At 65.3% G+C, this 112,390-nt stretch carries 105 protein-coding genes, 1 tRNA gene and 1 pseudogene (2 of these 107 only partly in view); 53 read left to right on the top strand and 54 right to left on the bottom strand.

Annotated elements, in window-relative coordinates:
• The 5 genes from J8847_RS02090 to J8847_RS02070 form a co-directional block, all read right to left on the bottom strand.
• Positions 1-191: the 5' end (the start) of a ParB/RepB/Spo0J family partition protein gene (locus J8847_RS02090; RefSeq protein ID WP_211523029.1), read on the bottom strand. It extends 691 nt beyond the left edge of the window; only the first 191 of its 882 coding nucleotides appear in the window; its start codon is at positions 189-191; the stop codon falls past the left edge of the window.
• 19 nt (positions 192-210) lie between these two features.
• Positions 211-981, bottom strand: a complete 771-nt coding sequence (locus tag J8847_RS02085; protein WP_211523028.1) for a ParA family protein — start codon at positions 979-981, stop codon at positions 211-213.
• A gap of 113 nt (positions 982-1,094) precedes the next feature.
• A complete protein-coding gene (rsmG, locus tag J8847_RS02080; RefSeq protein ID WP_211523027.1) occupies positions 1,095-1,742 on the bottom strand; it encodes a 16S rRNA (guanine(527)-N(7))-methyltransferase RsmG in 648 nt (215 codons plus the stop codon).
• Positions 1,739-3,670: a tRNA uridine-5-carboxymethylaminomethyl(34) synthesis enzyme MnmG gene (gene mnmG, locus J8847_RS02075; protein ID WP_211523026.1), complete on the bottom strand. Its 1,932-nt coding sequence runs from the start codon at positions 3,668-3,670 to the stop codon at positions 1,739-1,741. Before mnmG ends, rsmG begins: the two co-directional genes overlap by 4 nt.
• A gap of 207 nt (positions 3,671-3,877) precedes the next feature.
• Positions 3,878-4,648 carry a TSUP family transporter gene (locus J8847_RS02070; RefSeq protein ID WP_211523025.1) on the bottom strand — a complete coding sequence of 257 codons (771 nt, stop codon included), beginning with the start codon at positions 4,646-4,648 and terminating at the stop codon, positions 3,878-3,880.
• Between the two features lie 118 nt (positions 4,649-4,766).
• Between J8847_RS02070 and J8847_RS02065 the strand changes: the two genes are divergently transcribed.
• On the top strand, positions 4,767-5,924 hold the full coding sequence (locus tag J8847_RS02065; RefSeq protein ID WP_211523024.1) for an iron-containing alcohol dehydrogenase: 1,158 nt from the start codon (positions 4,767-4,769) through the stop codon (positions 5,922-5,924).
• Here J8847_RS02065 and J8847_RS02060 read toward each other — a convergent pair.
• The 7 genes from J8847_RS02060 to J8847_RS02030 all read right to left on the bottom strand — a co-directional run bounded on the left by J8847_RS02060 (position 5,919) and on the right by J8847_RS02030 (position 13,278).
• A complete protein-coding gene (locus tag J8847_RS02060; protein ID WP_211523023.1) occupies positions 5,919-6,740 on the bottom strand; it encodes an alpha/beta fold hydrolase in 822 nt (273 codons plus the stop codon). The two genes, J8847_RS02065 and J8847_RS02060, sit on opposite strands and share 6 nt — an antisense overlap.
• A gap of 50 nt (positions 6,741-6,790) precedes the next feature.
• Entirely contained in the window at positions 6,791-7,768 is a 978-nt protein-coding gene (locus J8847_RS02055; protein ID WP_211523022.1) for a branched-chain amino acid ABC transporter permease, read from the bottom strand.
• A gap of 10 nt (positions 7,769-7,778) precedes the next feature.
• Positions 7,779-8,663 carry a branched-chain amino acid ABC transporter permease gene (locus J8847_RS02050; RefSeq protein WP_211523021.1) on the bottom strand — a complete coding sequence of 295 codons (885 nt, stop codon included), beginning with the start codon at positions 8,661-8,663 and terminating at the stop codon, positions 7,779-7,781.
• 90 nt (positions 8,664-8,753) lie between these two features.
• Positions 8,754-9,956: an ABC transporter substrate-binding protein gene (locus tag J8847_RS02045; RefSeq protein WP_211523020.1), complete on the bottom strand. Its 1,203-nt coding sequence runs from the start codon at positions 9,954-9,956 to the stop codon at positions 8,754-8,756.
• A gap of 28 nt (positions 9,957-9,984) precedes the next feature.
• Positions 9,985-10,692 carry an ABC transporter ATP-binding protein gene (locus J8847_RS02040; RefSeq protein WP_211523019.1) on the bottom strand — a complete coding sequence of 236 codons (708 nt, stop codon included), beginning with the start codon at positions 10,690-10,692 and terminating at the stop codon, positions 9,985-9,987.
• On the bottom strand, positions 10,692-11,462 hold the full coding sequence (locus J8847_RS02035) for an ABC transporter ATP-binding protein (protein ID WP_211523018.1): 771 nt from the start codon (positions 11,460-11,462) through the stop codon (positions 10,692-10,694). The genes J8847_RS02040 and J8847_RS02035 overlap by 1 nt, the downstream gene beginning before the upstream one ends.
• A 178-nt stretch (positions 11,463-11,640) precedes the next feature.
• Positions 11,641-13,278, bottom strand: coding sequence for a GMC family oxidoreductase (locus J8847_RS02030; protein WP_211523102.1), 1,638 nt, complete (start codon positions 13,276-13,278; stop codon positions 11,641-11,643).
• A 1,270-nt stretch (positions 13,279-14,548) separates the two neighbouring features.
• Here J8847_RS02030 and aac(6') point away from each other — a divergent pair.
• Entirely contained in the window at positions 14,549-14,992 is a 444-nt protein-coding gene (gene aac(6') / locus J8847_RS02025; protein WP_211523017.1) for an aminoglycoside 6'-N-acetyltransferase, read from the top strand.
• A gap of 21 nt (positions 14,993-15,013) precedes the next feature.
• The gene (locus tag J8847_RS02020) at positions 15,014-15,808 is read left to right on the top strand and encodes a 5'-methylthioadenosine/adenosylhomocysteine nucleosidase (protein ID WP_211523016.1); all 795 of its coding nucleotides are present in this window, start codon (positions 15,014-15,016) and stop codon (positions 15,806-15,808) included.
• On the opposite strand, the gene ald is transcribed toward J8847_RS02020, so the two are convergent.
• Complete coding sequence (gene ald, locus J8847_RS02015; protein ID WP_211523015.1) at positions 15,778-16,893, bottom strand: alanine dehydrogenase; 1,116 nt, start codon at positions 16,891-16,893, stop codon at positions 15,778-15,780. The genes J8847_RS02020 and ald overlap by 31 nt on opposite strands.
• Positions 16,894-17,064: 171 nt before the next feature.
• Positions 17,065-20,712 (bottom strand): trifunctional transcriptional regulator/proline dehydrogenase/L-glutamate gamma-semialdehyde dehydrogenase, encoded by a 3,648-nt coding sequence (gene putA, locus J8847_RS02010; protein WP_211523014.1) that lies wholly within the window; start codon positions 20,710-20,712, stop codon positions 17,065-17,067.
• A 217-nt stretch (positions 20,713-20,929) separates the two neighbouring features.
• Here putA and J8847_RS02005 point away from each other — a divergent pair, with 217 nt between their 5' ends.
• Positions 20,930-21,385, top strand: coding sequence for an Lrp/AsnC ligand binding domain-containing protein (locus J8847_RS02005; protein ID WP_211518786.1), 456 nt, complete (start codon positions 20,930-20,932; stop codon positions 21,383-21,385).
• A 45-nt stretch (positions 21,386-21,430) separates the two neighbouring features.
• On the opposite strand, the gene J8847_RS02000 is transcribed toward J8847_RS02005, so the two are convergent.
• Positions 21,431-22,387: a LysR family transcriptional regulator gene (locus J8847_RS02000; protein WP_211523013.1), complete on the bottom strand. Its 957-nt coding sequence runs from the start codon at positions 22,385-22,387 to the stop codon at positions 21,431-21,433.
• Positions 22,388-22,527: 140 nt separating this feature from the next.
• Here J8847_RS02000 and J8847_RS01995 point away from each other — a divergent pair, with 140 nt between their 5' ends.
• Complete coding sequence (locus J8847_RS01995) at positions 22,528-22,812, top strand: hypothetical protein (protein WP_211523012.1); 285 nt, start codon at positions 22,528-22,530, stop codon at positions 22,810-22,812.
• A gap of 534 nt (positions 22,813-23,346) precedes the next feature.
• Here J8847_RS01995 and J8847_RS01990 read toward each other — a convergent pair.
• A complete protein-coding gene (locus J8847_RS01990; RefSeq protein WP_211523011.1) occupies positions 23,347-23,901 on the bottom strand; it encodes a DUF1003 domain-containing protein in 555 nt (184 codons plus the stop codon).
• 14 nt (positions 23,902-23,915) lie between these two features.
• Between J8847_RS01990 and J8847_RS01985 the strand changes: the two genes are divergently transcribed.
• Positions 23,916-24,137 (top strand): ChaB family protein, encoded by a 222-nt coding sequence (locus J8847_RS01985; protein ID WP_211523010.1) that lies wholly within the window; start codon positions 23,916-23,918, stop codon positions 24,135-24,137.
• Here J8847_RS01985 and J8847_RS01980 read toward each other — a convergent pair whose 3' ends face one another.
• From J8847_RS01980 to J8847_RS01965, 4 genes are all read right to left on the bottom strand, one after another.
• Positions 24,138-24,398, bottom strand: a complete 261-nt coding sequence (locus J8847_RS01980) for a YfhL family 4Fe-4S dicluster ferredoxin (RefSeq protein ID WP_211523009.1) — start codon at positions 24,396-24,398, stop codon at positions 24,138-24,140.
• Positions 24,399-24,410: 12 nt separating this feature from the next.
• A complete protein-coding gene (gene coaD / locus J8847_RS01975) occupies positions 24,411-24,911 on the bottom strand; it encodes a pantetheine-phosphate adenylyltransferase (protein ID WP_211523008.1) in 501 nt (166 codons plus the stop codon).
• A 104-nt stretch (positions 24,912-25,015) separates the two neighbouring features.
• Positions 25,016-25,657: a 16S rRNA (guanine(966)-N(2))-methyltransferase RsmD gene (gene rsmD, locus J8847_RS01970; RefSeq protein WP_229429547.1), complete on the bottom strand. Its 642-nt coding sequence runs from the start codon at positions 25,655-25,657 to the stop codon at positions 25,016-25,018.
• A gap of 40 nt (positions 25,658-25,697) precedes the next feature.
• Positions 25,698-26,540 (bottom strand): DUF6279 family lipoprotein, encoded by an 843-nt coding sequence (locus tag J8847_RS01965; protein ID WP_307727489.1) that lies wholly within the window; start codon positions 26,538-26,540, stop codon positions 25,698-25,700.
• Between the two features lie 77 nt (positions 26,541-26,617).
• On the opposite strand from J8847_RS01965, the gene glmU reads away from it, so the two are divergent.
• Positions 26,618-27,994, top strand: a complete 1,377-nt coding sequence (gene glmU, locus J8847_RS01960) for a bifunctional UDP-N-acetylglucosamine diphosphorylase/glucosamine-1-phosphate N-acetyltransferase GlmU (protein WP_211523006.1) — start codon at positions 26,618-26,620, stop codon at positions 27,992-27,994.
• Between the two features lie 191 nt (positions 27,995-28,185).
• Here the strand turns inward: glmU and J8847_RS01955 are convergent, their stop codons facing one another.
• Positions 28,186-28,656: an Lrp/AsnC family transcriptional regulator gene (locus J8847_RS01955; RefSeq protein WP_211523005.1), complete on the bottom strand. Its 471-nt coding sequence runs from the start codon at positions 28,654-28,656 to the stop codon at positions 28,186-28,188.
• A gap of 162 nt (positions 28,657-28,818) precedes the next feature.
• On the opposite strand from J8847_RS01955, the gene glmS reads away from it, so the two are divergent.
• From glmS to J8847_RS01930, 5 genes are all read left to right on the top strand, one after another.
• Positions 28,819-30,648, top strand: coding sequence for a glutamine--fructose-6-phosphate transaminase (isomerizing) (gene glmS / locus J8847_RS01950; protein ID WP_211523004.1), 1,830 nt, complete (start codon positions 28,819-28,821; stop codon positions 30,646-30,648).
• Positions 30,649-30,939: 291 nt separating this feature from the next.
• Complete coding sequence (locus J8847_RS01945; protein ID WP_211523003.1) at positions 30,940-33,690, top strand: type VI secretion system Vgr family protein; 2,751 nt, start codon at positions 30,940-30,942, stop codon at positions 33,688-33,690.
• A gap of 26 nt (positions 33,691-33,716) precedes the next feature.
• Positions 33,717-35,750 (top strand): phospholipase D-like domain-containing protein, encoded by a 2,034-nt coding sequence (locus J8847_RS01940; RefSeq protein WP_211523002.1) that lies wholly within the window; start codon positions 33,717-33,719, stop codon positions 35,748-35,750.
• A gap of 2 nt (positions 35,751-35,752) precedes the next feature.
• Entirely contained in the window at positions 35,753-37,372 is a 1,620-nt protein-coding gene (locus tag J8847_RS01935) for a tetratricopeptide repeat protein (RefSeq protein WP_229429555.1), read from the top strand.
• Positions 37,373-37,427: 55 nt separating this feature from the next.
• Positions 37,428-37,682, top strand: coding sequence for a PAAR domain-containing protein (locus J8847_RS01930; protein WP_211523000.1), 255 nt, complete (start codon positions 37,428-37,430; stop codon positions 37,680-37,682).
• 109 nt (positions 37,683-37,791) lie between these two features.
• Here the strand turns inward: J8847_RS01930 and tssK are convergent, their stop codons facing one another.
• Positions 37,792-39,129, bottom strand: coding sequence for a type VI secretion system baseplate subunit TssK (gene tssK, locus J8847_RS01925; RefSeq protein WP_211522999.1), 1,338 nt, complete (start codon positions 39,127-39,129; stop codon positions 37,792-37,794).
• A gap of 140 nt (positions 39,130-39,269) precedes the next feature.
• Between tssK and tssE the strand changes: the two genes are divergently transcribed.
• The 7 genes from tssE (at position 39,270) to J8847_RS01890 (ending at position 46,623) form a co-directional block, all read left to right on the top strand.
• Positions 39,270-39,800 carry a type VI secretion system baseplate subunit TssE gene (gene tssE / locus J8847_RS01920; RefSeq protein WP_211522998.1) on the top strand — a complete coding sequence of 177 codons (531 nt, stop codon included), beginning with the start codon at positions 39,270-39,272 and terminating at the stop codon, positions 39,798-39,800.
• 3 nt (positions 39,801-39,803) lie between these two features.
• A complete protein-coding gene (gene tssF / locus J8847_RS01915; protein ID WP_211522997.1) occupies positions 39,804-41,648 on the top strand; it encodes a type VI secretion system baseplate subunit TssF in 1,845 nt (614 codons plus the stop codon).
• Complete coding sequence (tssG, locus tag J8847_RS01910; RefSeq protein WP_211522996.1) at positions 41,612-42,703, top strand: type VI secretion system baseplate subunit TssG; 1,092 nt, start codon at positions 41,612-41,614, stop codon at positions 42,701-42,703. Before tssF ends, tssG begins: the two co-directional genes overlap by 37 nt.
• A 111-nt stretch (positions 42,704-42,814) precedes the next feature.
• On the top strand, positions 42,815-43,222 hold the full coding sequence (locus tag J8847_RS01905; RefSeq protein ID WP_211522995.1) for a DUF2750 domain-containing protein: 408 nt from the start codon (positions 42,815-42,817) through the stop codon (positions 43,220-43,222).
• 50 nt (positions 43,223-43,272) lie between these two features.
• Positions 43,273-43,620, top strand: coding sequence for a YnfA family protein (locus J8847_RS01900; protein ID WP_211522994.1), 348 nt, complete (start codon positions 43,273-43,275; stop codon positions 43,618-43,620).
• 102 nt (positions 43,621-43,722) lie between these two features.
• Complete coding sequence (locus J8847_RS01895; RefSeq protein WP_373999811.1) at positions 43,723-45,978, top strand: PhoX family phosphatase; 2,256 nt, start codon at positions 43,723-43,725, stop codon at positions 45,976-45,978.
• A 195-nt stretch (positions 45,979-46,173) separates the two neighbouring features.
• Positions 46,174-46,623, top strand: a complete 450-nt coding sequence (locus J8847_RS01890; RefSeq protein WP_211522992.1) for a hypothetical protein — start codon at positions 46,174-46,176, stop codon at positions 46,621-46,623.
• Here the strand turns inward: J8847_RS01890 and J8847_RS01885 are convergent.
• Positions 46,542-47,441, bottom strand: coding sequence for a LysR family transcriptional regulator ArgP (locus J8847_RS01885; RefSeq protein WP_211522991.1), 900 nt, complete (start codon positions 47,439-47,441; stop codon positions 46,542-46,544). The genes J8847_RS01890 and J8847_RS01885 overlap by 82 nt on opposite strands.
• Before the next feature lie 94 nt (positions 47,442-47,535).
• Here J8847_RS01885 and J8847_RS01880 point away from each other — a divergent pair, with 94 nt between their 5' ends.
• A complete protein-coding gene (locus tag J8847_RS01880) occupies positions 47,536-48,150 on the top strand; it encodes a LysE/ArgO family amino acid transporter (RefSeq protein WP_211522990.1) in 615 nt (204 codons plus the stop codon).
• Position 48,151: 1 nt separating this feature from the next.
• On the opposite strand, the gene J8847_RS01875 is transcribed toward J8847_RS01880, so the two are convergent.
• Positions 48,152-49,069 (bottom strand): LysR family transcriptional regulator, encoded by a 918-nt coding sequence (locus tag J8847_RS01875; protein ID WP_211522989.1) that lies wholly within the window; start codon positions 49,067-49,069, stop codon positions 48,152-48,154.
• 134 nt (positions 49,070-49,203) lie between these two features.
• Between J8847_RS01875 and J8847_RS01870 the strand changes: the two genes are divergently transcribed.
• From J8847_RS01870 to J8847_RS01860, 3 genes are all read left to right on the top strand, one after another.
• Positions 49,204-50,211 (top strand): zinc-binding alcohol dehydrogenase family protein, encoded by a 1,008-nt coding sequence (locus J8847_RS01870; RefSeq protein ID WP_211522988.1) that lies wholly within the window; start codon positions 49,204-49,206, stop codon positions 50,209-50,211.
• A 45-nt stretch (positions 50,212-50,256) separates the two neighbouring features.
• Positions 50,257-50,910, top strand: coding sequence for an oxygen-insensitive NAD(P)H nitroreductase (gene nfsB / locus J8847_RS01865; protein WP_211522987.1), 654 nt, complete (start codon positions 50,257-50,259; stop codon positions 50,908-50,910).
• A gap of 279 nt (positions 50,911-51,189) precedes the next feature.
• The gene (locus tag J8847_RS01860) at positions 51,190-51,951 is read left to right on the top strand and encodes an SDR family oxidoreductase (RefSeq protein ID WP_211522986.1); all 762 of its coding nucleotides are present in this window, start codon (positions 51,190-51,192) and stop codon (positions 51,949-51,951) included.
• Here J8847_RS01860 and J8847_RS01855 read toward each other — a convergent pair.
• Entirely contained in the window at positions 51,948-52,688 is a 741-nt protein-coding gene (locus J8847_RS01855) for a DUF6624 domain-containing protein (protein WP_211522985.1), read from the bottom strand. The genes J8847_RS01860 and J8847_RS01855 overlap by 4 nt on opposite strands.
• Before the next feature lie 8 nt (positions 52,689-52,696).
• The gene (locus tag J8847_RS01850) at positions 52,697-53,176 is read right to left on the bottom strand and encodes a GNAT family N-acetyltransferase (protein WP_211522984.1); all 480 of its coding nucleotides are present in this window, start codon (positions 53,174-53,176) and stop codon (positions 52,697-52,699) included.
• A 118-nt stretch (positions 53,177-53,294) separates the two neighbouring features.
• Here J8847_RS01850 and J8847_RS01845 point away from each other — a divergent pair, with 118 nt between their 5' ends.
• Genes J8847_RS01845 through J8847_RS01830 form a run of 4 tightly spaced genes read left to right on the top strand, consistent with a single transcriptional unit; the run spans position 53,295 to position 55,529 of the window.
• Complete coding sequence (locus tag J8847_RS01845) at positions 53,295-53,861, top strand: histidine phosphatase family protein (RefSeq protein WP_211522983.1); 567 nt, start codon at positions 53,295-53,297, stop codon at positions 53,859-53,861.
• A 47-nt stretch (positions 53,862-53,908) separates the two neighbouring features.
• Positions 53,909-54,247, top strand: coding sequence for a DUF6152 family protein (locus tag J8847_RS01840; RefSeq protein ID WP_211522982.1), 339 nt, complete (start codon positions 53,909-53,911; stop codon positions 54,245-54,247).
• Positions 54,247-54,726, top strand: coding sequence for a DUF6644 family protein (locus J8847_RS01835; protein WP_229512455.1), 480 nt, complete (start codon positions 54,247-54,249; stop codon positions 54,724-54,726). The genes J8847_RS01840 and J8847_RS01835 overlap by 1 nt, the downstream gene beginning before the upstream one ends.
• A 32-nt stretch (positions 54,727-54,758) precedes the next feature.
• Positions 54,759-55,529, top strand: a complete 771-nt coding sequence (locus tag J8847_RS01830; protein ID WP_211522981.1) for a glutaminyl-peptide cyclotransferase — start codon at positions 54,759-54,761, stop codon at positions 55,527-55,529.
• Here the strand turns inward: J8847_RS01830 and J8847_RS01825 are convergent, their stop codons facing one another.
• The 3 genes from J8847_RS01825 to J8847_RS01815 are packed head-to-tail and all read right to left on the bottom strand — an operon-like array spanning position 55,530 to position 58,344.
• Positions 55,530-56,555, bottom strand: a complete 1,026-nt coding sequence (locus J8847_RS01825; protein WP_211522980.1) for an NAD(P)-dependent alcohol dehydrogenase — start codon at positions 56,553-56,555, stop codon at positions 55,530-55,532.
• 34 nt (positions 56,556-56,589) lie between these two features.
• Positions 56,590-57,054, bottom strand: coding sequence for a DUF2269 domain-containing protein (locus J8847_RS01820; protein ID WP_211522979.1), 465 nt, complete (start codon positions 57,052-57,054; stop codon positions 56,590-56,592).
• Positions 57,055-58,344, bottom strand: coding sequence for an SDR family oxidoreductase (locus J8847_RS01815; protein ID WP_211522978.1), 1,290 nt, complete (start codon positions 58,342-58,344; stop codon positions 57,055-57,057).
• A 36-nt stretch (positions 58,345-58,380) separates the two neighbouring features.
• Between J8847_RS01815 and J8847_RS01810 the strand changes: the two genes are divergently transcribed.
• Entirely contained in the window at positions 58,381-58,857 is a 477-nt protein-coding gene (locus J8847_RS01810) for a hypothetical protein (protein WP_211522977.1), read from the top strand.
• Between the two features lie 16 nt (positions 58,858-58,873).
• Positions 58,874-59,386, top strand: a complete 513-nt coding sequence (locus tag J8847_RS01805; RefSeq protein WP_211522976.1) for a hypothetical protein — start codon at positions 58,874-58,876, stop codon at positions 59,384-59,386.
• A 33-nt stretch (positions 59,387-59,419) separates the two neighbouring features.
• On the opposite strand, the gene J8847_RS01800 is transcribed toward J8847_RS01805, so the two are convergent.
• Positions 59,420-60,361 carry a DUF808 domain-containing protein gene (locus J8847_RS01800; RefSeq protein ID WP_211522975.1) on the bottom strand — a complete coding sequence of 314 codons (942 nt, stop codon included), beginning with the start codon at positions 60,359-60,361 and terminating at the stop codon, positions 59,420-59,422.
• 199 nt (positions 60,362-60,560) lie between these two features.
• Between J8847_RS01800 and J8847_RS01795 the strand changes: the two genes are divergently transcribed.
• The 4 genes from J8847_RS01795 to J8847_RS01780 all read left to right on the top strand — a co-directional run bounded on the left by J8847_RS01795 (position 60,561) and on the right by J8847_RS01780 (position 64,058).
• Entirely contained in the window at positions 60,561-60,770 is a 210-nt protein-coding gene (locus J8847_RS01795; protein WP_211522974.1) for a BrnA antitoxin family protein, read from the top strand.
• 78 nt (positions 60,771-60,848) lie between these two features.
• Positions 60,849-61,133, top strand: coding sequence for an HU family DNA-binding protein (locus J8847_RS01790; RefSeq protein ID WP_211522973.1), 285 nt, complete (start codon positions 60,849-60,851; stop codon positions 61,131-61,133).
• 118 nt (positions 61,134-61,251) lie between these two features.
• Positions 61,252-61,896 (top strand): LysE family transporter, encoded by a 645-nt coding sequence (locus tag J8847_RS01785; protein ID WP_211522972.1) that lies wholly within the window; start codon positions 61,252-61,254, stop codon positions 61,894-61,896.
• Between the two features lie 140 nt (positions 61,897-62,036).
• A complete protein-coding gene (locus J8847_RS01780) occupies positions 62,037-64,058 on the top strand; it encodes a DUF6600 domain-containing protein (protein WP_211522971.1) in 2,022 nt (673 codons plus the stop codon).
• Positions 64,059-64,071: 13 nt separating this feature from the next.
• Here the strand turns inward: J8847_RS01780 and J8847_RS01775 are convergent, their stop codons facing one another.
• Positions 64,072-64,365, bottom strand: a complete 294-nt coding sequence (locus J8847_RS01775) for a PAAR domain-containing protein (protein WP_229512454.1) — start codon at positions 64,363-64,365, stop codon at positions 64,072-64,074.
• 329 nt (positions 64,366-64,694) lie between these two features.
• Between J8847_RS01775 and J8847_RS01770 the strand changes: the two genes are divergently transcribed.
• The 5 genes from J8847_RS01770 (at position 64,695) to J8847_RS01750 (ending at position 69,633) form a co-directional block, all read left to right on the top strand.
• Complete coding sequence (locus J8847_RS01770; RefSeq protein WP_211522970.1) at positions 64,695-64,961, top strand: DUF493 family protein; 267 nt, start codon at positions 64,695-64,697, stop codon at positions 64,959-64,961.
• Positions 64,962-65,051: 90 nt separating this feature from the next.
• Positions 65,052-65,750 carry a lipoyl(octanoyl) transferase LipB gene (gene lipB, locus J8847_RS01765; protein WP_211522969.1) on the top strand — a complete coding sequence of 233 codons (699 nt, stop codon included), beginning with the start codon at positions 65,052-65,054 and terminating at the stop codon, positions 65,748-65,750.
• 21 nt (positions 65,751-65,771) lie between these two features.
• A complete protein-coding gene (gene lipA, locus J8847_RS01760) occupies positions 65,772-66,764 on the top strand; it encodes a lipoyl synthase (RefSeq protein WP_211522968.1) in 993 nt (330 codons plus the stop codon).
• Between the two features lie 260 nt (positions 66,765-67,024).
• Complete coding sequence (locus J8847_RS01755; protein WP_211522967.1) at positions 67,025-69,007, top strand: helicase-related protein; 1,983 nt, start codon at positions 67,025-67,027, stop codon at positions 69,005-69,007.
• A gap of 200 nt (positions 69,008-69,207) precedes the next feature.
• On the top strand, positions 69,208-69,633 hold the full coding sequence (locus J8847_RS01750) for a PaaI family thioesterase (protein ID WP_211523098.1): 426 nt from the start codon (positions 69,208-69,210) through the stop codon (positions 69,631-69,633).
• Here J8847_RS01750 and J8847_RS01745 read toward each other — a convergent pair.
• From J8847_RS01745 to J8847_RS01725, 5 genes are all read right to left on the bottom strand, one after another.
• Positions 69,630-70,148 (bottom strand): peroxiredoxin, encoded by a 519-nt coding sequence (locus tag J8847_RS01745; RefSeq protein ID WP_211522966.1) that lies wholly within the window; start codon positions 70,146-70,148, stop codon positions 69,630-69,632. The two genes, J8847_RS01750 and J8847_RS01745, sit on opposite strands and share 4 nt — an antisense overlap.
• 71 nt (positions 70,149-70,219) lie before the next feature.
• Positions 70,220-70,858 (bottom strand): BON domain-containing protein, encoded by a 639-nt coding sequence (locus J8847_RS01740; protein ID WP_229429544.1) that lies wholly within the window; start codon positions 70,856-70,858, stop codon positions 70,220-70,222.
• On the bottom strand, positions 70,851-71,447 hold the full coding sequence (locus tag J8847_RS01735; protein WP_211522965.1) for a phosphoheptose isomerase: 597 nt from the start codon (positions 71,445-71,447) through the stop codon (positions 70,851-70,853). Before J8847_RS01735 ends, J8847_RS01740 begins: the two co-directional genes overlap by 8 nt.
• A 71-nt stretch (positions 71,448-71,518) precedes the next feature.
• On the bottom strand, positions 71,519-71,875 hold the full coding sequence (locus tag J8847_RS01730) for a YraN family protein (RefSeq protein ID WP_211522964.1): 357 nt from the start codon (positions 71,873-71,875) through the stop codon (positions 71,519-71,521).
• Position 71,876: 1 nt separating this feature from the next.
• Positions 71,877-73,160, bottom strand: a complete 1,284-nt coding sequence (locus tag J8847_RS01725) for a penicillin-binding protein activator (protein WP_211522963.1) — start codon at positions 73,158-73,160, stop codon at positions 71,877-71,879.
• Between the two features lie 14 nt (positions 73,161-73,174).
• Here J8847_RS01725 and rsmI point away from each other — a divergent pair, with 14 nt between their 5' ends.
• Positions 73,175-74,080 (top strand): 16S rRNA (cytidine(1402)-2'-O)-methyltransferase, encoded by a 906-nt coding sequence (gene rsmI / locus J8847_RS01720; protein WP_211522962.1) that lies wholly within the window; start codon positions 73,175-73,177, stop codon positions 74,078-74,080.
• 4 nt (positions 74,081-74,084) lie between these two features.
• On the opposite strand, the gene J8847_RS01715 is transcribed toward rsmI, so the two are convergent.
• On the bottom strand, positions 74,085-74,606 hold the full coding sequence (locus J8847_RS01715) for a hypothetical protein (RefSeq protein ID WP_211522961.1): 522 nt from the start codon (positions 74,604-74,606) through the stop codon (positions 74,085-74,087).
• A gap of 161 nt (positions 74,607-74,767) precedes the next feature.
• Between J8847_RS01715 and J8847_RS01710 the strand changes: the two genes are divergently transcribed.
• Positions 74,768-74,844, top strand: a tRNA-Pro gene (locus J8847_RS01710).
• Positions 74,845-74,955: 111 nt separating this feature from the next.
• Here the strand turns inward: J8847_RS01710 and J8847_RS01705 are convergent.
• From J8847_RS01705 to J8847_RS01650, 12 genes are all read right to left on the bottom strand, one after another.
• On the bottom strand, positions 74,956-75,876 hold the full coding sequence (locus J8847_RS01705) for a hydroxymethylglutaryl-CoA lyase (protein ID WP_211522960.1): 921 nt from the start codon (positions 75,874-75,876) through the stop codon (positions 74,956-74,958).
• A gap of 1 nt (position 75,877) precedes the next feature.
• Positions 75,878-76,816: a glyoxylate/hydroxypyruvate reductase A gene (locus tag J8847_RS01700; protein WP_211522959.1), complete on the bottom strand. Its 939-nt coding sequence runs from the start codon at positions 76,814-76,816 to the stop codon at positions 75,878-75,880.
• A gap of 29 nt (positions 76,817-76,845) precedes the next feature.
• On the bottom strand, positions 76,846-78,870 hold the full coding sequence (locus J8847_RS01695) for an acetyl/propionyl/methylcrotonyl-CoA carboxylase subunit alpha (protein ID WP_211522958.1): 2,025 nt from the start codon (positions 78,868-78,870) through the stop codon (positions 76,846-76,848).
• Between the two features lie 73 nt (positions 78,871-78,943).
• On the bottom strand, positions 78,944-79,978 hold the full coding sequence (bioB, locus tag J8847_RS01690) for a biotin synthase BioB (protein ID WP_211522957.1): 1,035 nt from the start codon (positions 79,976-79,978) through the stop codon (positions 78,944-78,946).
• A gap of 11 nt (positions 79,979-79,989) precedes the next feature.
• Positions 79,990-80,751, bottom strand: coding sequence for a dethiobiotin synthase (gene bioD, locus J8847_RS01685; RefSeq protein WP_229512459.1), 762 nt, complete (start codon positions 80,749-80,751; stop codon positions 79,990-79,992).
• Positions 80,752-80,813: 62 nt separating this feature from the next.
• A complete protein-coding gene (gene bioF / locus J8847_RS01680; RefSeq protein ID WP_211522955.1) occupies positions 80,814-82,001 on the bottom strand; it encodes an 8-amino-7-oxononanoate synthase in 1,188 nt (395 codons plus the stop codon).
• Positions 81,998-83,338 carry an adenosylmethionine--8-amino-7-oxononanoate transaminase gene (gene bioA, locus J8847_RS01675; protein ID WP_211522954.1) on the bottom strand — a complete coding sequence of 447 codons (1,341 nt, stop codon included), beginning with the start codon at positions 83,336-83,338 and terminating at the stop codon, positions 81,998-82,000. The genes bioF and bioA overlap by 4 nt, the downstream gene beginning before the upstream one ends.
• Before the next feature lie 18 nt (positions 83,339-83,356).
• On the bottom strand, positions 83,357-84,142 hold the full coding sequence (locus J8847_RS01670; RefSeq protein ID WP_211522953.1) for an enoyl-CoA hydratase/isomerase family protein: 786 nt from the start codon (positions 84,140-84,142) through the stop codon (positions 83,357-83,359).
• 10 nt (positions 84,143-84,152) lie between these two features.
• On the bottom strand, positions 84,153-85,760 hold the full coding sequence (locus J8847_RS01665) for a carboxyl transferase domain-containing protein (RefSeq protein ID WP_211522952.1): 1,608 nt from the start codon (positions 85,758-85,760) through the stop codon (positions 84,153-84,155).
• A 25-nt stretch (positions 85,761-85,785) separates the two neighbouring features.
• Positions 85,786-86,235, bottom strand: coding sequence for a YchJ family protein (locus tag J8847_RS01660; protein WP_211522951.1), 450 nt, complete (start codon positions 86,233-86,235; stop codon positions 85,786-85,788).
• Between the two features lie 85 nt (positions 86,236-86,320).
• Positions 86,321-87,556: a D-amino acid dehydrogenase gene (locus J8847_RS01655; RefSeq protein WP_211522950.1), complete on the bottom strand. Its 1,236-nt coding sequence runs from the start codon at positions 87,554-87,556 to the stop codon at positions 86,321-86,323.
• Between the two features lie 116 nt (positions 87,557-87,672).
• On the bottom strand, positions 87,673-88,971 hold the full coding sequence (locus tag J8847_RS01650; RefSeq protein WP_229512453.1) for a serine hydrolase: 1,299 nt from the start codon (positions 88,969-88,971) through the stop codon (positions 87,673-87,675).
• 206 nt (positions 88,972-89,177) lie between these two features.
• Between J8847_RS01650 and J8847_RS01645 the strand changes: the two genes are divergently transcribed.
• The 10 genes and pseudogenes from J8847_RS01645 (at position 89,178) to J8847_RS01600 (ending at position 99,624) form a co-directional block, all read left to right on the top strand.
• A complete protein-coding gene (locus J8847_RS01645; RefSeq protein ID WP_211523095.1) occupies positions 89,178-89,918 on the top strand; it encodes a GntR family transcriptional regulator in 741 nt (246 codons plus the stop codon).
• Between the two features lie 98 nt (positions 89,919-90,016).
• Complete coding sequence (murQ, locus tag J8847_RS01640) at positions 90,017-90,895, top strand: N-acetylmuramic acid 6-phosphate etherase (protein ID WP_211522949.1); 879 nt, start codon at positions 90,017-90,019, stop codon at positions 90,893-90,895.
• Positions 90,896-90,947: 52 nt separating this feature from the next.
• Positions 90,948-92,225: an MFS transporter gene (locus tag J8847_RS01635; RefSeq protein WP_211522948.1), complete on the top strand. Its 1,278-nt coding sequence runs from the start codon at positions 90,948-90,950 to the stop codon at positions 92,223-92,225.
• Positions 92,226-92,244: 19 nt separating this feature from the next.
• Positions 92,245-93,387: an acyltransferase family protein gene (locus tag J8847_RS01630; RefSeq protein ID WP_211522947.1), complete on the top strand. Its 1,143-nt coding sequence runs from the start codon at positions 92,245-92,247 to the stop codon at positions 93,385-93,387.
• 23 nt (positions 93,388-93,410) lie between these two features.
• Positions 93,411-95,042 carry a family 10 glycosylhydrolase gene (locus tag J8847_RS01625; RefSeq protein ID WP_211522946.1) on the top strand — a complete coding sequence of 544 codons (1,632 nt, stop codon included), beginning with the start codon at positions 93,411-93,413 and terminating at the stop codon, positions 95,040-95,042.
• A gap of 84 nt (positions 95,043-95,126) precedes the next feature.
• Positions 95,127-96,059 (top strand): N-acetylglucosamine kinase, encoded by a 933-nt coding sequence (locus tag J8847_RS01620; protein WP_211522945.1) that lies wholly within the window; start codon positions 95,127-95,129, stop codon positions 96,057-96,059.
• A 16-nt stretch (positions 96,060-96,075) separates the two neighbouring features.
• Positions 96,076-96,843: pseudogene (locus tag J8847_RS01615) on the top strand (N-acetylmuramoyl-L-alanine amidase); the annotation flags it as partial.
• A 322-nt stretch (positions 96,844-97,165) separates the two neighbouring features.
• Positions 97,166-98,071 (top strand): LysR family transcriptional regulator, encoded by a 906-nt coding sequence (locus J8847_RS01610; RefSeq protein WP_211522943.1) that lies wholly within the window; start codon positions 97,166-97,168, stop codon positions 98,069-98,071.
• On the top strand, positions 98,072-98,683 hold the full coding sequence (locus J8847_RS01605; RefSeq protein ID WP_211522942.1) for a M15 family metallopeptidase: 612 nt from the start codon (positions 98,072-98,074) through the stop codon (positions 98,681-98,683).
• Positions 98,683-99,624 carry a polysaccharide deacetylase family protein gene (locus tag J8847_RS01600; protein ID WP_211522941.1) on the top strand — a complete coding sequence of 314 codons (942 nt, stop codon included), beginning with the start codon at positions 98,683-98,685 and terminating at the stop codon, positions 99,622-99,624. Before J8847_RS01605 ends, J8847_RS01600 begins: the two co-directional genes overlap by 1 nt.
• Before the next feature lies 1 nt (position 99,625).
• Here J8847_RS01600 and J8847_RS01595 read toward each other — a convergent pair whose 3' ends face one another.
• The 3 genes from J8847_RS01595 to J8847_RS01585 form a co-directional block, all read right to left on the bottom strand.
• Positions 99,626-100,762: a GGDEF domain-containing protein gene (locus J8847_RS01595; RefSeq protein ID WP_211522940.1), complete on the bottom strand. Its 1,137-nt coding sequence runs from the start codon at positions 100,760-100,762 to the stop codon at positions 99,626-99,628.
• A 413-nt stretch (positions 100,763-101,175) separates the two neighbouring features.
• Positions 101,176-102,660, bottom strand: a complete 1,485-nt coding sequence (gene dacB / locus J8847_RS01590; RefSeq protein ID WP_211522939.1) for a D-alanyl-D-alanine carboxypeptidase/D-alanyl-D-alanine-endopeptidase — start codon at positions 102,658-102,660, stop codon at positions 101,176-101,178.
• 8 nt (positions 102,661-102,668) lie between these two features.
• The gene (locus tag J8847_RS01585; protein WP_211522938.1) at positions 102,669-103,907 is read right to left on the bottom strand and encodes a nucleoside recognition domain-containing protein; all 1,239 of its coding nucleotides are present in this window, start codon (positions 103,905-103,907) and stop codon (positions 102,669-102,671) included.
• A gap of 187 nt (positions 103,908-104,094) precedes the next feature.
• On the opposite strand from J8847_RS01585, the gene J8847_RS01580 reads away from it, so the two are divergent.
• The 3 genes from J8847_RS01580 to J8847_RS01570 all read left to right on the top strand — a co-directional run bounded on the left by J8847_RS01580 (position 104,095) and on the right by J8847_RS01570 (position 110,095).
• Complete coding sequence (locus J8847_RS01580) at positions 104,095-105,873, top strand: ABC transporter substrate-binding protein (protein WP_211522937.1); 1,779 nt, start codon at positions 104,095-104,097, stop codon at positions 105,871-105,873.
• 188 nt (positions 105,874-106,061) lie between these two features.
• A complete protein-coding gene (locus J8847_RS01575) occupies positions 106,062-108,878 on the top strand; it encodes a TonB-dependent receptor domain-containing protein (protein ID WP_373999809.1) in 2,817 nt (938 codons plus the stop codon).
• Positions 108,879-109,138: 260 nt separating this feature from the next.
• Positions 109,139-110,095 (top strand): LD-carboxypeptidase, encoded by a 957-nt coding sequence (locus tag J8847_RS01570; RefSeq protein ID WP_229429542.1) that lies wholly within the window; start codon positions 109,139-109,141, stop codon positions 110,093-110,095.
• A gap of 9 nt (positions 110,096-110,104) precedes the next feature.
• Here the strand turns inward: J8847_RS01570 and J8847_RS01565 are convergent, their stop codons facing one another.
• Entirely contained in the window at positions 110,105-111,172 is a 1,068-nt protein-coding gene (locus J8847_RS01565; RefSeq protein ID WP_211522935.1) for an MORN repeat-containing protein, read from the bottom strand.
• Between the two features lie 104 nt (positions 111,173-111,276).
• Positions 111,277-112,390: the 3' portion of an acyl-CoA dehydrogenase family protein gene (locus tag J8847_RS01560; RefSeq protein WP_211522934.1), read on the bottom strand. 14 nt of this gene lie beyond the right edge of the window; only the last 1,114 of its 1,128 coding nucleotides appear in the window; the start codon falls outside the window, past its right edge; the stop codon is at positions 111,277-111,279.

Below are 112,390 nucleotides of genomic sequence, written 5' to 3'. Positions count from 1 at the left end.
TGGGTCTTGATCGAGGAGGCCAGCTCGCTGAGCGAGCCTTCGTCCATGCGGGTGCGCGGCTGGTACTTGCCGGCCTGGATCTGCGCCACCGGCAGTGCCGACGGATTGTTCGGCGCCAAGGCCGGTTCGCTGTCGCCGCCCAGCAGCGCGTCGAGGCCGCGGCCGAGTCCTTTCAGTTTTTTGCTTGCCATGTTGTTCTAGCTCTCTTGATTACATTGTCTTGATGCGCTCGACCATCTCGGCGCCGAAGGCGATGTACGCCTGCGCGCCCTTGGAGGACGGATCGAACACCACGCCCGGGATGCCGTAGGACGGCGCTTCGGCCAGGCGCACGTTGCGCGGGATGATGGTCTTGAATACCTTGTCGCCGAAGTGCTGCTCCAGCTGGCTCGATACCTGCTGCGACAGGGTCATGCGCGGATCGAACATCACGCGCAGCAGGCCGATGATGCGCAGGTCGGTGTTCAGGTTGGCGTGCACCTTCTTGATGGTGTTGACCAGGTCCGACAGGCCTTCGAGCGCGTAGTACTCGCACTGCATCGGGATGATCACGCCGTGCGCGCCGCACAGGCCGTTCAGGGTCAGCAGCGAGAGCGCCGGCGGGCAGTCGATCAGGATGAAGTCGTAGTCCGCGTCGACCTTGGCCAGCGCGTCCTTCAGGCGGCGCTCGCGGTTGTCCAGCGCCACCATCTCCACTTCGGCGCCGGCCAGCTCGCGGTTGGCGGGCAGCACGTCGAAGCGGCCTGCTTCCGAACGCAGGCGCGCGGTGGCGACATCGGCCTCGCCCAGCAGCACCTGGTAGATGGACGCTTCCAGTTCGGCCTTGTTGATGCCCGCCCCCATCGTGGCGTTGCCCTGGGGATCAAGGTCGACCAGCAGCACACGCTGGTTCAGCTTCGCAAGGCCTGCCGCCAGGTTGACGGAGGTAGTGGTCTTCCCGACTCCCCCTTTTTGATTCGCAACGCAAAATATCTTCGCCATCTATTCTTTTCCGTGGATGCGACAACAAGACGATATACCGTTCATACCGTACAAACCATTCGAATGATTTATAAGGTATAAACGGTATAAACGATTTATACAGTTAATATGATTTAGCCATTTCGCTGGATGAAAACGAGATGGCGTTCGGCTCCCAGCCTTGGCACCTGCAGGGGCTGCAAATCCGTCACTTTCCATTCGCCTGGCAGCCGCTCGCGTTCCTCGCTCGGGGCCACGCCTTTCAAGGCGATGAATTGGCCGCCCTCGTCCAGCAGGTGGCCCGACCACTCCACGAAATCCGACAGGTCGGCGAAAGCGCGCGAGGTGATGACGTCGAATTTGTCGCTCACCTCGAGTTCCTGCACTTTTTTCGTGTAGACCGTGACGTTGGCCAGGCCCAGCTCCGCCTTCACCTGCGTGAGGAAAGCGGTTTTCTTGTGCACGGTGTCGATCATCGAGACTTTCATGTCCGGCCTTGAGATGGCCAGCACGATGCCCGGCAATCCGCCCCCTGCCCCGACATCCAGCACATTGCGCGCGCCTTTGAATGCCGGCACGGCCGCGAGCGAGTCCAGCAGGTGGTGGGTCACCATCTGCATCGGGTCGCGCAGCGAGGTCAGGTTGTAGACCGAGTTCCACTTATACATCAGCTGGACGTAATCCATCAGCTGGTGCTGCTGCGCCTCGGGTACGTCCAGCTGCATCTCCGTGATGCCCTGGGCCAGCACTTGCGCCAGCGCGGCGCGGTCGAATCCCCTCATTCGGCCTGCTCCACGGCTGCGTTGCTGAAGCCCTTGGCGCCGCGCTTTTTCAGGTGCACCAGCAGCAGCGAGATCGCCGCCGGGGTCACGCCCGAAATGCGCGAAGCCTGGCCCAGGGTCTCGGGACGCTGTTTGTCCAGCTTCTGGCGCACTTCGATCGACAGCGCCGCGATCTCCAGGTAGTTCAGGTTCTCCGGCAGCTTCAGGTTTTCGTAGTGCTCGTGGCGTTCCACTTCGCGCGCCTGGCGGTCGATGTAGCCCGCGTACTTGATCTGGATCTCGACCTGTTCCTTGACGGCCGGATCATCGACACCCGGGCCGGCCAGCGGCTGGCCCTCGTTGCCGCTCATGCTCATCAGGGTGTCGTACTCGACGCCTGGACGGCGCAGCAGGTCGGCCAGGTTGTATTCGCGTTCGATCGCCTGCCCCACCACGCGCTCGGATTCGGCGGCGGCGAGGATGCGCGGGTTGACCCAGGTGGCGCGCAGGCGTTCCAGCTCGCGAGCCACGGATTCGCGCTTGGTCTCGAAGGCTGCCCATTGCGCGTCGCCGACGACGCCGAGCTTGCGGCCGATTTCGGTCAGGCGCATGTCGGCGTTGTCCTCGCGCAGCGAGAGGCGGTATTCCGCGCGGCTGGTGAACATGCGGTATGGCTCGGCCACGCCCTGGGTAGTGAGGTCGTCGACCAGCACCCCGAGGTAGGCTTCCGAGCGGCCCGGCGTCCAGGCGTCCTTGCCCTGGGTTTGCAGCGCGGCGTTGAGGCCGGCCAGCAGGCCCTGGGCCGCGGCTTCTTCGTAGCCGGTGGTGCCGTTGATCTGGCCGGCGAAGAACAGGCCCTTGATCGCCTTGGTTTCCAGCGAGGCCTTCAGGCCGCGCGGGTCGAAGTAATCGTATTCGATCGCATAGCCGGGACGCAGGATGAAGGCGTTCTCCAGGCCGCGCATCGAGCGCACCAGGTCCAGCTGCACGTCGAACGGCAGGCTGGTCGAGATCCCGTTCGGATAGAACTCGTTGGTGGTCAGGCCTTCCGGCTCCAGGAAGATCTGGTGCGATTCCTTGGAGGCGAAACGGTGGATCTTGTCTTCGATCGACGGGCAATAGCGCGGACCCACGCCTTCGATCACGCCGGTATACATCGGGCTGCGGTCCAGGCCGGAGCGGATGATGTCATGGGTCTTCTCGTTGGTGTGCGTGACCCAGCACGGCACCTGGCGCGGGTGCATGGCGGCATTGCCCATGTACGAGAACACCGGCACCGGATCGAGGTCGCCGGGCTGTTCGGCCAGCACCGAGAAGTCGATGCTGCGGCCGTCGATGCGCGGCGGCGTGCCGGTCTTCAGGCGGCCATGGGGCAGCTTGAGTTCCTTCAGGCGCGCCGACAGCGAGGATGCGGGCGGATCGCCGGCACGACCGCCCGAATAATTCTGCAAGCCGACGTGGATTTTGCCATCGAGGAAGGTGCCTGCGGTCAACACCACAGCACGGGCGCGGAACTGCAGGCCGATCTGGGTGACGGCGCCGACCACGCGGTCGCCCTCCACCATCAGGTCGTCCACCGCCTGCTGGAACAGCCACAGGTTGGGCTGGTTCTCCAGGCGCGAACGGATCGCCGCCTTGTACAGGACGCGGTCGGCCTGGGCGCGGGTTGCGCGCACGGCCGGGCCCTTGGACGAGTTCAGGATGCGGAACTGGATGCCGGCCTCGTCGGTGGCGATAGCCATGGCGCCGCCGAGGGCGTCCACTTCCTTGACGAGGTGGCCCTTGCCGATGCCGCCGATGGACGGGTTGCAGGACATCGCACCCAGGGTTTCGATGTTATGCGTGAGCAGCAAGGTCTTCTGCCCCGTGCGTGCGGACGCTAGTGCGGCTTCGGTACCGGCATGGCCGCCGCCGACGACGATCACGTCGAATTCAGTAGGAAATAGCATGATGGGAGTAAAGCGAGGAGACTAATGCGCGATTATAGATTCTTTTTTCTTGCGGGACCCTCAACCGGTCCGAAAACGACGAAATTTTGTTCCACGTGAAACAATACTCAGCAGTTATTGGCTTTCGAGCATTTTGGTTTCACGTGAAACAATCAACAAAAAAGCCGGGACAAGCCCGGCCTCATTGTTTCACGTGGAACAGTCCGACTACCAACCGATCTTCGTGAAAGCATCATAGGCGGTCTTCAGGATCAATCCGGTCACCACGAACAGGAACAGCTTGCGCACGAAACCACTACCGTGCTTCAGCGCCAGCTTGGTTCCGATCAAGGAGCCGGCAATCTGGCAGCCAGCCATCATCAAGCCGATCTGCCACAACAGGTGGCCGCTATAGCCGAACCACAGCAAGGCCGAGAAATTGCATGCCACATTGACGATCTTCGCCGCCGCAGATGCGCTCAGGAAGTCGAAGCCGAAGAAGCGCACGAACAGGAAGATCAGGAAGCTGCCGGTACCCGGACCGAAGAAGCCATCGTAGAAACCGATTGCCGCGCCAATGCCGATGGCCCAGTAGCGCTCGGCCAGGCCGCTATGCACAGGTGCGTGCACTGCCCCGAGGTCCTTCTTCTTGAACGTATAGACCGCCACCGCCACCAGGATAATTGGCAGCAGTGTACGTACAAAGTCGGCCGGTACGCGGGTGACGGTCCAGGCGCCGGCAAAGGACAACGCGAAAGCGGCCAGCGCCGCCGGCGCCGCAGTGCTCCACGCTACCCGCACCCGGCGCGAATAATTAATCGCTGCGGCGCTGGTGCCGAAAATGCTGGCGAACTTGTTGGTGCCAAGCAGCGTGGCCGGCGCTTCTTTCGGCAGGATGGAAAAGATGGCGGGAATCTGGATCAGGCCGCCGCCACCGACAACGGCGTCGACCAGCCCGGCAGCAAACGCGGCGCCGCCGAGCCAAACTAAATCGATCATGGGGAACTTTCGGATTGGTGCAGAGCCTGCATTTTACGGCAAGCGAAGTTCTCGAGCGCAAGACTAACGAGGGGCGAGGATGCGGTAAGCTTCCAGCACCACACCCATGGAGACCAGCATGACCGCCTTCGCTTTCAGCACCGTCGCCAGCATCCTGTCCGAACCGGGCGCCAGCGCCAATCTGGGCCACCTGCTCGCCGAGCGTTTCCCGGGAACGAAGCGTCCCCTGCTCGTCACCGACGCCGGCTTCCTGCGCACCGGACTGATGGAAGCGGCGCTGATGGATCTTGTGCGGCATGGCATGCAATCCGCGGTGTTCTCTGACGTGGTCGCCGATCCGCCCGAAGACGTCGTACTGGCCGCCGTCGCAGCGGCACGCCAGCACGATGCCGACCTGATCATCGGCTTCGGTGGCGGCAGTTCGATGGACGTCGCCAAGCTGGTGGCGGTGCTGGCACAGGGGAGCCAGGCGCTGCCGGAGATCTACGGCATCGGCAAGGTGGCAGGCAAGCGGCTGCCTCTGGTCCAGGTGCCAACCACCGCCGGCACGGGATCCGAAGTCACCAACATCGCCATCGTCACCACCGGCGCCACGACCAAGACCGGCGTCGTGGCGCCCCAGCTGTACGCGGACCTTGCGGTGCTGGACGCCAGCCTGACCCTCGGCCTGCCGCCGAAGGTCACCGCCGCAACCGGCATCGATGCGATGGTGCACGCCATTGAAGCCTACACCAGCCGCCACAAGAAAAATCCGCTATCCGACGCGCTGGCACGGGAAGCGCTCGGCCTGCTGTCGCGGAACCTGCTGCCGGCCTGCGAACGCGGCCAGGATTTGCAGGTCCGCCAGGCGATGCTGCTTGGCGCCTGCCTGGCCGGGCAGGCGTTCTCGAACGCGCCGGTGGCGGCGGTGCATGCGCTGGCGTATCCGATCGGCGGCATCTTCCATGTGCCGCACGGCTTGTCGAATTCCCTGGTCCTGCCGCACGTACTGGAGTTCAACCTGCCCGATGCGGAAAGGCATTATGCGGAGCTGGCGGACATCGTCGTCCCGCAAGCCAGCGGTAGCGACGAAGCACGCGCGCGGGCCCTCATTGCTGCGACGCAGCAAACGGCCAGGATGACGGGAATCGAAACCAGTCTGCGCCAGGTCGGCATCACGGAAAGCGATCTCGACCGGCTGGCCGACGATGCGATGCTGCAAACCCGGCTGCTGGGAAACAACCCGCGCGAACTCAGCCGCGAGCATGCGCGGGCCATCTACGCCGCCGCGCTATGAGTTGCGAAGGAAATCGATCAGGAGCGCGTTGAGCTTGTCCGTCGCGGACAGCTGCATCCAGTGTCCCACGCCGTCCAGGCGTTCGTAGCGGAAGCCCGCACGGCAGTAATCGGCCGAGTCGAGCATCTGTTTTTCGCCCAGCGCCGGATCGCGGTCGCTCCAGATACCCATCACCGGCACCTCGACCGGCCCCCAGCGGCGCGACGAACCCAGCTTGAGATTGGCGCGGTAGTAGTTGAGCGCGGCGGTCAGGCGCCCTTCCGGCTCCAGCGCCGACAGCCACAATTTTTGCTGTTCCTTGTTGCGCGTCAGCTGGCGAATGAAGAACCAGTCGTTGGCCATGATCGCCTGCTCGGCGACGACCGGCATCAGGAAGCCCTGGATGTACCAGAAACGCATCTGCTGCTCCACGCCCGCGTTGGCGATCGCCGCCGGGTGGCCGGTCGACATGGCGACGAAGCGTTCCACCCGGTGCGGCGCATCCATGCAGACTTGCCAGCCGACCAGCCCGCCCCAGTCGTGGCCGACGATGGCCGCCTTCCCGATGCCGAGCACATCCATCAGGCCCAGCACGTCCGCGCGCAGGAATTCGATGGCGTAGGCGCCGGTGCTGGAAGGCGCATCGGTCTGTCCATAGCCGCGCATGTCGGGGGCGATGACGCGCATCCCGGCCGCTGCGAGCGCCGGGATCTGCTTGCGCCAGATGGAATGGGTATCAGGAAAACCGTGGAGCAGCAGCACAGGCGGACCTTCGCCCATGCTGACGTAATGCATGTTCAGACCATTGACTGTGACCTGGTGCGACTCGACACCCATGCTCTCTCCCGGCGCAAGCAGTGGCGGCGCCGCCACCCGGACCTGCGCGCTCAGGCATTCGCCTTGCGCCCCTTGTCGAGCAGAGCACCGATTTCCCCCACAATACCACGCCGGAACAATAGAACACAGACAATGAAGATCAAGCCGGTGACCATGCCCACCGACTCGCCCAGGCTGCCGAACCACGCGATGCCGAGCGACTCCGACAGCCAGGCGCCCAGGTCGCCCAGCTTGTTTTCCAGGGCAATGATGAGGAAGGCGCCAAGGATGGGCCCGGCAAGCGTTCCCATGCCTCCTACAAGCGTCATCAGGACCACCAGGCCCGACATGGTCCAGTGGACGTCGGTCAGCGTCTCAAAGCCCAATACGAGCGTTTTGGTGGCTCCTGCGAGCCCTGCCAGGGCTGCGGACAGCACGAAGGCCAGCAGCTTGTAGCGGTCGACCTCGTAGCCCAGGGAGACGGCGCGCGCCTCGTTCTCCTTGATCGCCTTGAGCACCTGGCCGAAGGGCGAATGCACGGTGCGGACGATCAGGGCGAAGCCGGCCACGAACAGGGCCAGCACCACGTAGTACATGGTCAGGTCGCTGGACAGGTCGAGCGCGCCGAACAGGCGGCCGCGCGGCACGCCCTGCAGGCCGTCCTCGCCATGCGTATAGGGCGAACGCAGGGCGGCGAAATACACCATCTGGGCCAGCGCCAGGGTGATCATCGAGAAGTAGATGCCCTGGCGGCGGATCGCCAGCGAGCCGATCACCAGGCCCAGCAGGCTGCTGGCCAGCACGCCGCAGACGATGCCCAGTTCGGTCGGCAGGCCAACGACCGTCAGCAAGTGCCCGGTGACATAGCCGGCGCTGCCGAAAAAAGCGGCATGGCCAAAGGACAGCAGGCCGGTGAAGCCGATCAGCAGGTTGAAGGCGCAGGCGAACAGGGCGAAGCACAGCAGCTTCATCAGGAACACCGGATAGGCGAAGAAGGGCGCGGCCAGCGCCACGACGAGGGCGATCAGGTACAGGAGTTTCTTATTCATGGCGCCCTCTTCACTTTTCCTTGCCGAACAGCCCGGCCGGGCGCAGCAGCAATACGATGACCATCACGACGAACACCACCACTTCCGAGCCTTCCGGATAGAACACCCGCGTCAGGCCTTCGATCACGCCCAGCGCCAGGCCAGTCAGGATGGAACCCAGGATCGAGCCCATGCCGCCGATCACGACCACGGCGAACACGACGATGATGAGGTTGGAACCCATCAGCGGCGTCACGTTGATCACGGGCGCCGCCAGCACGCCCGCCAGGCCGGCCAGCGCCACGCCGAAGCCGTAGGTCAGGGTGACCATCAGCGGCACGTTGATGCCGAAGGCTTCGACCAGCTTGGGGTTCTCGGTGCCGGCGCGCAGGTAGGCGCCCAGGCGGGTCTTTTCGATCACGAACCAGGTGCCCAGGCAGACCACGATGGAGGCCACGACCACCCAGGCGCGGTAGTTGGGCAGGATCATGAAGCCGAGGTCGGTGGCGCCGGCCAGCTGCTCCGGCACGTCCAGGGTCTGGCCCGAGACGCCGAAGAAGGAGCGGAACACGCCTTCCAGCAGCAAGGTGATGCCGAAGGTCAGCAGCAGGCCGTACAGGTGGTCCAGTTTGTACAGCCAGCGCAGCATGCTGCGCTCGACCAGGATGCCGAAGGCGCCCACCAGCAGCGGGGCCAGCAGGAGCATCATCCAGTAGTTCAGGCCGAAGCTGGTGACGCCGATGTAGGCGGCGAAGGCGCCCACCATGTACAGGGCGCCGTGCGAGAAGTTGATGACGTTGAGCAGGCCGAAGATGACGGCCAGGCCCAGCGAGAGCATGGCGTAGAAGGAGCCGTTGACCAGGCCCAGCAGGAGCTGGCTCATCAGGGCTTGGGAGGGGATGCCGAAGATTTCCATGGGGGTCTGGCTGAGCTGCGAAACTTGGGCCCCCGCCTTCGCGGGGGTGACGAATCAAACGCTAACAACGGTGGAAATAGCCGGGTTGGCTTACTTCCACAAAGAGCACTTGGTTTCGGCTTTCTTGGTGTAGGCCTGGTCGCCCGGGATGGTGGCGACGACCTTGTAGTAATCCCACGGGTACTTCGATTCCGAAGGCTTCTTCACCTGCATCAGGTACATGTCGTAGACCATGCGGCCGTCCGGGCGGATGGTGCCGTTCTTGGCGAACATGTCGTTGATCGGGGTCTTCTTCATGTGTGCGATGACCTTGTCGGCGTTGTCCGTGCCGGTGGCCTTGACCGCGTTCAGGAACTGGGTCGCGGCCGAGTAATCGCCCGCCTGCAGCATCGAGGGCTGCTTCTTCATCTTGGCGAAATAGCGCTTCGACCAGGCGCGGGTGTCGGCGTTCTGGTCCCAGTACCAGCCGTCGGTCAGGTACATGCCCTGGGTGGTGTTCAGGCCCAGGGTGTGGATATCGTTGATGAAGACCAGCAGGCCGGCGATCTTCATCTTCTTGGTCAGGCCGAATTCGTTGGCCGCCTTGACCGCGTTGATCATGTCGCCGCCGGCGTTGGCCAGGCCCAGCACCTGGGCCTTGGACGACTGCGCCTGCAGCAGGAAGGACGAGAAGTCCGAGGCCGACAGCGGGTGCTTGACGCTGCCCAGCACGGTGCCGCCGTTGGCCTTGACCACGTCGGCGGTGTCCTTCTCGAGCGACTGGCCGAAGGCGTAGTCGGCGGTCAGGAAGTACCAGGACTTGCCGCCCTGCTTGATCATGGTCGCGCCGGTGCCGCGCGCCAGCGCCACGGTGTCGTAGGCGTAGTGCACCGTGTAGGGCGTGCACTGCTCGTTGGTCAGCTGGGCCGTGCCCGAACCGATGGCGATGAAGACCTTCTTCTTCTCGGCCGCCACCTTGGCCATGGCCAGGCTGGCGCCGGAATTGGTGCCGCCGATCAGGAGGTCGACGCCCTGCTGGTCGAACCATTCGCGCGCCTTGGAGGCGGCGACGTCCGGCTTGTTCTGGTGGTCGGCCGTGACCAGCTGGATCTTCTTGCCGTTGATGGCGCCGCCCATGTCGGCGATCGCCATCTGGATGGCTTCGATACCGCCCTTGCCGTCGATGTCCGAATACACGCCGGACAGGTCGGTGATGAAACCGATCTTGATCACGTCGCCCGAGATCTGGGCATGGGCAGGCAGGGCAAAGCCGGCGCTGGCAGCGACGGCCACAGTGAGGGCACGTAGTTTCATTTTCTTGTCTCCGTTCTGTTCTGGAAAATCACACACCCAGGAGCTCGGTCAGCACCGGCATCCTGGCATCGAGTTCGGCCGCGGCGATCGTCTCGACCACCTGGCCATGCTCCACCACGTAAAACCGGTCCGCCAGCGGTGCGGCGAAGCGGAAGTTCTGTTCCACCATGACGATGGTGTAGCCCTTGGACTTGAGCGTCGTGATCATGCGCGCCAGGGCCTGCACGATGACCGGCGCCAGGCCCTCGGAAATCTCGTCCAGCAGCAGCAGACGCGCGCCGGTGCGCAGGATGCGCGCCACCGCCAGCATCTGCTGCTCGCCGCCCGACAGGCGCGTGCCCTGGCTGTTGCGCCGTTCGTAGAGGTTGGGGAACATTTCGTAGATCTCGTCCACGCTCATGCCCCCTTCCGCTCCTTTCTGGCGCGGCGGCAGCAGCAGGTTTTCCTCTGTGGACAAGGACGAAAATATCCCCCGCTCTTCCGGGCAATAGCCGATGCCGAGGTGGGCGATGCGGTGCGTCGGCAGGGCGATGGCTTCAAGGCCGTTGACCTTGATCGAACCGCTGCGCCGCCCCGTCAGGCCCATGATGGCGCGCAGGGTGGTCGTGCGGCCGGCGCCGTTGCGGCCCAGCAGGGTGACGACTTCGCCCGGGTTCACGCTCAGGCCGATGCCGTGCAGGATGTGCGATTCGCCGTACCAGGCGTGCAGGTCGCGGATTTCCAGTGCGGGGGTCATCAGTGCGCTCCCTGCAAATGGCCGTCGCTGCTGCCCATATACGCTTCCATCACCTGTGGATTACGCGAGACTTCGGCATAGCTGCCTTCGGCCAGCACGGCGCCGCGCTGGAGCACCGAGATGCGGTCGCAGATGCCCGACACGACGCTCATGTTGTGCTCCACCATCAGGATGGTGCGCCCTGCCGAGACTTTCTTGATCAGTTCGGTAACCCTGTGGACATCTTCATGGCCCATGCCCTGGGTGGGCTCGTCCAGCAGCATCAGTTCCGGTTCCATGGCCAGGGTCGTGGCGATCTCGAGCGCCCGCTTGCGGCCATACGGCAAGTCGGCCGTCAACACATGGGCGAAGCCGTCCAGGCCGACCTCGGCCAGCAGCTCCATCGCGCGCGTATTCAGGCTCTCCAGCGAACGCTCGCTGCGCCAGAAATGGAAGCTGGTGCCGAGCCGGCGCTGCAGGCCGATGCGCACGTTTTCGAGCACGCTCAAGTGGGGGAAAACAGCCGAGATCTGGAAGGAGCGGATCACCCCCATGCGGGCGATCTGGGCGGGCCGGGCGCCGGTGATGTCCTTGCCATTGAACAGGATCTGCCCGGAAGTCGGGACCAGAAACTTGGTCAGGAGATTGAAACAAGTGGTCTTGCCCGCGCCATTGGGGCCGATCAGCGCATGGATATGGCCGCGCTGGACCTTGAGGTTGACGTTGCTAACTGCCGTGAATCCTTTGAATTCCTTGGTCAGATCCCTTGTCTCCAGGATGACATCCGCCATTGGTTCTCCCACGTGCTACTGCAAAGGCAACATTGCTCAAGTAATAATACATACTAGGCTGGAGGCTCACAATACGCCAGCGCTACAGTGTGCGTGTTTGTTGCTTTGAACCTGCGCAAGGTGGGTGTGCAGTTTTGCACAGGCAATTCCCGTGCTATTCAGCTATTTATGCACAGAGTTATCCACGCGGCTCTTCCATCCGGGAGAGGATGTCGGTCGCGGTCTTCTCCGCAATCATGATCGTCGGGGAATTCGTATTGCCCGAGGTGATGAAGGGCATGATCGAGGCATCCACTACGCGCAGCTTGTGCACGCCGCGCACCCGCAGCCGGCTGTCGACCACGGCCAGCGGATCGCCGGCGCTGCCCATGCGGCAGGTACCCACCGGATGGAAGATCGTGGTGCCGATCATGCCGGCGGCTTGCGCCAGCTCCTCTTCCGTCTGATAAGCCGGACCAGGCAGGTATTCCTGCGGCTGGTAGCGCGCCAGGCCGGGCGCGGCCGCGATGCGGCGCGTCAGCTGCAGCGCGGCGGCGGCGGTCTTGCGGTCGGCCTCGGTGCTCAGGTAGTTCGGCGTGATCTTCGGCGCCGCATAACTGTCGCCGGACGCGATGCGCACATGCCCGCGCGAGGTCGGCTGCAGGTTGCACACGCTCGCCGTGAAGGCGGGAAAGCGGTGCAGCGGGTCGCCGAACTTATCCAGCGACAGCGGCTGGACGTGGAATTGCAGGTCCGGCGCCGCCAATCCGGGCCGCGAACAGGCGAACGCGCCCAGCTGCGACGGCGCCATCGACATCGGACCGCTGCGCCTCAAGGCGTACTCGAGACCGATCCAGGCTTTTCCGAACCAGTTGCCGGCCCGGGTATTCAGGGTCGGCGCTCCCTTGATCTTGAAGATCATGCGCAGCTGCAGGTGGTCCTGCAGGTTTTCGCCCACGCCCGGCGCATCGACCAATGGCGCGATGCCGTGTTCGTGAAGCAGGGCCGCCGGCCCGATTCCGGACAATTGCAGGATCTGCGGTGAACCGATCGCGCCCGCCGCCAGCAGGGTTTCGCGCTGCGCCCTGGCGGTAAAGGCGCGGCCGCCGCCGGTGAACTGCACGCCGACGCAGACCTTGCCCTGCTCCGTGTCCTCGAACAGCAAGCGCTCGACGTGGCAGCCGGTCATCACGGTCAGGTTCTCGCGCTGGGCCGCCGGCTTGAGGAAGGCGCGCGCCGTATTGAGCCGGATGCCGCGGCGCTGGTTGACCTCGAAATAGGCAGACCCCTGGCCGCCGCCCGCATTCAGATCGGCGATCTTGGGAATGCCTTCCTGTTCGGCCGCATCGCGGAAGGCGTCCAGGATCTTCCACGACAGGCGCTGGCGCTCGACGCGCCACTCGCCGCCGGCGCCGTGGATGTCGCTGGCGCCGCCATGGTGGTCTTCGCTGCGCTTGAACAGCGGCAGCACCTGGTCCCAGCGCCAGGAAGGATCATCGGTCACGTCGGCCCAGCGGTCGTAGTCCGCTTTCTGGCCGCGCATGTAGATCATGCCGTTGATCGACGAGCTGCCGCCCAGGACTTTGCCACGCGGGTAGATCAGCGAACGTCCGCCCAGGCCCGCATCCGGCTCGGTCCGGAACAGCCAGTCGGTGCGCGGATTGCCGATGCAGTGCAGGTAGCCGACCGGGATATGGATCCACAGGTAGTCGTCCTTGCCGCCCGCTTCGATGATCAGGACCTTGAGATCCTGGCGCTCGGTCAGCCGCTTGGCCAGCACACAGCCGGAGGTGCCGGCTCCGACGATGATGTAGTCGTAGTCGCCTGCGGACTCCATGCTCATCGCAGCGCTCGAATGGGCATGCCGCCGGGCTCCGGCATGCAAAAAGCGAGCAGGTACGACAGTGCAGCGAGGTCCAACATGCCTCCGACCGTAGTTCGATGAGTGGAGCTTACCAGATCGTAAACGGAAGTCTAGAGCCCATCTGTGGATAACCGACTTGATATCCACAGGTATCGTTTGTGCAAAACTCGGCTTTTTTGCACAGGCAAAAATCTTGTCCAGATTTGCCACCAGGAACTTTGCGCGGCAGTGCACCGGCTTATCCGGAACGTAAACGTTTGATTTTTGGAGCGTTAACCAGCTTGTCCACAGAACTGGGCAGGCGTTAACCACTACTACCAACGTGGTATACAGATCTTGGTTGTAAACCCGACGAGCTTCAGAAAAAAAATTTTTTTGCCCGGGCTGTTGCAACTTCGCACACCCGCTGGCGCCCCTTTGTCAGCTTCGCGGCCTGCCCAGGCAGAGCCCGTTTTGCAGGCAAAAACGTCCCCGTCCGTATGCGCTCTGTGGAAAAGCCCATGAATATCCACAGGATCGAATGTGTAGAAGCAGCGGTTTACGCACCCCATCCAATTTCTATCCAAGTTTCCTGCAATGCAAAAGCAAGGTTTGTCCTGCAGGTTAACGCGACCGTAAACGTTTGATGTTGTGGAAAAAACTGGACTTATCCACAAATGATGAGCCGTTTACTATCACTACCAGCTTTGTATACATACCTTTAGATACAACAACAAAACCTTTCCGCTTTTCCAATCCAGCCAGCCCATTCAAAAACCAGCTGCGAACTCTCTGCCGAAAACCGTCTGCCAAAAAAAGAAGCAAGGTCTTACAAACCTGTGATCTGCAAAACAGAGTTCAGCTGAACAGCTCGGATGTCTTGTCTCCATCCTGGTCGACAAAACGATGCCGGCACTGATCCACCAACGCTAAAACTGCCGACCCGCCATCCCGGCTGTGGAAAAGCTGATGAATATCCACAGGATCAGATGTGCAGAACGATCGATTTGAAGACTCCGGCATTTTTTGTCCAAGTTTCGTGCAAGCTGGACGCAAGGTTTGTTCAGCAGGTAAACGATCATGTAAGCGCTTGATACTGTGGAGTAAACCGTTGTTATCCACAGACGCTTGGCCGTTTACTATCACTACCAACTTTGTATACACATTCTTTAGGTAAACAACAGAAGCAAAAACGCAGTGAACAGCTGCCAGAAGATATGCTTCTGCTAATCTTCAAGGCTACGTCACCACACTGAGTCTCTCCATGACCACCATCAAGCGCTGTACAAGCCCTGAACAAGCAGGCTGGCTCGAGCTGCGCGTGGCCTTATGGCCAGCAGAAAGCAGCGAGCATCTGGCTGAAATGCAGGACTGCTGTGCACAACCGCAGCGTTATGCACAGTTCCTGGCCTACTCCGATGCCGGCGAAGCTCAGGGACTGGTGGAAATCGCGCTCAGGAGCGACTACGTCAACGGCACCGACAGTTCTCCTGTCGGCTTCCTGGAAGGCTTGTACGTCGCTCCAGACTGCCGCAGGCAAGGCATTGCCCGCTTGCTGGTCGAAAAAGCCCAGCAATGGGCGCGCGAACAGGGCTGCAGTGAAATGGCTTCCGATGCTTTGCTCGAAAATAAGGCAAGCCAGGACATGCATCTGGCGCTGGGATTCGAGGAAACCGAACGCGTGGTGTACTTCCGCAAACCGCTTTAAAGAGAAAAAAGACGAAAAACCATGCGATTAGGGATCATCAGCGCACTGCACGAAGAACAGGTGGGGCTCGTGGAAGCCATGAGAGGGCCCTCCAGGCTCATCCATGGCATGCGCGACTACGTTGCTGGACAACTGTGGGAAATCGACGCTGTGTGCGTTTTATCGCGAATTGGCAAGGTTGCGGCAGCCATGACCGCCACAACGCTTGTGGAGAAGTTCGGAGTTACCCACATCCTCTTTACCGGCGTGGCCGGCGCCGGGGATAAAACGGTGCAGGTAGGCGATATCGTGGTCGCGGAATCGCTGGTCCAGCACGACATGGATGCAAGTCCCCTGTTCCCTCGCTTCGAAGTGCCGCTGACCGGCCAGACCCACTTCCAGCCCGACCAGCAGCTGTCGATGCGCCTGGTTGGCGCGGCCCAGGATTTCCTCGAGCTGGACTTCCTGGACGCCGTCAGCGAAGGAGAAAGGCGCGAATTCCGCCTCCAGCGTCCGCGCGTGCACCGCGGCCTGGTGGCGAGCGGCGACCAGTTCGTCAACGAGAAGAGCCGCATCGAGGCGATGAATGGCGCGCTTCCCGGACTGGTGGCGGTGGAAATGGAAGGCGCCGCGGTGGCGCAGGTGTGCCATGAGCTGGGCGTGCCCTGCGCCGTGATCCGCGCGATTTCCGACAACGCCAATGAAAACGCGGCGCCCGATTTCATGCGATTCGTGAAATCGGTCGCCGCGCAGTATGCCTTTCACATCACCCGGCGCCTGTGCCGGGACCTGGCCGAGGCGCCGCTTCAGGCCAGGAGCGATTCGGCCGGCACGTAGTCGTAGCCCAGGTCGCGCGCCACGGCTTCGTAGGTGACCTTGCCCTGGCAGACGTTCAGGCCGTGGCGCAGGTGGACATCGTCCGCCAGTGCGCGGCGCCAGCCCTTGCTCGCCAGCGCGACGGCATGGCCGATGGTGGCGTTGTTGAGGGCGAAGGTGGAGGTGCGCGCCACCGCGCCCGGCATGTTCGCCACGCAGTAGTGGATCACGCCGTCGACCACGAAGGTCGGATCGGCATGGGTGGTCGCATGCGAGGTTTCGAAGCAGCCGCCCTGGTCGATCGCCACGTCCACGATGACCGAGCCTTTCTTCATGCGCGAGACCATGTCGCGGCTAACCAGCTTCGGCGCCGCGGCGCCCGGCACCAGCACGCCGCCGATCACCAGGTCGGCAGAGAGTACGCTTTCTTCCAGCGCGTGCGCGTTCGAATACAGGGTCGAGATGCGGTTGCCGTAGACCAGGTCGAGCTGGCGCAGGCGGTCGACGTTCTTGTCGAGCACCGTCACGCGCGCGCCCAGGCCGGCCGCCATCTGCAGCGCATTGGTGCCGACCACGCCCGCGCCGATGATGACCACGTGCCCTGCTTCCACGCCCGGCACGCCGCCCAGCAGCAGGCCCATGCCGCCCTTGGACTTCTCCAGGTGGCTGGCGCCGGCCTGGATAGCCATGCGTCCCGCCACTTCGCTCATCGGGGCGAGCAAAGGCAGGCCGCCGCCCGGGCCGGTGATGGTTTCGTAGGCGATGCAGATCGCGCCGGACTTGACCAGCGCGGCGGTTTGTTCGGGATCGGGAGCGAGGTGGAGGTAGGTGTAGAGCACCTGGTTCGGGCGCAGCATCGCGCATTCGCCGGGCTGCGGCTCCTTGACCTTGACGATCATCTCGGCGCGCTCGAAGATTTCCTTCGCCGTTTCGACGATCTTGGCGCCGGCGGCCACGTACTGCTCGTCGAGCAGGCCGATTTCCGCGCCAGCGTTCTTCTGCACGAGCACCTGGTGCCCGCGCGCGGTGAGTTCGCGTACGGACGGGGGCGTGAGGCCAACCCGGTATTCGTGGTTCTTGATTTCCTTTGGAACGCCAACCAGCATGTCTACCTCCATGTGTGAGGAGCTGTCCTTGTCAGGGCCGGAGCTTGTGGCCCCGGCCTTGTTGCGGCACATTTTGCAGCTCTTTTTGTAAAATCGTCTCTTCTACCCTTCCTACTCTATGCTCATTTGGCGTGGACGGGGGAGTCCCATCCACGCGTCCGACTTCGATTCTTACAGGCCCAGCGTCATCAGGCTTGCGTTACCGCCAGCCGCGGTCGTGTTGACGCACACCGCGCGCTCGGCCACCAGGCGCCACAGGGCCACCGGCTCCCTGGCGCTGGTGTCCACGATACCAACGATTGCGCCCGGACGCGCAGCCAGCTGCGAGCGCAGCGTGCCGGCCAGGCCGGTCTCCAGCAGCGCGATCTGGAAGTCTTCCGCACCCAGTTCCGCCTCGCCGACGAAGCGCACGCGCTCCTTGACCAGCACCGGAAGGTTGGCCGGAATCAGCTCCTGCGAGCCGGCCAGCACCAGGGCGCGGTTGCCGGTCGCCAGCGCGGCGGCCAGTTGGTTGAGCAGGCCGGCCTGGGTGGCGGGCGCGCACAGCACGGTGCCGCGCGGGGTGAAGGACAGCTGGTTGCGCTCGCCCGTCGGACCCGGCAGGTCGACCGTCACGCCCTGCAGCGCCGAGCGGCCGTAGCCTTCGGCCAGCGCGGCGATGTCCTGGTGGCCGCTGCTGCGCAGCCAGCCGAGCAGCGCTTCCAGGCCCGCTTCCGGAGTACGCTGGTGCTGCATGAGCGGCGCCGCGGCGCGCTGCAGGCGCTTCAGGTAGAGCGGACCGCCGGCCTTCGGGCCGGTGCCGGACTTGCCTTCGCCGCCGAAGGGTTGCACGCCCACGACCGCGCCAACGATGTTGCGGTTCACGTAGATGTTACCCACATGCGCACGTTCGACGATGAAGTCGATGGTCTCGTCGATACGCGAGTGCACGCCCAGGGTCAGGCCGTAGCCGGTGGCGTTGATGGTGTCGATCACCTGCGCCAGCTCGGCGCGGCGGTAGCGCACGATGTGCAGCACCGGGCCGAAGACTTCCTGCTTCAGTTCCGCCAGCGAGGCGATTTCGAGCACGGTCGGCGGTACGAAGGTGCCGTAGCCGGTCACGGAGCTTGGGAGCTCGAGCGCGAAGTGGCTGCGCGCGGTGGCCTTCATGCGTTCGATGTGGGCCAGCAGCTTGCCTTGCGCTTCGGCGTCGATCACCGGGCCGATGTCGGTGGCCAGGCGGTCCGGGCTGCCCACAACCAGTTCCTGCATCGCGCCCTTGAGCATCTTGATGGTCTTGTCGGCGATGTCTTCCTGCAGGAACAGCACGCGCAGCGCCGAGCAGCGCTGGCCGGCGCTATCAAAAGCGGAGCTCAGGACGTCCTGCACCACCTGTTCCGGCAGCGCCGAGGAATCGACGATCAGGGCGTTCTGGCCGCCGGTTTCGGCCACCAGCGGGATATCGATGCCTTCTTTTTCGGCACGCGCGGCAAGTAGGCGGTTGATCAGCTGCGCCACTTCGGTGGAGCCGGTGAAGATCACGCCCCTGATGCGGGTATCGGCGGTCAGCGCGGCGCCGACCACCTCGCCGCGGCCCGGCAGCAGCTGCAGGGCGGCGCGCGGGGCGCCCGCTTCGATGAACAGTTCCACCGCGCGGTGGGCGATCAGCGGGGTCTGCTCCGCCGGCTTGGCCAGCACCACGTTGCCGGCCACGAGGGCGGCGGCCACCTGGCCGGTGAAGATCGCCAGCGGGAAGTTCCAAGGGCTGATGCAGGTGACAGGACCCAGTGCGCCCTCGGCGGCCGAAGTACGGGCTTGCACGGCGTAGTAGCGCAGGAAGTCGACCGCTTCACGCAGTTCGGCGATCGCGTTCGGCAGCGACTTGCCGGCTTCGCGCACGGCCAGGGCCATCAGTTCGACGCCGTTCTGCTCGAACAGGTCGGCGGTGCGTTCCAGGATCGCGGCGCGCGCGTCGGCGCTGGTGGCGGCCCATTCGGCGGCGAAGCCTGACGCGGCAGCCAGCGCGGTCTCGACGTCGGCGCGCGAGGCTTCGCGCACGGTGCCGACGATGTCGGCCGATTGCGCCGGGTTGACGACATTGGCGGTGCCGCTGCCTTCGACGCCGCCTGCGATCAGCGGGCCGGCCGCGTGCTGGCGCTGCTGGGCCAGGCCTTCGGTGACCTGGCGCAGGACGTTTTCGTTGACCAGGTCGTAGCCGGCGGAGTTCTTGCGCTCGGCGCCGAACATGTTCAGCGGCTGGGCGATGGCCGGGTGCGGTTTGGCGCCGGCGGCGCGCGCCTGCTCGAACGGATCGGCCAGCAGGGTGTCGATCGCGACGTTTTCGTCCACGATCTGGTTCACGAAGGACGAGTTGGCGCCGTTTTCCAGCAGGCGGCGCACCAGGTAGGCGAGCAGGGTCTCGTGCGAACCGACCGGCGCGTAAATGCGGCAGGCCTTGTCCAGCTTGTTCTTGCCGACGACCTGGTCGTACAGGGTCTCGCCCATGCCGTGCAGGCACTGGAATTCGTAGTTGCTGACACCGTCGGCCTTGGCCCAGGTGTAGATCACCGACAGCGAATGCGCGTTGTGGGTCGCGAACTGCGGGTAGATCACGTCGGTGGCGGCCAGCAGCTTGCGTGCGCAGGTGAGGTAGGAGACGTCGGTGTAGACCTTGCGGGTGTAGACCGGATAGCCCGGCATGCCGTCCACCTGGGCGCGCTTGATTTCGGCGTCCCAGTAGGCGCCCTTCACCAGGCGCACCATGAACTTGCGGCCGCTCCTCTTGGCCAGGTCGACCACGAAGTCGATCACGAAGGGGCAGCGCTTCTGGTAAGCCTGGACCACCAGGCCGATGCCTTCGAAGCCGGCCAGCTCAGGGTCGAAAGCCAGGGCTTCCAGCATGTCGAGCGAGATCTCGAGGCGGTCGGCTTCCTCGGCGTCGATGTTGATGCCGATGTTGTACTGCTTGGCCAGCAGGACCAGGCTGCGCACGCGCGGCAGCAGTTCGCCCATCACGCGGGCGTACTGCGCGCGGCTGTAGCGCGGGTGCAGGGCCGACAGCTTGATCGAGATGCCCGGGCCGTCCTTGATGCCGCGGCCGTTCGAGGCCTTGCCGATCGCATGGATCGCGGTTTCGTAGGAAGCGTAGTAGTTCTTCGCATCGCTTTCCGTCAGCGCGGCTTCGCCCAGCATGTCGTAGGAGTAGCGGTAGCCGCGGGTTTCGTTCTCGCGGCTGTTCTTCAGCGCTTCCTCGATGGTCTGGCCGGTGACGAACTGGTTGCCCAGCATGCGCATCGCCAGGTCCACGCCCTTGCGGATCAGCGGTTCGCCGCCCTTGGCGATGATGCGGGTGAGGGCCGAGCCCAGGCCTTTTTCGCTATTGGTGCTCACCAGCTTGCCGGTGATGAGCAGGCCCCAGGTGGCGGCGTTGACGAACAGCGAGGGCGATTCGCCCAGGTGCTTGCGCCAGTCGCCCTTGCTGATCTTGTCGGCGATCAGGCGGTCGGCGGTTTCGCTGTCCGGAATGCGCAGCAGCGCTTCGGCCAGGCACATCAGCGCCACGCCTTCTTCCGACGACAGCGAGAACTCGTGCATCAGCGCATCCACGCCCGAGGAACGGGTGCGCTTTTCGCGCACGCTCGAGACCAGGCGGTGCGCCAGCATGTAGGCATCGCCGTTGGCGCTGGCGCCCTGGGCCAGCAGCCATTGCACGGCTTCGGTTTCATCGCGGCGGTAGGCGGCGGTGATGGCTGCGCGCAGCGGCGACTGGTCGCGCTTGACTTCGGCCTGGAGCGCATCGAACGGAACAAAGGTGGAGGCCGGGGAAGCGGCAATCTGCATGGCTGGTCTTCAATCGAAAAAGGGAGGAAACGGGCCACCGCGCGCAGCAAAAGCGCCGTACCGCTGGGGAGCTGGCCGGCGCATGTCATGACACGGTGAAATGATTCGATTGTAGAAGGAAATCTTCTGGATTAATTCTGTTTTTACGACAGACTAGCAAAAGATAGTTTTTGGTGCGACAATCTGACCGAATAATATTTATAACGGAGAGAGACCGATGCTGGACAAGATCAGTAAGAAAATTCTGGCCGAATTGCAGAATGACGGGCGAATAAGCAACGTCGAACTGGCCGCACGGGTCAACCTGTCCCCCGCCGCCTGCCTGGAACGCGTGCGCAAGCTGCATGAGTCCGGTTATATCCAGGGTTATACGGCCCAGCTCAATCCCCAGCTGCTGGATGTCTCGCTGCTGGTGTTCATCGAGGTCGTACTGGATCGTACCACTCCTGAAGTCTTCGATGCATTCAAACAGAGCGTCCAGATGATCCCGGAAGTCCTGGAATGCCATATGGTGGCAGGCGGTTTCGACTACCTGGTCAAGGCGCGCGTGAAGGATATGGCGGCTTACCGTGAATTCCTGGGCAAGACGCTGCTGCAGAAGGGCGTGCGCGAGACGCACACCTATGCGGTGATGGAAGAAGTCAAGAACACGACCAAGCTGCCCATTCGTTGAGCAGACCGGGCGCGGGAGCTGGCCCCAGCCCCGCGCACCAGGGCATTACACCACCTTGCGCGCGCCCGTCTTCGGCGATGCGCTCTCCGCCATACTTTCCAGGTTCTTGCGCAGCCAGCGGTGCGCCGGGCTGCGGCCGTCGCGCTCGTGCCAGAGCATGTCCAGGTGCACGGCCGGCAGCTGGAAAGGCAGCTCGCGCCAGACCAGCACATCGGTCATGCCGGTCGAGACCATCAGGTGCTTCGGCAGCACCGTAATCAGATCCGAATTCGCCACCACGCGCCCTGCCGTGAAGAACTGATTCACCGTCAGCAGGATGCGGCGTTCGCGGCCGATCTGGGCCAGCGCTTCGTCGACCAGGCCGTGCGCCCGTCCCGAGAAGCTCACCAGGAGGTGGTTGGCCTTGCAATAAGTGTCCAGGTCCAGCTTTTCCTTGGCCAGCGGGTGGTCCTTGCGCATCACGCACACATAGACCCCCGAATACAGGCGCTCGTGGCGGATCGGCGAGCCGGTCTCGTAGGACAGCTGGGCCGCCACGCCCGGGAAAAAGCCCACCGCCAGGTCGATGTCGCCGCGCAGCAGCATGGGACGCGGTTCGCGCGTGGTCAGCGGCACCATGCGGATGTTCACGCCCGGCGCCTCGCTTTCGATCGAACGCATCAGGGACGGCAGCCACAGCGCGGCGGTGGCGTCGGCCATCGCCATGCGGAAGGTGGCCTGGGCCTTGGAAACGTCGAAGGTTTCCGGCATCACGGCCGCTTCCAGCGCCGCCAGGGCCTGGCGCACGGCCGGCCACAGCGCTTCGGCGCGCGGCGTCGGCTTGACGCCATAGGCGGTGCGGATCAGGAGTTCGTCGCCCAGGCTTTCCCGCAAACGCTTGATGGCGTTGGAGACTGCCGGCTGGGTCATCGCCAGGTGGCCGGCGGCGCGGGTCAGGTTTTGCTCGGTCATCACCGCGTCGAAAACGCGCAGCAGGTTCAGGTCAAGCGTCAGGAAGCTCATGGGAACTCGGGGAGGACTGTTGTGTGCACACAAGTGTACATCAAATCATTCACAAACAGTATAAGCACTATCAACAAACGGAATTAGATTTATATGTTGCGTTGCACTATATTTCACACCATACCATATTGAGCTAGATCATGTCCGCTGCAACTACCCTACTCCAGACCGCCGCCACCTTGCCTTACGGCCAGGTGTTCCGCACTACTGCGACCTTGGCGCTGCTGGGTGGTACGGCCATGTTCTTCCGTCCGCTGCTGGTCGGCATCGGCCGCGCCTTGTTCCTGACCGTGCGCCCGCGCCGCACCAAGGCCGAGCTGGCCGCGCGCCAGGCCCAGCGCGATGCGCTGGCGCGCGAACGCCGGGCTGCGGGCCTGAACGAGGTCGAGGCCGCCGAAGTACGCGCCATGGCCTGCCGCCACTAAGCGCCACCCAGCACTCCCGATTTCTCCGTGTAGCGCGGTGTCCGGAAACGGATACCGCGTTTTTTTTCGTCCGCTTTCCCCGTCTGCCGCCGAAATCGATGCCGCGGCTATATCCCTTTCGTTTTCTCCTCTGATATGCCGACCATTCCGGGCGCATGCATGGGTGACTCTTCGTCACCGGGGTTTTCTTGATTATCCGATTTAACAAATATCACAAAGAGTAGATATTTGGATTTTCAGGGATTGATACAAAAATGCGAGTTCGCGTGGGAATGCGTGATCAAAGAGGGACAAAGTATCGTTGTTAAGCGAAGATCTTGTAAGCCGGCTGTTCTTCTATCGTTTCCTGAAAAATTGATATATTTGGAGACGTTGTCCCTATTTTGGCGCATCAATTAAATCAGAAGAATACCTATTACACGAATTTCACATTCAATAGGTCGTTGTAAATTACTTCCGGTAAAGACGACGGACGAAGGAAAGAACCGGCGTGGGCATGACCCTAGCCGGTTCATAGGACAGCTCTTCAGGGAATTATTTGCGTTCGCAGTTGATGCCGTCTGACTCGCGCTCGATGGCGGTGATCACCGCCTCCGTATCGGTGCGCTGGGCGAGCTCATCCGCCTCCTCGTCGACCTTGTTCCTGACCCCGGGCATGTCGCGGCGCAGCTCTTCGAGCATCTGGATGATCTTGCTGGTCTTTTCGTCCGCCAGCAGGCTGACCTGCAGGTCGACATGGGCGTGGTGGTTGGCGAGCTTGGACATGCGATTCTGGCGAATCAGCACGGCGGTGGAAATGATGAAGGCGTTCAGGCCGATGAGGCCCTGGAGCCAGAAGAAGGGAGGCTCGTCGATCTGCGTGAAGCCGATATTGGGTGCGACAAGGTTCCAGGCGATCCAGCACACTGCGAACACGAGATTGGCGGCGACATAGGCCGGCGTGCCCAGGACCAGGCTCACCCGCTCGAAAAAGGCCTGGGCTGGGGACAACTGCTCCTTCTTGCGCTCGTGAAATTCCGCAATCGTGCCGAGGTTCTCGTGCACTGAATGGGGGAGCTTGCCGGCCAGATCGTCGTCTTGAGCATCCATGAAAGGAGCATAGCATGCCCTATCGATCGATTTCCGAGCTGCCGCCGCACGTGCGCGCGGGCCTGCCGGACTATGCGCTGGAGACCTACCAGGCGGTATTCAACGAGGTGTGGGACGAAGTGGCGGAACGCGGCGAGGCGCGCGAACGGACCGCGCACATGGTGGCGTGGAAGACCGCGGTGAAGAGGAAATACAGGAAAAGCGAGGAGACCGGCGACTGGGAGCCGGTCTTGTAATCAGGCCGCCGTCTTGGCGGCAGTCAGGCGCTCGTACTTGGCCAGCAGTTGCTCGCGCGATTCGCGCCAGTCGGGATGCAGGGGAATGCAGGCCACCGGGCAGACCTGCTGGCATTGCGGCTCGTCGAAGTGACCGACGCATTCGGTGCACTTGTTCGGATCGATCTGGTAGAACTCTTCGCCCATAGCAATCGCTTCGTTCGGGCACTCGGGCTCGCACACGTCGCAATTGATGCAGTCGTCGGTAATCAAAAGGGCCATGCTACTTCTCGCTCAGGCTTTCGGTGCGGCCGCCATGGTGGCGATTTTCTTTTGCAGCCAGCGGTCGACCGAGGGGAAGACAAATTTCGACACATCGCCGCCCAGCAGCGCGATTTCGCGCACGATGGTGCCCGAAATGAACTGGTACTGGTCGGACGGGGTCAGGAACATGGTTTCGACATCGGGCAGCAGGTAGCGGTTCATGCCCGCCATCTGGAACTCGTATTCGAAATCCGATACCGCGCGCAGGCCGCGCACGATCACACGGGCATCGTGCTCGCGCACGAAATCCTTGAGCAGTCCCGAGAAACTCTCGACCTGCACGTTCGGATAATGGCCCAGCACTTCCTTGGCGATCTCGAGCCGTTCGTCGAGCGTAAAGAATGGACGCTTGTTCTTGCTGTCTGCAACGCCGACGATCAGACGGTCGAACAGGCCGGATGCACGACGCACCAAATCCTCGTGGCCGCGGGTCAGCGGATCGAACGTACCTGGATAAACGGCTACAACCATTGCGGCTCCTGAGAATGCCCTGTTAAAGGCGCATTATGCCTGAAAAACCGGCAACCGCCCCAGGGTGGGGCGGCTTTTGCTCAATTCTTGTGCAGAATCGTCGCTTAGGTTTTGTTTTTGTGCAACTTGAGCAGGTGGTAATAGACCATGCCGGCTTTATCGGCGCGTACCGCTTCCCAGCCGCCCAGCCATTCCGGCCTGTCCTCGCCTTCTTCCAGGGGCAGGGCCGCTTCGGCTTCGGCATAGACCATGCCGTCCTCCTTCAGCAGCGCCGGGCACAGGGGCAAGGTCTTGGCCAGGAGTTCTTGTTGATAAGGCGGATCGAGGAAGATCACATCGAAGCGCTGGCCGCGCGCGGCCATGTCGCGCAACATCGTGACGGCGTCCGCGCGCAAGACGGTGATGTTGCCGGCCTTGAGCTTGTCGCGGTTCGCTTCGAGCTGGCGTACTGCCGGGCCATGGTTGTCGATCATCGTCACCGAGGCGGCGCCGCGGCTGGCCGCTTCGAAACCCAGGGCGCCGGAGCCGGCGAAGGGATCGAGGACGGTGACGCCTTCCCAGTCGCCGCCGAGCTGGTGGTTGATCCAGTTGAAGACCGTTTCGCGGACCCGGTCCGGCGTCGGGCGCAGGCCAAGGGCGTCGACAACGGGGAGAAGGCTGCGTTTCCAGGCGCCGCCGATGATGCGGACCTGGTGCTGCGCCATGCGCGGCGCGCCATGGGGCTTGGGGTGGGACTTTTTCTGCATGGGCGGCACTATAGCATGGGCCCCGCTCCCCTTTTTCTCGCTACTTGCCGGCCGCCAAGGCCTGGAAATCCTGGATCCAGCCTTGCATGCGCTGCTGGGCATGGGCTTTTTGCGCCGGGGTCGCCGTGCGGATCGCGGTCAGGATGTACTTCGTGGTCTGGTCGATGTAGTTGTCGTAGAAGGATTTGCGCTCGGGCGACTCGAGGCGGCCGAAGATATCGCGCAGCATGGCCTGGACCTGGGCCGTCGTCTGTTCGCGGTTCAATTTCTCCAGCTGTACCTTGCGCAGCATGGCCAGGATGCGGCGCTGGCGCCACTGGCGTTCCTCCAGCCAGATGTGGGCGTCGAGCGGACGCGCGTCCGAGGCCCGGCGCATGATCGTTTCCTGCTCGCTGGTGAAATTGCCGAACCAGAGCTCGAACTGCTCCATCGATTTCTTGTAGCGGGCCTTCTGGCGTTTTTCCGCGTCGCCGGTGACGAACTTGCGGCGGTATTCTTCGTTCTTCTTGTTGAATTTGCTTTCGATGTTGCCGATCTGCTCCGGTGTGATCGACATCGCCAGGGTGGTCATCTCGGGCACGGCGTGCAGCGCCAGGCGCTCGCCGCGCACGCGCATCTCGCGGTAACCGGTGATCAGGTCGGCCTGGGTGGGAGTGCCGCCCAGCTCTCGCTGGAAAGTTCCCAGCAAGGCAGCGTAATCCTTGAGCTGGGTCTGGCGGTGCCACTGGAATAACTTATTGATGTCGCGCTTGGCGACGTCGGCTTGGGTACCCTCGAAGTCGACGTAGGAATCCAACCACCAGTAAAGTAAAGTGTCGCCCTGGTTGTAGGTGAAGCGGATCGTGCTGCAGCCCGCCACCAGCGCCAGCAGCGCAATGGCCAACAGGGCAAATGTGCGCCGGAACAAGGAATCTGGCGTGCTAAAATTTTTCATATTTTCAACTTTTTCGAGAACGGCTTATGAACGTAGTGATCCTCGCCGCCGGCATGGGTAAGCGCATGCAATCCGCACTGCCAAAAGTTCTGCATCCGCTGGCTGGGAAGCCACTGTTGCAGCATGTCATCGACACCGCCCGCAGCCTCAAGCCGAGCAAATTATGCGTGATTTATGGTCACGGGGGCGCAGCGGTGCCCGAGATGGTGGCCAAGCTGGCAGAATCCACCGGCGCCGCGATCGACACTGCCCTGCAGCAGCCGCAGCTGGGCACCGGCCACGCCGTGATGCAGGCCGTACCGCAGATCGATGACAACGCGCCCACCCTGGTGCTGTACGGCGACGTACCGCTGACCACTGCCGATTCGCTGCAGCGCCTGGTCGAGGCTGCCGGTAAGGACAAGCTGGCGATCCTGACCGTCGAGCAGGCCAATCCCTTCGGCCTGGGCCGCATCGTCCGCGAGAACGGCAATATCGTGCGCATCGTCGAGGAAAAGGATGCCAACGAGGCGGAACGCGCGATCCGCGAGATCAACAGCGGCATCATGGTCATCCCCACCAGCCGCCTGAAGAGCTGGCTGGAATCGCTGTCGAACAACAATGCCCAGGGCGAGTATTACCTGACCGACATCGTCGCCAAGGCCGTGGCCGAGGGCGTACCGGTCGTGTCCGCCCAGCCCTCGGCGGAGTGGGAAGTGGCCGGCGTCAACAGCAAGGTCCAGCTGGCCGAGCTGGAGCGCCGTCATCAACTGAATATCGCCAATGCCCTGCTGGAAAAAGGCGTCACCCTGATGGATCCGGCGCGCATCGACGTGCGTGGCGAACTGGTGTGCGGCCGCGATGTCGTGATCGACGTCGGCTGCGTCTTCGAGGGCCGCGTGGAAATTGCCGACGGCGTGAGCATCGGACCGAACTGCGTGCTGGTGAACGCCAGGATCGGCGCGGGCGCCCAGATCAAGCCTTTCTGCCACATCGAAGACGCCGTGGTGGGCGACAAGTCGCAGATCGGCCCGTATGCGCGCCTGCGTCCGGGCACCCAGCTGGGCGAGGACGTCCATGTGGGTAACTTCGTCGAGATCAAGAACAGCACCGTCGCCGCGCACTCGAAGGCCAACCACCTGGCCTACGTGGGCGACGCCACCGTGGGTTCGCGCGTGAACATCGGCGCGGGCACCATTACCTGCAATTACGACGGCGCCAACAAGTTCCGCACCGTGATCGAGGACGACGCCTTCATCGGCAGCGACAGCCAGCTGGTGGCCCCGGTCACCGTGGGCGCAGGGGCGACCCTGGGTGCGGGCACCACCCTCACCAAGGACGCACCGGCCGGCAAGCTGACCATCTCGCGCCCGAAACAAATGACCATCGAAAACTGGAAGCGCCCGGTGAAGGTGAAGAAGTAATCCACCGGATACCGACAGGGTAATCACAGGAAAAACACAAGAAAAACACAGGGTAATCACATGCTTATCCTGTGGTTTTCAAAGGGGTCTTCCACATAGTTATCCACAGTCGAGCATCAAGTTCAGCCCCTACATCGTCGTTCCGGCGAAGGCCGGAACCCAAGTTTGCATGAGTAGCAATTAGCTCTCAATCAAACCGCAATCCGCGTATCAAACTTGCTGCGATGCGTAGAAAAATACGCCTTCACATTCCGCACATTCGCGTGGGATGTGAACAAGCGATGCGCCAGCGCGTGATACGCCGGCATATCCGGCACCTGCACGATCAGCACGAAATCCGGCCCCGGCGCCACGCGGTAGCACTGCATCACCGCGTTTTCCAGCGCCGCCAGCTTCTCGAACTGGTCCATGCGCTCGGCAGCCTGCACATCGAGCGTGATCTCGACGATGGCCGTCAGCCGGGCGCCGACCTTGTCCGGATTCACGATCGCCACCTGGCGCTCGATCACGCCGCCCTCGGTCAACTGCTTGACGCGGCGTAGGCAAGTAGGCGGCGAGACATGCACCAGTTCCGCCAGTTCGGCGTTCGTATGCGATGCATCAGTCTGCAGTGTGTTGAGGATGCGACGATCTAGTTCGTCGAGGATAGGTTCTTCTGTCATCGCTGTGAAATATTCTTAAAATATGTTCGATGAAATGAAAGAAAATTTCATCACTGTAGGGTCATGAAATAATCTAACAAAAACAGGCTGATTCTGAAAGCTTATTTCACGACAGTTGCCCTAGCATAGCTTTAGTTAACAATTTTTAATGAGGTAGAAGCCATGTGCGGTATCGTCGGTGCAGTCGCCAAGCGCAACATCACTCCCGTCCTGATCGAAGGCCTGAAGCGCCTGGAATACCGGGGCTATGACTCCTGCGGCGTCGCCGTCCACCTCGACGGCCGCCTGACCCGTTCGCGCAGCACCTCGCGCGTGGCCGACCTCGAATCCCAGGTCCGCGAAGCGCGCCTGGACGGCTTCACCGGTATCGCCCACACCCGCTGGGCCACCCACGGTGCGCCGGCGTCGCACAATGCCCACCCGCACTTCTCGCCGAACGAAGAGACCGCGCGTATCGCACTTGTCCACAACGGCATCATCGAAAACCACGACGAGCTGCGCCAGGAGCTGACCAGCCTCGGCTACGTCTTCCAGAGCCAGACCGACACCGAAGTCATCGCCCACCTGGTCGACCACATGTACAACGGCGACCTGTTCGACACCGTGCAGCAAGCCGTCAAGCGCCTGCACGGCGCCTACGCGATCGCCGTGTTCTGCCGCGAAGAGCCGCACCGCGTGGTCGCCGCGCGCCAGGGTTCGCCGCTGATCGTCGGCGTGGGCGAGAACGAGAACTTCGTCGCTTCGGACGCGATGGCGCTGGCCGGCACCACCGACCAGATCATCTACCTGGAAGAAGGCGATGTGGTCGACCTGCAACTGGCCCGCTACTGGATCGTCGACGCCGAAGGCCGCTCGGTCGAGCGCGAAGTCAAGACCGTGCACGCCCACACCGGCGCGGCCGAGCTGGGCCCATACCGCCATTACATGCAGAAGGAAATCTTCGAGCAGCCGCGCGTCATCGGCGACACCCTGGAAGGCGTCACCGGCATCATGCCGGAACTGTTCGGCGACGGCGCCTACGGCGTGTTCAAGGAAATCGACCGCGTGCTGATCCTGGCCTGCGGCACCAGCTACTACGCCGGCCTGACCGCCAAGTACTGGATCGAATGCATCGCCAAGGTCCCGGTCAACGTCGAGATCGCCAGCGAATACCGCTACCGCGACAGCGTGCCGCACCCGCAGACCCTGGTCGTGACCATTTCGCAGAGCGGCGAGACGGCCGATACCCTGGCCGCGCTGAAGCACGCACGCAGCCTGGGCATGCCGCACACCCTGACCATCTGCAACGTCTCCACCAGCGCGATGGTGCGCGAGTGCAAGCTGGCCTACATCACCCGCGCCGGCGTCGAAGTCGGCGTGGCCTCGACCAAGGCCTTCACCACCCAGCTGGCTGCGCTGTTCCTGCTGACCCTGACCCTGGCACAAGTCAACGGCCGCCTGAGCGACGCGGAAGAAGCCGAGCACCTCAAGCAGATGCGCCACCTGCCGGTCGCGCTGTCCTCGGTGCTGGCGCTCGAGCCGCAGATCATGGCCTGGGCCGAAGAATTCGCACGCAAGGAAAACGCCCTGTTCCTGGGCCGCGGCATGCACTACCCGATCGCCCTGGAAGGCGCGCTCAAGCTCAAGGAAATCTCGTACATCCACGCCGAAGCCTACCCGGCAGGCGAGCTGAAGCACGGCCCGCTGGCGCTGGTAACCGAAGAGATGCCGGTGGTCACGATCGCCCCGAACGATGCGCTGCTGGAAAAGCTGAAGTCGAACATGCAGGAAGTGCGCGCCCGCGGCGGCCAGCTGTACGTGTTCGCTGACGTCGACTCGCGCATCACCTCGGGCGACGGCCTGCATGTGATCCGCCTGCCGGAGCACTACGGCGAGCTGTCGCCGATCCTGCACGTGGCTGCGCTGCAGCTGCTGGCCTACCACACCGCGCTGGCGCGCGGTACCGATGTGGACAAGCCGCGTAACTTGGCGAAGTCGGTGACGGTGGAATAAGTTTTCTACAGTTTGCTCTGCTAACACGTATAAATAGAGACTGACTGACTATGGGCTCCGACACTTTGTGTCGGGGCCCTTTTTCATTTAACGGCGCCAATATGTATGTGGCAATCCAAGCAAGAGAGCAAGCAGCTCGGCGAGCTTCGCCGAGACCCCGCCTTAAGTCTTTCGCAATGTCGAGTCCAATGTTGATCCTGTTCAGTTTCATATTGACAGCATCAGGGTAAGGTAGCCGCTAACTTTTTCTTTGCGACTACGGCCACGCCAGCGGCCAACCGGAGGCAAACAATGGGCGAACGTCAGGAAGTCTCAGCTGCGCTCTCGGCGTTCAGCGATGCATCCCAGCACAAGCGGCTCATGCGAATGGACTTTCCTTGCGAGGATGGCCCGCCCGCGATTCTCTTGCCGAACAAGCTGGTTTTTCATGAGGCGATTTCCCGCTGCTTCCGGGGTGTGGCTGAGTTATTGTCCGACGATCCACGCATTCCGCTAAAAACCGTCATTGGAAAAATGGCGACCATTTCCCTGGTGCGGGAGGATGGATCGTTACGCTACTTCAACGGCTATATCACCGAATTCCGTTTCCTGCGCAGCGACGGTGGCTTCGCCTTTTACCAGATGGTGTTCGAACCCTGGCTCGCGTTCGCCCGGCTGCGCAAAGACTGCGTCTCGTTCCATAACAAGACCGTGCGCGAGATTACCGAAGGAACCCTCAAGCACTACCGCCAAGCCGACTGGGACATGCGCCTGACTGGCGAAGATCCGCAGCTCACCGTTGCCAACCAGTACAACGAGACCGACTATAACCACCTGCACCGGCGCTGGGAAGCGCTTGGACTGCACTATTGGTACGAGCACGAATTCGGCCGCCACAAGCTCATCATTTCGGACAACAGCTTGCTGGCTGAGCCGATCGGCGAGGAAGCGTACGTGATCTCGTTCCACGATCAGAGCGGCTCGCGCGAGGACGACGGCATCCATGAGTGGGCCGCAATCCGGCGTCTCGGCTCGGGCCAGACCACCCTCACGAGCTTCGACTACAAGAATCCTAGAGTCCAACACGTCGACGCGCTTTCCATGAACCGGCAAGGCGACTTCCCTGCTTACGAGATCCACGAAGATCTTGGCGCCTATGGTTTTCGCCTGTACGGCGATGGTGGACAGTTGGCGGCGCGGCGCATGGACGAAGCAGACAAGGACACTCGGTATTTCGAGGCAGCGGGCAATGAGCGATGTGTACTGCCCGGCCGCACCTTCAAGCTCGGCGGCCACTTCAGCGCCGAGTCGCGCTCAGGGAAATACGACCGCGAATCGCGTGGCAGTATCAAGGACCGCTTCTACTTGATCTTGTCCGCCGACCATGAGATATCCAATAATTACCAGGTCGGCCCGAGCGTACCGTCGCACTACAAGAACCGCTTCACCTGCATCCGCAAGGATATCCGGTGGCGTCCTGGCCTGCACTACAACAGCGAGCCTGTGATCTATACGGGATTGCACACGGCAATCGTCGTCGGCCCGGCCGGCGCCGACATCCACACGGATGGCTACGGTCGCGTCAAGCTGCAGTTCCACTGGGACCGGCTGGGCAAGTACGACGAGTACAGCTCGCCATGGATCAGGGTATTGAGCCCGGCCGCCGGCGACGAATTCGGGCAGATCCGCCTGCCACGCGTGGGTGAGGAAGTGGCCGTTGTCTATCCCAATGGGAACATCGACCATCCCCTGATCCTTGGCGCGCTCTACAACCAGGCCCACATGCCGCCGTGGTCACTGCCACAGCAGCAGTCGCTGGCTGGCCTACGCAGCCGGGAGCTGGGCGGCGGCAGGCGCGGCAACCATCTCGTCCTGGACGATACGAAAGAACAGATCCAGGTGCAGCTCAAAAGCGACCACCAGTGCAGCCAGCTGTCGCTCGGCCACATCACGCGCATCGAGGACACCGCCGGCCGCAAGGATGCGCGTGGCGAAGGCTGGGAGCTGCGTACCGATGGGCACGGCGTGGCGCGTGCCGCCAAAGGGCTCCTGATCACGACCGAAGCGCGACAGGGCGCCCGCGGGCCGATCAAGGATATGGAGGAAACGGCAAAGCGACTGGATGCCGCACACAAGCTGCACGACGATCAAGCCACGGCCGCGTTGCAGGGCCTGGCCCAGGAAGGCGGGCAGCAACACGACGTCGTGGACGTGTTGAAGGCACAGAATGAAGAGGTACGCGGCGCCGGCGAACAATTCCCCGAACTTTCCCAACCCCACCTCATCCTGGCCAGTCCAGCAGGAATCGAGACGAGCTCGGCGCAGTCGACTCACATCGCCAGCGCCGAGCATACGGCGCTCACTGCCGGACGCAGCCTCTCGATAGCAACGGGCGACAGCCTGTTTGCGAGCGTCAAGCAGACCTTCCGTCTGTTCGTCCACAAGGCGGGCATGAAGCTGATTGCGGCGTCCGGCAAGATCACGGTGCAGGCGCATGACGACGATATCCAGCTTATCGCCCATAAGGTCCTGTCCTTGATCAGCCAATCCGACTGGGTCGACATCAGAGGGAAGAAAGGGGTGCGGCTGCACGGCCCCGGGGCCATGGTCGAAATCACCGACCGCATGCAGGTCTTCGCGCCCAAGCCGGCGCTATTTCACGGCAACCTCGAGACCCTCGCGCCCCAGAACCGGCCGCAGCCATCGGTGGAGCACAAGATCACGATTACGGAGCCGAAGCCGCCGGAAGGTCAGAAGCAGTTGCTCTTCATGCTGCAAACGCATGCTGGAAATGGACGCGCGTTCGCGAACGTCCCTTACGCACTCTACAAGAACGGCAGCCAGGTCGACGAGGGCATCACCGACGATCTTGGGCGTATCGCCATCGAGCATGCGAGCGGCACCCAGGAATACACGGTCGAGCTGGCGAACGGCGATAAGTTCGACCTGAAAGCTTGGGAGAAGTTTGATCCTACGGACAAAGCCTTGCACCGCGAGCAGCTTCTTTCGAATGAGGGGGCACGCGCACTGGACGGATCGCTGGAAGGCCGTACCTATTCCTGACAGCTGCGAAGAGAACAGGGAACATCATGAGCTCTGAAAAATATCTGCGAACCGAACAGGTCCATATCGACGAGGTCAGTTGTAAGGCGACATCCACCATTCAATGGTTTGTGGAAGACAAGAACAAAAAGGGAAACGCAACCCATCCCATTACTCACAACAACAAGCTCAGTGTGCATATCTGCGGGAAAGATGGTTTCGCGGCCATCGCCAGGGACATCGCAGCTGCGAAGGGAAGCATTGACCTGGTGTGCTGGGGTTTCGATCCGGGCATGGAATTGGTGCGTAACGGTTACAACTGGCCTCGTGCCGAGACCTATGGCGATCTTTTAATTGCAGCGGGAAGGCGCGGCGTGCGGGTACGCCTGCTGGTTTGGTATAGCTACAGCGGCGGCAAGGTGCAAAAGCACATGCCCGGCCATACACATGGAAAGAATCCCTGGACCATCCAGACTGGTGATATCGCAGTCCAGCAACTCAACGCGGCTCGAAGCCTGCAGCTGATACGCGAACATGCCCGGGAAAACCGCCATAAAAAGGAATGGAATATTCCCGGCGACAAATTGGCGGCAATGGCCAGGGAGGAGTATTGCTGCAGTTGGTACAAGGCGGCGTTCGCAGGACGGCTGCAGGGCATCAGCATTCGCACACGCGATGGCGATTCCGGCAGCATCGGCGAGTCGCTTGACCATGAAGCGAGACAGCCCGACGCCGTAGAACGCAAGCTGTTCACCCTAGGCGGCACCCATCATCAGAAGCCGATCCTGATCGACTTTGCCTACGACGACGGCAAGAAGGCGGTGGCTTACGTCATGGGCCTGAACTCCCTCACCGACTACTGGGATACCCCGGAGCATTGCGTCGAGAATCCCTTGCGTGAACAAGGCGGCGCCAAGACAAAGCAGGAGCGCGCGGAGGGCGTCAAGGACCTCTTCGATTTTGACACCTTGAAACCCTACCGCGACTATGCCTGCCGCATCGAGGGCGGCCGGGCGCTCATAGCCGTCCATGAGAATTTCGAGCGGGCCTGGGAGCGTGCAGGTGGCGCTACCCCCGCAAAGCCGTACGTGTGTACCACGCCACCCTCCGCTCTCCTGCGTAAGGCCGCCCCCGGCGACTCGACGGTGCAGATCGTCAGGACGCAGCCAGAGGAGGACGACTTCACAATCAAGGACATTTACTTCAACGCGACCCGCGTCGCAGCTGCGGGGACGGGCTACCTGTACATGGAAAACCAGTATTTCCAGTATCAGGACTGGGCCGAGCATCTGCTGGCGATCCGCAAAAAGGTGATCGCCGGCTGGAACCGCAACTGCTCGAAGATTGGAAAAACCAAGGAAGACCTGCCGATGATGTACGTCTTCGTTGTCATTCCAGCGCCTGAAAAGGCGCAGATGGTTCCGCGTACCTTCGATACGCTGGCGACGCTGGGCCAGCAGGACGGCATGACCGGACAGGTCAAGATGATTGAAGAGGCGAATGAACAGGCCAGGCGCGATGCGGCAGCCGCCAGGCAGTACGCATTCAGGGGCGTGAACGGTATGCGGGCGACAGAGGAAACCTTGCCAGACGTGGTTTCGACAGCAAACAGGATCGACAAGCCTTCCAGACTCATCCTCGAAGAGATCTATGGCCTGCAGGTGTGCGTGGCCGTGCTCAATGCCTGCGAGTTCAACCAGGCTAGGCGCCAGTGGCGCTACCGCGAAATCTACATCCATTCCAAGTTGCTGCTGATCGACGACGGATTTTTTACGCTCGGCAGCGCCAACCTGAACCAGCGCAGCATGGCGGTAGACAGCGAGATCAACCTTGCCACAAACGACCCGCGCCATGCGACTGAACTGCGAAAACGAATTTGGACGCAGCTCGCGACCGAAAGAAATAACGGAAGAAACGCAACGCAGCAGGAAATTAAGGAAACATTCTTTAATTGGATAACGCTGATGAACGAAAACAAGAATCGACAAAAGGCGCCGCCAACTAGTCCGAAGAAGAAGCAGATGGAAGGCTTCATCGTCCCACTGGACGATAGCCGAAGCTCGACCATGCGCTTCGGTTGATCATGGTCACCTCTGCCGCTGTTTCCCCGTTGCGTTGCCGTCATCTGGCAATTTTCCTGATCACGCTTATTTTTCTAACGGCCTGCGACATGGACAAGAAGAAGCTCCCCGGATACATGCAAGAACTGCCGCCTTTCGATCCGCACATTGCTTCCTTCGAGTGCCAGACTGAAGCCAGCAAGGTGCCGCCCATCGACGCCCAGGCAGACGACTGGTTCCTCGAAGCGCGAGCGTTAGAAGATCGTACGACATTCTATGAAGACCGCGAGTACAAGAAAATCGTTCAGTTGACCCGCCAGGCCGCCGAACGGCATCACTGGAAGGCGATGCTAAACCTGGCCAGCCTGTACGTCGAAGGCCGCGATCCACCGCATGGCGAAAGTGAGGCGGTGGCACTGGTGTCGCAAGCCATCGAGCTGGGTATTCCGGCTGCCTACGACAGGATGGGTACCTATTACCTCAACGGTACCGGCGTGCGTGGCGATCCCGACCGCGCGTATGCCTTTTTCCAGAAGGCGGCCCAGATGGGCAATCCGCAATCGATGGCCTTCCTCGGGGAGAAAATGGATGCAGGCGGAGACAACCTCAAGCCCGGCTACTGGGGCAACATCCCGATCGCGATCAAGATGTTCGAATGCGCGCTCGCCCAAGGTTACGGCCCGGCCGCGGTGGAGATGAAACCGATGTATGAACTGCCTAGGGGGGCGGACGGCATGCCAACCGGCAGCGAAACGCCGGCAACCCGCGAGCGCGTAATGCGCGCCCTCCACGAAGGCGTAAAGGGGGGATGTCAGTTCTGCGCGATCTATTTGTGGTACGAGTTCGACCACCCGGACGACTTGGCAAACATGTTCGTGCCCTTCATCGACAAGGCGCGCGCGCAGCGTTACGCCATGCTCCGCGACGCACTCGGATTCAATCCAGACCGCCGCTTCCCAAACCTCGACAAGATTCTGCCCCTCCCTCCGGCATCCTTGCCACCTTGGGATGGCAAGCGCGAAAGCCTGCTCGCGGCAGCCATGGCCGTCGTGCCTGCGCCAGATACTCCGGCATCTACCGAAGCTTCATTAAGAAAGGGCCGTTATTTCCTCGACAGCGCCTATGTGTTCCGGCCCATCAATGAAACAACCACCGCGCTCCAAGCGCCTGTTGCAGGCTATTGGCAACCGACAGCGCCGCAGGAAGCGGCCGAAGTGCGTACTTTCTTGACTGGCATCGGACCCGGTCTCTACGTAAAGGGCGAAGCGTTCGAGCAGCTGCGCTTCCCGGACGGAATGGGCTCGAAGACCATCGCCGGTATCGTCTGGCAACGTGTTCTCACCGTACGCAACGACGGTGGCGCAGTTGCGCCGCGCACAGCGCTCAGGTTATCGCGGCCAGTTCCACGCCTGGCGCCTCCTATGGAATGTACGGGTAACAAGCGTTGTCCGGTCACGGGGACGTGGCAGCCGTGGATCACGCCGGGTCATCCACTTGAACAAGAAGTCAACCAAGCTTGGCGGCAGCGCTGGATAACGGCGGGGCAAGCCTTCCCTGACCCGAAGCGCGACTGGATGCTTCCGCTGGAGAGTACGGAGTTGAAGTGGCATCTTTTGGAGGCAGGTACGGAAAACGACAAATAGTGCAGGAAATTTTGCTCGTCAGCGGTTAACTCATCAATCTGTGTCAGGAGGCTATATGAAGCATGAGGGGCGTGGCGTAATTCGCATGAATGACAAAACGGACCACGGTGGTCAGGTTATTTCGGTGTCCTCAGGTACTGTCGTGATGGGCATGGAGGCTGCACTTGAAGACGACATGACACTGTGCCCCAAATGCAAAGGGAAGTTTGCCATCAGGCCGGACGGTGCTGGAGCTAAACACAAGGGCCGGCCCTATGCCTACGATAACGATCTCACTGCTTGTGGTGCGAAATTGATTTCGTCGATCTGACAAGTGGATAACATAGGTAAGCCATGATTTCGTAGCGCGGCGTTGACGACCTCGTTCTCCCGCCGACATTCGCTTGTTCGGCGGGAGTGGATGAGATCATATCCGCGCTTCAGGCCACGACCGCCAGCAATTCCAGCTTCAGCTCCTTCATGCCCGCCGGGACGTAGATCGAGATCGACTGCGCCTTGAGCATGCGCTCGGCCATCGCCCCTTTCGACTCCAGCACGAAGTAGCAGGTGTCCGGCCGCACGGGAATCGCCGCCGGCACCTGGGGCGCATGCTGCAGCCGCACGCCAGGCAGGGCGGACAGCACGCACTTTTCCACATCGTCCGGCGCGCCGACCTTGAAGCGCACCGGCACCACGTCCACCAGCTCCAGCGCCGGGATATCGGCCGAGACGGCGACATAGAAGGTGGTGTCCTCGTCGATCTTGCCCGAGTCGAGCATGCCCAGGTGGTAGCAGGGCCGCGTCTCGTTCAGCGCGATGGCGAAGTACTTCGACGAGATCACCGTGTCCAGCAGCTCGCGGATGATGGTGGTCAGCTTGGCGAAGGCCGGCCCTGGATCGGCATGCTGGTAGGAGGGCAAATCGCCCAGGGTCCAGCTTTTCGAAAACGTCATCAGGCCGCCCGCCACGTCCAGCAGCTGCGCGAACAGGCGCTCGGGATGCAGGGCCGGATGGTGGAAGTGGTGGGTCAGCGCCGCATACGCGGAGCTGGCCGTGTGCAGCAGCCAGAACGAGGACATGTCGCCCGAGCGGAATTCGACCACGTTGCGGCTCGGTTCGCGCTGGTGGCCGTACAGCGCACCGACCTTGGCCTGCAGCGCATCGAGCAGGCGGCGCAATTGCAGGAACAGCACCGGCGAGGCGCCGATGGACAAGGCCGGCGGCACGAAGCCCATATCGAGCTCGAAGCCGCCGGTGGCGGCGCGGCGCAGGCGCAGCAGCGGAAAGTGCACGTAGGCGTCGCGCGGCTCGAACTCCGACACCAGGCGCACCGTGGTTTTCAGGTAGGCCAGCTGCACCGGCGAGGCTTGCGTGTACAGGTCCGGCGTCTCTTCGTTTACTTGCCTGAAACGCGCGGTGTTGTCGGTCTGGCCGGGCTGGACGAAGTTGCCGGTGAAGGGCTTGAGCCCTGGCACGGCGGCGTAATAGGTGACGCTCTGGGCGGCCTCCAGCTGGCTCAGGTCCACGGTGTCGGGCAGCGCGTCGGGCCCCGGCGCTTCGACCAGCTGGCCGTCCTGGAAGCGCAGCGACAGCTCGAGGATGCGCAGCACGCTGCTGCCCAGGGCGTCGCGGTCGACTTCCAGCTTGTCCACCCCCCACGCATACGGATGCACGGCCCGGATGCCCTTGTGCAGGCAGTGCTCATGGTACTGGTCCTGCCGCTGGAAATGCTGTGGGCGCAACAGCAGGCCTTCGCCCCAGAGAACTTTGCTCGTCATGTGCTGGCTTTCCTCACGTCTTGCGGTTGGCGGAACTTTGCTCGGAAACAATAGCAACGCGTGATAGATGCCTATGTGAATTTGATCAAATATTTGCGACAGCCAACGTGGCACCATGCGATTTCTTTTCTGGAGGCACGATGAATGGTTTTACGCCGGGACTATTCGACCGCTTGCTGGGCGTGCCGCTGCGTGGCGCGGCCCATGGCGGCAACGCAAACGGCAGCGCCCATCCACGCTTGTCCGCCGAGGACTTGAAGGACATGGTCGCGCGCGACCTCGAGGCGCTGCTCAACACCCGCTCCATCCTCGACGAGGACGCGCTCAAAGACTTCCCGGAATGTAGCCAGTCGATGGTCAGCTACGGCCTCACCGACTTTGCGGACCGTTCGCTGTCCAGTCCTTCCGACCGCGCCTATATCTGCAGCTGCATCGAGAAGACCATCGCCTGCCACGAACCGCGCCTGCGCGACGTGAAGGCCCTGCTGGAGGTGCGCGAAGAGTCGGTCAACCGCCTCAGCTTCTCGATCACTGCCGTGCTGGCGGTGAGCGTGTCGCAGGAACCGGTCAACTTCGACGCCGTGCTGCAGCCTTCCACCCTCCAGTACAGCATCAGGAGGCCGGGGCGCGCCAAGCCGCAGCAGGCCGCAGCGACGGCGAGGGGAGCCTGAAGCGTGGAACAGCTGCTGCCCTATTACGAGAGCGAATTGGGTTACCTGCGCCGCAACCTGCGCGACTTCGCCGAGCGCTATCCCAAGATCGCCGGACGCCTCCTGATCAGCGGCGAGGTGTGCGAGGACCCGCACACCGAGCGCATGATCGAATCCTTCGCCCTGCTCAACGCGCGCATCGCCAAGCGCCTCGACGACGACTACCCGGAATTCACCGAGGCGCTGTTCGAGGTGCTGTATCCGCACTACCTGCGTCCTTTTCCATCCTGCTCGATCGCGCGCCTGGATGTCGCCGCCGCGGCCAAGCAGCAGACCGCGGCCAGCACGATCGCGCGCGGCACCCAGCTCACCACCCGCCCCGTGCGCGGCGTGGCCTGTACCTTCCGCACCGTGTATCCGGTGGCGGTGGCGCCGCTGGCGCTCACGCGCGCAAGCTTCTCCGCCATCATCGACGCCCCCGATGCGGTCCGGCTGCCGGCCGGCGCGTCGTCCAGCATCAGTTTCACCCTGGCCGCCACCGCAGAACAGGGCGGCGTGGGCCAGCTGGGAGTGGATACGCTGCGCGTCTTCATCGACGGCGAAGCTTCGTTCTGCGCGGCCTTGCGCGACGCCCTCTTCATGCGCAGCGTGGCCGCCTACGCCGAGCTGCCAGGCAGCGGACGCTGGGCGGCGCTGCCCTCCATTCCGGTCAAGCCGGCCGGCTTCGAGGACGACGAGGCCCTGATCGACTTCCCCGCCCGCTCGCACACCGCCTACCGGCTGCTCACCGAATACTTCTGCTTCCCCGAGAAATTCAACTTCTTCGACATCGACCTGGCGGCGCTGGCCAAGGCCCTGCCGCCGGGCGCGCGCGCGGTCACGCTGCACCTGGCCTTGTCGAGCATGCGCGCCGATTCGAACCTGGCGCGCATGCTGGGCACGCTCTCGACCAACAACGTCCTGCTGGGCTGCACGCCCGTGGTCAACCTGTTCCGCCAGCGCGGCGAGCCGATCCAGCTGACCCACACGACGGCGAGCTACCCGGTGCTGGCCGATGCGCGCCGCGCCTATGCCTACGAGGTGGTGTCGATCGATGCGCTGCGCCTGATCCGGCAGACGCCGCAGGGCGAGTCGGTGGTGGAGTTCCGCCCTTTCTATTCGCTGCGGCATGCGCAGACACCCAGCGAACATGGCCACTACTGGGCGATGCGGCGCGACGAAAGCCTGCTGGAAAAAAGCCCGGGTTTCGAAACCCAGGTGTCCATCGTCGACATCGACTTCGATCCGGCCGCCGTGGAGACCGACACGCTCAGCGTCGAACTCACCTGCACCAACCGCGACCTGCCGAGCGCCTTGAGCTACGGCCAGCCGGGCGGCGACCTGTTACTGGAAGGCGGATCGAGCGTGAAGGAGATTTCCTTCCTGCGCAAACCCACCGCCTCCTGGCGCTTCCCGAGCGGACGCAACGCCCACTGGCGCCTGATCTCGCTGTTGTCGCTGAACCACCTGTCGCTGGCCGATGGCGGCGTCGAGGCCTTCCGCGAGATGCTGGCGCTGCACGACCTGCCACGCTCACCCTCCTCGCAGCGCCAGATCGGCGGCGTCGCGGCCATCGACTACCAGCCGGCCAGCGCCTGGATGGCGGGGAATCCCTTCAACTGCCTGGTGCGCGGCGTCGAGGTGCGTTTGAGTATCGACGAGGAAGCCTTTGTCGGCAGCGGCATCCACGCCTTCGCCCACATCGTCGAGCGCTTTCTTGCGCTGTACGTGCACGCCAACAGCTTCACGCGGCTGGTGATGGTGTCGCGCCAAACCGGAGAGGAGCTGCTCACATGCGAACCGCGAAGCGGGGACCTCAGCCTGCTGTAATCGAGCGCCTGTGCCGCGAGCCCTGGCGCTTCGAGTTCTTCCAGGCCGTGCGCCTGCTGGAAACCTGGCTGCGGCGCCGTGGCCGGACCGGCGAGGACCTCGTCGCGCGCCATCTGCGCTTCCAGAATTCGACCTCCCTGCGCTTCCCGCCCAGCCAGCTCGAGGCGGTCCAGATCGAACCGCGCGACATCCAGCCCCAGCCCGCGGCGCTCGCAACGGCGCTGGAATCCGGCGCCTTGCGTCATATCCGCATTACCCCGGCCTTCATGGGCCTGCTGGGCGGGAATGGCGTCCTGCCGGCCCACTACACCGAGCGTCTTGCCGAGCACCAGGCCTCCGATAAAGACAAGGACGAGGGACCGCGCGCCTTCCTCGACACCTTCTCGAACCGCTCGCTGGCCCTGTTCTATGCGGCCTGGCGCAAGTACCGCCTGGCGCAGCAGTACCAGCTCGATGGGCGCGACGCCTTCCTGCCGCTGCTGCTGGCGCTGGCCGGCGTCGGCGACGCCTCGCTGCGCGCGCGCCTGGCCAGCCCGGAACACGGCGCGGTGCTGGACGAAACCCTGGGCTACTTTGCCTCCAGCATCCGCCAGCGTCCCGCTTCCGCCGTGCAGATCGGGCGCGTGCTGTCCGAATACTTCGGCCAGCCGGTCATGGTCGAGCAGTTCGTGGGCGACTGGTACGCGGTGCCGCTGCCCCAGCAGACCATGCTGGGCGACGGCAATGCCGTGCTCGGGGCGCGCGCGATCGCCGGCGCCCGCGTCTGGCAGCGCGACCTGCGCCTGCGCCTGGTGGTCGGGCCGCTCGACCGCGCGCGCTTCGACGCCTTCCTGCCCGGCGGCATGGCGGCCAGGGCCCTGAAAAGCCTGCTGTCGATGTTCACCGGCGTGTCCCTGGCCTACGAGATCGAGCTGGAGCTGCGCGCGCTGGACGTGCGCAGCGCGGCCCTGCGCGAGACGGGGCCGGCGGTGCGGCTCGGCTGGGACGCCTTCCTGGTCGAGGGCGCGCAGACGGCCAACCGGCGCGACGTGCGCTACGGCCTGCATGTCCTGTAGGGTTTCCCCGCGTCACTCCCAAGGGCGCGCACGCTAGATTCTGCGCCGAACCGCCATGTTGTCGTATGCTGAGACTTTACGGGCATGTCGCCTGGTTCGACAGGAATGGTGATGAGCGAAAGGATTATTTCGGCGATCAAGCTGGGCGCGCAGCAACTGGCGGCGGTCGTCACCCTGCCGGGCCCGGAGCGCTACGAATACTTCATCAAGCGCGTCGCGGACGCGCAGGAAGTCTGGGGGCTGTACCAGGATGGCTGGGCGCTGGCCAAGACCGACGACGGCACCCTGGTGTTTCCGATGTGGCCGGCAAGCGACTACGCCAGCCTGTGCGCCGAATACGAATGGGACGGCTACGACGCGCAAGCCTTCTCGATCGAGGAATTGCTGGAAGACCTGCTGCCGCAGCTGGAGCAGGACCGCGTCCTGCCCGGCATCTTCTACACGCCCGGCGACAAGGGCATCACGCCGACGATCGCCGAACTGCGTTCCGACCTGGTGCGGGAGTTGGGCCGTTACTGAGGGCAGGTGATAGGATCACGGCGGCATTCCGCCGTCCACGATCCTGCCCAATGACCTTCGACCTGTTCGCAACCAGCCGCATGCTCGGCCTGTTCTTCCTGACCGCCATCGCCGAGCTGCTCGGCTGCTACCTTCCCCTGCTCTGGCTCACCGGCAAAGGCCCGGCATGGCTGCTGCTGCCCGCCGCGCTCAGCCTGGCGGCCTTCGTCTGGCTGCTCACCCTGCATCCGGCGGCCAGCGGCCGGGTGTACGCGAGCTATGGCGCGGTCTATATCGCCACCGCCCTGGCCTGGCTGGCCGTGGTCGACGGCATCAAGCCGGTGTGGACCGATTACCTGGGTGTCGGGCTGGCGCTGATGGGTGCGGCCTGCATCGGCCTGGGACACCGTCCTGCGTAAACACGGACTGTGTCATCAATCTGTTACGAAGGCGTCACAAAGTGGTCATCTTGACTCTCTACCATGTTCGGACTTTTACCACCACCGAACAGGATCCACTTCGTGAACAAGCCGACCGACTTTGCCCGCATCCCTGTCGACCATGACGATATCGATACCAACCCATCGTCGAACGAGCACTTCAGCACCGTCCTCAACGCCCGCCTGAGCCGCCGCAGCCTGCTGCGCGGCGGCGCCGCCTCGGCCGCCACCGCCTTCCTCGGCGCCATGGGCCTGAGCGCCTGCGGCGGTTCGGACAGCGATACCGTCACCGCGCCGGCTCCGCCGACCGGCACCACGCCACCGGCCGAGAAGCTGCTGGGCTTTACCGCCGTGTCCAAGAGCCTGGCGGACGCCGTGGTGGTCCCGGCCGGCTACACCGCCTCGGTCCTGTACGCACTGGGTGATCCGCTCACCGCTGCCACCCCGGCCTACAAGAACGACGGTACCGATACGGATATGGAAAACCGCGCCGGCGACCACCACGACGGCATGGAATTCTTCCCGCTGTCGAGCACTGGCGTCCCCTCGACCAGCGAGAACAGCCGCGGCCTGCTGGCGATGAACCACGAAGCGACCACCGACGAAAAACTGTCGTCCTTCTTCCTGCATGCGAACGGCGGCACCATGAGCCTGCCGCGTCCCGCGGCGGAAGTCGACAAGGAGATGGCCCTGCACGGCCTGTCCGTGGTCGAAGTGCGCAAGAACGCCGGCAAGTGGGAATACCTGAAGGAGTCCGCGTTCAACCGCCGCGTGCACCAGCAGACCGAGGTCGAGCTCTCCGGCCCGGTGCGCGGCAATGTGCTCGTGACCACCAAGTATTCGCCCACCGGCACCAAGATCCGCGGCACCCTGAACAACTGCGGCACCGGCAAGACCCCGTGGAACACCTACCTGTCGGGCGAGGAGAACTGGTCCGGCTACTTCACCCGCGCTGCCACCGACGACGCCGCGCGCGCCGACAAGAGCGTGGCCGCGCTCAAGCGCTATGGCCGCGACCAGGGCGCCGCGTCGCGCCACGGCTGGGAAACCGGGGGCGCGGACGACAAGTACGCGCGCTGGAATATCAGCAAAACCGGCGTTTCGACCAACGGCAGCGACGACTACCGCAACGAGATGAACGGCATGGGCTATATCGTCGAGATGGACGCCTACGACAAGACCCGCGCCATCAAGAAGCGCACCGCGCTGGGCCGCTACGCGCACGAAAGCGCAGCCTTCGGCAAGGTCGAAGCGGGCAAGCCGCTGGCCGTCTACATGGGCGACGACTCGCGTAACGAATACATCTTCAAGTACGTGTCGAACACGCTCTGGAGCGCCGCCGACGCCAGCGCGGCGGACCGCATCGCCACCGGCGACAAGTACCTGGACAACGGCAAGCTGTACGTCGCCAAATTCGCCGCCGACGGCAGTGGCCAGTGGATCGAACTGTCGATCACCAACGCTGCCATCGCCGCCTACGCCAACTACAAGTTCGCCGACCAGGCCGACGTGCTGGTCAATGCACGCCTGGCGGGCGACGCGGTCGGCGCGACCAGGATGGACCGTCCGGAATGGTGCTCGGTAAATCCGGCCAACGGCGAGATCTACTTCGCGCTGACCAACAACAGCAACCGCCGCGTGGAACCGGGCAGCGCCAGCCAGTCCGCACCCGACGCCGCCAACCCGCGCGTCTACACCGACATGAAGGGCACGACGGCGCAGAACGGCAACCCGAACGGCCACATCCTGCGCGTCAAGGAAGGCGCCGCCGGTTCCGCCGCCACCAGCTTCACCTGGGACGTGTATCTGTTCGGCGCCGAAGCGGCTGCCGCCGCCGACAAGGTCAACCTGTCCGGCCTCACCGCCGACCAGGACTTCTCCAGCCCGGACGGCCTGGCTTTCAGCACCGCCACCGGCATCTGCTGGTTCCAGACCGACGACGGCGCCTACACCGACGTCACCAACTGCATGATGCTGGCCGGCGTGCCGGGGCAGGTGGGCGACGGCAAGAAAGTCACCCTGAGCTATCCGCGCGCCGATGGTTCGACCTTGAATGTGGATACCTTCGTCGGCAAGGCCGCCACGGCCGATACGCTCAAGCGCTTCCTGGTGGGGCCGGTGGGGTCGGAGATCACCGGCATCGCCGAAACGCCGGATGGCAAGGCGCTGTTCGTGAACATCCAGCATCCGGGCGAGAACACCTCCTCGGCGAACGTGGCTGATCCGGCGAAGTACACCAGCCAGTGGCCGGCGAATGCGGGGTATGGCGCGGGGAAGCGCCCGCGCTCGGCGACGATTGTCATCACGAAGAATGACGGTGGGCGGATCGGAACCTAAGCCCTTTCTTTATTCCGGTGACGTGCGAGCAAACTTGGATCCCGGCCTTCGCCGGGATGACGGATCGAGCGCTAGTGGCCAACCGTAAGGCCGTCGTACGCGCCACTGGCGCCTACGACTTCCGGCGCGGGCCGGAACCCAAGTTCCTAAGCACACCTCAATAGCCCCAACGCCCAACAGTGCGAGCATGACCGAATGCTCCCACTCCACACCTACCTCCGCCTCACCCGCGCCAGCGCCCTCTACGACATCATCGTGATCGCGCCCTTCGCCACTCCCTGGACCTTCGCCCACTTCTACGCCCAGCTCTCGCACCTCAACCAGTGGCTCGGCGCCGGTCCACTGCCCGGATTCGAAACCATCCACCTCCTGCTCGCGATCCTGCTCGGCACCCTGGTGCTCACCTGGTCCGTCTTCCGCCTCATCACACCCAGTCTGAAACTGGGCCGCTTCGACGCCACCGCCCGCCTGGTCTTTTCCCTGTGGCTCGCCTGGGCCATGCTCCAGGACCCGCTCCCCATGCTCTGGCTGTTCCTGATCCCCGAACTGCTGTGGGGCGCCGTTCAGTGGTGGCCGATCGGCAGCAGCACCTCGCGCGCCGCCTTCACCAGCGCGGTCCCCATGCGCTCCAGCCGCGGCGGCTGAATGCGCCACGCGTGCCAGTAGAGCGGCACGTCCACATGCAGGTGCGGCGTCAGGTCGACCAGCCCGCCCGCCTCCAGCAGCGCCGCGCACTGTTCGAGCGGCAGCAGGCCGTAGCCCAGGCCGGCGCGGATCGCATTCACATACGGATCGCTGGCCGGCACGTAGTGGAAGGGATAGGCGCCCTCCGGCAGTCCGAAGTGCTGCAGCAGGAAGCTCGATTGAAGCGGGTCCTTGCGGTCGAACACCATCACCGGCGCATGCAGCGCGGCGCTGCGCGAGAAGCCGTCCGGGAACCAGCGCCGTGCGAAGGCCGGCGAGGCCACCAGCCGGTAGCGCATCACGCCCAGCGCGCTGGCCGTGCAGCCGTGCAGCGGCGCCGACTCGCCCGTCACGCAAGCCACCACCCGACCCTGTTCCAGCAGCCCGAAGGTGTGGCCCTGGTCGTCGAGCAGGAACTCGACCAGCAGCTGTTCTTCCAGCAGGACCGGCGCCAGCACCGGCAGCAGCCAGGTCGCCAGGGTGTCGTTGTTGACCGCCAGCGCCACCCGCACCGGTCCCGGATCCATGCCCATCTCGGCCAGGAACTCCGATTCCAGCAATGTAGAACGGCGCAGGTACTGCACCAGCCGCGTGCCCGGCCCGGTCGGACGGCAAGGGCGGCTGCGCACCAGCAGCGGCGTGCCCAGGTCCTGTTCCAGCGCCGAGATGCGCTGCGAGACCGCCGAGGGCGTGATGTTCAACTGGCTGGCCGCCAGCTCCAGGCTGCCGCAATCGACGGCGGCCAGGAAGGCGGCGCTGCGGCGCGCGTCGAGCTTCATGGTTCAGTTCTGCTTAAGGAGGTTTAGATTTCATGAATATAATTGAATCTAGGCCGGCGGACAGGGATAGTGATGGCTTTCCCACGGAGGCCGCATGTTTTCCCAACAGGTTTTTCTACAGGGGCTGGGCCTCGGCGCCAGCCTGATCATGGCGATCGGCGCGCAGAACGCGCACGTGATCCGCACCGGCGTACGCGGCGAGCATGTGCTGCCGGTGGTCGCCACCTGCATCGTCATCGACGTGATCCTGATCGCCCTCGGCATGGCCGGCCTGGGTGCGCTGGTCGAATCCTCGCCCGTGCTGGTGGGCGTGGCGCGCTACGGCGGCGCGGCTTTCCTGGTCTGGTACGGCCTGCGCTGCTTCTCCAGCAGTGCCCGCGGCGGGGCTGCGCTCAGCGTGGACGGGCAGCACGTCCAGACCCTCGGCAAGGCGCTGGCCACGGTGCTGGCGATCTCCCTGCTCAATCCCCACGTCTACCTCGATACCGTGGTGGTGCTGGGGACCGTGGGCGGCAGCTTCGCCTCCGCCCAGCGCCTGTCCTTCGCACTGGGCGCGATGACGGCTTCGGTGCTGTGGTTCTCGGCGCTCGGCTTCGGCGCGCGCCGCTGCGCGCCGGTGCTGTCGCGGCCCGCGGTCTGGCGCGGCATCGAAGCCTTCACCGGCAGCCTGATGCTGCTGCTGGCGCTGCTGCTGCTGCGCGCAGGCTGAATTACTGCCCGAGCATCCGCAGCAGCTGCGCGGTGATGGGGCGGCAGCGCTCCGCCACCAGCGCGTGCAGCTGCTTCACCGCCGGCGAGAACTGCTTGCGGTGCGGGCACACCAGGTTCATGGGCGTGGGCTCGCCCGGCATCTTCGGCAGCAGCACCTCCAGGCGCCCTTCCAGCACGTCCTGGTGCACGTCGAGCCAGGATTTGTAGGTGATGCCTTCTCCCGCCACCGCCCAGCGCCGCACCACGTCGGCATCGTCGCTCACCAGCGGCCCGCTCACCTGCACCACCTCGTCCGTCGCCGGGAAGCACCAGCGGTCGTAGCTGCGCCCGCGCAGCCGGTACACCAGGCAGCTATGGGTGGCCAGGTCGAGCGGCGAGCGTGGACGGCCGTGGCGTGCGAGATAGGCCGGCGAAGCCACCAGCACGCGCCGGTTTTCCGGCGCCACCGGGAGGGCGATGAAGCTGGCGTCGTCGATCTGGCCGTAGCGCAGGGCGATGTCGACCGGATCGCGGAAGATGTCCGCCACCTGGTCCGACACCAGCAGCTGGATGTCCAGCCCGGGGTGATGGCTGCGGAACGCCGAGATCCACGGCAGCAGCAGGTTGCGGCCGAAGTCCGAGGGCGCCGCGATCTGCAGGGTGCCGCTGAGCGCGGCGTCCTCTCCGCGCATGCCTTCCCGGCCTTCGCGCAGCGCCTGCAGCGCGTCCTGGGCGTAGGGCAGGTAGCGCTTTCCTTCCTCGGTCAGGCGCAGGCTGCGCGTCGAGCGCGCGAACAGGCGGATGTCGAGCTCGCGCTCCAGGCGCTGGATGGCCGCGCTGGCCTGTCCCGGCAGCAGGTTCACCTCGCGCGCCGCCTGCGAAAAGCTGCCCAGCGCCGCGGAGCGCACGAACAAGGCCAGGTCGTCGAGTCGGATCATGTTCTTCCTGATGGTGAAAGCAGTGTTGATTTTCACGCTGGCAGTGAAAGTGTAATTCTGCCATGCGGGTGTTTTCCTGCTCGGCCGTTCCCTAGAATCGCCTCCATCGCATTCAATCGCACTGGAGAACACCCATGAAAGCCATCGTCTACACCCAGCACGGCCTGCCGATCGAGGATCCGAAAGCCTTGCAGGATGCCGATCTTCCCATGCCGCTGGCCGGCCCCAGCGACTTGCTGGTCGAAGTGCGCGCCGTCGCCGTCAATCCGGTCGACACCAAGGTGCGCCGCGGCGCCGCAGTCACCGAAGCGCGTGTCCTGGGCTGGGATGCGAGCGGCATCGTGCGCGCCGTTGGCGCCGAGGTGACGCTGTTCGCGCCGGGCGACGAGGTGTTCTACGCCGGCTCGCTCACCCGTCCCGGCTCGTACAGCCAGTTCCAGGTGGTGGACGAGCGCATCGTCGGCCGCAAGCCGGCCAATCTCGATTTCGCCCAGGCCGCCGCGCTGCCCCTGACCTCGATCACCGCCTGGGAACTGCTGTTCGACCGCATCAAGGTGCCGGAAGGCGGCGGCGAAGGCAAGTCCCTGCTGATCATCGGCGCGGGCGGCGGAGTCGGTTCGATCCTGACCCAGCTGGCGAGGCGCATGACGGGGCTGACCGTCATCGGCACTGCCTCGCGCGGGCTCACGCAGCAATGGGTGCGCGAACTGGGCGCGCACCATACGATCGACCACAGCAAGCCGATGAAGCCGCAGCTGGCCGCGCTGGGATTCGAGGCGGTGGACATCGTCGTCAGCCTGACCCACACCGACCGCCACTACGCGGAGATCGTCGAGGTGCTGGCGCCGCAGGGCCAGTTCGCGCTGATCGACGATCCGGAGACCCTGGACGCCATGCCGCTCAAGCGCAAGTCGATCTCGCTGCACTGGGAGCTGATGTTCACGCGCTCGATGTTCCAGACGCCTGACATGATCCGCCAGCACGAACTGCTGAATCGCGTGGCCCAGATGGTCGAACAGGGCAGCCTGAGGACCACGCTGAGCGAGCATTTCGGCGACATCAACGCCGCCAACATGCGCCGCGCGCACGCGCTGGTCGAAAGCGGCAAGGCGCACGGGAAAATCGTGCTCGCCTACGCGTAATCGCCAGATCGCTTACCATTTTCTTTTTGTAGCAAGGACCAACGCATGGATATTCTGTCGGCCGCCAAGGAGCGCCATACCGCCAAAGCCTACGACGCGCAGCGCCGCATCCCCGAAGACGTGATGCAGAAGGTGTACAGCCTGCTGCGCCACAGCCCCTCGTCGGTGAATTCGCAGCCCTGGCACTTCATCGTCGCCAATACGCCGGAAGGGCGCGCCCGCATCGCCAAGGCGGCGCAGGGTGGTTATTCCTACAACGCGGCAAAGATCCAGGATGCCTCGCACGTGATCGTGCTGTGCTCGCGCATCGACATGGATGAAGCGCACCTGAACAATCTGCTCGAGCAGGAAGCACGCGACGGCCGCTTCCGCGACGCCGCCGCGCGCGCCGGCCAGGACGCGGGCCGCCGCGGCTACGTGCACCAGCATCGCTACGGCGGCAAGGACGTCGCCCAGTGGCTGGAAAAGCAGGTCTACCTGGCGCTGGGCACCGCCCTGCTGGGCGCGGCCACCCTCGGCATCGACGCCACGCCGATGGAAGGCTTCGACCAGAAGATCCTCGACGCGGAGTTCGGGCTGAACGAGAAAGGGCTGGCCAGCCTGGTGCTGGTGAGCTTCGGGTATTCGTCCGAGGCCGACTTCAATGCGCACCTGCCGAAGTCGCGCCTGCCGGAAGAGATGACCTTTACCTTCATCTGATCATCGATCGAAGTCGTCAACGGCGTGCAGCGATGCACGCCGTTTTTGTTTACGCGGCCTTGGATCGTCGTTCCCGCGCAGGCGGGAACCTAAGTTCGTCGCTCAGTGGTAGCGATACTTCAGGCGTTATTAGCAGCGCAGGGAAACTTGGGTTCCCGCCTTCGCGTGAACGACGCTCAAACGCTGGCGACAATGTCCGAATTCGAGGGATATTCGACCAACGAGACATGTTTGCCCTCCGTAGACTGGTTCACATCAACAACCCACACGGAGAACAGCATGCAACTTACCGACAACACCATCCTCATCACCGGCGGCGCCTCGGGCATCGGCCGCGGCCTGGCCGAAGCCTTCCACAAGCTGGGCAACACCGTCATCATCGCGGGCCGCCGCAAGGCGCTGCTGGACGAGGTGGTCGAGGCCAACCCCGGCATGCACGCCGTCGAACTCGACATCGCCGATCCGGCCGCCATTCGCCGCGTCGCCGCCCAGCTGACCCGGGATTTCCCCAAGCTGAACGTCCTGGTCAACAACGCCGGGATCATGCCCTTCGACGATGCGGCCGGCGCGATCGACGAAGACACCATGCTGTCCACCGTCACGACCAACCTGCTCGGCCCGATCCGCATGAGTTCCGCCCTGATCGAACACCTCAAGCAGCAGCCGCGCGCCACCATCATCAACAACACCTCGGTGCTGGCCTATGTGCCGCTGGCCTCGACCGCCGTCTACTCGGCCACCAAGGCGGCCCTGCACTCGTACACGCTGTCGCAGCGCTTCATGCTGCGCGACACCTCGGTCAGGCTGCAGGAAATCGCCCCGCCCTGGGTGAACACCGACCTGATCGTCAAGAGCGACGACCCGCGCGCCATGCCGCTGGCCGCCTTCATCGAGCAGACCATGGCCGCGCTGGCGGGAGACAAGGAAGAAGTGGTGGTCGAATCCGCCCAGCCGATGCGGAACAACGCCGGTCCGAACGAGCACCAGCTGGTCAACGAGTTCAACGCCTACATTGCCGCGAACCCGATTCCCGTGATTTAACGGCCGGCCCCGATCGGCGGAGCGTAATGGTAGTCGTCGTTCGGCCTGCCGGTGACCACGTCGATCGGGCAGTGCTGCATCTGCAGCAGGATCCTGCGGTAGTCCTCGAGCGGCGGCATGCGCATCGCCTTGCGCCGCTCCTCCACCTTGGCGCGGTCGTCCATCGGCTGGAAATCGTAGGCGCAGGGCTTGCCGGCCGGCGCCATCAGCTGGGTGCCGTAGCGCTGGGGACGCCCTTCGGCGACCGCGACGCGGTCGGACAACAGCGCGAACAGCTGGTCCGGCGGCTGCCCGCTGTCGGCCGCCGCCTGTTCGATCAGCGCCAGCGCCTGCCGCTGGAAGGGCAGGTCATGATCGGCGTGCTGGGCCAGCAGCCAGGCCGCGCCGGCCGCCTGCTCCCCGTATTTCGCCTTGGTCGGCCAGCCGCATTGCGCGACGATGGCCTTCAGGCGCCGCGTGTTCTCGCGGTCGACGATGCGGATATGCTCCATCAGCTTCTCCTGGGCCGGCGTCTTTCCCTCCAGGTGGTTGATGCGCTTGCGCAGCGCCTGGTCGGCGCTCGTCATGCTGTCCAGGTCCGCCGCCACGCGATCGCACGCGGCCTGCGCCGGCAGGCAAGGAAGGATGGCGGCAAGCAGGATGGCGGCAGGGGTCGGCAGGCGGGGCATGGCGCTCGAATCAGGTGGCAGGACCGCCAGTGTAGGGTGGCCGCTGCCGGCGGTCCAGCCATCCTGCATAAGGCGGTCTATGCGTGCTGCGGCAAGCGTTTTTCCATGAACACCGAACGGATCCCGATTCCGCTGCGATGCGGATAGACCTCTTCGCGCACCGGGACAAAGCCCGCGCGCTCGTAGAACGGCACCGCGTTGAGCGATGCGGACAGGAACATGCGCGCCAGGCCGCGCAGCCGCGCCATGGTTTCCAGTTCGCGCATCAGCCGGAGGGCGATGCCGCGGCCCTGGTGCGCGGGCTCCACGAAGGCGGCATCGACCTCGCCCGTGTCCTGGTTGAGGATGGCGTAGCCGATCACCTGTCCGTTTTCTTCCGCCACCACGGCCCCGCCGGCCCGTACCCGCAGCGGCAGCGCGGCGGGCGGCCGCGTGGCACACCAGGTCTCGATCACGTCGGGCGGATAATGCGAGGCGCAGGTGGCGCGCACCGCGCGGGTGCGCAGCTCCCACAGCGCTGCCAGGTCGGCGCCGGTTGCCGAGCGTTGCATCAGCATGCTGTTCTCCCCGTTTCGGCTATCCAGGCAGTGTACACGCCATGCGCATGCAAAAGCGTGCGCCCTTCCGAAGCACGGCGGCGCGATAATCCGGCATCGCTTGCCGAACGAGGCAGACATGCAACGACGACCCTTCCTGGCGCTGCTGGCCGCCGCCAGCTTTCCCCTGCGCGCAGCGCCAGCGGAGACTGCCTTGTGGCAGCGCTTGCGCGCAGGCGGCCATGTGCTGCTGATCCGCCACGCCGCCACCGATCCCGGCATCGGCGATCCGCCCGGCTTCGTGCTGGAGCGCTGCGCGACCCAGCGCAACCTGTCCGAGGCCGGCCGGCGCGACTCGCGCCGCATCGGCGACGCCTTGCGCAGCCACGGCATTCCCATCGGCGCGGTGCTGTCGAGCCGCTGGTGCCGCTGCCTGGACACCGCCCGCCTGGTGTTCGGCAAGGCCGAGCCGGCCCCCATGCTCGATTCGATGTTCAACGACGACGACGGACGCCGCCGCGCCAAGGTGGCCGAGGTGCAGGCCAGGACCGGGGACTATGCGGGCAAGGCCAACCTCGTGCTGGTGACGCACGACATCAACATCCGCGCCCTGGTCGACATTTCCGTGGCGCAGGGCGAGATCGTGGTGGCCCGGCCCGCCGGCGACTACCTGGACAACCTGGGCGTACTTCGTGCGCATGAGTGAATAACGGGCGTACAATCGTCGGCACTGTCCTCAACCGGAGTGTGCCCATGAAACGTCTGTTCCTGCTGGCCACGTTGGTGGCCGCCACCGCTTCCGCCCACCATGGATGGAGCGAATACGATGCCGACAAGCCACTGCAGCTGACCGGCACGATCGAGGAATCCGGCTACATGCAGCCGCACGGCTACGTGCGCCTGAAGACGGCCGACAAGACCTGGCTGGTGGTGCTGGCGCCGCCGGGACGAATGGAAAACCGGGGCCTGGCCAAGGACATGCTGGCCACCGGCGGCAAGGCCACCGTGGTGGGCTACCAGAACCGCAACAAACCGGACGAATTGCGCGCCGAACGCATCACCATCGGCAGCAAGACCACGGAGCTGCGCTGATGCCCTACCAGGACGCGGCCGCCTGGGTCGCGTCCACACCGGTGGCGGCCGCCATGCGCGGCCACGCCTGGCTCTATCCCATCGTCGAGACCGCGCACATCCTCGGTTTTGCCGTGCTGGTGGGCGCGGTGGCGATGTTCGACCTGCGCGTGCTCGGCTTCGGCCGTGACTTGCCGGTCCAGGCGCTGGCGCGCCACCTGCTGCCCTGGTCGGTGGGCAGCCTCTTGCTGGTGGTGCCGACCGGGCTGCTGATGTTTTCCACCCAGCCGATCGAGATGCTGGGCAATCCCGTCTTCCTGCTCAAGCTGTGCCTGATCGCCGCGGCGGGGGTGAACGCCCTGCTGTTCCATCTCGGTCCCTACCGCCGCGCCGCCGAATGGCGGGACGGCATCCCAGCCTGGGCCAGGCTGCAGGCGGCGCTGTCGCTGCTGCTGTGGATCGCCGTGATCACTTGCGGGCGGATGCTGGCCTACGTGTGATACAGTCACCTGCCGCCATTCCCGAGCACGCCATGCTGAAACAGTTCACCACTCTTGCCCTCGCCTCCGCGCTGGCCAGCGCCGCGCAGGCTGCCATTCCGGTCTACGGATTCGTCGTCAAGAACACTTACCCCCACGATCCGCAAGCCTTCACCCAGGGCTTGTTCTTCCGCGATGGTTACCTGTACGAAAGCACCGGCCAGAACGGCAAGTCCTCGATCCGCAAGGTCGAACTCAAGAGCGGCAAGGTGGTCCAGAAGCAGGACTTGCCGCCCGAGGTGTTCGGCGAGGGAGCGACCGCGGTCGGCAACCAGCTGATCGGCCTGACCTGGACCTCGCAGGTGGGCTATGTGTTCGACCTGAAAAGCTTCAAGCTGAAGCAGAAGTTCGAGTACGTGGGCGAAGGCTGGGGCCTGGCGAACGACGCCAAACACCTGTACATGAGCGACGGCAGCTCTTTCATCCGCATCCTCGACGCCAGGACGATGAAGGAACTGCGCCGCATCCAGGTGACTGCCGAAGGCACGCCGATCAACCAGCTCAACGAGCTGGAAGTGGTCGGCGGCGAGCTGTATTCGAATATCTGGGGCACCGACGTCATCGCCCGCATCGACAAGGACAGCGGCAAGGTGATCGGCTGGATCAACCTGACCGGCCTGCTGCCGAAGGACCAGCGCGGCACCAGCAGTCCCGACGCCGTGCTCAATGGCATCGCCTGGGATGGCAAGAGCCAGCGCCTGTTCGTCACCGGCAAGCTGTGGCCCAAGCTGTTCGAGATCGAACTGGTGCCGCTGAAAAAATAATCAGCTGCGGTCGGTGACGTCGATCACCACCTTGCCGAAGTGCGAGCCCGATTCCATGTAGCGGTAGGCTTCCTGGGCTTGGGAAAACGGGAACACGCGGTCGATCACCGGCTTGACGCCCGTGGTGTCGGCGAAGCGCATCACGTCTTCCAGCATGGTGCGGCTGCCGACGTAGATGCCGACCATGCGCTTGGCCGTGGCCAGCAGCGAGGCCGGATTCACTTCGCCGCCGAAACCGCTCACGCCGCCGATGATGGCGATGGTGCCGCCCATCGCGGCCGCCGACACCGAGCGGTTCACCGTCCCCTGCCCGCCCACTTCCAGCACGACGTTGGCGCCCATGTTGTGGGTCAGGTGCAGGACTTCGTCATGCCACTCGGGAATGCTGCGGTAGTTGATGGTGTGGTGGGCGCCCAGTTCGCGCGCCCGCGCCAGCTTGTCGTCGCTCGAGGAGGTGACGATGGTGCGCAGGCCGGCCGCCCTGGCCAGCTGCAGGCCGAGGATGGAGACGCCGCCCGTGCCCAGCAGTAATACCGTATCGCCCGGCTTGATGTGATTGCTCGACACGAAGATCGCATTCCAGGCCGTGACCGCCGCGCAGGGCATGGTCGCCGCTTCGAGGAAGTCCAGGCCGGGAGGAATCCTGGCCAGCGCATCCTCGTGCAGGATGACCTCCTCGGCCAGCATGCCGTCGATGTCGCCGCCCAGGGCATGGCGGATCTTTTCCGGACTGGGCGCACCATCCAGCCAGAGCGGAAAGAAGGACCCGGCCACGCGGTCGCCCTTCTGGACCCGGGTGACGCCGGGGCCGGTGGCCAGCACCTCGCCGGCGCCGTCCGAACAGGGGATGATCGGATCGTCGACGGTAACCAGGTAGTTGCCGCTCGCCACCATCAAGTCGCGGTAGTTCAGCGAGACGGCGTGCATGCGAATACGGACTTCGCCCGCTCCCAGCTCGCGGTCCGGATAGTCGACGCATTGCAGACCGTCGATGTTTGCGCCAGGAAGTATTTGGTAAGCCCGCATCGGTATTCCTTTCTCGGTTGAGGAAAAGCTAGCACTACATCGGTTTGGCTACCATCAGCCAGAAGATCACCACGAAGGCCAGGAAGGCCGGCACCCCGAGCGTGACCCAGATCCGGAAATAGCGCCAGTACAGCGGCGGCAACTCGCCGCCTGCCCTGGCCGCTTCCGCCGCCATGTCGCGCATGCGGATCTGCAGCCACACCACCGGCAGCCAGCAGGCGCCCGCGATCACGTACAGGGCGAGCGACCACATGATCCACTTGCTGTGCAGCGGATAGCCGGCCAGGTGGATCATGTAGAAGCCGGTAGCCGGCTGGAGGATGGCCGTGGTGGCGGTGAACAGCCAGTCGGCGACGACCACGTACTTGGCGACCACGGCGATGGCGCGCACGTCGCGGCTGACGTTGGCGAACAGCATGTACCAGGCCGAGCCGATGCCGGTGCCGAACAGGAAGGTCGAGGACAGGATGTGCAGCCACTTCACGACGACGTATTCCATCTACTTTTCCTCCAGTTCGTAGAGCAGCCAGATGGCCGCGAGCATGGGCAGGTTCTTGGTCAGCGGCCCATAAGGGTGGAGCAGGAATTCCGGCAGCTTGAAGGCGATGACGACCGTATAAAAACCGATCAGGGCCAGCTGCGCCAGCCACAGCCAGCGCCGCCGTCCCAGGAACAGGATGCCCAGGCCCAGGATCAGGTCGAAGGTTGCGGCGCCGTACAGCATCAGCGGCTGCAGCGCTTCCGGAATGCCGCTGCGCGCGAGCAAGGCATAGCTGTCCTCGACCGGATACAGGCCGTAGGACACGATGGCCGTCAGGATCCACACCGCCGCGATGCTGTATCGCAAGACGGGCAGCAGCCATCCCAGTTTGGCGCGCGTGCGTTCCGCGCCCGGGTTGGTGATGAACTGCGAGACGGGGCGCGGCGGGTGGCCGATCAGGCGCGTGGCCAGCGAAGGATCGCCCGTGTTGCCGCGGTCCAGCATGCTGAGGGCGTCCTCGTCCAGCAGCGCGCCGGGCAGCAGGCGCCCCGCCTTGGCCGCCAGGCGCGCCAGTGGACCGGGAACCGGCAGCACGTGCAGGCGGCCCATGCCCATGGCCTTGCGCAGCGCCGCCAGGTAGTCGGTGAAGGGCATGGCCTGCGGCCCCACCAGCGGCACGCGCATGGCCGTGCCCTGTTCCGGTGGAATCGTCAGGCGATGCCTGAGCAGGCCGGCAATGGCGGCCACCAGGTCGTCGATGTGGATGGGTTGCACCAGCTGGGGAGCGCTGCCGAAACGCAGGGTGAAGGGCATGCTGGCCAGGGTGCGGAAGGCGCGCGCGCTGGCGCCTTCCGGGCCGTAGACCAGCGAGGGCTGGACGATCCAGGCGCGCACGGGAAGCGAGGCCAGGTAGTCGTCCGCCGCCTTCTTGGACAGGTGATAGCGCGTCTGTGCTTCGTGGTCGGCGCCCAGCGCCGACAGCTGGATCACCATCTGCACCTCGTGCGATTCGGCGCAGGCCGCGAACAGGGCGCGCGGGGTTTCCGTATGCAGGCGCTCGAAGGTCTGGCTGCCGCTCTCGCGGAAGATGCCGACCGTGTTGATCACGGCGTCGATGCCCGACAAGCGCGCCAGCCAGGTGGATTGTTCGGTATCGTTGGCGAAGTCAGCATGGATAGTCGTGATGCGCGGATCGCTGTCGCTTTTTGGCTTCCTCATTGCGCACACGACCTGGTGGCCTTCGGCCAGCAGCGCCTGCAGCAGGTGCTGTCCGATGAAACCGCTTGCTCCCGTCAGCAAGATCCGCATCCATGCTTCCTTTCACGTCATCAAGAAGAGGGTCCCATGCAAAACTCGGCATTACAGCGCGCCCTGGTATCCGGCACCGCATCCAGCATTCTCTCGACCGCGGCGCTGGCCCTGATGGGCAAGAAGGAAACCGGCAGCCCGTACGCGCCCACCAACGCGGTCAGCCACTACGTCCACGGCGAGAAAGCGGCGCACCGCGACGGCCTGTCGCTGCGCTACACCGTGCCCGGCTACCTGATCCACCACGCCAGCGCCACCTTCTGGTCCTTCGTGTTCGAGCGCTTCGCGGGCACCGTGCTGGACAAGAAGAGCCCGGTCGGCACCATGGCCGCGGCCGCCGCGACCTCGGCCCTGGCCGCCTTCACCGACTACAAGATCACGCCCAAGCCGCTGCACCCGGGCTACGAGAAGCGCCTGTCCAAGCCCTCGCTGGCCGTGGTCTACGGCGGCTTCGCCATCGGACTGGCCGTCGGCGCCATGCTGAGCCGCCGCAGCGAGACCTACAAAGTCTAGAACAGAAGGAAAAAACGTGCCGCCGTATGTCTATGCGTTAATTGTTCACGGCGTGATCGGCGGCATCGACGTGTTCCTCAACCACGAGCTGCTGGCCAGGCTGCCCTCGCGGCCGGAAGCGGCCGGCGAGGAAAGGATGCACAGCGCGCGCGAACTGCTGTTCGCGCTGCTGTTCCTGTCGCTGGCCTGGTGGGAGTGGCACGGTCCCTTCGTGTGGTGGATCGTGGCGCTGCTCGTCCTGGAAGTGCTGGTGTCGGCGCGCGACCTGGTGATCGAGGGCGATGTGCGCGTGCTGCCGGTGACGGAGCGGGTGCTGCACCTGTTCCTGTTCATGAACCTGGGCGCGATGTATGTGCTGACCGGGCAGGCGCTGCTGGCCTGGCGCGGCTTGCCGGCCGGGCTGGCGGCGGTCGATCATGGATGGGGGAGCTGGGTGCTTACTGCGATGGCGCTGGGCGCGCTGGCGTGGGCGGTGAGGGATGGGATGGCGGCCTTGCGGCTGGGGAAACTGAACGCGTCGGCAGTCTAGCCGCCGACGCTGTTTGCGTAGACTGCTGCTTAATTAACGAGCGGCAGCCTTTTTGCCGCGCATGCGCTGCACGATGGTCACCACCAGCAGCACGGCGGCGCCGATCAGCACGCCGGCCAGGGCGTCGACCACGGTCGGGGCGATCGCCGCCAGCACGCCGCCAATGGCGGGCACGCCTTCCACCGAGTGCGCCACGCCTTCCGAGAAGTGGTGCAGCGCCGGCAGCGAGTGGGCGACGATGCCGCCGCCGACCATGAACATGGCCGCGGTGCCGACCACCGACAGGAATTTCATCAGCCTGGGCGCCAGCGCCAGCAGCAGCTTGCCGAGGCCTTGTGCGGCGCTGCTCGCCTTGCGGCTCAGGTAGAGGCCGGCGTCGTCCAGCTTGACGATGCCCGCCACCAGGCCGTACACGCCCACCGTCATCGCCAGCGCGATCGCGACCAGTACCGCCACCTGCTGGCCGAACGGGGCGCCTGCCACGGTGCCCAGGGAAATCACGATGATTTCCGCCGACAGGATGAAGTCGGTGCGGATCGCGCCCTTGATCTTGTCCTTTTCGACCTCGCACAGGTCGACCGCCGGGTCGGACAGGGCCGCCACGTGTTCGGCGTGGTGCTGCTCGTCCTCCGCCTTGCTGTGCAGGTATTTATGCGCCAGCTTCTCGAAGCCTTCGTAGCACAGGAAGGCGCCGCCGATCATCAGGAGCGGCGTGATCAGCCAGGGAACGAAGGCCGAGATGGCCAGCGCCGCCGGCACCAGGATCGCCTTGTTCTTGAGCGAGCCCTTGGCGACCGCCCACACCACCGGCAGCTCGCGGTCGGCGTTGACGCCGGTCACCTGCTGGGCATTGAGCGCCAGGTCGTCGCCCAGCACGCCGGCTGTCTTCTTGGCGGCGACCTTGCTCATCACCGTTACGTCGTCGAGGACGCTCGCAATGTCGTCCAGTAGTGCCAGCAAACTTCCCCCAGCCATGAGTCATGCTCCCGAAATGTCAAATTCACATGATATTAACCGACGACAGGGGGCCAGTCGCACGGTTCAGCGCGGCTTTTTGCATTCCAGTCCCGGAAATCTGCATCTCGTCGCTTTTGATGGGCAGCTCGACGCTGGCATACGTATAGTGCGAGCAGTGGGCTGCGGTACTGCAGCCTCGTCCAATGAAGGAGATGCCATGAACACCGATTCGACCCTGCAAGCAGCACCGGTTCGCCGTAGCCGTCCGCCCAAACGCAAGACCCGCATCACGATTTACCTCGACGACGAAGTGCTGAAGGAATTCCGCAACCTGTCCGAGCGCTGCGGCACCGGCTACCAGACCCTGATTAATGCCGCCTTGCGCAACCGTTTGGGTGGCCCGATGGCAGAAACCAGCGCCGCATAAGGCCTCCTTCGGGAGAGCGAGATTACACAGAGCAATATTTATGCTAATCTTCCCGCTCTTTTAACCCCGGAGGGACCTATGAAAAAAGGCGAACTGATCGCGGAATTCGCGAAGCGCACCGAGATGTCCGGCGCTGCCGCAAACGACGCTGTGAACACCATCATCGAGATCATCACCGAGCGCCTGAAAAAGGGCGACACGGTCGGCATCACCGGCTTCGGCACCTTCTCGGTGACCAAGCGCGCCGCACGCAAGGGCCGCAACCCGGCCACCGGCGAAGTGATCAAGATTGCTGCGTCGAAGACCCCGCGCTTCGCTGCCGGCGCCACCCTGAAGGCCGCCGTCAATCCGAAGAAGAAGTAAGCATTACCCCACGGCTCGCGCCGCGGCCCCGCTCCATGGCGGCCGCGCGCGCTAGCTGGTTTCGCCTCCCCGCTGTATTATCCCCCTTCACTCCGTTCCCCTTTTCTCCCGTCGCAGCATGAGCTTCGCTACCTGGATCGCCTTCGTCATCGCCGGTACCCTGATCGCCATTTCGCCCGGCTCCGGCGCCGTGCTGTCGATGTCGCACGGCCTCGCCTACGGCCTCAAGAAAGCCAGCGGCACCGTGCTGGGATTGCAGCTGGGCCTGATCCTGGTGCTGATCATCGCCGGCGCCGGCGTGGGCTCCCTGCTGCTGGCTTCCTCGCTGGCCTTCACGGTGGTAAAGGTGGTCGGCGCGCTCTACCTGATCTACCTGGGCATCGCCCAGTGGCGCGCAGCGCCGTCGAGCGGCCCGATGGCCAGCACCGAAGGCCTGGAAGCCCACCCTTCCCTCGGCAAGCGTGTATTGACGGGCTTCCTGACCAATGCCACCAATCCCAAGGGCATCATCTTCATGGTGGCGGTGCTGCCGCAGTTCATCTCGAAAGATGCGCCGCTGCTGACCCAGCTGGCGATCCTCGGTGTGACCATGATCACCATCGACTCCATCGTGATGCACGGCTACGCCGCCCTGGCGGCCTCGATGCAGCGCTTCCTGCGCGATCCGCGCGCCATGCAGCTGCAGAACCGCGTCTTCGGCGCGGTGCTCATGGTGATCGGTTCGATGCTGTTCTTCGTCAAGCGCGGCGGCCAGCCGGCTTGATGAAGATGGCGCGATTGTGACGCGCGCGGGTTTCTGTCACGATCCAGGTGCAACTTTCTGTAACGCCTGTTGTCCCTGAAACAGCGCCTGCGTTGTAATCAGGTGGACACCTTCCGTCCGCGTTTTCGCTGGAGCCCGCCATGACCATCCGTTTGACCAAGACCGCTGCCGCGCTTGCCCTGGCGGTGTTTTCCACGCTCGCGGTGGCGCAGGACGACCTGCTCGAGACCGAGCCGCCCGGCCGCGTCGGCCGCGTGTCGCTGACCCAGGGCAAGGTCACCATCAACGGCGAGGTCGGCGAAGCCGCCAGCGACGCCCTGGTCAACTGGCCGGTCACCTCGCGCAACCTGGTCACCACCGCGCCCGGCGCGCGCACCGAGCTGCGCATCGGCTCGACCTCGGTGCGCCTGGACGGCGACAGCTCCCTCGAAGTGACCGAGCTGGACGACGACAGCCTGCGCCTGCGCCTGCACTACGGCAGCGCCAGCGTGCGCATCGTGAGCGAGGACGTGGCGCCGGAATTCGAACTCACGACGCCGCAGGCGCGCGTCCGGATGAACCGCCCGGGCCGCCTGCGCGTGGACGCCGAGCGCGTGCGCGACACCAGCCTGGTCAGCGTGTTCGACGGCGAGGCCCAGGTCGAAGGCGCCGGCGCCAGCCTGCTGGTGCGTGCCGGCCGCAGCGCCGAGGTGCGCGAGGACGACGTGCGCACCTTGCAGGCGCGCCGCGACGTCTTCGACGACTGGTCGCTCAGACGCGACAGGCAGCAGGACAGCGCGGTCTCCGCGCGCTACGTCACCACCGAGATGACCGGCTACGAAGAGCTGGACCGCTACGGCAGCTGGAGCCAGGATCCGGACTACGGCCACCTGTGGATACCGAGCGTGGCCGCCGGCTGGGTGCCCTACCGCGACGGCCGCTGGACCTGGATCGCGCCCTGGGGCTGGACCTGGGTCGACAACGCGCCCTGGGGCTATGCGCCCTTCCACTACGGCCGCTGGGTGCACGTAAAAAACCGCTGGGCCTGGGCGCCCGGCCGCCACAAGCACCGCCCGGTGTGGGCGCCGGCCCTGGTGGGCTGGGTCGGCGGCGGCGACTGGAACCTGCACTTCCATTCGCGCCGGATGCCGGCCCAGGGCTGGTATCCGCTCGGGCCGCATGACCGCTTCGTGCCGGGCTACCGCCTGTCGGACGAGCGCCTGCGCCGCCTGAATTCGCATGGCTGGCGCACGCGCGACCAGACCGGGCCGGACCGCCGCCCGGATTACCGGCATCGCGGCCTGACCGTGGTTCCGCAGGCCCAGTTCGGCCAGCGCGGCCCGGTCGTGGTGTCGAGCCTGCCGAAGGCGACTACCCCGCCGCTGGTGGCGCCCGGGACTGCCACCGGCGCCCCGCCGCCGCCGCTGGCTGTGCGCGAGCGCACCGGCCTGGACCGGCTCGAGCGTGATCGTTCCGAGCGCCAGCGCTGGGAAGCCGAGCGCGAGGCCCGCGAAAATGGCCGCGAGCGCGAGCGCGAGCGCGAACGCTACGCCCGCGGCCAGCGTCCGCCTGTGCTGTCGACGCATCCGCAGCAGCAATCGACGAGCGCCGCGCCGGTCTCCGGCTTCGCGCAGCAGGGACGCATCGTCACGCCGGCGCCCGCTCCTCTCCCCGCCCCTGCGCCGCTGGTGGCCCCTGTCCCGCCGGCTGCGCAGCCGCCGGTGACGCAGCGCCAACCGGCGCCGGTCCGCAGCTGGCAGCGCATGGAGCGCGACGACGACGGGCGCGAAAACTGGCGCGAAAGCGGACGTGAGAGCGGACGCGACGAGGCACGCAGCGCTTTCGAGAGCCGTCGCCAGCGTCCGCAGCCGGCCGCGATGCCGGCGCCCATGGTGCAGGCAGCGCCCGCACCGGTCGCGCAAGCTGCGCCCCCGCCTGCGCAGATGGCGCCGCTCCAGGCGGCGGTTCCGCCTCCACGCCCGAGCATGCCGCCACCCCAGGCCGTCGCTCCGCCACCACGTCCGAGCATGCCGCCGCCCCAGGCCGTCGCCCCGCCGCCGCGCGCCATGCCGATGCAGGCCGAGTCGTCCCCGGTGCCCGCAGCGGCCCGCGCCCGCAACGAACAGCGTGGATATACCGACGCAGGGCGTGACGAAGGGCGCGGACGCCACCAGGACCGCTGAAGCGCAGCCGCGCCTAGCCGCCCTCCCTGCCCGCGCCGTCGTCGAGCAGCATGCAGCCGGCGGTCGTGGTCGCGATCAGCTCGGCGCCGCAGCCTGTCTTCATGCCTTCCAGCGCGGCGCCGATGCCGCCGATGCTGTGCGAGCGGATGCCCTCGACGATGGGGAATTCGCCGCCGCACCGGGGGCAGGAAGTCATGTGCCCGCGCTGGGCGACCGGCCGGCCGTTGACCCGGATGAATTCGTTCCCTTCGAGGACTTCGCCGCCGTGCGAGGTGGGATCGCCCTTGAGGATCAATGCGCGCATCATGATGTCTGGCTCCTTTGGCAAGCTTCCACTCTAGGGTTGCGCATGCGTGGTGGCTTGAGAGCGCGCAAGCGTGCCAGGCCCAGTTTTCCCGTTCATGCCGCGAAAACTGCAGCTCGTCACATCCCGGTCGAGTTGCGGGAACTGTTTCGCTACAGTTGACTCATCGCGGCGGGCTGTCCTCCCGGTCCAAAGCGATGTGTATGTCCCGCTATGTCCCCCAAGGAATGGGAATAGTTCAGGCCGGCAATCAGCCGGCCTTTTTTTTCGCCAATCCAGCACCATCTATGGGTTTGGCTACAATGCCACCCTTTAAAGACAGGACTAGGACCATGGACCCGAAAGAATCCCTCATCGAATACCCGAGCGACTTCCCGATCAAGGTGATGGGCGCGACGCACGCGGATTTCGCCGCGACGATCATCGAGGTCGTGGCCAAATACGACCCGACTTTCCATGAAGGCAAGCTGCAGAGCCGTCCTTCCGCCAAGGGCAACTACACGGGCCTGACCTGCATCGTGCGCGCCACCAGCCGCGAGATGCTGGACGACGTCTATCGCGCCCTGTCCTCGCACCACATGGTGAAGATGGTTCTCTAAAGGATCAGGCCAGGAAAGCGACCCCGTCGGCGCAAGGGATCGCGCTGGCTTATAATGACGGGGCCGTCCATATTTTCGCTTGATACCTTCATGTCAACGCCCCGTCCCGCCACGCCGATCATCCGCGAGCTCGGCCGCGCCGAGTACGAACCCACTTTCGCCGCCATGCGCGCCTTCACCGATGCGCGCACGCCGGACACCCAGGACGAGCTGTGGATCGTCGAGCACCCGCCCGTCTTCACCCTGGGCCTGGGCGCCGACCGCGCTCACGTGCTGGCGCCGCACGACGTCCCGGTGGTGCAGACCGACCGCGGCGGCGAAGTGACTTTCCACGGTCCCGGCCAGGTCGTTATCTATTTGCTCATGGATCTGCGCCGCAACAAGCCGGGCGGCAAGCTGTACGCCCGCCAATTTGTTGCGAAAATCGAACAAGCGGTGATTGATGTGCTGGCGGCGTATAATCTTGCGGGTGAACGCGTCGCGGGCGCACCCGGCATCTACATGGCGGACGGTCCGCGCAAGGGCGCCAAGATCGCCGCGCTCGGCCTGAAAGTGCGCGGCAACGGCTGCACCTACCATGGCGTGTCGCTGAACGTGGCCATGGACCTGGCGCCGTTCACGTGGATCAACCCCTGCGGTTATTCCGGCCTGGCCACGGTCGACATGCGCACCATGGGCGTCGAAGCGCCGCTGGCCGACGTCCAGCAGGCTTTGGCGCGCGAACTGGTGCGCCAGCTGGCCACCAGCGACCTCGGCAGCACCGAGCCCGTCACCGAACAAACCAACTGAACGCCCTGAGGGCATACGCCAATGACTTCCGAAATCGATAACGGCAACGCCGCCGCCTCCGCCTACAACGCCAGCGAAAAGCAGAAGGGCGCCAGCAAGACGTCGCGCATCCCGATCAAGATCATTCCGATCGCCGAGACCGAGCGCCTGAAGAAGCCGGACTGGATCCGCGTGAAGGCGGCGACCGCGTCCTCGCGTTTCTACGAGATCAAGGACATCCTGCGCGCCAACAACCTGGTGACGGTGTGCGAGGAAGCCAGCTGCCCGAACATCGGCGAATGCTTCGGCAAGGGCACCGCGACCTTCATGATCATGGGCGACAAGTGCACCCGCCGCTGCCCGTTCTGCGACGTCGGCCATGGCCGTCCGGACCCGCTGGACGTCAACGAGCCGGGCAACCTGGCCAAGACCATCGCCGACCTGCGCCTGTCCTACGTCGTGATCACCTCGGTCGACCGCGACGACCTGCGTGACGGCGGCGCCGGCCACTTCGTCGAGTGCATCACCAAGACCCGCGCGCTGTCGCCGAACACCAAGATCGAAGTGCTGGTGCCGGACTTCCGCGGCCGCCTGGAAAAGGCCCTGAACATCTTCGCCGACGGCCTGCCGGACGTGATGAACCACAACCTGGAAACCGTGCCGCGCCTGTACAAGGAAGCGCGCCCGGGCGCCGACTACAAGCACTCGCTGGTGCTGCTGCGCGACTTCAAGAAGATGTACCCGAGCGCGGTCACCAAGTCGGGCCTGATGGTGGGCCTGGGCGAGACCGACGAAGAGATCCTGGAAGTGATGCGCGACATGCGCGAGCACGACATCGACATGCTGACCATTGGCCAGTACCTGGCGCCGTCGAACTCGCACCTGCCGGTGCGCCGCTACGTGCACCCGGACACCTTCAAGATGTTCGAAGAGAAGGCCTACGAGATGGGCTTCGTGCACGCCGCAGTGGGCGCGATGGTGCGTTCGTCCTACCACGCAGACCAGCAGGCGCACGACGCAGGCGTCGCCGCCTGAGTCTCCGGCTCGACTCCCCGCTAGCACTAGTTAGCACTGACTAGTACTCGCTAGCGTCCCCGTCGTCCCCGCGAAGGCGGGGATCCAAGTTTGTCAGCGTTTCGTTAACGCAAGCAGAACTTGGATCCCCGCCTTCGCGGGGACGACGGTTTTTAGGGTAGCGAAAAATAAATAGCGTAGATTTTCCTCCCCGCATCGAAACGCTGTACCCGCCGCATCCACGCTATAGTTGATAACAAGAAGACATCGTTCAAACGACCATGAGTGAGCACCGAGACCATCCCCCTTCCGACAACACCGAAGACGACGACGCTTACCTGGAGCGCGAGCTCGCACTCAGCCGCCGCGGCATCGAGCTGGTCAAGATGGAAGGCCGCGTTTTCCTGCGCTTCTCCGGCGAAGTGCGCTACGAAGGCCTGCGCGTGCCCTACCGCCTGGTGCCGGCGCGCGGCGTGCTGGCCAAGCCGAGCAAGTGGCGCAAGATGGACCTGCTGGCGCGCCGCGAGCTGATCGAGGAACGCACCTCTGAGGACGCCATCGCGCGCCTGCATGCCGAGACCGAGGAATTCGTCCAGGACATCGCCGAGGACGCCGACGAATTCGGCTGGAACCCCATGCTCTTCCTCGACGTGCTCGACGAGCTGGAAACCTCCGAGCCGGCCGAATTCGTGTTCCAGCGCATTTCGCAGCGTCTGACCCATGCGGTCGAACGCGAGCAGGAAGAGCGCCACGCCGCGCGCACCAAGGAAAGCATCAACCTGGCCGAGTATCCGCAGTCCTTCGACGTGGCCAGCCGCATGCCGCGCAAGTTCATCGCGCTGCTTGGGCCCACGAACTCCGGCAAGACCCACCGCGCAATGGAAGCGCTGGCCAAGGCTTCCAGCGGCGTCTATCTCGCGCCCCTGCGCCTGCTGGCACTGGAAAACTACGAGCGCCTGCAGGCCGCCCGTCCGCATGGCGAGGAGATCAAGGTCAGCTTGATCACCGGCGAGGAACGCCGCCTGGCGGAAGGCGCGACCCACGTGGCCAGCACGGTCGAGATGCTGGACACCAAGCGCCAGGTCGAAGTCGCCGTGATCGACGAGATCCAGATGCTGGCCGACCGCGACCGCGGCGCCGCCTGGACCACGGCCGTGTGCGGCGCCCCGGCAGCCACCGTCTACCTGGTCGGCGCCCCGGAAGCGCGGCGCGCGATCGAGGCCCTGGCCGAGCGCCTGGAAGTGCCGCTCGAAGTGCACGTCCTCAAGCGCATGGCGCCGCTGGCGATGGAAGATTCGCCTGTGCGCAAGCTGTCCAACCTGCGCCGCGGCGACGCGGTGATCGCTTTCTCGCGGCGCGACGTGCTGATGTGGCGCGACATGATTACCGAGAAGGGCCTGTCGGTGGCGACCGTCTACGGCAACCTGTCGCCGGAGGTGCGGCGCGCGCAGGCCGAACGCTTCCGCGAAGGGCAGGCCGACATCGTGGTCGGCACCGATGCGCTGGCGATGGGCTTGAACATGCCGATCGCGCGCATCGTGATGACCACCGCAGTCAAGTACAACGGCTATGAGGAGGAAGAGATCTCCGCCGCGCTGGCCAAGCAGATCGCCGGCCGGGCAGGGCGCTACGGCGTGCACGAGGAAGGCTTTGTCGCGGGCTACGACGACGAGACGCATTCGGTGATGCGCTCGCTGATGAAGGAAAAGATCCCGCCGGTGCCGGCCACCGGCTTCGCGGTGGCGCCTTCGCTGGAGCAGCTGCACCGGATCTCGTCGGTGACCGGCGAGACCTCGCTGGTGAAGCTGCTCAAGCGCTTCGTGCACAACATCGACGTACCGGACGGCTTCTTCTATCCGCGCATCACCGAGGAGCAGAACGAGCGCGCCGAATGGCTCGATACCTTGCCGCTGTCGGTGGCGGAGAAGTTCATGCTGTCGCTGGTGCCGATTTCGACCAAGGTGCCGATGCTGCAAAGCGCCTGGGAGCACTGGGCGCTGTCGCTGGCCAAGAAAAAGGTGTGCAAGCTGACGCCGCATCCGCAGCAGCTGTTCTACATGAACTTGCAGGAGGTCGAGGATACCTGCCGCATGTACTCGGCGTATGCGTGGCTGGGGTATCGGGAGCCGGAGTTCTTTCCGAGTATCGAGCAGGCGCAGGAGCTGGCGCGCGAGGCGTCGGAGAGGGTGGATTCCTTGTTGCAGCAGCAGAATGCGGCGGCGAGGCAGAGGCGTGGGGAAGGGGGCGGGCGCCGGAGGCGTTAAGATTTCCGGGCTGTTCTGCGAACTTAGGTTCCGGCCTTCGCCGGAACGACGACTCAACCGCTAGTGGTCCGCCTTAAGACCGTCGTTCCGGCGAAAGCCGGAACCCAAGTTTCGAAGAGCAGCCTACAGATTCGAGTGCACCCTCCAGCGTAAACAACCGACACCGTGTACGATCCCGCTTTTGCACTAACGAGCGACACATCGTGACCACCAAGCACACCCCCGAATCCTTCAACCAGTTCGGCTCCGCCTTCTTCCCCGGCCACCTGGGCATCCGCATCCTCGAAGTCAGCCCCGGCAAGGTCGCGGCCGAGATGAAGGTCGAACCCTTCCACCTGGCTCCCAACGGCTACCTGCACGCCGGCAGCGTCGTGACCCTGGCCGATACCTGCGCCGGCTACGGCTGCATCAGCAACCTCCCGGAAGGCGCCCAGAGCTTCACCACCATCGAACTGAAATCGAACCACCTGGGCACCGCGCGCGAAGGATTGATCACCTGCGTCGCCACGGCCGTTCATTGCGGCCGCACGACCCAGGTATGGGATGCGACGGTCACCGACCAGGCCAGCGGCAAGACCATCGCCCTGTTCCGCTGCACCCAGATGCTGCTGTATCCGAAGGCTTAACCAGCCAGTTCTTTTTGCAGCAGCGCCTGCAGCTGCGAAAAATCCGGCTCGCCGACATAGCGCTTGATGATTCGCCCCTGCTTGTCGATCACGAAGGTGGTCGGTGTCAGGCTGACGTCGCCGAACTGTTTGGCGATGTCGCCGGCGGAGTCGATCGCCACCTTGAACGGCAGCTTGCGCGTCTCGGTGAAGTTCAGCACGTAGTTGGGCGGGTCGTACTGCATCGCCACGGCGACGAACTCCAGCCCCTGTCCCTTGAACTTGTTGTAGGTCTCGACCATCGCCGGCATCTCCTTGACGCAGGTGACGCAGGACGTGGCCCAGAAGTTCACCATCACCACCTTGCCGCGCAGCGAAGCGGTCGAGATCTTCTCGCCATCGATGCCGATGAAGGTGACGTCGGGCGCCGGCGTGCTGCTGCTGAAGGAGGCATAGCCGACGCCGGCCAGCGCGAGCACCACCGCGGCGATGGCGGCAGGCTTGACCCAGGAACGGGAAGAGGTAGGAGCGGTCATGGTCGATGCGGATAAAAAAACGGCAGGACCATTATAGTCCTGCCGCTGTTTCAGGTTTCGCTCATTGCAGCTTATTGGGCCGGCTGGGCGTTCTTGTCCAGGAGCTTGACGTCTTCTTCGCTGATGTACTCGAAGACCTTCACGACCCGGTTCACGCCCGACACGCCCTTGGCGACGTCGGCGGCGATATTGCCTTCGCGCGGGGTGACGAGACCCTGCAGGTAGACCACGCCGCGCTCGGTCGTGACCTTGAACGAGTTCGCCGACACGGTCTTCATGTCGACCAGGCTGGCCTTGACCTTGGTGGTGATCAGCGCGTCGTTGGAACGCGAGGTGTAGCTCGACGGGCCGGCGATTTCCAGCTCGTTGATCACCGAGACCACGTTGGCGATGGCGCGCACTTCGCGCTCGACCGCCTGCTTCATCGCTTCGTCGCGCACTTCGCCGGTCAGCAGGACGCGGCGGTTGTAGCTGGTGACGTTGACGTGGCCGTTCTCGCCGGTGATCTGCGGCATCTTGAGCTCGGCCTTGACCGTGATCGATTTGTCTTCGGTCTGCATGCCCAGGGTGCGGCGGTCCAGCGAGGCCATCACGCCGGTGGCGGCGCCGCCCGCGACCAGGGCGACACAGCCCTGCAGCGAAGCCAGCAGGGCGGAACCCAGGACAACTTTGGTCAACAGCACGGCCATGGGCCGGCGCGCATTACGCATTCTCATCTCCTCCGAACAGCGCGACGTCGATACCGTCGCAAATACAGTGAATGGCAAGCAGGTGCACTTCCTGGATGCGCGCGGTGCGGGCATGCTGGACATTGATGTGCACGTCGGCGTCGGTCAGCAGTTTGCCGAGCGCGCCACCGTCCTTGCCGGTGAAGGCTACGATGCGCATTTCGCGCTCCAGCGCCGCCTCGACCGCCGCCAGCACGTTGGCCGAGTTGCCCGAGGTCGAAATCGCCAGCAGCACGTCGCCCGCCTGGCCGAAGGCCTGCACCTGCTTCGAGAAGATCTCCTTGAAGCTGTAGTCGTTGCCCACCGCCGTCATGATCGAGGTATCGGTGGTCAGTGCGATCGCCGGCAGCGGGAAGCGCTCGCGCTCGAAGCGCCCGACGAGTTCGGCAGCAAAGTGCTGGCAGTCGGCGGCGGAACCGCCGTTGCCGCATGCCAGGATCTTGTTGCCGTTGGACAGAGCGGAGAACATCAGTTCGACCGCCTGCGAAATGGATGGGGACAGGGCCGCGGCCGACTTCATCTTCAGGTCGGCGCTCTCCTGGAAGTGAGCGAGGATGCGTTGAGTGTTCATAGCCGACGATTATAGTGCAGTGGCAAGCACGGGCGGGCAATGATGGTAAAAATTGCTTACATTTCAATGACTCAGTTGATCACGTCCTTCAGCCAGGAAATCCGCTCGCCGTCGATGGCAATCACGTCGAAACGGCAGGGTGGAGTGACGGGAAAACGCAACAGGTAGACCTGGGCGGCCCGGGTCAGGCGGCGGATCTTGGCGGGAGTGATGCTGGCGGCGGCCCCGCCGTGCCCGGCGCCGCTGCGCTGGCGCACCTCGACGAATACCAGGGAAGCGCCGTCGCGCATGATCAGGTCGATTTCGCCGGCCTTGCAGCGGAAGTTCTGCTCGACCGGCGTCAGCTTGTGGCGCTTGAGGTAGGCGAGGGCGGCCTGTTCCCAGTCCTGGCCCTGGGCCTGCCGTAATGACAGGCGCCCGAGCCACATGTCAGCGCCCGAAAGCCGCTTGTTCGAACACGCCGCCGTCGCGATAGACGACGCCGGTTTCATCACGGCGGAAGCTTGGCGTGGCGCCGCCCATGTCGATCTTCAGGCGGCCGGTCACGCCGTCGACCTCGAACACGCTGCCCGGGCGCAGGGCCAGCTCGCGCGCGATGCGGAAGGCGTCGATGCCGAGCGCGTACAGACGCTGGGTGTCGACACCCTCGTTGCCGCTCCAGCGCGGATAGACGCTGACCGAAGGATGATCGGGCTGCACGGCCCAGGGCAGGTCGAGGATGCGCACGCCGGCCAGCTCCGGCGCGGCGGCGCCGGGATCGCGGCCCGGGTTGACCGAGGCGGTGCCGTAGGTCGGCAGCGAGGTGCCGAGCGCGCTGCGCACCTGGCGCAGCTGCACCGCGTCGAGCGCCGCATAGACCAGCTGCGGCGGCTCGGCCTGCAGGCGTGCGCGCAGGTCGGCCAATGCATTGCCGTCGACATAGCCGTCGGCGATCGGCAGTTCGGCCACCGCATGCGTGTTGCCCAGCTGCGACCAGCGCGCGGCGAAGGCGCCGGACAGGCGCTGCTGCCAGGCGGCCGGGCCGGTGACGATCAGGGCGCGGCCGCCCGGCTGTTCGGCGGCGGCCCAGTCGGCGACCTGGCGCGCTTCGTCTTCCAGCGACAGGCCGATGACCAGCATCTGGCGCGGCAGCGGGCCGCCGGTTTGCGGGTGATTGAGGGCAATCGTTGGTTTGCGGAGGCTGCCGCTGGACGCCAGCGCGGCCACGGCGGAACGGGCCAGGGGGCCGACCACGATGTCGTTCTGGTCGGCGGCGCGCGCGTAGGCGTCGAGCGTGGCCTGGGTGGAGTCGCCGGTGGACACCACGTTGACCGTGACGCCCGCGCGGTCGCGTTCCCAGGCGGCCATGAAGCCGGCGCGCAGCGCTTCGGCCGGCTGCGCCAGGGCTTGCGATTCGAGCGGCAGCAGCAGCGCGATGCGTGCGCCGGGACCGCCGGCCAGCGGCGCGGCCGCTGTGCCGTCGGCGCGCGGCGGCAGTTCGACCGGACTGGTGCGCGTGCCCGCGTCGGCAGGGGGCGGCGGGGTATAGCTTGGTTCGACAGGCGGCGCACTTGTCACCGGCGCCCTGGGCGCGCACAATCCGCCCGGCACGCCGCAGCCGGTATCGGGCGGCAAGGGTGTGCTGCCGCAGGCGGTGAGCAAACCTGCTACGCTCATGGCGCCAAGGGCAGTGATCGCGGCGCGCAGGCCCTTGAAATTATTCTTCTTCAGCATCGGAACCTCTTTTTATGGCAGAACAGCAGACCATCGACATCGCCCGGCTTCCCGTCATGGGCGAGGCGGCCCAGCAGTCCTATCCTACCGCAACGCTGTATGTCGTGGCTACACCGATCGGCAACGTCACCGACATCACGCTGCGCGCCCTGCACCTGCTGGCGCTGGCCGACGTCGTGGCCTGTGAAGACACGCGCAAGACGGGGGCCTTGCTGCAGCGCTTCGGCCTGAACAAGCAGACCATCGCCGCGCACCAGCACAACGAGCGCGAGGTGGCGGACAAGATCGTCGAACGCCTGCAGGCGGGCCAGCGCGTGGCCCTGGTTTCCGATGCGGGCACGCCGGCCGTGTCCGACCCCGGCGCGCGCATCGTCGATGCGGTGCGCAACGCCGGGCTGAACGTGGTGCCGCTGCCGGGGCCGTCGGCGGCGATTACCGCGCTGTCCGCGAGCGGGCTGGTGAACGACCGCTTCCACTTCGTCGGCTTCCTGCCGGCCAAGTCCAAGCAGCGCGAGGCGGCGCTGGCGCCCCTGGTGCGCGAGGCCTCGACCCTGGTGTTCTACGAGGCGCCGCACCGGATCGTCGATTGCGTCGAAGCCCTGATGGAGGCCTTCGAGCCGACGCGCCAGGTGGTGTTCGCGCGCGAGCTGTCCAAGCTGTTCGAGGAAGTGCACCGCTGCGCGCTGAGCGAGGCGCTGGCCTGGGTGAAGGCCGACCAGCACCGCGAGCGCGGCGAGTTCGTCGTGCTGGTGGAAGGCGCGGTGGCCGAGACCGACGAACAGGATGCGGAAGCGGAGCGCATCCTGCAGATCCTGCTCACCGAGTGCAGCGTGAAGCAGGCGGCGAACCTGGCGGCGCAGATCACGGGGCGCAAGAAGAACGCCTTGTACGAGCGCGCTTTGCAGATCAAGGGCGAATAAGCGTTCACCATTTACAGCCGCTGTTTTTCTTGTCCATCATCAGGTACAGCGGCGCCAGCAGGCCTCCCGGGATGCCGTCCTTGCAATTCGGGCGCTTGGCCTTGCTGATGGCGCGTGCCAGCTTCGATTCCGTCTGTAGCGGTTCTTCCGGAAATTGCGCCAGCGCTGTTCCCTCCTTGCCGGGATCGCGCAGATGCGCGTTCTCGCGTGCAATCCGGCGCGCGGCTTCCATGTCGAATTTGGGGGCGTCCTCGGGCGGCGTTTCCGGCTGCTGGACGATGAAGGGGGCCTCTGCTTCTTTTTTTGGCGTTATTGGCACGGCGATGATTTTTTTCCGGGGCGCGGTGCGCGCGGGCCGGGAAGCGGCCGGTGTTTGCGGCGGCGCCAGGCGTTGCGGCGGTTCCGGCGGAGGGGGAGGGCGGATCGTGACGGCGATCGGCGCCGGTTCGGCGAGGGCAAACACAGGCGCCGCAGGTCCCAGGCCGCGGTAGCCGAGCACGAACAGCAGGTGCACGGTCAGCGACACGGCGATACCGAGGAACAGCCGCCGGTTGGCGTAGGATGCTGTGAAAGTCACTGTATGGTCACCTCGCGGTCACCTCATCTGTGTCGAAGAATGCGACATTTCGGGGTATTTTGCCGCGAAACCTTGACCAGGTCACGCCGACGGGCTATTATCTGTCTTCTCGGAGTGTAGCGCAGCCCGGTAGCGCATCTGGTTTGGGACCAGAGGGTCCAAGGTTCGAATCCTTGTACTCCGACCAAGATTCAAAGAAAAGGCCGACAGCGAAAGTTGTCGGCCTTTTTCTTTTTCGCGGCTGCGCGAAAAAACTTGGATCCCGGCCGGGATCCAAGTTTGCGTGCGTACCGGGAACTCAACCGGCGCGTTTCGCCGCCAGCGCATTCCCCGCCCGGCTCACACTTTTGCGCCCCAGCTTCTCGGAAATGAACAAGCCCGCATCGACGATCTGATCCAGGTCCACGCCCGTCTCGATCCCGAGCCCCTGCATCAGGTACAGCACATCCTCGGTCGCCACATTCCCCGTCGCGCCCTTGGCGTACGGGCAACCGCCCAGCCCCGCCACCGACGAGTGGAAGATCGCCACGCCCACTTCCATCGCCGCGTAGATGTTGGCCAGCGCCTGCCCGTAAGTATCGTGGAAATGCCCCGACAGCTTCTCGATCGGGAATTCCTGCGCCGCGCGCAGCATCACCGCCTGGGTCTTGCGCGCCGTCGACACGCCGATGGTGTCGGCGATATCGATCTCGTCGCAGCCCAGGTCGCGCATGCGCGCCACCACGTCGCCCACCGCATCCAGCGGCACCTCGCCCTGGTAGGGGCAGCCGAAGGCCGTGCTGATCGAGCCGCGCAGGCGCAGGCCATGGTCCTTGGCGGCCTTGGCCACCGGCTCGAAGCGCTTGATCGACTCGGCGATCGAGCAGTTGATGTTCTTCTGCGAGAAGGCTTCCGAGGCCGCGCCGAACACCACCACTTCGTCCGCCTTGCCGGCCAGGGCCAGCTCGAAGCCTTGCATGTTCGGCACCAGGGCCGAATAGATCACGCCAGGGATGCGTTCGATGCGCGCCATGACTTCGGCGCTGGTGGCCATCTGCGGCACCCACTTGGGCGACACGAAGGCGGCCGCTTCCACGTTGGCGAAGCCGGCGCGCGCCAGGCGCTCGACCAGTTCCACCTTGATATCGGCCGACAGCGCCTCTTTCTCGTTCTGCAGGCCATCGCGCGGCCCCACTTCGACAATCTTGACCTTCTTCGGCAGGCCGGGTTGTTGAATCATTTCAGTATCCTATAGTGCGGTCGACCACGTCGCCGACCGGTTGGCCGTTCTCCAGCGCCGCGATCTTCTCGGCGATCTGGTGGACGGCGTCAGGGCGCACGGTGAGCGCCGAAATATGCGGGGTGATGCTGATGCGCGGCTCGTTCCAGAACGGATGCGGCGCCGGCAGCGGCTCGTGGCGGAACACGTCCAGCGTGGCGCCGGCGATGTGCCCGGAACGGATCAGGGTCATGAGGTCCGGCTCGGCGATGATGGCGCCGCGCGAGACATTGATCAGGTAGGCGCCCGGCTGCAGCTTGCCCAGGTTGTGGCGGTCGAGCAGGTTGGCCGTCTCTGCCGTCAGCGGCAGCAGGCAGACCAGCACCCGGGTGCCGCGCAGGAAGGGCTCGAGCTGCTCCATGCCGGCATAGGTCTCGACGCCCGGAATGCTCTTGGGCGTGCGGCTCCAGCCCAGCACCGGAAAGCCGAAATGGCGCATCGCCTCGACCACCGGCATGCCGAGCCGGCCCAGGCCCATGACGCCGATCGGGAAGTCTTCCTTGGCGATCTGCGGCAGCGGATGCCAGGCGCCGTGCCTGGCCTGCTGCTCGTATTCGTCGAAGCGGCGGAAGTAGCGCAGCACCGCGTGCGCCACATACTCGGCCATCTGCACGCCCATGCCGGCGTCGCCCAGGCGCACCAGCGGCACCTGGGGCAGGGCTTCGCCGAACTTGAGCAGGGCGTCGACGCCGGCGCCCATCAGGAAGATCGCCTTGAGCTGGGACTGCAGGGAAAGCTGCTCCAGCAGGGCCGGGGCAGGGTTCCACAGGATTACATAGTCGCAGGGGGCGAGGACTTCGCCCTCCTTCCAGGCCACCGTTTCGGCCTGCGGCATGATGCTTGCGAATTCGCGCATCCACGGCTCGATGACGCCGTCACCCCGGTACAGCAGTATGCGCATGTCTCCCCCTTGTTATTTTTAGGGTTGTGTTACGCCGCCTTGAATGCCAACAGCGGCGCGCCATCCGCCACCTGGTCGCCGACCTGGTACAGCACTTCTTCCACCAGACCGTCGCTCGGCGCGGAAATCGTGTGCTCCATCTTCATCGCTTCCATGATCACGAGCGGCTCGCCCTTCTTCACTTCCTGGCCGGACGAGGCCATCACCGCAACCACCTTGCCCGGCATCGGGGCAGTCAGGCGTCCGCCCGCGGCTTCCTGCTCGCCGGCGTGCGCCATCGGGTCATTGTACGACAGGGTGTAATGGCGGCCACCGGTAAATACGTGGAACAGCTCGCCGCTGACGTTGCTATCCCTGCGCACGCAGCCGTGCAGCGAGGTCTCGCCCACGCGCAGCGACAGCTCGGCGCCGTCCTGGGCGACCAGTTCCACACGCTGGCGCTGGCCGTCGAGGTCGACCTCCCAGCCATCGTGGCGGTAGGTCAGGCCCACCTGGTAGCTGCCGCCTTCGTCCGCCAGCGACAGCACGCGGCGGTAGTCGCCGTTCATGCGCCAGCCGCGCGCCTGGGACCACGGATCGGCCGGGTTGGCAGCGCCGCGTACCGTTTCGCCCAGGGACAGCGACAGGGCGGCCAGGGCCAGCGCGCCCAGCGGGGCGGCCGACGGCGCCGGGAACAGGGCCGCGCCATGGCGGTCGATCAGGCCGGTGTCCAGGTCGGCGGTCGAGAAGGCTTCGCCTTCGACCAGGCGCTTGAGGAAGGCGATGTTGGTGGCCAGGCCGACGATGCGGAACTCGGCCAGGGCTTGCGACAGGCGCGCCAGGGCCTGGGTGCGGTCCGCGCCCCAGACGATCAGCTTGGCGATCATCGGGTCATAGAAGGGCGAGATCGCATCGCCTTCGCGCACGCCCGAATCGACGCGCACGGCGGCAGGGTTGGCGCCGTCCGCGCCCAGCTCGAACTCGACGGCGCGCGGGGTGTCCATGTGGCGCAGGGTGCCGATCGACGGCAGGAAACCCTTTTCAGGGTTCTCGGCGTAGACGCGCGCCTCGATCGCATGGCCGTGGATCGCCAGCTCGCTCTGCTTCTTCGGCAGCGGCTGGCCTGCGGCCACGCGCAGCTGCCATTCGACCAGGTCGGTGCCGGTGATCATTTCGGTGACCGGGTGCTCCACCTGCAGGCGGGTGTTCATCTCCATGAAATAGAAGGAGCCGTCCTGGTTGGCGATGAACTCCACCGTGCCGGCGCCCACGTAGCCCACGGCGCGCGCGGCGTTGACGGCCGCTTCGCCCATGGCGGCGCGGCGGTCCTGGCTCATGCCCGGCGCCGGCGCCTCTTCCAGCACCTTCTGGTGGCGGCGCTGCACCGAGCAGTCGCGTTCGTGCAGGTAGACGCAGTTGCCGAGGGTGTCGGCGAACACCTGGATCTCGATGTGGCGCGGGCGGATCAGGTATTTCTCGACCAGCACCTTGTCGTCGCCGAAGGAGCTGATCGCTTCGCGCTTGCACGAGGCCAGCGCGGCTTCGAAGTCTTCCGAACGCTCGACCACGCGCATGCCCTTGCCGCCGCCGCCGGCGCTGGCCTTGAGCAGCACCGGATAGCCGATGCGGTCGGCCTGCTGGCGGAGAAACGCCGGCTCCTGGTTGTCGCCGTGGTAGCCCGGCACCAGCGGCACGCGGGCAGCCTCCATCAGCTGCTTGGCGGCCGACTTGGAACCCATCGCGCGCATCGAGGAACCCGGCGGGCCGATGAACACCAGTCCTGCCGCCTGCACCGCTTCCGCGAACTCGGCGTTCTCGGACAGGAAGCCGTAGCCCGGGTGGATCGCCTGGACCCCTAGGGCCTTGGCCACCTCGATGATCTTGGCGCCGCGCAGGTAGCTGTCCTTGGCGGCGGCAGGGCCGATCAGGACCGCCTCATCGCAGACCGCCACGTGCTTGGCGCCGGCGTCGGCTTCCGAATACACGGCCACGGTGCGGATGCCCATGCGGCGCGCGGTGGCGGCGACACGGCAGGCGATTTCGCCACGGTTGGCGATGAGGATCTTGGTGAACATGCGTCTATCTTTCGCTTATGGTTGTTCGGAGGAAGAGTGCGCGGCCATGTCTCCCGGCCGCGCAAGAGATGCATCAGCAGCCGCAGGCTTCCTTCTGCACCGAGTCCAGCGTGGCCGCGCGGGTCTTGAGGCCGAGCTTTTCCAGCAGGACGCGGTCGTCGTCCGCTTCCGGGTTGCCGGTGGTGAGCAGCTTGTCGCCGTAGAAGATTGAGTTGGCGCCGGCCATGAAGCACATCGCCTGCACGGCTTCACCCAGTTCGCGGCGGCCGGCCGACAGGCGCACGCGCGCCTGCGGCATGGTGATGCGCGCCACCGCGATGGTGCGCACGAATTCGATCGGATCGAGCTTGTCGACGCCGTGCAGCGGCGTGCCTTCCACCTGCACCAGGTGGTTGACCGGCACCGATTCCGGATACGGGTTCAGGTTGGCCAGCTGGGCGATCAGGCCGGCGCGCTGCTCGCGCGTCTCGCCCATGCCCACGATGCCGCCGCAGCAGACCTTCAGGCCCGCGTTGCGCACGCGGCCCAGGGTGTCCAGGCGGTCCTGGTATTCGCGGGTCGAGATGACGTTGTTGTAGAAGTCAGGCGCGGTGTCGATGTTGTGGTTGTAGTAGTCCAGGCCAGCGTTCTTCAGCTGTTCCGCCTGGCCTTCTTCCAGCATGCCCAAGGTGGCGCAGGTTTCCAGGCCCAGGGCCTTCACTTCGCGCACCATGTTCTCGACCTTTTCCATGTCGCGCTCTTTCGGGCTGCGCCATGCCGCGCCCATGCAGAAGCGGGTGGCGCCGCTGGCCTTGGCCTGGCGCGCCGCGTCCAGCACGGTGTCGATGTCGAGGATCTTCTTGGCTTCCACGCCGGTGTCGTAGCGCGCCGCCTGCGGGCAGTAGCCGCAGTCTTCTTCGCAGCCGCCGGTCTTGATCGACAGCAGGGTGGCCAGCTCGACGTCGCCGTCCGGGAAGTTGGCGCGGTGCACGGTCTGGGCGCGGTGCATCAGTTCCGGGAACGGCAGCTCGAACAGCGCCAGCACATCGGCCAGCGGCCAGGTGGCGTCGGGACGTTCCTTGATCGCGGCGGTCGGGCGGTGCAGGGCGACGGTGTTAGTTTGGGACATGGGAATTCCTTTTAGATCTGGACCCGCGAGGACGGCCAGCCCGGCAGTCCCGCGAGGTCAATGTAGTCGGCCGCAGCGGCGGCCGTGGGGTGTTCAAGACGCGGCACATGGCCCAGCAGCGGCGCCGGGATGCGCTGTGCCAGCGCGTCGATATTCTCTTGCATGAAGCGCATGTCGGCGTCCGCCGTGTTGGCGACCCAGCCGGCCAGCACCAGGCCACGCGCCACGATGGCTTCCACAGTCAGCAGCGCGTGGCTGATGCAGCCCAGCCGCAGGCCCACCACCAGGATCACCGGCAGGTTGAGCTGGGCGGCCAGGTCGGCACTGTCGAAATCGTCGTTGAAAGGCACGCGGAAGCCGCCCACGCCCTCGACCACCACCGCATCGGAGGCGGCCTGGATCTCGGCATAGGCGGCGATGATCGGCACCGGGTCGATGGTCACGCCTTCCAGCGCGGCGGCGATGTGCGGCGCCGCCGGTTCGCGCAGCATGAAGGGCGTGGTGATCGAGGAGGGCAGGTGCACGTTGCCGGCGGCCGCCAGCATGTCGGCGTCCTCGTTGTGCAGCTCTCCGCCGATCATGTCGGCGCCGGCGGCGATCGGTTTCATGCCGCAGGCGCGGCGGCCGCTCTGCACCAGCTTGTGCAGGATCGCGGCGGAGACCAGGGTCTTGCCGATCTCGGTATCGGTGCCGGTGACGAAGCAGCAGAAGCGCGGCGGCTTGATGTCGGCGGCGCGCGGCTCGGGCAGCGGCTCCAGCGCCGGCTCCAGCATGCGCGGCGGCGTACTGACCACCGGCGGCGGGGCCACTGGCTGTTCGGGTTCGTTCAGGTTTTTCATGTCGCGGCTCTTTCCAGTTCGTTGAGCGCGCGCGCCAGCCGCGCGACCTCGTCGTGGCTGTGGGCCGCGCTCAGGGTCACGCGCAGGCGCGCGGTGCCCGGGGCCACGGTCGGCGGACGGATCGCGGGCACCCACAGGCCCTGCTCGTGCAGGGCGCTCGATGCACGCAGCGCGTCGTCGTTGCTGCCGATGATGACCGGCTGGATCGCCGTGTTCGACGGCGCCAGCTGCCAGTGCCTGAGACGCAGCGCGTCGCGCAGGTGCGCCACCAGGGCAGCCAGGTGAGCGCGCCGATCCGCGCCCTCGGGTCCGCCTATGATATCAAGGCTGGCGAGCAGGGCATGGGCCAGGGCCGGGGGCGCGGCGGTCGTGTAGATGTAGGGACGGGCGCGCTGGACCATGAATTCGATCACGCTGCTGTGCGCCGCGATGAAGGCGCCGCCGACGCCGGCCGCCTTGCCGAGCGTCCCCATGTAGACCAGGTTGGGCGAGCGCAGTCCGAAGTGCTCGAGCGCGCCGCGGCCCTGTTCGCCCAGCACGCCGAAACCGTGGGCGTCGTCGATCACCAGCCAGGCGCCGTGGCGCTCGCATACGGCGAGCAGCTGCGGCAGCGGGGCCAGGTTGCCGTCCATGCTGAATACGCTGTCGGTGACCACGATCCTGGTGCCCGCGCTACAGGCTTGCAGCTGGCGCTCGAGCGCTTCCACGTCGCCGTGCGGGTAGACGCTGACGCCGGCCCTGGCCAGGCGTGCGCCGTCGATCAGGGAGGCGTGGTTGAGCGCTTCCGAGAAGATCATGGCGTCCGCATCCGCGCCCAGCGCGGTCAGGATCGCCAGGTTGGCCATGTAGCCGGTGCACAGGTAGAGCGCGCGCGGCTGGACCAGCCAGGGCGTCATCCAGTCGGCCAGGCGCTCTTCCAGCAGCGCGTGGGCGCGGCTATGGCCGCTGACCAGGTGCGAGGCGCCGCTGCCGGCGCCGTACAAGCTGGCGCCTTCCCGCAATGCTTCGATGACCGCAGGGTGCGCGGCCAGGCCCAGGTAGTCGTTGCTGCAGAAGGCCAGCATGGCGCGGCCGTCCACGATCTGGTTCGGCGCGCAGGCGCTGTCGGCCACGCGCAGGCGGCGCACCAGGCTTTGCTCGGCCAGCTGGGCGAGCTTGCGGTCGATGTTCGCGATCAGGTTCATGGCGCGATCACGGATTCGAACACCTTCTGCGTGCGCGCGGCCAGGCCGGCGACTTCCTCGTCGTCCAGCACATAGGGCGGCATCAGGTAGACGGTGCGGCCGATGGGGCGCAGCAGCAGTTCGTTTTCCACGGCGGTGGAGAAGAAGCGGCGCGAGAAGGTCGAGGCGCGCCGGGTATCCGGTTCCACCGCGTCGAATGCGAAGATCATGCCGCGCTGGCGGAAGTGGCGCGCGCGCTCGTGCTCGGCCAGCGGGGCCAGCGCGATGGTGAGCTTGGTCGCCAGTTCGCGGTTGCGCGCCAGCACATCGTCGTCGCGGAAGATGTCGAGCGTGGCCAGGGCCGCGCGGCAGGCCAGCGGATTGCCGGTGTAGGAGTGCGAGTGCAGGAAGCCGCGCGTAATGTCTTCGCTGTAGAAGGCCTGGTAGATCTCGTCCTTGGTGAGCACCAGCGAGAGCGGCAGGTAGCCGCCGCTGATGCCTTTCGACAGGCACAGGAAATCCGGCCAGATCGCCGCCTGCTCGCAGGCGAAGAAGGTGCCGGTACGCCCGCAGCCGACAGCGATCTCGTCGGCGATCAGGTGCACGTGGTGCTGGTCGCACAGCTCGCGCAGCAGTTCCAGGTAGAGCGGGTCGTACATCGCCATGCCGGTCGCGCACTGCACCAGCGGCTCGACGATGATGGCGGCGATCTTGTCGGCGCGTTCCTCGAACAGCTTGCGCACTTCCTCGATGGCGCGGCGCGCCACGTCCTGGCTCGATTCGCCTTCGTTCGCATTGCGCGCATCCGGCGCCGGCACCACGTGGGAAGCGCGCAGCAGCGGGCCGTAGGCGTCCTTGAACAGCGGCACGTCGGTGACGGCCAGGGCGCCGATGGTCTCGCCGTGGTAGCTGCCCTGCAGGCAGACGAATTCCTGCTTGGCCGGGTAGCCCGCGTTGCGCCAGGCGTGGAAGCTCATCTTCATCGCGATCTCGACCGCGGATGCGCCGTCCGAGGCGTAGAAAGCGTGGCCCAGCGCGTAATTGGTCAGCTCGGCCAGGCGTTCCGACAGCTCGATCACCGGCTCGTGGGTGAAGCCGGCCAGCATGGCGTGTTCCAGGCGGTCGAGCTGGTCCTTCAGCGCCGCGTTGATGCGCGGGTTGGCGTGGCCGAACAGGTTGACCCACCAGGAGCTGATGGCGTCCAGGTAGCGGCGGCCTTCATGGTCGACCAGCCATGGGCCCTTGCCGTGGCTGACCGCGATCAGCGGCACCTCCTCGTGGTGCTGCATTTGCGTGCAGGGATGCCAGACGCTGCGCAGGCTGCGTGCGATCCAGTCGGAGGAGGTGTGCTGCTTCACGATGATTCTTCCAATACTTCAGTTCAGCCAGGAGGGCTTGCGTTTCTCGAGGAAGGAAGCCACGCCCTCGCGCCCTTCCATGGAGGCGCGGATGGCGGCGATGCGGCTGGCCGTATCGGCCAGCAGCGCATCGGTGACCGGCGCGCCGACCACTTCGCGCACCAGCTTCTTGGCTTCCATGACGGCGTTCGGGCTGTTGTTGACCAGGTTTTTCACGATGCCGGCCACGGTCGTGTCCAGTTCATCCGCCGTCACCACTTCATGGGCGAAGCCGATGCGAAGCGCTTCCTTCGCGTCGAAGCGCTCCGCGGTCAGGAAGTAGCGGCGCGCGGCCTGCTCGCCCATGGCCTTGATGACATAGGGCGAGATGGTTGCCGGGATCAGGCCCAGCTTCACTTCGGACAGGCAGTAGCAGGCGGTATCGGCGGACACGACGATGTCGCAGGCCGCCACCAGGCCCATGCCGCCAGCGTAGCAGTCGCCCTGCACCTTGGCCACGGTGGGCTTCGGGCACAGGTAGATGGTGCGCAGCATGTCGGCCAGGCGCATGGCGTCTTCCTGGTTCTCGCTGTGCGAGTAGCCGGCCATCTTCTTCATCCAGTTCAGGTCCGCGCCGGCGCAGAAGGCCGGGCCGTTGGCGGCCAGGACGATCGCGCGCACCAGTTCATTGCGGCCCAGTTCATCGAACACCAGCGCCAGCTCGGCGATCGAGTGCTCGTTGAAGGCGTTGCGCAGGTCCGGGCGGTTCAGGGTGACGGTGGCCAGCTTGTCGGCGATGGAGACGGTCAGGGTTTGATAGTCCATGTTCATCTCCTTACATGCGGAACACGCCGAACTTCGTGTCTTCGATCGGCTTGTTCAGCGCCGCCGACAGGCCCAGGCCCAGCACCATGCGGGTGTCGGCCGGATCGATGACGCCGTCGTCCCACAGGCGCGCCGACGCATAGTAGGGGTGGCCCTGGTGCTCGTACTGGTCCTTGATCGGCTGCTTGAACGCGTTTTCTTCGTCCGCCGACCACTGGCCGCCCTTGGCTTCGATGCCGTCGCGCTTGACGGTCGCCAGCACCGACGCCGCCTGGTCGCCGCCCATCACCGAGATGCGCGCGTTCGGCCACATCCACAGGAAGCGCGGCGAGAAGGCGCGGCCGCACATGCCGTAGTTGCCGGCGCCGAAGGAGCCGCCGATGATGACGGTGAACTTCGGCACCGAGGCAGTGGCGACCGCGGTCACCATCTTGGCGCCGTTGCGGGCGATGCCTTCGTTTTCGTACTTGCGCCCGACCATGAAGCCGGTGATGTTCTGCAGGAAGACCAGCGGGATCTTGCGCTGGCAGCACAGTTCGATGAAGTGGGTGCCCTTGAGCGCCGACTCCGAGAACAGGATGCCGTTGTTGGCGATGATGCCGACCTTCATGCCGTAGATGTGGGCGAAGCCGCACACCAGGGTGGTGCCGTAGCGCGCCTTGAATTCATCGAATTCGCTGCCATCGACCACGCGCGCGATCACTTCGCGCACGTCGAAGGGCTTGCGGGTATCGACCGGGATCACGCCGTAGAGTTCTTCCGGCGCGTACTTCGGTTCGACGTTCTCGACGATGACGCCCTGGACCGGCTTGCTGCGGTTCAGGTTGGAGACGATGTTACGGGCCAGCGACAGCGCGTGCAGGTCGTTCTGGGCCAGGTGGTCGGCCACGCCCGACAGGCGGGTATGGACATCGCCGCCGCCCAGGTCTTCGGCGGTTACGACTTCGCCGGTCGCGGCCTTCACCAGGGGAGGGCCGCCCAGGAAGATGGTGCCCTGTTCCTTGACGATGATCGACTCGTCGCTCATGGCCGGCACGTAGGCGCCGCCGGCGGTGCAGGAGCCCATCACCACCGCGATCTGCGGGATGCCCTTGGCCGACATGTTGGCCTGGTTGTAGAAGATGCGGCCGAAGTGGTCGCGGTCCGGGAACACGTCGTCCTGGTTCGGCAGGTTGGCGCCGCCCGAGTCGACCAGGTAGATGCAGGGCAGGTTGTTCTGCTCGGCAATCTCCTGGGCGCGCAGGTGCTTCTTGACCGTCATCGGGTAATAGGTGCCGCCCTTGACGGTGGCGTCGTTACAGACGATCACGCACTCCTGGCCGGCGACCTTGCCGATGCCGGTGATGATGCCCGCTGCCGGCGCGGCGCCCTCGTACATCTCGTAGGCGGCCAGCTGGGAGAACTCGAGGAAGGGCGTGCCCGGGTCGAGCAGATTCTCTACGCGGTCGCGCGGCAGCAGCTTGCCGCGGGCGACGTGCTTGCTTGACGCGGCTTCGCCGCCGCCCTTGGCGATCTGGGCGACCTTGGCGCGCAGGTCGTCCACGACCGCCTGCATGGCTGCGGCGTTGGTCTTGAAGTCCTCGCTGCGCGGGTTGAGTTTGCTCTCGATCTGGGGCATGGGCCGTCCTCTAAATGTCTCTGCTTTATTCTTTGTCAGGGAAACTGCCGTCCAGGTAGAACCAGCGCGGGGCGCCGCCGGCGGGATCGGGCTCGCGCAGGAAACGGCTCACTTCGTGGAGCCGGTGCGCGCGTCCGCCGATCTTGAAGCGGGCGACGAATTCCACCGTGTCGCTGTCTGGATGGTCCGGCAAATTTACTTTACGTTGACGTAAACGTAAAGCAGATTTTATCTCAAGACCGAGCCAGCGGATGGGCTCTTTTTCATCGATGATGGGCTCGGTCGGCCGGGTACTGGGATGCCAGGTTGACAACAAATAAGGCTCGTCCTTGAGCGCGTAGGCGGTATAGCGCGAGCGCATCAGGGCTTCCGCCGTGGGCGGCAGGGCTGCGCCAGAGAGGAAAGGACCGCAGCAGGTGTCGAACGAGGCGCCGCCGCATGGGCAGGCAGCGGAAGAGGCAGGACGGGTAGACATGGCGGCAATTATCCGCGATTTCGCCCGAGCGGGAGCTGCCGCCTGCCGAATCGGCACGGCGCCGATGCCGCTCGGTTGCCGGCTTTCAGGCCTTCAGGGTCAGCCCACCGAGCGTAAATGGCGGCGCCTTGCCCTGCATCGCCCCGGCCAGCAGCGCGGCGGTGCCGCAGGCGAAGGTGAAGCCCAGCGGGCCGTGGCCGACGTTCAGCCACAGGTTGTCGTAGGGCGTGGCGCCGATGATCGGTGCGCTGCTCGGTGTCGCCGGGCGCAGGCCGGCCCAGACCGACACTTTCGAATAGTCGGCCGCGCGCGGCATGGTCTCGCGCACCTGGCGCGTCAGGCTGTCGACCCGCTTGGGGTCGTGGCGCAGGTCTTCGCCCACCATGTCGACCATGGCCGCCACCCGCAGCTTGTCGCCGATGCGCGCGTACAGCACCTTGCGCTCGAAGTCGGTGACGCTGATCTCGGGCGCGACATCATCCGTGCGGATCGGCGCGGTCAGGCTGTAGCCCTTGAGCGGGTAGAGCGGCAGGCGGATGCCGACGCTGTCGGACAAGTCGCGGCTCTGGATGCCGGCCGCCAGCACGTAAGCATCGGCAGTCAGGATGCCATTGCCGGTCTCGATACCGATGATGCGGCCTTTCTCGGCACGCAGGCGCCGCGCCTCGCCGTGGACGATGCCCTTGAAGTTCGGATGCTGGCGCAGCTGGACGCCCAGCGCCTGGCAGAAGGCGTGGCAGTCGGCCACCGCTTCGCCGGCGTTGTAGATGCCGCCCGCCAGCAGCGGCTCGGCGGCCGCCAGCGAAGGTTCGCGCTCGGCGCAATCCTTCGGCGACCAGATCTGGCCGGCGCCGGCCTTGGCCGCGGCTTTCTCGAAAATGTCGCGCGAACGATACACGACCAGCTTGCCGGCATCGCGCCAGTCGAAGTCCTCGAGCGGCACCTTCACTTCCAGCTGCTTCATCGACTGGCGCGACAGTTCGCCCAGTTCGAGCAGCTTGGCGGTGGTGCGGCGGTTGACGTCGGCGCGGCAGTGGGCGAGGAAGCTGGCCAGCCAGCGGTATTGGCGCAGGTCGGCTTCCGGTTTGAAACGCAGCGGGCCGTTCTCCTGGAACAGCCACTGGAGCGCCTTGAGCGGCACGCCTTCGTCGGCGAGAGGCGAGACGTAGCGGTAGCTGAGCTGCCCGCCGTTGCCGTAGCTGGCGCCGCTGCCCACCTCGGGCGCGCGCTCCAGCAGGGTGACGCCATAGCCTGCCTCCGCCAGCCACCAGGCGGAAGTCAGGCCGACCACGCCGCCGCCGATGACGATTATGTGCTGCATTTCAAACTCATTTTTTCAGATTCGGAGGGTGAGCTTAGGGGTTTGGCCGCGCACAAGCCAATGAATGCTGAGCGAGCGCTCATAACCGAGATATATGCGCGCATTTGGACACCCGTTCAGTTCTGTTGGCCGACGATCGCCTGCCGGTACAGGGCGGTGAGGATGCGCTCCTCGAAGCGCGCCAGGGCCGAGTAGCTGCCCTTTTGCGTTTCCGGATCGGCCGAGCTGCCGCCCACCAGCACCACCATGCCGTTGCCGGTCGCGCGCTCAAAAGCGAACACCGAGCGCAAACCATAGGCATCGCCCAGGTGGCCGATGGCGTCGAAACCGCCTTCGACCAGGCGCATACCGGGACGGTCGGGGAACTGCTGGTTGCCCAGGGCCCAGGCCTGATAAAAACCGTCCAGGGTGGCGCCGTTGCCGCGGGCGGGGTCGTAGGTCCACTGGCGCGTGAACATATGCTCCAGCGTTTCGCGCTTGAGAATCCGGGTGTTACCGTGCATCCCGCCCTGCATCAGCATGCGCATGACCACGCCCAGGCCGCGCGCCGAGATGCGCAGGCCGCCCGTCGGGCTGTAGGGTGTGGCATTCACCCCCGGCACATAGCCGGCCAGGCTTGCGGGTGGTTTCGCGCTGTAGTCGTCGACCTGGGCGATCCACGGGCCGGCCGCGTTCCAGATCTCGGTATCGGTAGTGCGCTTGCGGTACAAGGTAGCCAGGTTGGCCAGCGCGCCCGGAGCCAGCTCGGAGGGGTGGTAGGCCGCTTCGATGCCGAGCGGCTTGAACAGCAGGCGCTGCATCAGCGCGTTGAAGCGTTCGCCGGTCACCCGCTCCATGACGGTGCCGATGATGCCCCAGCCGAGGTTGCAGTATGTGAAATACTCGCCCGGCGCCGCCTTGGCCGACCACATCGCGGCCGCTCCCGGCGCCAGCACGTCTTTCAGCGCGGTCGTGTTCGGCCAGGAATAGCCGCCGTCGTCGCGCAGCGAGGAGGTATGGCTCAGGATCAGACGCAGGCTGATGGGCTGTTTGGGAAAATGGGGATTGCGCAGCGGGAAGCCGAGGTAGCCGGAGACGTCGGCGTCCAGGTCCAGCTTGCCGTCTTCGACCAGGCGCATCAGGCCGAGCGTGGTATGCAGCTTGGAGACCGAGGCGATCCGGTACAGCGTTTCCGGCGTGGCAGGGCGGTCCGGGCCGATGCTACGGCGGCCGAAAGCGCCTTCGTAGACCGGCTGGCCGGCGCGGATCGCCAGCACCGACAGGCTGGCCAGCTGCATGGCCGGATCGTCGACGATGGCGGCCAGCTCGCTATCGAGCCGGCGCTGGAGACCGGCCATGGCCGGCGGCGCCGCGAACAGCGGCTCCATCGCACCCAGCATCACCATTCCCAGCACCGACCGCCTGCCCTGGTTCATTCCCGTCTCCGTATTGATGCGTTCACCCGGATGAGCATACGGACAGCGCGGAATCCTTGCCAAATGAATAGCCGTCACGCGGCCATAACCGTTTTGCATTGGCATCAAGTGGTATGCTCATAACTCCGCCACATGCGCATACAAGATTTTTTCATGAGGCCGGCCGATCCAGCGCCCGGCACAGCCGCTACACTCGTTCCATGTCCATGACACCCCCCAGCACCGGTTTCCAGGTCAACCTGGAAGACAACTCGCCGCTCTACATGCAGCTGGCGCGCAAGCTCGCGCAAGACGTGCGCGACGGGCGCTACCAGGCCGACCAGGCGCTGCCGTCCGAACGCACCTTGTCCGAGCTGCTGGATGTTTCGCGCGTCACCGCGCGCAAGGCCATCGACCAGCTGGTGGACCAGGGCCTGGTGGTGCGCCGCCGCGGTTCGGGCAACTACATCGCGCCGCGCATCGAGCAGCCCCTGTCCAACCTGTCGAGCTTTTCGGAACAGCTGCAGCAGCGCGGCTACCGTCCGGGCTCGCACTGGCTGCGGCGCGAGGTATTGCCGGCCGACGCCGACGAGCAGCTCTCGCTGGGCCTGTCGCCGGGCACCCGCGTGGCGCGGCTGGAGCGCCTGCGCCTGGCCGACGACCTGCCGATGGCCTACGAGGTCAGCGTGATCCCGGCCACCGTGCTGCCGCGCCCTGAAGGCGTGATCGATTCGCTCTACGCCCACTTGGCCAAGACCGGCCACTTGCCGGTGCGCGCGCTGCAGCACATCCGCGCCATGAACGCGCCGGCCGACCTGGCCGAGCGCCTGGATATCCCGGAAGGGCGGGCCGTGCTGTTCATTACCCGGGTCGGCTACCTGGAATCAGGCGAGCCGGTCGAGCTGACGCACTCGTACTGCCGCAGCGACCACTACGACTTCGTGGCCGAGCTCAGACGATCCACATAACTTATTGGCATGATCGCAGCCGATCCTTTCATAAGATCGCTTGCCGGATTGGTATTACACTGGTTTTATCGATTACTGCGCATTCAACAACCACGGTCATGCTGAAAACCGAAACCCCCTCCCAGGCGCACGCCGCCCTCGACCAGTACGCCACGCCGGACCTGGTCAATGTCTTCGTCGACGACCAGATCAACGCCGTCAACGCGGTGCGCGCCGCCGCACCCAGCATCGCGCTTGCTGTCGACGCCGCGCTGCCGCGCATGGAAGCGGGCGGACGCCTGATCTACGTGGGCGCCGGCACTTCGGGCCGCCTGGGCGTGCTCGACAGCGTCGAACTGTATCCGACCTTCTCCTGGCCGCACGGCCGCGCGGTGGCGCTGCTGGCCGGTGGCAGCGACGCCATGTTCGTGGCGGTGGAAGGCGCGGAAGACGATTTCGACCAGGGCGCGGCCGACCTGCGCAGCGTGAACGTGGGCCCGGACGACGTGGTCCTGGCCATCGCCGCCTCGGGCGGCACCCCTTACGTGCTCGGCGCGCTGCAGGCCGGACGCGCCGCCGGCGCCCTGACCGTGGGCTTCGCCAACAATACCGACGCCCCGGTCGCGAACGAAGCCGAGATCGGCGTGACCCTGGACACCGGCCCGGAAGTCGTCTCCGGCAGCACCCGCCTGAAGGCCGGCACCTCGCAGAAGATCGCCCTGAACACCTTTTCCAGCGCCCTCATGGTGCGTTTGAACAAGGTCTACGGCAACCTAATGGTAGACTTGAAGGCTACCAACGCCAAGCTAGTGCGGCGTGCGATCCGCCTGACCACTTTCGCCACCGGCGCCGACGAGGCGGCCGCGCGCGAGGTGCTGGAGCAGTGCGGGTTCCACGTCAAGACCGCGATCGTGGCCTTGTCCAAACAAACCAGTGTCGAGCAGGCGCAAGCGCTGCTGGAAGCGGCGCACGGCAGCGTGCGCCAGGCGCTCGCCTAACCAGGTGCGCGCGGCTTCCCGCGCACCCTCCCGCCCGGCACACGAAAGAGTCATGCAAACTTCGCAAGCGAACAGCACCGGGCGCAGCCCCTGGACCTGGATTCCGTCCCTGTACTTTGCCCAGGCCATTCCCTACGTGGTGGCGAATGGCCTGTCGGTCATCATGTACAAGGACATGGGGGTCTCGAACTCCGACATCGCCTTCTATACCAGCCTGCTCTACCTGCCCTGGGTGATCAAGCCCCTGTGGTCGCCCATCGTCGACATGGTCGGCACCAAGCGCCGCTGGACCGTGCTGCTGCAGCTGGCGATCGCCGCCGCGCTGCTGGCGGTGGGACTGGTGCTGCACCTGCCGGCCTTCTTCATGGTCAGCCTGGCCGTGATGTGGGTGATGGCCTTCGCTTCCGCCACCCACGACATCTCGGCCGACGGTTTCTACATGCTGGGTTTGCGCCAGCAGCAGCAGGCCGCCTTCGTGGGCGTGCGCTCCACCTTCTATCGCCTCGCCACCCTGGCCTGCCAGGGACCGCTGGTGGTCCTGGCCGGCACCCTGGCCGTGAGCCTGGGCGACGTGCACCAGGCCTGGTCGGTGGTGTTCTTCGTGATGGCCGGCCTGTTCTTCGCCGCCTTCGCCTGGCACCAGTTCGTCCTGCCCAAGCCCGACAGCGACCGTGCCGTGCCGACGACCAGCAATCCGCTGCGCGACTTCTTCGGCACCTTCGGCGCCTTCTTCGGCAAGCGCGACATCTGGCTGATCCTCGGCTTCATCCTGACCTTCCGCCTGGGCGAAGCGCAGCTGCTCAAGCTGGTCGCTCCCTTCCTCAAGGACCCCGTCGAGAAGGGCGGCCTGGGCCTCACCACCGCGCAGTACGGCATCGCCTACGGCACGGTCGGCATCATCGCCCTGACCCTGGGCGGCCTGGCCGGCGGCTGGCTGATCTCGCGCCTGGGCCTGAAGCGCTGCCTGTGGCTGATGGTGTTCGCCGTGCACCTGCCGGACCTGGTCTTCGTCTACCTGTCGCAGACCCAGCCGACCGGCCTGGCCACCGTCTCGGTGTTCCTGGCGATCGAGCAGTTCGGCTACGGCTTCGGCTTCACCGCCATGATGATGTACATGATCATGGTGGCCGACGGCCCGCACAAGACCGCGCACTACGCGATCTGCACCGGCCTGATGGCGCTGGGCATGATGGTGCCGGGCATGTGGAGCGGCGACCTGCAGGAATACCTGGGGTACAAGAACTTCTTCATCTGGACCTGCCTGGCCACGATCCCGGCCTTCATCATGGCGGCGCTGGTGAAGATCGACCCCGAATTCGGCAAGAAGTAAACCGGGACCGCGCAGGACCATGACCACCGCCCCGGTGCGCCTGACATCGCTCGACGCCTTCCGCGGCTTCACCATTGCCGCGATGGTGCTGGTGAATAATCCCGGCGACTGGGGCAGCCTGTATCCCCAGCTCGCGCACGCCAAGTGGAACGGCTGGACCTTCACCGACACCATCTTCCCCTTCTTCCTGTTCATCGGCGGCGTCGCCATGGCGCTCTCGCTGGGACGCCTGGCGGCGGGCGGCGCCGACAAGGGACAGCTGCTGCGCAAGCTGGCCGTGCGCGCCGCCATCATCTTCCTGATCGGCTTCCTGCTGAACCTGATCCCGCGCTTCGACCTCGAGACCGTGCGCATTCCGGGCGTCCTGCAGCGCATCGCCCTGTGCACCCTGCTGGCGGCGCCGCTGGTGGTCTACCTGGGCTGGCGCGGCCAACTGGCGGCGATCGCGCTGCTGCTGTCGATCTACAGCGTGCTGCAATTGCTGGTCCCGGTGCCCGGCATCGGCGCGGGCGTGCTGGAGCCGGGCCGGGACTTCGGCGCTTACATCGACCGCATGCTGCTGGACGGCCACCTGTGGGTGCAGGCCAGGACCTGGGATCCGGAAGGCCTGCTGTCGACCTTGCCGGCCCTGTGCAGCCAGCTGTCCGGCGTGCTGGCGGGCCGCCTGCTGCTGTCTTCCTTACCGCGCATCGAGCAGGTGGTGTGGCTGCTGCTGGGCGGCCTGGTCTGCCTGGCGCTGGGCTCGGCCCTCGACGCCATCCTCATGCCGATCAATAAAAGCCTGTGGACGCCGTCCTACTGCCTCCTGATGAGCGGCTGGGCGCTGCTCGCTTTCGGCGCCGCCTACTGGCTGCTGGACGCGAATCCGCACGCGGCCCTGCGCGAGCGCGCGGCGGCCTGGAGCAAGCCTTTCCTGATCTACGGGATGAACGCGCTGTTCATCTTCGCCTTCTCCGGTTTCGTGGCCAAGATGCTGGGCTTTATCAAGCTGGCCCAGCCCGACGGCAGCCAGCTTTCGCTCGGCCGCAGCCTCTACGCGCCGATCAAGGCGCTGCCGCTTGGCCCGGTGAATACCTCCCTGTTATACGCCATCGCTTTCAATGCCTGCATGTTCGCCGTTGCGTACCTCATGTGGCGCAAGCGCTGGTTCGTCAAAGTCTAGAATGAAAAGAATAAGGAGCCGATGTGCAGCCTGACCTGAAAAAACGCGCCTTTGCGCTTGCCGGCGTGGCCGGCGCCCTGGCCCTCGGCGGCTTCCTCACCGCCTGCACCACCCAGCCCACCGCATCCAGCACCCAGCCCGGCGCGCCCGCGCCTGCGGACGCATCCATGGTCACGGGGGGCGACCAGCCGCCGCCGGCCCCGCGCGAATTCCGCGCCGCCTGGGTGTCGACCGTCGCCAACATCGACTGGCCGAGCAAGCAGAACCTCACCGCGGCCCAGCAGCAGGCCGAAGCCCTGGCCATCCTCGACCGCGCCAAGGCGCTCAACCTGAACGCCATCGTGCTGCAGGTGCGCCCGTCCGCCGACGCCATCTACGCTTCCAAGATCGAACCCTGGTCGGAATACCTGAGCGGCGCCCAGGGCAAGGCTCCACAGCCCTGGTACGACCCGCTCAAGTTCTGGGTCACGGAAGCGCATGCGCGCGGCATCGAGCTGCACGCCTGGTTCAATCCCTTTCGCGCGCGGCACGACGGCGCCCGTTCGCCGGCCGCGCCCAACCACATCACCAACGCCAACCCGGCCGCGGTCAAGCGCTACGGCAGGTTCATGTGGATGGACCCGGCCGAGGAAGCGGCCTCGAAGCAGACCCTGGACGTGATCCTGGACGTGGTGCGCCGCTACGACATCGACGGCGTGCACATCGACGACTACTTCTATCCCTATCCGATCGAGGCCACCCCGGCCGAGGTGGCGGGCAATGCGGCGGCCCTGGACGGCAAGACCGGCAAGGCCGAACTCGACTTCCCCGACCAGCCGGCCTGGGACCGCTATGTGGCGAGCGGCGGCAAGCTCGATCGCGCCTCCTGGCGCCGCGACAACGTCAACCGCCTGATCGAGAACATCTACAACGGCATCCGCCGCGAGAAGAGCTGGGTGCGCTTCGGCATCAGCCCCTTCGGCCTGGGCCGCCCGGACCGCCGTCCTCCCGGCATCACCGGCTTCTCGCAGTACGACAAGCTGTACGCGGACGCCGAGCTGTGGCTGCAGAACGGCTGGCTCGACTACTTCACGCCCCAGCTGTACTGGCCGATTGCGCAGCCCGGCCAGGCCTACGACGTGCTGCTCGACTACTGGATTTCGCAGAACACCAAGGGCCGCCACATGTGGCCGGGCCTGTTCACCAGCCGCATCGGCGCGCCCACCAAGGACTACCAGCCGGAAGAAGTGCTGCAGCAGATCAGTGTCACGCGCGCCCGCCCGGCGGCCAGCGGCCACGTCCACTTCAGCATGGCGGCCCTGATGCAGAACCGCAAAGGCATCAGCGACCAGCTGCGCGCGACCCGCTATACCGGCCCGGCCCTGGTGCCGGCCACGCCCTGGCTGGGCGGCGATGCCCCGGGCACGCCGCTGGTGGCGGCCGAGCGCCGCAAGAACGCGCTCCAGCTTAAACTGAAGGCCGGCAAGGCCAACGCCCTGTATGCGATCTGGGCGCGCCACGGCAACGAATGGCGCTTCGCGGTGGCCCCGGCCTCGCGCGTGGACTGGACCATTCCGGACGACGACAAGCTTGGCGCGGCCGACGCGGTGTTCGTCAGCGCCGTCGACCGCCTGGGCGTCGAAGGCGCGCGGGTGCAGGTCTGGAACAAGTCCTAAGATGCCGGGCATAACCCTGGCTCATGCTGCAAGCGCCAGCATTCATTCGCGCCACGGCGCGCTGGGAGCGTAAACTTGACGGTCATGCAAACACACGCACAACACGCCGCTGAGGGCATGGGCCTCGGCATCGACGCCGGCGGCACCCAGACGCGCTGGGCCCTGGCCGCGCCCGGGGGCCATATCGTGGCCGAAGGCACGGTGGACGGCCTGTCCGCCCTGCAGATGGCCAGCAGCGAAGGCCGCGGCACGGTGCGCGCCACCTTCGCCGGCATGGCCCAGGCGGTGCTGGAACACGGCCGCCCGGCAGCCGTCCGCGCCGGCATGACCGGTTTCGGCGGCGAGGGCGAACAGCTGGCGCGCTGGCTGGCCGGCTTCCTCGGCATCGAATCCAGCGCGGTCACGCTCTGCAACGACATCGAGATCGCCTACCTGGCCAGCTTCAGTCCCGGCGAAGGCTACCTGGTCTATGCCGGCACCGGCTCGATCGGCGCCTTCATCGACGCCAACGGCGAACTGCACCGCGCCGGCGGGCGCGGCGTGGTGCTCGACGATGGCGGCGGCGGTTTCTGGATCGCGCGCGAGGCGCTGCGCCACATCTGGCGCAACGAAGACGAATACCCCGGCAGCTGGGAAACCTCGCCCATGGCCAAGGCCGTGTTCCAGCACATCGGCGGCAGTGACTGGTCGTACTCGCGCCAGTTCATCTACCACAGCGAGCGCGGCGAGGTCGGCAAGCTGGCGCTGGCCGTGGCCGCCAGCGCCGAGCGCGACCCGGCGGCGGCGGGCATCCTGCGCGAAGCGGGCAAGGAACTGGCGCGCCTGGCGCTGGCCATGATCCGCCGCTTCGGTCCGCGCCCGGTGGCCCTGACCGGCCGCGCCGCCGAGCTGCATCCCGTGATCGTGCAGACCATGCGCGCCGCCCTGCCGCCCGATACCCCGCTCAGCCAGACCGGCCTGCGCGCCCACCACGCCGCCGCGCGCCTGGCGGCCGGGCCGCTGCCCGGCATCGACTAGACCAACAGGAAGAACCATGAAAACCCTGATCGCCGCCCTTACCCTGGCCTTGCTGGCCGGCTGCGCCACCGGACCGCGCTACGACACCACCTACAACTCCGTCGGCCAGTCCAGCCGCGTGCGCTTCCTGGTGCTGCACTACACCGTGGCCGACAAGCCGTCCTCGATCAAGATCCTGACCGAGCAGCAGGTGAGCGCTCACTACCTGCTGACCGACGACCCCGAGCCGGTGATCTACCGCCTGGTGGACGAAACCCGCTCGGCCTACCACGCCGGCAACTCGAGCTGGAAGAACTACACCCAGCTCAACAACAGCTCGATCGGCATCGAGATCGTCAACGCCGGCTGGAAGGACACCCCGAACGGCCGCGTGTTCGCGCCTTTCCCGCAAACCCAGGTCGACGCCCTGGTGGGGCTGGTGAAGGACATCGTGCAGCGCCACGGCGTGGCGCCGGAAAACGTCCTCGGCCACAGCGACATCGCGCCGCTGCGCAAGCAGGACCCTGGCCCGCTGTTCCCGTGGCAGCGCCTGGCCCAGGAAGGCTTGGTGAAATGGCCTGATGCCGCGCGCGTGGCCCTGGTGCGCCCAGCCTTCGACGCCTTCCTGCCGGACGCCGGCTGGTTCCAGCGCAAGCTGGTCATGCACGGTTTCTCGCTGCCGCAGACCGGCGTGCTGGATGAGGCGACCCGCACCACCCTGGCCGCCTTCCAGATGAAATACCGCCCGGCCGACTATGCCGGCAACCCGGATGCCGAGACCGCGACCCTGCTCGAAGTGCTGACCACGCCGCCGAATGCGCCGCTGCCGGTGTTCCCGGTCCCGACTGCGCCGGTGCCGCCGGTCCCGCCGACGCCGGCCGTCCCGCCAGTACCACCGTCGCCAGCGCCGCTGACCGCGCCGAGCGTCCCGGCGCCGCCCGTGCCGGTCGCGCCCACGCCGGTGGTTCCCGAAACGGCCCCGGCGCCCGCCGCCCCGCCGCCTCCGCCCGTGCCGGCGCCTACCGGCCCCTCGCCGGTGACAACGCCGTGACGGTCGCGGTGCGCGCCATTTCGCTGTATCCTTCGGAAAATCCGCGTCTTGCGCGGCTCTCACTGAAGGATTAGCGATGCGCCTGCGTCATATCGAAGTTTTCCACGCCATCATGCAGGTCGGCACCATCAGCGGTGCCGCCCAGGTTCTCCACATTTCCCAGCCGGCGGTGACCAAGGTGCTCCAGCACGCCGAACTGCAGCTGGGCATGCCGCTGTTCGAGCGGGTGCGCGGCAAGCTGTATCCGAAGCCGGAAGCGCACCGCCTGTTCGCGGAAACCGAAAAGCTCAACCGCGACCTGCAGGGCATCCGCCGCCTGGCCGCCAGCCTCAAGGGACGCGCGGTGGAGACCGTGCGCCTGGTGTCGACGCCGACCATCGCGATGAGCGTGCTGCCCGGCGCCATGACCCAGTGGCGGCGCGAATTCCCGCAGACCCGCTGCGAACTGGCCACCCACCACACCAGCGAGATCGTCAACGTGCTGCGCCTGGGCGAAGCCGACCTGGCGCTGTCGCTGCAGGACCCGCGCCACCCCGGCATCGTGGCCGAGCCGATCGCGCACGGCCTGCTGACCGTGATGGCGCCGATCGGCACCTGGGGCGAGGAAGAGCGCGGCAAACCGGTTTCTCCCGCCGCCCTGAAGGGCGAACTGATCGGCCTGAACGACGGCGACCCGCTCGGCGAACTGATGACCGCGTCCTGCGAAGCGGCCGACGTGCACCCGGTGTTCAATACCGTCGTGCAGACCTACCAGATCGCCCGCTCGCTGGTCGAAGCGGGCGCCGGCACCGCCGTGCTGGACCCGTTCACGGCCGCCTCGGCCTCGCCGGCCAAGGTGATCTGCCGTCCGTGGGAGCCGGACATCGCGGTAAACCTGTACCTGCTGACCGCCAGCCATTCGCCGCTCTCGCACGGGGCGCGCGAGCTGGCCAATTGTATCGGCGCGACCGCGCGCGCCTGTCTTGAAAAGGGTTGTACGTAAATGAGCTTGAGCGTGGCCAGCGAGGAGATCGCCGGCAGCCCCGAATTCCGCCACCTGAGCAGCATCGCCGGCATCCAGGTCGACCTGCGCTACGCCACGGACAACAACTTCGTCGGACGCGACCTGTATTCGCCCTACGACTGCGCCTGGCTGCACGTCGACGCCGCCAGCGCCCTCGAGAAAGTGGTCGCCTGGCTGGCCGAGCGCCGTCCCGACCTGACCCCGCTGGTGCTGGACGCCCTGCGTCCGCAGCGCGTGCAGCAGCAGCTATGGGATGCGCTGGAAGGCACTGGCCTGCAGATGTACCTGGCCAACCCGGAACGCGGCTCGATCCACTCCTACGGCATGGCGCTCGACATCACCCTGCTCGACGCGCAGGGGCGGGAGCTGGACATGGGCACCGGCTTCGACGACATGACCAACCTCTCGCATCCGGCGCTGGAGGAAGGCTTCCTGCAGGCCGGCCAGCTGACCGAGGAGCAGGTCGCCAACCGCCGCCTGCTGCGCGAAGCGATGCTGCAGGCCGGCTTCCTGGGCATCAACACCGAGTGGTGGCATTTCGATTGCGGCGACCGCGAGCTGGTGCGCCGCACTTTCCGGCGCGTGCTCTGATGACGTTTTCTCTTGCCGGCCTGGTGCGCGCCGCGCTGCTTGCGCTCGGCCTGGCGGCGGCGCCGCTGCACGCCCAGCCGGTCGCCTTCAGCTTCGACGACGGACCTACCCTGGCAAGCACGCCGCGCCTGTCGCCGCAGGCGCGCAACGAGGCCATGCTGGCCGCGCTGGCAAAGCACAAGCTCAAGGCCGCGCTGTTCGTCACCGCCGGCAACGGCGCCGACCGTCCGGAAGGCCTGGCGCTGGCCCAGGCCTGGAGCCGGGCCGGGCACCTGATCGGCAACCACACGATGACCCATCCCTCGCTTAACAACGCGAAGGTGAGCCTGGCGCAGTACCAGCAGGAGCTGCTCGACTGCGACCGCGTCATCGCGGCCCTGCCGGGCTACCGCAAGTGGTTCCGCTTCACCTACCTGCGGGAAGGGAACACGCCTGAGAAGCGCGACGGCATGCGCGCCTTCCTGCGTGAGCATGGCTACCGCAACGGCTACGTCACGCTCGACACCAGCGACTGGCGCCTGAACGACAAGCTGATCGAGGTCCTGGACCGCAAGCCGGATGCGACCGATGCCGAGCTGGCGCCGATCCGCCAGGCCTACCTCGACCACGTGAAGCAGCGCGCGCTGGCCTACCGCGATCTGGCGCGCAGGCTGCAGGGCAGGGACATCCCGCAGGTGCTGCTGCTGCACCATAACCTGATCAATGCGCTGTGGCTGGACGACGTCATCGCCCAGTTCAAGGAGATGGACTGGAGCCTGGTCACGCCGGACGAGGCCTTCGCCGACCCGGTCTACCAGCTGGCCCCGAGCCGCGACGTGCCCGGCCAGAGCCTGCTGCTGTCCATGGCCCGCAGCCTGGGGCTGGGCACCGCCGACATCGGGCCGCGCCTGATGGACGATGGCGATGCCGAGATCGAGCTGCTGAAGAAAAAAGGCTACTAGCCTACTTGAGCTCCATCGACTCGACGCGGTTGCGGCCGCTGCGCTTGGCTTCGTACATCAGCTTGTCGGCCGCCGAGATCAGGTCCGGCAGGTTGTAGCTCACCTGGGAGTTGGCGAAATCGAAGCAGGCCACACCGAAGCTGGCGGTGGTGCGCAGCCCGAACGCGTTATCGCCGAGCAGCAGGCGGTCCGCCGCGAAGGCCTCGCGCAGCCGCTCCGCCAGGTGCTCGCCGCCGGCGAGATCGGTCTCGGGCAGGATCAGCAGGAACTCCTCGCCGCCATAGCGCACCACCGTGTCGACCTGGTCGCGCGTGGCCCCGGCCAGGAGGTCCGCGAAGGCCTTGATCACCTCGTCCCCCTTGGTGTGGCCGAAGTTATCGTTGATCAGCTTGAAGTTGTCGATATCGCACAGCACCACCGTCAGGGGACGGCCGAAGCGCCGCGCGCGCGACAGTTCCAGGCCGAGCAGGTGCTGGTGCAGGTAGCGCCGGTTGTAGCATCCGGTCAGGTGGTCGCGTTCGGCGGCTTCCTTCAGGTCGGTCTGCAGGCGGAACTCCTCGCGCGACACGTGGTTGTAGCGCCGCGCCGCCAGCGCGCCGAAGGTATTCACCAGCACCAGCAGCAGGCCCATGGTCAGGATGTCGGCGAAGGACATGGTGGTCAGGCGCAGCACCAGCTCCAGGAACACGCCGGTGGCGGTACCCGCCAGCACGATCGCGTGGCTCAGGCGGTTCGGAATGTAGAGGTAGATCACGACCAGCATGATCGCCAGCGACATCGCGTGCCAGTGGAACTCCTGCGGGCGCTGCACGGCGATGTGCATGAAGCTCGCCAGCGCCACGGATTCGGCGACGGTGGCGGCCAGCCAGGTGGCGCGGACCGACAGCGGCCGGCGGTAGGCCAGCCAGGCGCAGCTGCCCGCGGTGAGCGCTACCAGCAGGCGCGCGGGGAAGGTCGCCGCCAGCGCGGTGTCCATGCCCAGCGCCGCCACGTCGGTGACGAAGAAGCACAGGTAAAAGAAGGTGCAGAACAGCAGGGTGAAGCCGAGCAGCGCGCGGGTGCGCGCCAGCTGGTGTTCGAGGAAGGCGGATTCCGTGGCGGGATGGACGAACTCACCAGTGAGCGAAAGGGTGTGCATGGCAGTCGGTGGTGGGGGCGGAACCGCGGAAACGTGGGAAATCGGCGTATGCAGATAGGTTGTTTGCGCATTCTGACAGCTTTGACCTTGCTCAAATCTCACGAAAGCTAACTCATTTGCAACATCGTGTTCAAGATCTTTTACTGTTATAAATATTAGTGCGGTTTCGGCGTCAGCTTCGCGTAAGTCTTTGATCTTTAAAGGATGTGCTTAGGGTGGTTAACGTGAAACGCCGGCTGGGCCGGCGTTTTTGTTGATGTGTCGAGTTGCTAAGAAACTTGGGTTCCGGCCTTCGCCGGAACGACGTGCTGAGGGAGCGGGCAAACGGACACTTTCGTAGTCGCCAGCTTCAAAACCGTCGTTCCGGCGGAGGCCGGAACCCAAGTTTGTAAGCGTACCGCTAAGGTCAACAATTACGGCGCAGCCTGCACACCCTGTCCCGACGCCCCCGAGCGCGCCACCCACTCCACCAGCGCATCGAGCACCGCGCGCCCCTTGCCATTCCCCGCCTGCTCGCTGTTGACCATGGCCACGAACACGCACAGGGTCCCGTTCGCATCCGGCACATAGCCCGCCAGCGCCGTCACGTTGCGCAGGGTGCCGGTCTTGAGGCGCGCGCGCCCGGCCGCCGGGCTGCCGTGCAGGCGGCGGCGCATGGTGCCGTCCATCGCCACGATCGGCATGCTGGCCTGGAATTCCGGCGCCCACGGGCTGCGCAGGCCGGCCTGCAGCAGGTAGCCCATCTGGTTCGGGCTGATGCGCTCGATGCGCGACAGGCCCGAGCCGTTCTCGATCACGAATCCGGTGTCGTCGATGCGCTGGCTGCGCATCCATTCGCGCACGGCGGCGTCGGCGCGCACGAAGGTGGTCTCACCTTCAAGCGGGGGCGGCAGGGCGGTGCTGCCGCTGGCGGGGTCGGCCTGCAGGCTGCCCAGGCTCAGGAAGAGGGTGCGCGCCAGCGCGTTGTCCGAGGGTTTGTTGATGTCGCGGACCAGCTCCGGCAGCATGCGCGAGCTGTGCTCGGCCAGCAGGGCCGATTCCGGCGGCGTCACGCCTTCGACGGTCTTGCCGCTCATGCGCCCGCCCAGCGCGGTCCAGGTCTGGCGCACCAGGCGGCCGACGTAGTCGTCGCGGTCCAGCACGTTGATGCTGTAGCTGCGGTTGCAGTTCCTGGGGAAGGTGCCGTGCAGGACAATGCGGATCCGCCCGTCCTTGCCGCGCACCGCTTCGGGCAGCTTCCAGCCGTCCTCCCATTTGGCGCAGTCGGCATCGACCAGGGTCATGTCGGAGCCAATCGATACCCGCTCCAGCTCCGGCTGCATGCGCAGCTGCAGGCGCCTGGCGGTGGAACGCATGTCGACCTGCACCATGTTCTTGTTGACCAGCAGGGCGTCCGGAATCACGTTGTAATAGGCTTCCGGCGACTCGTCGAAAGGCGGCGCGCCGAGGTCCTGGCGCGCCGGCTGGAACAGCTGGCGGTCCAGCACCAGGTCGCCCTCGATGCGCCTGACGCCCTGGTAGCGCAGGGCGCGCAGCATGGTTTCGATCGCTTCGCCCGAGAGGTCGGTATCGGCGCCGCCTTTCAGGATCAGGTTGCCGCGCAGGACCTCGCCCTCGATCTCGCCCGTAGTGCGCAGCTCGGTGCGGCCGCGGAACACGGGGCCGAGGCGCTCCAGGCCCACCAGCGTGGTCACCAGCTTCATGGTGGAGGCGGGCTGCATCGGCAGGCCGGCCTGGTGCGACAGCACCACCGCGTCGCCCTTGAGCACCAGCACCCCGAGCGCATCCTGGGGCAGGCCGTTCCGGGCCAGGACCTGGGCCACCGGTTCCGGCAGCTGGGCGTGGACGAAGGCCGGGGCGGCGAACAGGGCGGCGACAAGGGCTAGGCGGCGCAGCATGGGACTCCTTAACCGAAGAAGAGGTAGGCGACGAAAATGGCGGCGATGATGCCGATCAGGTCCGCCAGCAGGCCGTAGCTGACCGCATAGCGGGTCTTGCGGATGCCGACCGAACCGAAGTACAGCGCGATGATGTAGAAGGTGGTGTCGGACGCGCCCTGCAGGATGCTGGACAGCCGGCCCACGAAGGAATCCACGCCGTAGGTCTTGATCGCGTCGATCATCATGGCGCGCGCGCCGCTGCCGGACAGGGATTTCATCAGCGCGGTGGGTAGGGCGCCGACGAAGTCGGTCTGCAGGCCGAGCGCATTGAAGATCCAGGCGAAGCCGCTGACGATCAGGCCCAGCACGCCGGAATTGCGCACCACGCTGATGGCGACGATCATGCCGACCAGGTAGGGAATGATCTTGATCGAGGTCTCGACGCCGGCCTTGGCGCCCTCGATGAAGTTCTCGAACACGTTGACCTTCTTGATGACCGCGCCTGTCATGAAGGCGGCGATGACCGAGAACAGGACCAGGTTGGCGATCACGTTCGAGACCAGCTGGATCTGCGCCTTGTCGAGGAAGTAGGTGAAGCTGAACACGATCGAGGCGATCAGCGCGGCGGTGCCGCCGATCCAGCCGAATACCACCGGATCGAGCAGGTTGATGCGCTGGCGCAGGCCGACGGCGATGATGCTGGCGATGGTGGCGGTATAGGTCGCGATCAGGGTCGGGATGAAGATGTCGGCCGGGTTGGCGGCGCCCAGCACCGCGCGCTGGGCCATGACGGCCAGCGGAATGATGGTCAGGCCCGAGGTCTGGATCACCAGGAACATCAGCTGGGCGTCGGTGGCTTCATCCTTTTTCGGATTCAGCGACTGCAGGCTCTCCATCGCCTTCAGGCCAAAGGGGGTGGCGGCGTTGTCCAGGCCCAGCATGTTGGCCGAGAAGTTCATCACCATGTGGCCGTTGGCTGGATGGTCGCGCGGAACGCCCGGGAAGATGCGCGAAAAGAAGGGGCCGATGACGTGCGCGAATACCCGGATGGCCCCGGCCTTCTCGCCCACGTTCATGATCCCCAGCCAGAAGGTCATGACGCCGGCCAGCGGCAGGGCGATGTCCATCACCGCCAACTTGGCCGAGTCGAAGGTGCCGTCGATGATGCGCTTGAAGATCTCTGTATCGCCAAGGAAGAGCCATTGCGCCAGCGCCGCAATGAAGCCCACGAGGAAGAAGCCGGTCCAGATGTAATTGAGTGCCATGAGTCGGTCGCCGCAGAGGTACAGCAGATTGTGCAGCGGAGAGTATAGGCCGAGTTCGTGCTGCCACGATGAAAGAATGCAGCCGCGCCATGCGAAAAAGTTATAAGCCTGCGCTGCCGCGCTATCGCATTTGCCTGGCCCGCGCAGGCGCGCATATGATACGCAACGCTTTCGAGGACCCGCCGCCATGAAACTCCGCCTGACTACCCTTGCCATGTTGCTACCACTGCTGTGCGGCGCCGCCTCTCAGGCAGCGCCCGGGGAAGAGAAGGTCTTGCGCATGTTCCTGTCCACCAGCGAGACCGGGCTGGACCCGGCGGTCGCCTCCGACAACGCCACCCTGTCGCTGCTGGAAAACCTGTTCGACCCCTTGCTGCGCTACGACTACCTGGCGCGCCCGGCCAGACTGCGCCCGAACACGGCCACAGCCCTGCCTGAGGTGAGCGCGGACGGGCTGACCTATACCTTCCGCATCCGCCCCGGCATCCTGTTCACGCCCGATCCGGCCTTCAAGGGCGCGCGGCGCGAGGTGACGGCCCAGGACTACGTTTACAGCATCAAGCGCCTGTACGACCCCACGCTCAAGTCGCCCTGGGCCTATATGTTCGAAGGGAAGATCGCCGGCGACGAGGTCCTGCGCAAGCGCTTCGGCCACGATGTTCCCGTCGCCGGCCTGCAGGCGCTTGATCGCCATACCCTGCGCATCCGCCTGAACGCGCCGGACAACAACTTCCTGTTCTACCTCGCCACCGCCGCCACCGGCGTGGTGGCGCGCGAAGTGATCGAGGCCTATCCGGGCCAGGCCGGCAACCATCCGGTCGGCACCGGCCCCTTCATGATCGGCGACTGGAAGCGCAGCGACCGCATCGTCCTGCTGGCCAATCCGGATTCGACGGCCGTGTTCCACGCCACGCCGGGAGACAACCCGGAAGACCGGGCGATCGCCGGCGCGCTGGAAGGCAAGCGCCTGCCGCGGGTCGACCGGGTCGAGGTGAAGATCGCCGAGGAATTCCAGGGCCGCATGCTGGGCTTCCTGAACGCCGAATACGACTACCTGGAGCAGATTCCCGAGTCGATGACCGACATGGTGGTGCGCGACGGCCAGCTCAAGCCGGAGCTGGCGGCGCGCGGCATCGTGCTGTCGCGCTTCCCGGTGCTCCAGACCTATTACATGTGGATGAACATGAACGACCCGGTGGTCGGCGGCTACGGCAAGGACAAGGTGGCGCTGCGGCGCGCGATCTCGATGGCCTACAACAATGCCGAGGACATCGCGCTGCTCAAGAAAGGCTTCGCGATCAAGGCCGAATCGCCGCTGCCGCCCAACGTGCTGGGCTACGACCCGAACTACCGCAGCCCGGTGCCCTACGATCCGCTCCTGGCGAACGCGCTGCTGGACCGCCACGGCTACACGCGGCGCGACCCGGACGGCTTTCGCCGCGCCCCGGACGGCAAGCCGCTGACCCTGACCATGCACAGCGAGGCCACCGTCGGCGGACGCCTGCGCGACGAGTTGTGGCGCAAGTGCCTGAACAGCATCGGCCTGCGCGTGGTGTTCAAGTCGGACAAGAAGACCGAGATCATCAAGGCGTCGCGCCTGGGCACGGTGCAGATGTTCGAAAGTAACTGGATCGCCGATTTCCCCGACGGCGACAACTTCTACCAGCTGCTCTACGGCCCCAACGCGGGACGCGCCAACTATGCGCGCTTCAACCTGCCGGCCTATAACCAGCGCTACGAGCAGGCGCGCCTGTTACGCGACGGCCCGGCGCGCCAGAAGCTGTATTTTGAGATGAACCAGCTGATCCACGCCTACAACCCCTGGGTGCCGCTGACCCATGTCCTGTCGGGCGATTTGCGTCATCCGTGGTTGAAAAACTACAAACGCCATCCGGTGGAATTCACGACCTGGCGTTATCTGGATGTCGATGTTGCGGAAAGAGCACGTAGCTCCAGAGCGAAATAAGGGAAAGAGTGAGTTTTTCCTAAAGAAAACATTCCCCTTAGTTATACTGGCCTCCGGATTATTCATTGGATAGGCCCAAATTGTTGGGCGTACCCTGAATCAATAAAAATGGCGGAATGCTAAGACATTGCGCATGGAGCAGACCCGGTTCCGGGTTCGCAGACCAAGGGAAATATTAGGAGAAACGCGTGAAGGTAAAGAAGCTGGCACATTTGATCGCCCTGATCGGGGTGATGAGCCCGGCGGTAGCGCAGGAGCAGCCGCAGGTGCAGGGGATGCAACGGGTGGAGATCACCGGCAGTAGCATCAAGCGCATCGCCAAGGAAGGTGCGCTGCCGGTGGAGATCATCTCGCGCAAGCAGCTGGAAGACCAGGGTATCGTGACCGCCGAGCAGCTGATTGCGACCCTGAACGTGAACGCCAACGGTTCGGACAACCTGGCATCGAACGCCGACGTGACCTCGGGCTCCCAGCGCGGCAGGAACGGCGCGTCCTCCGCCAACCTGCGCGGCCAGGGCGCCGACTCGACCCTGGTCCTGCTCAACGGCCGCCGCGTGGCGACCCACGGCATGAGCGGCTCGGCGGTCGACCTGAACTCGATCCCGATGGCGGCGGTGGAGCGTGTCGAAGTGCTGAAGGATGGCGCTTCCTCGACCTATGGCACCGATGCGATCGGCGGCGTGATCAACTTTATCCTGCGCAAGAACTACAAGGGCCTGGAAGCCCAGTCCTTCATCGACGTCGCCGAAGCGAGCGGCGGCGAAATCGGCCGCGCCACGCTCACCGGCGGCTGGGGCGACCTCGACAACGATGGCTGGAACGTCCTGGCGACCTTCGCGCACAGCGAGAACAAGGCCCTGCGCGGCGACCAGCGCGACTTCGTCAACACCTTCCAGCCGAACCGCGGCGTGTCGGTCGACACTCGCGGCGCACCGCACGCCAACATCTTCTCCACCACGGTGGGACCGAACCTGCTGAGCGGCGCCACCACCTTCAACGGCATCAGCCTGCTGGACCTGCCGGGCGGCCCTGGCTGCAACAGCATCGAAGGCATGGGGCCTTACGACGAGAAGCTGTGGGATACGCCGAGTGCCGCCTATGGCTGCGCCTGGGACACCGGGCGCGCGGCCGTGCTGCAGCAGCCGGTCAAGAACACCAATGCCCTGGCGCGCGCCACCTTCAACGTGGGCCAGCATCAGCTGTTCGCCGAGGCGCTCGGTTCGCGCGTCGACGTGTCCAAGCGCTTCTCGCCGAACCAGATCTCGCCGAACGCCGCGACCTTCGGCGCAAGCTCGTTCTATCCGAGCACCGGCGCGGCCTATAACGACGTCTACAATGCCCTGGTCAAGGTCTTCCCGAACGTCGCAGCCAACTACGGCAAGCCGATCGCCTACCGCTGGCGCTGCATGGAGTGCGGCAACCGCGAGATCGAGACCGAAACCAAGGCTGGCCGCGTGCTGGTCGGCGCCGACGGTCCGCTGACCCTGTTCGGCCGTACCTTCGACTACCGTGTCGGCCTGTCGCGCGCCTCCAGCGAATCGAAATCGACCCTGGGCAGCGGCTACAACTACACGGCGCAGCTGGCTGCCGCGCTGGGTTCGGGCAAGGTCAATCCCTTCCTGATGCCGGGCCAGACCCAGTCGCAGGAAGCCATTGACCTGATCAAGGCCACTTCCGCCGCCGGCGTGGTGCTGTACGGCGGCACCTCGACCCTGACCCAGTTCGATGCGGCGGTCTCGGGCGAGATCTTCAAGCTGCCGGCCGGCTCGGTCATGGCTGCGGTCGGCGCCGACCTGCGCCGCGAGGAATACAAGTTCAACGGCGACGAGCGCGATCTCGCCAGCCGCCGTGCGATCCTCAATGCCCCGTTCGACGACGTCAATGCGATCGGCGGCGTCAAGCGCGATATCAAGGCCGTGTACACCGAGGTTCTGGTACCGGTAACCAAGGCGCTGGAACTGACCATCGCCCTGCGCCGCGACGATTACTCGGACTTCGGCGCCACCACCAATCCGAAGGTCTCCTTCCGTTACCAGCCGCTGGCTTCGCTGATGTTCCGCGGCTCGTACAACGAGAGCTTCCGCGCGCCGTCGTTCAGCCAGCTGTTCAATGGCCGCACCGTGTCGCCGTACTCCAGCAGGGATATCGCCGATCCGGCCAGCTGCCCGGGCGGCAAGGCCGACAGCACCAAGCCGGGCTGCGCTGTGGTGAATCCGGAAACCGTGAACGGCGGCCGTCTGGGTCTCGAACCCGAGACCGCGAAGCAAGGCAGCATCGGCGTCGTCTTCGAGCCGGCGAACTTCTTCTCGGCCAGCGCCGACCTGTGGGAAATCCGCAGGAAGAACACGATCGACTCGTTCAACGTCCAGACCATGGTGGCGAACTACGACTACTTCAAGGACTTCTTCCTGCGCGCGCCGGACGGCACCTTGCTGCAGATCGACCAGCGCTGGGTGAATACGAGTGAGCGCATTACGCGCGGCGTCGAAGTGGGCGCGCGCCTGAACGGCAAGTTCAGCACCGGTTCGCAGTGGGGCCTGGGCATCGACGGCTCGCGCCTGCTGGAGAAGAAATCGCGCGTCGCCGCCGGCGCGCCCTTCGGCCAGAGCGAAGTGGGCCGCTTCCTGTTCACCGGCGACCTGGGCCTGAAGTGGAAGCACAGCGCCTACGCGACCTACAAGTACGGCAACTGGAGCGGCATGCTGCAGAACATCTACCGCTCGGGGTATAACGACCAGGTGCTGCCGGGCGTGGCCAACGGCCGTGTGACGCCGTCGGAGTACAACCCGAAAGTGGACGCCTACTCGATCTACAACCTGAGTGTGAACTACACCGGCTTCAAGAACCTGACCTTGACCGCCGGCGTGAAGAACCTGCTGGACGAGGATCCGCCGTTCGCGATCACCTACGACGCCAACACCGGCGCCGGCAGCTCGTGGGAACCACGCGTGGCCGACCCGCGTGGCCGCTCGTTCACCCTGATGGCGACCTACAAGTTCTTCTGATTGGCCCCGTTGGCGGCCCGTCGTCCGCAAGGCGCCCTGCGCCTTCGGCGCGGGCCGTTTTTTATTGTGAAAGAGGAGTAGTGGCTACAGTCGCTATGTCCCACAACCTTCGAACGTCATCCCGGCCTGCGCCGGGACGACGTTGGTAAGCGTCCATGAAGATCGACCGCCGCGGCTTCGGCGCCCTTGTCGCAGCCACCTTGTCCGCTACGCTACCTGGCGCTGCTTACGCCGCTCGCCGCCGCTCGCCCCATCGCCCCATGAAACAGCTCATCAAACCCCCACGCCTGCGCCAGGGCGATGTCGTCGGCCTGATCGCCCCGGGCGGCTACACCAACGACCGCTCCATCGAAAAAGCCGTGCGCAACATCGAATCGCTCGGCTTCAGGGTCAAGACCGGCGCCTACCTGCGCTCGGTATTCGGCAACTACGCCGGCTCCGTGCAACAGCGCCTGGCCGACCTGCACGCCATGTTCGCCGATCCTGAGGTGAAAGCCATCTGGCCGATCCGCGGCGGCTCCGGCTGCATCTCGCTGCTGGCCGGCCTCGACTACGAACTGATCCGCAAGAACCCGAAAGTCCTGCTCGGCTACTCCGACATCACGGCCCTGCACCTGGCCATCACCAAGCGCACCGGCCTGGTGACTTTCCACGGACCCGTGGCTTCGTCGACGATGTCGGATTACTCGCGCGAGCACATGATGGCCGTGCTCACCGATCCGCAGCCCACCTACACGATCCCGATGGCGGAGGAGAACGCCAGGCGCGCGCTGAGCGAGCCGCACTACGGCATCCGCACCGTGACCGCCGGCGTGGCTACCGGGCCGCTCATGGGCGGCAACCTGTCGCTGGTGGCGGCCCTGGCGGGCACGCCCTATGCGTGCGATTACCGCGACTGCATCTTGTTCCTGGAAGAGGTCAACGAAGCGCCCTACCGCATCGACCGCTGGATGACCCAGCTCGACCTGGCGCTCGGCTTCGACAAGGCGGCCGCCCTGATGATCGGCATCTGCGACAACTGCGGCCCCGACCATGAGGAGATTTCGCTGACGCTCGACCAGACGCTCGACCTGCACCTCAAGCCCCTGGTCGTCCCGGCCGTGAGCGGCTACTCGATCGGCCATATCCGCAACCAGTTCACCCTGCCGATGGGCGTCAGGGCTAGCCTCGACACCGGGCGGCAGACCCTGACCCTGCTCGAAGCCGCTGTGTCCTGAACCGGAGGATCACTCCGCGTTCAGATTCAGGTTGATCGGATAGATCATCTCGCAAGCCTGCCCGCGGCACAGGGCCGGCTTGAAGCGCTTGGAGAGCGCGACCACCGACAGCGCGCGATTCAGGTCGGCGATCGTCACCCCGACCGTCTGGGCCTTGGTCGGCGCGCCCTTGGCGTCGACGGTGATGTAGAGCGCCACGTTGCCCTTGAAGTTGGGGAACAGGCCGGAGACCTTGGATACTTCTTCGAGGAAGACGCGCGAGCCTTTGAGCGGATAAGGAGGCTCGTCTCCCGGTTCCAGCGCCGGATAGGAGGCCCTGACCAGGTCTTGCTGGCCCGGCGTCAGGTCTTCCCATTTCGCCGCCGGGGGAAGGTAGGTATACGCCATTTCGTCGCTCAGTTTCGAGCCGGTGGCCGCATTGGCGCGTTTCATGCTGAAGCGGGCCGCTTCCTCTTTGATGAGGGGCTTGGCGTTCACCGGACGGCCGTCCAGGAAATCGCCTTCGTAGACGTGGCCGTTGCCCGCGTAGACGATCTTGCCCCTGCCGTTGAACTGATCGTTGTACCAGCTGCCATCGTAGCTGCCGCCAAGAGCGAAAGTGGCCTTGCCCTTGCCGGAGCGTTCGCCGTCCTTCCAGTCGCCGTCGTAGCGCGAACCGTCCGGGTCGACCATCGTGCCCTTTCCTTCGCGGCGTCCGTTAACCACGCCGCCTTCGTACTGGTAGCCGCCGCTGGTCCTGAAATAGCCGGCGCCGTGCGGCACGCCGTTGCGGAAAGTGCCGATGTAGGTGCCGCCCTTGCTGGTCCGGGTGGCTTCGCCGCTAATCTCGCCGCGCGCCAGGGCGCCCTCGATCTTCCACGGGCTGCGGTCCTCGCCGGACTTCCATTCCAGCGTGCCTTTACCTTCTGCGTAACCGTCCTTGCAGGCGCCGCTCCAGGCGATCTTGCCCTCGGCGGGCGCGGGCGTTACTTGCGCGATGCGGCAATCCGCGGCGCCGAGATAAGCGGGAGCTTCGTCCGCCTGGGCGGTGGCTGCAAAGGCGAGGCTGGACAGGAAGAGCGCGGAGGAAGGTTTCATGGCAAAAAATGCATTATAGGAACAAAGGCCAGTATAGGTGGCCGTTATGTTCACTTCAATGCATTGGGCATGATCCGCGTCAAAAGCCGATCACTGATGGCTGGTCACAACGCTCGTGCGATCAGGATTTTCTGGATGTCGCTGGTGCCTTCGTAGATCTGGCACACGCGCACGTCGCGGTAGATGCGCTCGATCGGGAAGTCGGCCACGTAGCCGTAGCCGCCGAACACCTGCATCGCGTCCGACACCACGCGCTCGGCCATCTCGGAGGCGAACAGCTTGGCCATCGCGGCTTCCTTCAGGCAGGGCAGGCCGGCGTCCTTCATCGAGGCGGCGTGCAGGATGAGCTGGCGCGCGGCCTCGATCTTCATCGCCATCTCGGCCAGGCGGAACTGCACCGACTGGTGTTCGAAGATCGGCTTGCCGAAGCTCTCGCGCTCCTTGGCGTAGGCCAGGGCCGCCTCGTAGGCCGCGCGCGCCATGCCGACCGACTGCGAGGCGATGCCGATGCGGCCGCCCTCCAGGCCGGACAGGGCGATCTTGTAGCCCATGCCTTCCTCGCCGATCAGGTTCTCGGCCGGGACACGGCAGTTTTCGAACACGATCTGCGCCGTGTCCGACGAATGCTGGCCCATCTTGTGCTCGATGCCGGCCACGGTGTAGCCCGGGGTATTGGTCGGCACCCAGAAGGCGCTGATGCCCTTTTTGCCGGCGGCCTTACTTGTTACTGCCATGACGATGGCCACATCGCCGTGCTTGCCGCTGGTGATGAATTGCTTGGTGCCGTTGATGACGTACTCGTTGCCCTCGCGGACCGCGGTGGTGCGCAGCGCGGCCGCGTCGCTGCCGGTATGCGGCTCGGTCAGGGCGAAGGCGCCCAGCATCTCGCCTTGCGCCAGCGGGCGCAGGAAGCGTGCTTTTTGCTCTTCGTTCGCATACATCATGGCGATGCTGCAGACCGGGCAGTTGTTCACCGAGATGATGGTCGAGGTGCCGCCGTCGCCGGCCGCGATTTCTTCCAGCACCAGGGCCAGCGCCACGTAGTCCAGGCCCGCGCCGCCGTACTGCTCCGGCACCGCCACGCCGAAGGCGCCCAGCTGGGCCAGCTCCTTCAGTTCGTCCTTGGGGAAGTAATGCTCGCGGTCCCAGCGGGCGGCGTTGGGGGCCAGGCGCTCCTGCGCATAGCTGCGCAGGGCGTCGCGGATCATCTGGTGTTCT

The sequence above is a fragment of the Massilia sp. AB1 genome (assembly GCF_018119385.1).
Taxonomy (GTDB): domain Bacteria; phylum Pseudomonadota; class Gammaproteobacteria; order Burkholderiales; family Burkholderiaceae_D; genus Telluria.
This window is presented reverse-complemented; position numbering and strand designations above follow the sequence as displayed.

Excerpts from the sequence above, each read along its gene's own strand:
- J8847_RS02050 (WP_211523021.1), bottom strand. The coding sequence starts at position 8,663 with ATGGAAATCTTCGGCATCCCCTCCCAAGCCCTGATGAGCCAGCTCCTG.
- mnmG (WP_211523026.1), bottom strand. The coding sequence starts at position 3,670 with ATGCTATTTCCTACTGAATTCGACGTGATCGTCGTCGGCGGCGGCCAT.
- J8847_RS01595 (WP_211522940.1), bottom strand. The coding sequence starts at position 100,762 with ATGCACACCCTTTCGCTCACTGGTGAGTTCGTCCATCCCGCCACGGAA.
- J8847_RS01860 (WP_211522986.1), top strand. The coding sequence starts at position 51,190 with ATGCAACTTACCGACAACACCATCCTCATCACCGGCGGCGCCTCGGGC.
- J8847_RS01570 (WP_229429542.1), top strand. The coding sequence starts at position 109,139 with ATGAAACAGCTCATCAAACCCCCACGCCTGCGCCAGGGCGATGTCGTC.
- J8847_RS01835 (WP_229512455.1), top strand. The coding sequence starts at position 54,247 with ATGCCCTACCAGGACGCGGCCGCCTGGGTCGCGTCCACACCGGTGGCG.
- J8847_RS01730 (WP_211522964.1), bottom strand. The coding sequence starts at position 71,875 with ATGTGGCTCGGGCGCCTGTCATTACGGCAGGCCCAGGGCCAGGACTGG.
- glmU (WP_211523006.1), top strand. The coding sequence starts at position 26,618 with ATGAACGTAGTGATCCTCGCCGCCGGCATGGGTAAGCGCATGCAATCC.
- coaD (WP_211523008.1), bottom strand. The coding sequence starts at position 24,911 with ATGGTTGTAGCCGTTTATCCAGGTACGTTCGATCCGCTGACCCGCGGC.
- J8847_RS01955 (WP_211523005.1), bottom strand. The coding sequence starts at position 28,656 with ATGACAGAAGAACCTATCCTCGACGAACTAGATCGTCGCATCCTCAAC.
- J8847_RS02030 (WP_211523102.1), bottom strand. The coding sequence starts at position 13,278 with ATGGAGTCCGCAGGCGACTACGACTACATCATCGTCGGAGCCGGCACC.
- J8847_RS01660 (WP_211522951.1), bottom strand. The coding sequence starts at position 86,235 with ATGTCTACCCGTCCTGCCTCTTCCGCTGCCTGCCCATGCGGCGGCGCC.
- J8847_RS01725 (WP_211522963.1), bottom strand. The coding sequence starts at position 73,160 with ATGCTGAAGAAGAATAATTTCAAGGGCCTGCGCGCCGCGATCACTGCC.
- J8847_RS01565 (WP_211522935.1), bottom strand. The coding sequence starts at position 111,172 with ATGAAACCTTCCTCCGCGCTCTTCCTGTCCAGCCTCGCCTTTGCAGCC.
- J8847_RS01705 (WP_211522960.1), bottom strand. The coding sequence starts at position 75,876 with ATGATTCAACAACCCGGCCTGCCGAAGAAGGTCAAGATTGTCGAAGTG.
- J8847_RS02035 (WP_211523018.1), bottom strand. The coding sequence starts at position 11,462 with ATGGCGGATGTCATCCTGGAGACAAGGGATCTGACCAAGGAATTCAAA.
- J8847_RS01930 (WP_211523000.1), top strand. The coding sequence starts at position 37,428 with ATGAAGCATGAGGGGCGTGGCGTAATTCGCATGAATGACAAAACGGAC.
- J8847_RS02055 (WP_211523022.1), bottom strand. The coding sequence starts at position 7,768 with ATGAATAAGAAACTCCTGTACCTGATCGCCCTCGTCGTGGCGCTGGCC.
- J8847_RS01945 (WP_211523003.1), top strand. The coding sequence starts at position 30,940 with ATGGGCGAACGTCAGGAAGTCTCAGCTGCGCTCTCGGCGTTCAGCGAT.
- J8847_RS01830 (WP_211522981.1), top strand. The coding sequence starts at position 54,759 with ATGCTGAAACAGTTCACCACTCTTGCCCTCGCCTCCGCGCTGGCCAGC.
- tssE (WP_211522998.1), top strand. The coding sequence starts at position 39,270 with ATGAATGGTTTTACGCCGGGACTATTCGACCGCTTGCTGGGCGTGCCG.
- J8847_RS01735 (WP_211522965.1), bottom strand. The coding sequence starts at position 71,447 with ATGAACACTCAACGCATCCTCGCTCACTTCCAGGAGAGCGCCGACCTG.
- J8847_RS02005 (WP_211518786.1), top strand. The coding sequence starts at position 20,930 with ATGCTGGACAAGATCAGTAAGAAAATTCTGGCCGAATTGCAGAATGAC.
- J8847_RS01580 (WP_211522937.1), top strand. The coding sequence starts at position 104,095 with ATGAAACTCCGCCTGACTACCCTTGCCATGTTGCTACCACTGCTGTGC.
- J8847_RS02045 (WP_211523020.1), bottom strand. The coding sequence starts at position 9,956 with ATGAAACTACGTGCCCTCACTGTGGCCGTCGCTGCCAGCGCCGGCTTT.
- J8847_RS01980 (WP_211523009.1), bottom strand. The coding sequence starts at position 24,398 with ATGGCCCTTTTGATTACCGACGACTGCATCAATTGCGACGTGTGCGAG.
- J8847_RS01635 (WP_211522948.1), top strand. The coding sequence starts at position 90,948 with ATGCAAACTTCGCAAGCGAACAGCACCGGGCGCAGCCCCTGGACCTGG.
- bioD (WP_229512459.1), bottom strand. The coding sequence starts at position 80,751 with ATGCTGGAGCCGGCGCTGGAGCCGCTGCCCGAGCCGCGCGCCGCCGAC.
- J8847_RS01610 (WP_211522943.1), top strand. The coding sequence starts at position 97,166 with ATGCGCCTGCGTCATATCGAAGTTTTCCACGCCATCATGCAGGTCGGC.
- putA (WP_211523014.1), bottom strand. The coding sequence starts at position 20,712 with ATGCAGATTGCCGCTTCCCCGGCCTCCACCTTTGTTCCGTTCGATGCG.
- rsmD (WP_229429547.1), bottom strand. The coding sequence starts at position 25,657 with ATGCAGAAAAAGTCCCACCCCAAGCCCCATGGCGCGCCGCGCATGGCG.
- J8847_RS01850 (WP_211522984.1), bottom strand. The coding sequence starts at position 53,176 with ATGCTGATGCAACGCTCGGCAACCGGCGCCGACCTGGCAGCGCTGTGG.
- J8847_RS02000 (WP_211523013.1), bottom strand. The coding sequence starts at position 22,387 with ATGAGCTTCCTGACGCTTGACCTGAACCTGCTGCGCGTTTTCGACGCG.
- J8847_RS01815 (WP_211522978.1), bottom strand. The coding sequence starts at position 58,344 with ATGCGGATCTTGCTGACGGGAGCAAGCGGTTTCATCGGACAGCACCTG.
- dacB (WP_211522939.1), bottom strand. The coding sequence starts at position 102,660 with ATGCTGCGCCGCCTAGCCCTTGTCGCCGCCCTGTTCGCCGCCCCGGCC.
- J8847_RS01840 (WP_211522982.1), top strand. The coding sequence starts at position 53,909 with ATGAAACGTCTGTTCCTGCTGGCCACGTTGGTGGCCGCCACCGCTTCC.
- glmS (WP_211523004.1), top strand. The coding sequence starts at position 28,819 with ATGTGCGGTATCGTCGGTGCAGTCGCCAAGCGCAACATCACTCCCGTC.
- J8847_RS01890 (WP_211522992.1), top strand. The coding sequence starts at position 46,174 with ATGCTCCCACTCCACACCTACCTCCGCCTCACCCGCGCCAGCGCCCTC.
- tssG (WP_211522996.1), top strand. The coding sequence starts at position 41,612 with ATGCGAACCGCGAAGCGGGGACCTCAGCCTGCTGTAATCGAGCGCCTG.
- J8847_RS01620 (WP_211522945.1), top strand. The coding sequence starts at position 95,127 with ATGCAAACACACGCACAACACGCCGCTGAGGGCATGGGCCTCGGCATC.
- J8847_RS01770 (WP_211522970.1), top strand. The coding sequence starts at position 64,695 with ATGGACCCGAAAGAATCCCTCATCGAATACCCGAGCGACTTCCCGATC.
- J8847_RS01940 (WP_211523002.1), top strand. The coding sequence starts at position 33,717 with ATGAGCTCTGAAAAATATCTGCGAACCGAACAGGTCCATATCGACGAG.
- J8847_RS01780 (WP_211522971.1), top strand. The coding sequence starts at position 62,037 with ATGACCATCCGTTTGACCAAGACCGCTGCCGCGCTTGCCCTGGCGGTG.
- J8847_RS01995 (WP_211523012.1), top strand. The coding sequence starts at position 22,528 with ATGTCCGCTGCAACTACCCTACTCCAGACCGCCGCCACCTTGCCTTAC.
- J8847_RS02060 (WP_211523023.1), bottom strand. The coding sequence starts at position 6,740 with ATGGGTGTCGAGTCGCACCAGGTCACAGTCAATGGTCTGAACATGCAT.
- J8847_RS01665 (WP_211522952.1), bottom strand. The coding sequence starts at position 85,760 with ATGCCCCAGATCGAGAGCAAACTCAACCCGCGCAGCGAGGACTTCAAG.
- rsmG (WP_211523027.1), bottom strand. The coding sequence starts at position 1,742 with ATGAGGGGATTCGACCGCGCCGCGCTGGCGCAAGTGCTGGCCCAGGGC.
- J8847_RS01745 (WP_211522966.1), bottom strand. The coding sequence starts at position 70,148 with ATGACCGCTCCTACCTCTTCCCGTTCCTGGGTCAAGCCTGCCGCCATC.
- J8847_RS01645 (WP_211523095.1), top strand. The coding sequence starts at position 89,178 with ATGACACCCCCCAGCACCGGTTTCCAGGTCAACCTGGAAGACAACTCG.
- J8847_RS01600 (WP_211522941.1), top strand. The coding sequence starts at position 98,683 with ATGACGTTTTCTCTTGCCGGCCTGGTGCGCGCCGCGCTGCTTGCGCTC.
- J8847_RS01985 (WP_211523010.1), top strand. The coding sequence starts at position 23,916 with ATGCCCTATCGATCGATTTCCGAGCTGCCGCCGCACGTGCGCGCGGGC.
- J8847_RS02020 (WP_211523016.1), top strand. The coding sequence starts at position 15,014 with ATGCGATTAGGGATCATCAGCGCACTGCACGAAGAACAGGTGGGGCTC.
- J8847_RS01800 (WP_211522975.1), bottom strand. The coding sequence starts at position 60,361 with ATGGCTGGGGGAAGTTTGCTGGCACTACTGGACGACATTGCGAGCGTC.
- J8847_RS01885 (WP_211522991.1), bottom strand. The coding sequence starts at position 47,441 with ATGAAGCTCGACGCGCGCCGCAGCGCCGCCTTCCTGGCCGCCGTCGAT.
- J8847_RS01870 (WP_211522988.1), top strand. The coding sequence starts at position 49,204 with ATGAAAGCCATCGTCTACACCCAGCACGGCCTGCCGATCGAGGATCCG.
- J8847_RS02070 (WP_211523025.1), bottom strand. The coding sequence starts at position 4,648 with ATGATCGATTTAGTTTGGCTCGGCGGCGCCGCGTTTGCTGCCGGGCTG.
- J8847_RS01810 (WP_211522977.1), top strand. The coding sequence starts at position 58,381 with ATGCAAAACTCGGCATTACAGCGCGCCCTGGTATCCGGCACCGCATCC.
- J8847_RS01855 (WP_211522985.1), bottom strand. The coding sequence starts at position 52,688 with ATGCAGGATGGCTGGACCGCCGGCAGCGGCCACCCTACACTGGCGGTC.
- J8847_RS01585 (WP_211522938.1), bottom strand. The coding sequence starts at position 103,907 with ATGGCACTCAATTACATCTGGACCGGCTTCTTCCTCGTGGGCTTCATT.
- murQ (WP_211522949.1), top strand. The coding sequence starts at position 90,017 with ATGCTGAAAACCGAAACCCCCTCCCAGGCGCACGCCGCCCTCGACCAG.
- J8847_RS01790 (WP_211522973.1), top strand. The coding sequence starts at position 60,849 with ATGAAAAAAGGCGAACTGATCGCGGAATTCGCGAAGCGCACCGAGATG.
- J8847_RS01825 (WP_211522980.1), bottom strand. The coding sequence starts at position 56,555 with ATGCGGGCTTACCAAATACTTCCTGGCGCAAACATCGACGGTCTGCAA.
- bioF (WP_211522955.1), bottom strand. The coding sequence starts at position 82,001 with ATGAACCTGATCGCGAACATCGACCGCAAGCTCGCCCAGCTGGCCGAG.
- J8847_RS01655 (WP_211522950.1), bottom strand. The coding sequence starts at position 87,556 with ATGCAGCACATAATCGTCATCGGCGGCGGCGTGGTCGGCCTGACTTCC.
- rsmI (WP_211522962.1), top strand. The coding sequence starts at position 73,175 with ATGGCAGAACAGCAGACCATCGACATCGCCCGGCTTCCCGTCATGGGC.
- J8847_RS01990 (WP_211523011.1), bottom strand. The coding sequence starts at position 23,901 with ATGGATGCTCAAGACGACGATCTGGCCGGCAAGCTCCCCCATTCAGTG.
- J8847_RS01700 (WP_211522959.1), bottom strand. The coding sequence starts at position 76,816 with ATGCGCATACTGCTGTACCGGGGTGACGGCGTCATCGAGCCGTGGATG.
- J8847_RS01905 (WP_211522995.1), top strand. The coding sequence starts at position 42,815 with ATGAGCGAAAGGATTATTTCGGCGATCAAGCTGGGCGCGCAGCAACTG.
- J8847_RS01900 (WP_211522994.1), top strand. The coding sequence starts at position 43,273 with ATGACCTTCGACCTGTTCGCAACCAGCCGCATGCTCGGCCTGTTCTTC.
- J8847_RS01695 (WP_211522958.1), bottom strand. The coding sequence starts at position 78,870 with ATGTTCACCAAGATCCTCATCGCCAACCGTGGCGAAATCGCCTGCCGT.
- J8847_RS01650 (WP_229512453.1), bottom strand. The coding sequence starts at position 88,971 with ATGAACCAGGGCAGGCGGTCGGTGCTGGGAATGGTGATGCTGGGTGCG.
- J8847_RS01755 (WP_211522967.1), top strand. The coding sequence starts at position 67,025 with ATGAGTGAGCACCGAGACCATCCCCCTTCCGACAACACCGAAGACGAC.
- J8847_RS01880 (WP_211522990.1), top strand. The coding sequence starts at position 47,536 with ATGTTTTCCCAACAGGTTTTTCTACAGGGGCTGGGCCTCGGCGCCAGC.
- J8847_RS01740 (WP_229429544.1), bottom strand. The coding sequence starts at position 70,858 with ATGCGTAATGCGCGCCGGCCCATGGCCGTGCTGTTGACCAAAGTTGTC.
- ald (WP_211523015.1), bottom strand. The coding sequence starts at position 16,893 with ATGCTGGTTGGCGTTCCAAAGGAAATCAAGAACCACGAATACCGGGTT.
- nfsB (WP_211522987.1), top strand. The coding sequence starts at position 50,257 with ATGGATATTCTGTCGGCCGCCAAGGAGCGCCATACCGCCAAAGCCTAC.
- J8847_RS02065 (WP_211523024.1), top strand. The coding sequence starts at position 4,767 with ATGACCGCCTTCGCTTTCAGCACCGTCGCCAGCATCCTGTCCGAACCG.
- lipB (WP_211522969.1), top strand. The coding sequence starts at position 65,052 with ATGTCAACGCCCCGTCCCGCCACGCCGATCATCCGCGAGCTCGGCCGC.
- J8847_RS01795 (WP_211522974.1), top strand. The coding sequence starts at position 60,561 with ATGAACACCGATTCGACCCTGCAAGCAGCACCGGTTCGCCGTAGCCGT.
- bioB (WP_211522957.1), bottom strand. The coding sequence starts at position 79,978 with ATGTCCCAAACTAACACCGTCGCCCTGCACCGCCCGACCGCCGCGATC.
- J8847_RS01820 (WP_211522979.1), bottom strand. The coding sequence starts at position 57,054 with ATGGAATACGTCGTCGTGAAGTGGCTGCACATCCTGTCCTCGACCTTC.
- lipA (WP_211522968.1), top strand. The coding sequence starts at position 65,772 with ATGACTTCCGAAATCGATAACGGCAACGCCGCCGCCTCCGCCTACAAC.
- J8847_RS01935 (WP_229429555.1), top strand. The coding sequence starts at position 35,753 with ATGGTCACCTCTGCCGCTGTTTCCCCGTTGCGTTGCCGTCATCTGGCA.
- J8847_RS01785 (WP_211522972.1), top strand. The coding sequence starts at position 61,252 with ATGAGCTTCGCTACCTGGATCGCCTTCGTCATCGCCGGTACCCTGATC.
- J8847_RS01775 (WP_229512454.1), bottom strand. The coding sequence starts at position 64,365 with ATGATGCGCGCATTGATCCTCAAGGGCGATCCCACCTCGCACGGCGGC.
- J8847_RS01630 (WP_211522947.1), top strand. The coding sequence starts at position 92,245 with ATGACCACCGCCCCGGTGCGCCTGACATCGCTCGACGCCTTCCGCGGC.
- J8847_RS02085 (WP_211523028.1), bottom strand. The coding sequence starts at position 981 with ATGGCGAAGATATTTTGCGTTGCGAATCAAAAAGGGGGAGTCGGGAAG.
- tssK (WP_211522999.1), bottom strand. The coding sequence starts at position 39,129 with ATGACGAGCAAAGTTCTCTGGGGCGAAGGCCTGCTGTTGCGCCCACAG.
- J8847_RS01845 (WP_211522983.1), top strand. The coding sequence starts at position 53,295 with ATGCAACGACGACCCTTCCTGGCGCTGCTGGCCGCCGCCAGCTTTCCC.
- J8847_RS01875 (WP_211522989.1), bottom strand. The coding sequence starts at position 49,069 with ATGATCCGACTCGACGACCTGGCCTTGTTCGTGCGCTCCGCGGCGCTG.
- J8847_RS01670 (WP_211522953.1), bottom strand. The coding sequence starts at position 84,142 with ATGGACTATCAAACCCTGACCGTCTCCATCGCCGACAAGCTGGCCACC.
- J8847_RS02040 (WP_211523019.1), bottom strand. The coding sequence starts at position 10,692 with ATGACCCCCGCACTGGAAATCCGCGACCTGCACGCCTGGTACGGCGAA.
- J8847_RS01605 (WP_211522942.1), top strand. The coding sequence starts at position 98,072 with ATGAGCTTGAGCGTGGCCAGCGAGGAGATCGCCGGCAGCCCCGAATTC.